Below are 115343 nucleotides of genomic sequence, written 5' to 3' on the forward strand. Positions count from 1 at the left end.
GAAACGTTAAGCGAGCTTACGGAGAATATCGGAGGCATCGTAGAGGTGATCACGGGGATCGCCAAGCAGACGAATATGTTGGCTTTGAACGCTTCCATCGAAGCGGCCAGAGCCGGGGAACAAGGAAAGGGCTTTGCCGTGGTGGCCTCGGAAGTGCGCAAGCTGGCTGAGGGGTCGGAAAAGTCGGCCCACCAAATCGAAGAATTGATCGGCAGCATCCAGTCGGAGGTCCGCCGTGCGCAGAATTCGATGGAGAACGCCAAGCAAGGCGTGGAAGAAGGAATTATCGCAGTGGATACGTCCGGCCGTTCCTTTTCGCGGATCCGCAAAGCGGTCCGGGGAACCGCCGATAAGATTGAGGGCGTGCTGGCATCGTCTCAGGAATTGGCTGCCGGCGCCGGAAAAGTTACCGAATCGATAAGCGGCATACGCGTCGTAGCCGAAGAGTCGGCCGGAAACACACAAACCATTTCGGCGGCGGCCGAGGAGCAGCTTGCCTCCATTGATGAAATCGCCTCTTCCTCAGCGGAATTGTCCCGGATGGCCGTAAAGCTTCAGGAACTGGTCGGGAAATTCAAGGTACAGAAGCTCTAGGATTGACTTGAATTGGCGAAGGCTTAATCGGGAAGAGACAGAAAGAGGCCGCGAGAGACCTTGAATAGGAGGGAATACATGGCACGCAGATTGGAAGGGAAAAGAGTGGCCATCACCGGTCCGCGCCGCTCGGAAGAGCTCGGTAAACTGGTCGAAAATATGGGAGGCATTCCTTTATACAGACCCGCCCAGGGGACCGTGCTGTTGGAGGATCTGGATTTGAGAAACGGTCTCGTTGCCTGGGCCTCCCATCCGCCGGATTGGTCGATATTTACGACCGGGATGGGAATCGACGCGCTGTTCGATATGGCCGAGGACATGGGAGTTGCCGAGGATTGGCTGAATATCCTTCAAAACAGCAGCATTGCCGCGAGAGGATACAAGACGGCAAATGTACTGAAGAAGCGTGGGCTTACCCCGATTGTAAGGGATGACGACGGCAGCACTGAAGGGCTGATTCGCGGTTTGGCGGAACATGATTTCCAAGGGAAGGACGTTATCTTGCAGCTCCATGGCGATCCTGCCCCCAGACTGGTATCCTGGCTTGAAGAGCAGGGGGCTTCTTGCAGACAAATTCTTCCGTACCGGCATATCGCTCCGCCCCGCGAAGAACTTGATCTGTTGCTTGCGGACCTGATCGAGGGGCGGCTGGATGCCGTGACGTTTACGAGCGGCCCGCAGGTCCGGTTTCTGATGGAGCATGCAGCTGGTCAGGGAAAACGGGAAGCCTTGATGGATGCGCTGCAGGGCCCTGTCATCGCTGTGGCGGTCGGCAAAGTCACAGCGCAAGGCTTGTTTGAAGCGGGAGTTCCCCGTGTGGTAGCTCCGCGCGAGGAACGCATGGGCAGCATGATGGTGGAGCTGGCCAAATACTATGCTGGAGAGACGGAACCCCTGACAGGTGAAAGAAAACCTGCTCCGGACGAGAAAATCGGGGAGTAGGTAGTATTTGGCGGAACCATGGGTATTACTATGGTAAGGGCTATGCTTTTCGATCACATGAATGTACGGGAAAGGATGTTTAGCATGAGCGATTTGTTAAAGAAGGCCATCTCATTGGGGTGGGGACTTACGATTGTCAGCAAAGAAAAGGTGGAAAGCCTTGTCGATGATTTAGTCAAACGCGGCGAGCTCGCGCCTTCGGAATCCAAACAGCTTGTGGAGCGTCTGATCGATAAAGGGGCGGAAGAACAGAACCGCTTCAAGGAATTAGTGAACGAACAAGTAAAATCCGTACTGCAATCCATGGGCCTTGCTTCGGCCAAGGAAATGGAAGAATTGGCGCGACGGGTGGCCGAACTGGAAATTAAGCTCGCCGAGCTGCAGCAGCCGTAAGCCATGGGCATCCGTGTCCGGCATTCCGGCCGTTATCGTGAGATCGCCATGGCGCTGATGCGCCATGGCTTCGGCTATATGGCCGAAGAAATCGGGCTGAATCGGCTTTTCGCCGTGCCGCTCCGCTGGATTCACAAGACCGAGGTGGGCAGCCTCTCCCTGGGAGAGAGGATTCGGCTTGTGCTTGAAGAGCTTGGCCCGACGTTCGTCAAGCTGGGCCAGCTCGCCAGCACCCGTTCGGATCTGCTTCCGGAGCCGATTATCGCAGAGCTCGTGAAGCTTCAGGATCAGGTGCCGCCGTTTTCGGGCGAGGAGTCCCTCGCTATCATCGAGCAGGAATTCGGGATGCCGGCTGCCGAACTGCTGGCCCAATTCGAAGAAGTACCTATAGCCGCGGCGTCGATCGGACAGGTCCATAAAGGGCAGCTTGTTACCGGCGAGGTTGTAGCCATAAAAATTCAGCGCCCCGGCGTGGTGCCCCAGGTCGAACGGGACTTGGATATTCTCAAGAACCTGACGGGTGCGGCCCAAAAGCACTGGCCTTGGGTCAACCGGTATCAAATTCCGCAAATGGTGGAAGAGTTCTCCCGGTCGATCACGGCCGAATTGGATTACAGCATCGAGGGCCGGAATATGGAGAAGATCCGCAGGCAATTTAAGGACAGCCAAGAGGTCTGCATTCCCGGAGTCCATTGGTATTGCTCCACGTCCAAAGTTTTGACGATGGATTATGTGGAGGGCATTCATTTGAACCGGATGACCGAGCTTCGGAAGGGCGGGTTCGACACTAAGGAGATCGCCGAGCGATTGGTGAACGCCATGTTCGAGCAGATTTTTGAGGGCGGACACTTTCATGCGGATCCGCATCCCGGCAACCTGCTCGCAACCCGGGACGGAAAGCTGGCCTTTATCGACTTCGGCATGATCGGACGCTTAAGCCCCGAGATGCGGGATCATCTTTCCTCGCTCGTGATCGCCTTGATGCGGCGCAGCAATGAGGGAATGCTCCGGGCCATCCTGCGAATGGGACTGCTGGAAGATACGCGCGATTTGAACGCATTACGCACGGACCTTGAACGGCTTCATGATCGCTACTATGATATCCCGTTTTCGGAAATCAGCATCGGAGAAGCGCTGAACGATCTGTTTGCAACCGCCCAGCGGCACCGGATTGTTTTGCCGCCGGATTTGCTTCTGCTTGGCAAGGCGCTGCTCACTCTGGAAGGCGTGGCGATCAGTCTGGACCCGCAACTTCGGATTCTCGATTTGGCGGAGCCTTACGGCAAGAAGCTGCTGCGGGAGAAGTTCGGCAGCCGCCGCCTGGGGAAACAGCTCATCGGCGGGGCCGTCGACTTTGCGGAAGCGCTGACGGGTTTTCCCCAGCAGGTGAACCGCCTTTTCACTTTGCTCGGCAAGGGCAAAGTGAAGATGGAGATGAGCGTGCCGGAAATGGAGCATTTCCTGAAGAAGCTCGACCAAATCGGAAACCGGCTCTCCTTCAGCATTGTTCTATTGGCATTCAGCATTATTATGGTCGGACTTATTATCGGCTCCTCCTTAACCCGAATGCCCACCGTGCTGTGGAACATCCCTGCTATCGAAATCGGTTTTGTGGTCGCTTTTCTGATGGTCATTTGGCTGCTGTATTCCATCTTCCGTTCGGGGAGGTTTTGACGGGCCAAGTCTAAATTGCCGGTACGCCTGAAGGCTGCCGGCTTTTTTTGACATTCCCCTACTTCTCCGATTTTTTTAACGAACCTGAGGAACGCTATTTCGTGATAATTTACTGTTTGTTTAGGCTAACGAATCTGAGGATTCTTATTTGAAGATTTTGACCCTTTTTTGGCTGGAAATTGAAGAATAACGTGTACTGAGTTCGTTAAAATCTAAATTTACTAGTTTTCGATCGGATAAGGCTTCCTAGGTTCGTTAGAATTGGAGGGACTTGGAGGACTTGGAGGACTTGGAGGACTTGGAGGACTTGGAGAGGGCTATATTTCTTCGATCTCATGTGGGATTTGGCGGACAGAGGCCAGGTTCTTCGTTATCCGGATGAAAACTTAAAAGGTAGCCGGATTTTCGAGACAATCTCTGTTACAATAAAAAGGCCCGCTTTTAGAATTAGGAAGACAAGGGAAAAATGTGGCTAATCCAATGCCGGGCTAATAACTAATGAGGTGAACTTTTTGACAACTTTTCAGAAAATGGGTCTATCGACGGCCGTTTTACAAATATTGCAGGGACAAGGGATCGTGAATCCCACTCCGGTACAGGAAAAGGCTATTCCTGAGCTGCTTGCGGGGGAGGATGTCATCGTCCAGGCCCAAACGGGCACCGGAAAAACATTGGCGTTCTTGCTGCCGATCATGGAGAAAATCCGGACGGACCGTCCGGATGCGCAGGCGCTGATCATTACGCCGACGCGCGAGCTTGCGATTCAGATTACCGCGGAAGCGCGGAAACTGGCGGCAGCCCGCGAAGGCATGTCCGTGCTGGCCGCTTACGGCGGGCAGGACGTGGAGCGGCAGCTCCGCAAGCTGCAGAACGGGACGCAGCTCGTCATCGGTACGCCGGGCCGGCTGTTGGACCATTTGCGCCGGGGCTCGCTGACGCTCGGCTCTGTCCGTATGCTGGTGCTGGACGAAGCGGATCAGATGCTGCATATGGGATTTTTGGCCGAGGTGGAGGAAATTATCCGCCTTGTTCCGCGCAGCCGTCAAACGATGCTGTTCTCGGCAACCATGCCCGATAACGTAAAACGTTTGGCCAAGACGTATATGCAGCAGCCCCGCGATATCCGGATCGCCGAAACCTCCCGCGTGACGCTGGACAGCATCCGGCAAATTGTCGTGGAATGCACGGACCGGAACAAGCAAGAGGCATTGATCACGATGATCCGGCAGCACCGTCCGTATCTGGCGGTAATTTTCTGCCGTACGAAACGCCGGGCAAGCACGCTGAATGAAGCGTTGCAAGAGGCGGGCTTTGCTTCGGACGAGCTCCATGGCGACCTGTCGCAGTCGAAGCGCGAACAGGTGATGCGCGCATTCCGCGACGCCAAGCTGGAATTGCTGGTCGCGACCGATGTAGCGGCCCGAGGCATCGACGTTGAGGGCGTCACGCACGTATTTAACTACGACATTCCGCAGGATGTCGATAGTTACATCCACCGGATCGGCCGGACGGGCCGGGCCGGGGAGAAGGGCATCGCCGTGACGTTTGCGGCGGTGAAGGATGTGGAAGCGCTCCGGAACATCGAGCGCGGTATTGCCCGCCGCCTGGAGCGGCAGCGGTATGAGAAGAGCGGAGTGTCCGCCGTAGGCGGCAGCGGCAAGCCTGCAGGCACCGGGCAGGGACGTTCCGCCGCGGAAGGACAGGAGCGCAGCCGGAAGGGCAGCGGATTCGGCGGCCGGAACGGCCAGGGCCAAGGGCAAGGCGGCGGACGCGGCGGATCCTCGGGCCGGGGGAAACCGGGAACCGGCGGCCAGGCGGGCGGCGCAGCAAGAGGCGGGCGCAGCCAGGACGGCGGCGCGAAGCGCGGCTCCAGGAATGCATCCGGCAGCGGGCGCGGCGGACGTGATCAGAGCCCTGGAGGCAGACGCGGCCGGAATGAGGGCGGCCGTCGCGGGCGTTAATCACCCGGGCACCGCTAATTTAGAAATGAAAAGGCAGCCGCCCGTTCTTTGAGAATGGGGGCGCCTTTTAGATACGATTACCAGCAACTAAAACGTCCGCAGAGGCGTCAGTATAGAAACACACACACATGGGGGGAATCATAATGAAGCTTCGGACGGGTTGGGGAGCGACAACATCGGCTGTCGTCCTTGTGATGGCTGCCGTTTTATTTACAGGATGCGGCAAAGATAAGCCGGCGGATACTGAACCATTGAATCAGACACCGGGAACCGAACTGAATGATGCAGGGAATACAGGTGCAAATGAAGGTGTTAATGGCGGGTCCGGCAGCGGAACCGATGGCAATACCGATAATGGGGCTAATGGCGAGACCAACACTGGAGCGGATCAGGGAGATACTTCCGCAGCAGGTGGAGGGACAGATTCCGGTACGGCAGAAGAAGGGAACGGAGCAAAGCCGGATGCAAGTCAGTCCGCAGCGGCCGATGCCGACAGCGTGGCCGTGCTGGTGAACAAGGAATTCGCCTTGCCGGAGGATCATAAGCCTGGCGATCTCGTCTATCCGGACGTTCGCTTCACCTTTAAAGAGAAGATCGAGAAACGCATGATGCGCAAAGAGGCCGCTTCGGCTTTGGAGAAATTGTTTGAAGGCGCGGAGAGCGACGGAATTTACTTGGCCGGCGTTTCGGCGTATCGTTCCCACAGTACGCAGACATCGCTTTTCAACCGTTATGTAAAAAAGGACGGATTGGAAAAGGCTAAAACCTACAGCGCGGTGCCAGGGCATAGCGAGCATGAAACTGGCTTGGCCATCGACGTGTCGGGCAGCGACGGCAAATGCGCCGCGGAGGATTGCTTCGGCGATACCGAGGAAGCGAAGTGGCTGGCGGAGCATGCATCGGAATATGGCTTCATTATTCGTTATCCCGAAGGTAAAGACGATATTACCGGCTACAAATACGAGCCATGGCATCTTCGTTATGTAGGCAAGGAAATTGCATCGGATATCGCCGAACGGGATATTACGCTGGAAGAGTATTACGATGCCGTGCCGGTAGCCAATCCTTAAGCGATCAACACGGTTAGAACGACGGATTGATTCACGATTCTGCGTGCGGGTTATGTACTAACGAACTCTATATCTCAGAAGGAGGCGTTATGCATGTCCGAACATAACCATGTTGTAAACAAGGAAGGCCAGACAGCGCTGGGAAGAGTGGATGCGGCGCTAGACCGGATGGATGATAAGGCAAAGGATGAAATTCTGGAGAGTTTCGATACTTTTAAAAAATATTTGGGTTTACGGGTCGAGCTCGCGGAAAATATCGGCTTGAGCGAGGAGACGATGGCAAAAGCGGCTGAGCGGATCGGCAATTATCTGGCAGCCAAAGAGGAGCCTCGCAACCGGGAAGAGAAGCTGCTCCAGGAATTGTGGAAGGCCGGGAATTCGGAGCAACAGCATGCGCTGGCGCATATGTTGGTGGGGCTGGCTCAGAACGCTCGCGAAAACAAATGAATTTAAACTTAGTAAAGGGGCGCCTGTCAAGGCGCCTCTTTGTCGTCTTCGGACATAAATTCCTGTTGACAAGTGATAATGATTATCAGTATCTTTAGAAAGTAGAGAAGATTACGGAAATCTTTTTTGGACCTCATTTTCAGGTCATATACGGAAAGGAAGATGGTCATGGCGTCATTGAAGACCTCCCATTTGGATATAGCGTATGAGGACCGGTTGATTGTCCAGGATTTGAATATATCGATCCCCCAAGGGAAAATTACGGCTTTGGTAGGTGCGAACGGGTCGGGGAAATCGACGATTTTAAAAACGATGGCCCGGATTTTGCAGCCTAAGGGAGGAAGCGTACTGCTTGACGGCAAGTCGATTCATAAGCAGTCCACCCGGGAAGTTGCCAAGCAGCTCGCGATATTGCCGCAAAACCCGACCGCACCGGAAGGGCTTTCGGTGTACGAATTGATTTCATATGGCCGTTTTCCGCATCAAAAAGGGTTTGGCGGATTAAAAGAGCAAGACCGCAAGATCATCGAATGGGCGATTGAGGCAACGCGGATGAATGAGTTCAGTGACCGCGCTCTGGAGCAACTGTCTGGCGGACAACGCCAGCGGGCCTGGATTGCAATGGCATTGGCCCAGGAAACCGATATTTTGTTCCTCGATGAACCGACCACTTTCCTGGATATGGCTCATCAGTTGGAAGTGCTGCAACTGCTTGAGGAACTGAATGCCGAGTCTCAACGGACCATTGTTATGGTCGTTCACGATTTGAATCACGCGGCCAGATACGCCCATCATATGATTGCGATTAAGAAGGGGCAGGCAGTTGCCGTCGGAGCACCGGAAGAGGTTGTTACTTCCGAAGTGCTGCGCGAAGTGTTCGGCATCGAAGCGGATATCGTGACCGATCCGCGCAGCGGGGTGCCGCTTTGTCTTCCGTACGAGTTATACCGCGCAGCTACCGAAGGCAAGGTCCGGCCCGGTAAGAAGGATGATTCGGCCAATAATAAGGTGGTCTCATTCCTGTAGGGAAAGTTACCGGCAGAAGTACAGGAGGCGTAGTGATGGATATTGATTTTGGGCTGCTTGATCGGGCGCTCTCCATAGTAACCGAAGAAAGGGCGGATGCCCTGTTTACGATACCGGCGGAACGCCTGCCGGATCGTGAACAGGCGGAGCAACTGCTCGAGGTTTACCGGGAGCAGATTAAAGGAAAAGACATCCAGGTTGCAGCAACCTATTATGCAGCTTGTTGGCGAGTCGTTCCTGCCGCCCTGCTTTATATGGTTGCGGGGTGCGACGGTGGCGTAGATTTTTCGCTTAAAAATCTCACTATTCAAATTGGCATAGTGAATGATTATCCTCGGTTTTTCTTCGTGATCAAGGATTCCGCTAAGAATGCTTGGCCGACGGGGGATATAAGCGATTGGCGTGAGGAAGTGCTGGGAGCTTTCATCCGGGATACGCTCCGCCCGGTTATGGAAACGGCATCAGCCATCTCGGGGCTTCCGGTGGCGCAATTATGGGGACAAATGCCGCTCGGCGTGGAGTTTTACCTGGATTATTTGGGCAAGCAGATGGGCGACCCTTCCGTGACTGAACCGTTTAAGGAGCAGTACGCCTTTTTTTCGAGAGTCCTTGATGCCCAATGGTTCGGTTTGAAACGAAATCCGTTCGATTTGAAAGAAACTTGGATCGATGATCCTTATCGGCCCGGTGAGATGACTCGAATGAAACCGACCTGCTGTCTGGCCTACCGGACGGATTCAGGACACGGGTATTGTTACGGCTGTCCAAAACTGTCGAAGGCAGACCGGGAAGCCAAGCGCAAAGAACTGGTAGCTGCGATGGCAGCGAAGGAGAAGGCGACGTAGGTGGAGTTAAGGCTTTATTTTTACATAATGGGGGAGTTAAGGATGAGAAAAATGAAAATGTTAAAGATGATGGCTTCCGTAATTTGCATTTGCCTGGTTTTGGCGGCGTGCGGAAATGCGAAAAACAACAATAACCCGGCACCTGCCGGTAACGGGGAAAATGCAGGGAATACGGCGGAACAATCTCAAAATGCGGCCAACTCGGGACAGCAGGCAGACGGTGTGCGTTCATTCAAGCATGCGCTTGGTACTGCGGATGTTGAAGGGACTCCGACACGGATCGTAGCCTTGGAATATACGTATGCCGAGGATTTGATCGCATTGGGAGTTCAGCCTGTCGGCGTAGCCGATGTGAAGGGATACCAAGCCTGGGTGAATACTACGCCTGGACTGGATGCGAACGTGCAGGACGTGGGAACCCGTCAGGAGCCGAACCTGGAAGCGATTATGGCGCTGGATCCGGATCTGATTCTTACTTCCGATTTCCGGGCAAAGGACATTTACGACAAACTGGCGGATATCGCGCCGACGATTGCTTTTTCGCCTTATCAGGATGAGAACGGCGTGGATCAGTATCAGGAAATGATCGATACGTTCAATACGATTGCGGATGCGGTGGGCAAACAGGAAGAAGCTAAACAAGTGCTGGCCGGATTGGACGAGACTTACAAGGCAGCGGCCGAGAAGTTGAAATCCGCAGGCAAGGAAAATGCGGAGTTTACGCTGGTACAGGCATTCAGTAACCAAAATTCGCCGGTATTCCGTATTTTTACGGATAACTCGATGGCCGTGAAGATTTTGAATAAAATCGGGCTTCAAAATGCAAATAAGGAACCGGCCTATGAAGTATACGGCTATTCGGAGAAATCCGTGGAGGCTTTCCCGGCGCTTCAGGACTCGAACTTTTTGTATATCGTGCAGGATGACGATAATGTGTTTGAAACGCACTTGAAGGAAAACCAAGTTTGGAAAAACCTGAATTTCGTAAAAGAGAACCGCACCTATGCGTTAGGAGGAGACTCGTGGGTGTTCGGCGGACCGTTATCGGCGAAAACCCTTGTGGATAAAGCCGTGTCCGTGCTGGCGCCATGAGTACGGGTCTCATTTCGGCTAACGCGAATGCCGGAACTCGTTCGAAGCGAACCTCCCGGGGTTCGCTTCTTCTTGTATTCGGGGCCGGTCCGCTAATTCTGCTGCTGCTCCTCTGCGTGCAGATCACGCAGGGAACGGCCGGCATCTCGCTGTCTTTGATCGGGGAAGCGTTGTTTCACCCGACCCTGGACGACCCGCTGCAGCAGATCGTTCGCGGGGTAAGACTGCCCCGGGCGCTGATTGGTGCGCTTGCGGGAGCGGCATTATCCGTGGCAGGCGTACTTCTTCAAACGCTGACCCGCAATCCGCTGGCCTCCGCCGGAACGCTTGGCATTAACGCCGGAGCTTATTTGGCCGTGGTGGCGGGTACGATCTTTATTCCGTCGCTGATTAGCGGATTCCCGTTGCTGACGGCGATGGCGGGCGGACTTCTGGCGGGAGCCGTCGTGTTCCTGATGGCCGGGCGGAAACGGAGCGCGCCCGTACGCCTGGCTTTGGGCGGCATGTCGCTTACGCTGGTGCTCTCCTCGCTGACAGGCACGCTTCAACTGTTGTTTGAAAATGAAACCGCAGGCCTGTTCCTTTGGGGCTCCGGTTCTTTGATCCAAAATGATTGGCATAACGTGACGGCAATCTGGCCGTGGGTGCTGGGCGGCTTGCTGCTGTCGGTCCTGTTCAGCCGGAATCTCGACATTCTATTGATGGATGAAGATGTCGGCAAGTCGCTCGGCCAGCGGATCGGATTAACCCGGACGGTCAGTGTGCTGACGGCCGTATTGCTGGCCGCGGTGACGGTAAGTGCGGTGGGGCCGATTGGCTTCGTCGGTCTCATTGCGCCGCATTTGCTGCGGCTGATGGGCCTGCACCGCCACCGTCTGCTCATCCCCGGCGCGGTCATTTGGGGAGCGATCGTGCTGGTGGCGGCCGATCTGGCCGTGCTGTTGCTGGAGCCGGCGTTCGGCTTGCTGCCGGCCGGCTCCGCCACGGCGGCGCTCGGCGCGCCGTGGCTCATTTGGCTAGTGTACCGCATGAAGCCGTCGCGCGGCGAGGTGCAGGGCGCTTCCTCCGGCATGGGCGCGGGCTTCCGGCGCGTCCTGCCGTATCCCGCCCTGCTGGCGGGGGCGGGGCTCCTGCTGCTGCTCGCGCTGGGCGCCGGCCTCGTCTTCGGCGGCACAACGGTGCCGCTGCATGACGTATGGGCCGCTTTGACGGGCGAGGCCAGCAAGATCACCAGGTATATGGTGATCGAGACCCGGCTGCCCCGCCTGTTGGTGGCGGCCCTTGCCGGCGCCTCGCTTGCCGCGAGCGGCACGCTGCTGCAGGGCGTCGTGCGCAATCCGCTCGCCGATCCTTCGGTGATCGGCGTTACGTCCGGCGCAGGGCTGGGCGCGCTCGTCTTCCTGATTCTGCTGCCGCAGTTACCGAGCTCGGTCGTGCCGGTCGCAGCCTTTCTTGGCGCCATCGCTGCAGCGCTCGTAATCTTCGCGATCAGCCGCAAGGGCGGCATGCAGCCCGCGAAGGTCGCGTTGATCGGCATGGCGGTCTCGGCCTTCGGCTCGGCCGGCATCCAGGCGCTCGTCGTCAAGGCGCAGCTTCGCGTCGCCTCGGCGCTGACCTGGCTGTCGGGCAGCACCTACGCCCGCGGTTGGGACGACCTCGGCTGGCTGTTCGCCTGGCCGCTCGTGCTGCTGCCGCTCGCCTGGTGGCTGGCCCGCCGCCTTGATCTGCTCGCCCTAGGCGACGCCTCGGCGATCAACCTCGGCGTCTCCGCCGAGCGGACGCGCATGCTCGGCGGCCTGCTTGGCGCGGCGCTCGCCGCTTCGGCCGTTGCGACGGTCGGCACCGTCGGCTTCGTCGGCCTGCTGGCGCCGCATGCGGCCCGGCTGCTCGTGCCGAACTCGAATCGCAAGCTGACCTTGCTCTCGGCCCTGCTCGGGGCCGTGTTCCTGGTGCTTGCGGACATCGTCGGCCGCGTGCTGCTCGCGCCAAAAGAGATCCCGTCCGGCTTGGTCGTGGCTCTGCTCGGCGCGCCGTACTTCCTGTGGCTGATGCGGACAGCCGGCGCGCGGTCCGCTTCCTCCAAATAAACCTGAGAACCGTTCGGCTTCGGCCGAGCGGTTTTTTGCGTTCGTCAACCGAATGAAATGAAATAAATACAAAGTTCAACTCATGATATCGGGTAAAGCTAGAAATAATAATAAACCTGAGCCAATGAATAGTTAATAAACCACCATTAAACTTAGCAAGCCCCCTAATTGTGCGCCTCAGAAGGACAAAACGTTAAAATGTCCGTTCAAAAGGCGGACAAAGGGACAATATCATCAGCCAGCCCTCCAAGAATATTTAAAATTGTGAATATTTTTTGAAATGGCGGTTTGCTACTTGCAATGTGAAAAATGTCACACTATAATAAGAGTATCAGGTGAACAAATTCACAATCACAACAAATTTAAAGTGACTAATTTCACAAATAATACCCCTAACGATTACAAACTTATTAAATAAAACAATACAGGGGATTCGAGGAGGAAGAAATCATGAAAGTAGCAGTTATCGGATGTACTCACGCAGGAACAGCAGCCATTGTAAATACAGCAAAGCTTTACCCGGAGGCGGAAATTACGGTATACGAGCGCAATGACAACATCTCCTTCCTGTCGTGCGGCATTGCTTTATATGTCGGCGGCATGGTGAAAGACCCGCAAGGCCTGTTCTATTCGTCGCCGGCACAATTGGCTGAACTGGGCGTGAACACGAAGATGCGCCATGAGGTAACTGCGGTGGATACGGCGGCAAAAACGCTAAAGGCCCGCAACCTGGAGACCGGCGAAGAGTTAACTGATACGTTCGATAAGTTGATCGTGACGACAGGCTCGTGGCCGATCATTCCGAAGTTCGAAGGCATCGAGCTGGAGAACATTCTGCTCTCGAAAAACTTCAATCATTCGAACACCATTATCGAAAAGGCCGAGCAAGCTAAAAACATCGTCGTGGTTGGCGCAGGCTATATCGGAGTAGAGCTGGTCGAAGCGTTCCAACTGAACGGCAAGCAGGTGACTTTGATCGATGCGGAAGACCGTATCTTGAGCAAGTATCTGGATGCCGAGTATACGGATAAAATCGAAGCATCGCTCCATGAGCATGGAATTACTCTTGCCTTGGGCGAGAAAGTGACGAAATTCACAGGTGAGCACGGCAAAGTGGGCCAGGTGGTAACGGACCGCGGTCAGTACGATGCGGATCTGGTCATTATGTGCATCGGGTTCCGTCCGAATACGGACCTGTTGAAAGGGCAAGTCGACATGCTCGCGAACGGCGCGATTATTGTGGATGAATATATGCGGACCAGTACGCCGGATGTGTATGCGGCAGGCGACAGCTGCGCGGTCTTCTACAATCCGACGAAAAAGCATGCCTATATTCCACTCGCTACCAACGCTGTCCGGATGGGAACTTTGGTCGCCCGTAATCTGGTGGCCCCAACGGTTAGATATATGGGGACTCAAGGAACCTCGGGTATCAAAATCTACGAGGATAATATCGCAGGAACCGGGATGACGGAAACGGCCGCTAAAGATGCCGGTATTGAAGCGGAAGCGGTCATGATTACGGATAACTATCGTCCTGAATTTATGCCGACCCATGAGCCGGTAATGCTGAAAGTAGTCTATGAAAAAGAAACCAGACGCATTCTGGGCGCTCAAATCATGTCGAAGGTCGATTTGACGCAGTCGATCAATACGATTTCGGTTTGCATCCAAAACGGCATGAAGATGGAAGAGCTGGCGTTCGTCGACTTCTTCTTCCAGCCTCATTACAACAAGCCTTGGAACTTCTTGAACAGCGCAGGCCTTGGCGCACTGCCGGAAGTACCGGTAAGAGAAACGGTTTAGGCGTAACACCGGACCACAGAATTAACCCCATTCCAGACTATCTCCCGCCAGCAGAATTGATCATTCTGCCGGCTTTTTCTTTTTTACATATTTGTGTGAAATTCTTCACTTTATGAGGCCGTGTCGTGACTTATGTTACTTAAGGATTGAAATACCCAAGTTACAATAAAGGCGGAGTAGGAGAGTTTACAAACATAGTCCTAAAGGAGAATGAATCATGGCTTACAATAAACCTGATCAAATTGCGAAAGTGACGGTCGAAATGGGCATCAAGAAGGCGCACAATCCTTTGCTGACGGTTTTGATTCTTGGGTTTTTAGGCGGGGCCTTTATCGCCCTCGGATTTTTGCTGGATATTCGCGTTATAGCCGGCGCTCCGAAAGAATGGGGCAGCATCGCTTCTTTTATCGGCGCAGCGGTATTCCCGATCGGTCTGATCCTGGTGCTTCTCGCCGGTGGAGAGCTACTAACAGGAAACATGATGGCCGTGCCGTTATCGCGGCTGGCGAAACGGATTACGACGGGTGAGATGTGCAAAAACCTGGTCCTCATCACTATAAGTAACTTTGTAGGCGCGTTGTTCGTCGCTTACTTTTTCGGACATATCGTAGGGCTGACCTCCAGCGGCGTATACCTGGATAAACTGGTTGATATGGCCGGGCATAAGCTGGATGACAGCTTTTTGCAGGCTTTCATATCGGGGATCGGCTGTAACTGGCTCGTGGCCCTTGCCGTATGGCTGTCTTATGGTGCAGATAATATGAGCGGGAAAATTCTCGGGATCTGGTTCCCGACGATGGCTTTCGTTGCAATCGGGTTTCAGCACGTCGTAGCAAATATGTTCCTGATTCCGGCTGCCATCTTTGAAGGCTACTTCTCCTGGGGAGATTACTTCAGAAATTTTGTTCCGGTATGGTTGGGGAACCTCGTGGGCGGCGCATTGTTTGTTGCCGGTGCTTACTGGACGGCCTATTTAAAAGACAACGGTGCAGGAACGACATTAACGGGAAAACAGGTAAATTCGGCCAATGTATCGAATAATGGACCAACCAATGTACCAGCCAATGCTCCAGTCAATGCTTCGGCTAATGCTTCGGCCCCATCTTCCGGTCCGATGCTCTTTCCTTAAGCAGCTGGCTCAAGGCTGTAACTTCATAGTAATATACTTCGGTATTAAACGGTCTAAAGGCTGCGTCTTCGTTCGCGAAGAGCGGCCTTTTTCGTCTTACACGTTGTTGGAAAGACGGCGGCTCCACCTTGCCTGTAGACAAGGATTGGGCTTTTTTCTACAATTACTTAGATAGGGAGGGAAGCTCGCAATGATTCATGAAGAGAACGGAATATTTCCCGCGGTGTGTCCGCTTGATTGCCCGGATACCTGCGGTTTACTGCTGCATAAAGAGAACGGAAAGATCGTGAAGGTGACGGGAAATCCCGACCATCCGATTACGCAGGGAGCGATCTGCAATAAGGTGCGTAATATGGCTGAGCGGGTCTATCATCCTGAACGGGTGCTGTACCCTATGAAGCGCATCGGCGCTAAGGGAGAGGGGAAATTCGAACGGATTACCTGGGATGAAGCCATAGCTGAAATCGCAGGGCGATTTCAGGAACTGACCCGAGAGCATGGTCCCGAATCGATCCTGCCGTACAACTTTTACGGAAATATGGGGATTCTTAGCGTCGAGGGAATGGACCGGCGATTCTTCAACCGGTTGGGCGCATCCAAACTGCAGCGGGCGATCTGCACGGCTGCGGGGAGTGCCGGCTGGGAATACACGATGGGCTTTGGCGGCGGTACCAGCCCGGAAGAAACGTTGAAGGCAAAGCTGATTATTGTGTGGGGCGGCAATATCGTCAGCACGAATATGCACCAGGTCGCCCTGATTGAAAAGGCCCGGAAGCAGGGGGCGAAGCTCGTAGTCATCGACGTTCACCGCAACCGTACCGGCCAAAGAGCCGATTGGTTCATCCCGCTATATCCCGGGACGGACAGTGCGTTGGCGCTAGGTATGATGCATGTGCTGTTTGCGCGGGGATTGGTGAACGAAGAGTTCCTTGAACGGTATACCTTGGGTCATGAGGAGCTTCGCGAGCATGTGAAAACCTATACGCCACTTCATGTTTCGGCGATTACGGGGGTTCCTGCCGAGGATATCGAAGCCCTCGCAATCATGTATGCGGAGACTTCGCCCGCTTATATTCATATGGGCAACGGGCTTCAACACCATGATAATGGCGGAATGGCGATCCGTACGATTAGCTGCCTGCCGGCTTTGACCGGGCAGTGGCTCGTTCCGGGCGGCGGAGCGTTCAAGTCGAACGGCGCTTACGCCAATATGAATTCGGATGCGTTGGAGCGCCCGGACTTAAGGTCGGATGACCAGGTCCGTACCATCAATATGAACCGCATCGGGGAGGCGTTGCTCACGCTTGATCCGCCGATCCGTTCGCTGTTTGTTTACTGCTCGAACCCGGCTGTGGTGGCGCCGGATACGGGCAAGGTCGAACAGGGCTTGCGCAGGGAAGATCTATTCACAGTAGTTCATGATTTATTCCTGACCGATACGACCAAATATGCGGACATTGTGCTGCCGGCGACATCGTCTTTTGAAAATACGGATTTGTATGTTTCTTATTGGCATCATTATGTCCAGCTTCAGGAACCGGTCATTCCGGTTCAGGGAGAGAGCAAAAGCAATGTGGAAGTGTTCCGGCTGCTGGCCGCGGCTATGGGCTTCGGGGAAGAAGCGTTTCAGGAGACGGAAGAGGAGATGATCCGGCAAGCGCTGAATTATCCGGACAATCCTTATCTGGAGGGGATCTCTCTGGAAGGCTTGCAGGAGAACCGGGCGATGAAGCTGAACATGGCGCATCAGCAGAGATATCTGGATGCTCTGACGACGCCTTCGGGGAAGATCGAGCTATACTCAGCCCGGATGGCGGACGCCGGACTTCCGCCGCTCCCGACATACATCCCGCTTTACGAGGGATATGACGGAGTAAATCGTCCTGGAGAGGGTAGTCCATATCCGCTGATGTTCGTATCGCCGCCGAATCACAGCTTTCTGAATTCCACCTTCGGCAATGTCGAGAAGCTGACGACACTGGAGAAAAGCCCACTGCTGCAAATTCACCCGCAGGATGCGGCCGCGCGCGGCATTGAAGACGGCGATGATGTTATCGTCTGGAACGACCGGGGCAGCTATCAGATCAAAGCAAACGTAACCGACAAAATGCTGCCGGGCACGGTAGTCAGCCAAGGTCTATGGTGGGGGCGGGACGGGCAGCGTCGCCGCGCCAATGCCCTTACGCCGGACCGGCTCGCCGACATGGGCGGAGGGGCTGTCTTTTTCTCGACCGTTGTTGATGTAAAGCGTCAATAAATGTGCTTGCGAAATCCGGACTATTTAGGCGATACTATGGTAATCTGGGCTGCAAATACTTGCAATCACTATAAAAAGTGACGGTAACAGGGGGCCGAATCGGGCTCCCTTTGTTATTTTCTTGTACATAATTATAGGGATAAAGGCTTGGCAGAGGGGAGAGAAGTGGAATGAAATGGTTGCAGGCGTATCCGAAGGAAATCAAAATTTTCCTTGTCGCCAGTCTGATTAGCTCAGCCGGAGGATCTCTGATGTGGCCTTTGATTACGATGTTCGTATTCAAGGTGCTGGGCAGGAGCGGGGCCGATGCCGGTCTGGTCATCCTGGTTATGTCGCTGGGAGGGATCGCGGGACAAATTCTCGGCGGCTCGTTATATCATAAATTGGGCGTAAAAAGGCTGATCGTCGGCGGCGTGGGGATGAACGCGCTTTTCCTTCTGCTGTTGCCTCTGGGGAGCGGAAATTGGTCTCTGTTTATGCTGCTGATGGGATTGATCGGGTTCTTTAACGCGATGTCTATGCCTGCTATTCAGGCATTTATCGGCTTCCGTTTTGCGGAGCGCCGGGGAGAATTATTTAATGTTATCTATGTAGCCAACAATATCGGCGTTGCCCTGGGGACGGGGCTCAGCGGATTTTTGGCGCGGATTTCCTATGATATGAGCTTTATTATGAACGGGGTGACGTCGGCGGCATTTGCTATTTTCTTCTGGTTTTATTTGAACAAAGTTCAAAAAAACGAGGGCGACCTGCAGATGGAAAAGAAACGCAAAAGCACGTCGGAAGGCCAGAATGCTTGGAAATTGTTAAGCCGCTATAACGTTTATCTGTTTATGGGCATTGGCTCCTTCTTCCTTTGGTTGGGTAACTGCATCTGGAACAATGGGGTATCGCCGTTTACGCTTTCCAAAGGGATGCCGGAGTGGAATTATAGTATTTTATGGACACTAAACGGGGTGCTGATATTCGTCGGCCAGCCGTTTATTTTGTGGATCAAACGGACGTTTGCCGAATCGGCGGAAGCGCAATTAACGGCTAGCGCAATCTTTTATATGCTGGGATATGTAGCGATTCTCGGCTTCCGTTCGTATCCTGGCATGGTGTTTGCGATGGTGCTGACCACCTTTGGAGAAATGCTTATCTCACCGGCCATTCCATCGTTTATTTCGGATCGGACAGGCAAGTCGGCGCCGTTCTATCTAGGCGTTGTTGGCGGGATGGGTGCCGCGGGAAGGGTCGTCGGCCCGTACGCCATGGGCGTCTTGTTCGACTGGAATGGACTTGTCCCGGTGGCTTGGCTGGCGGTGGTTATCTCAATGTTGGCGGTAGGAGCATTTCTGATTCACGCTTATAAGAACCGCGATGCAAAAGGTAAGCTTTATCGCACGGTATAATTTAACTTTTTGGGGTATAATCGAAGTCATATGTTGGAGGTGCATGTATGTCGGAATCACTTTGGATCCGGTTGTCGCAAATGGGCGATGCTGGGGCGTTAATGGAGATCGACTCCCTTACCTGGGACGAGCATTCCACGCCGGCCGAGCGCCTTGTGTGGAGCTCCCGGGAGCAATATTTGCAGAAATGTCCGCCGGGAAGCCAGCTCGTCGCCGGGATCGGAGAGGAAGTTTGCGGGTATTTGGGATTTGATCATCCGACTCCCTTGGAGAGCAATCGTCATGTTTATGAACTTAATATCGCCATTCATCCCGCATACCAGAGACTCGGCGTGGGACGTAAGCTGATGGAGGCCGTTAAGCAGCTCGCCGCCGAGCGTGGAGTCCGCAAGCTGTCCTTGCGCGTCCTGGCCAGCAATCCCGGAGCGGTCTCCTTTTACCGGAGCTGCGGGTTTGAGGAGCAGGGCCGTCTGGTTGAGGAGTTTTACTTGGGCGGACTGTATGTCGATGATATTTTGATGTGGTGTCCTGTTGAACATTCTTAAAGTTATCGGTATATTTATAAGAAGAAAATTCGGAGAAAATAAACAAAAGTTTTGAACTTCGTTGAATGGAAAGGTTGATCACCGTGGAGAACAATAACTGTACCCCTCCCAATTTCATCAAGAATATTATTACCGAAGATTTGAAGAACGGAAAAGTGGAAACCGTAGTGACACGCTTCCCGCCGGAGCCGAACGGCTATCTTCATATCGGCCACGCCAAGGCGATCTGGATTAACTTTACCCTGGCCGATGAATTCGGGGGCCGGACCCATTTGCGGTTCGATGATACGAACCCGGTAAAAGAGGATATCGAGTACGTCAACTCCATTAAGGAGGATGTGAAATGGCTCGGTTTTGAATGGGAAGAACTGCGCTTTGCTTCGGATTATTTCGAAGAGATGTACAATCGTGCCATCGTGCTGATTAATAAAGGAAAAGCCTACGTGGATGATTTGAGCGCCGATCAAATTCGCGAAACGCGCGGGACGCTCACGGAGCCGGGGCAAAACAGCCCTTATCGCGACCGTTCGGTCGAAGAGAACCTGGATTTGTTCGCGCGGATGCGCGCCGGTGAGTTCAAAGACGGAGAGAAGGTACTTCGCGCCAAGATCGATATGGCTTCGCCGAATATCAACCTCCGGGATCCTGTCATCTACCGGATCGTACATGCTACCCATCACAATACCGGCGACAAATGGTGCATCTACCCGATGTATACGTTCGCCCATCCGCTGGAGGATGCGATCGAAGGAGTAACGCACTCCCTTTGCTCCACCGAGTTTGAAGATCAACGCCCGTTCTATGATTGGGTTATCGCCGAAACGGAAATGCCGAGCGAGCCGCATCAATATGAGTTCGGACGGCTCAATTTGGAGCAAACCGTAACAAGCAAGCGGAAGCTGAAAATGCTCGTCGACGAAGGGGTTGTCGATGGCTGGGACGATCCGCGCATGCCGACGATTTCGGGCCTTCGCCGCCGCGGATATACACCGGAAGCGATCAAAGCGTTTGTTTTTGAAACCGGGATTTCCAAAGCCTACGGCTCCATCGATCTGAAAATGCTGGAGCATTTTATCCGGGAAGATCTGAAGCTGAAGGCGCCGCGCACCATGGCGGTCGTCGACCCGCTTAAGGTGGTCATCACCAATTATCCAGAAGGCCAAACGGAACTGTTGGAAGCTGAGAATAACAGTGAAAATGAAGAGATGGGCAACCGTCAAATTCCGTTTTCCCGTGAAATTTATATCGAGCGCGAAGATTTCATGGAGGATCCGCCGAGCAAGTACTTCCGGCTGTTCCCCGGCAATGAAGTCCGCCTGAAGCATGCGTATTTCATTAAATGCAACGACGTGATCAAAGACGCGGACGGCAACGTGGTGGAAATTCACTGCACCTATGATCCCGAAACGAAGAGCGGCAGCGGGTTTACCGGCCGCAAGGTCAAAGGAACCATCCATTGGGTGGAAGCCAGTCAGGCGGTACCTGCCGAATTCCGGCTGTATGAGCCGCTGATTCTGGACGAAGAGCCGGAAGAGGAAGGCGCGGAGGAAAAACCGTTCCTGGAGCGGATCAACCCGAACTCTTTAAGCATCATGCACGGCTATGTGGAGCCGGGAATGAAGGATGCGCAGCCGCAAGACAAATTCCAATTTTTCCGTCACGGCTATTTCAACGTCGATTCGAAATATTCGAAGCCGGGGCATCCGGTGTTTAACCTGATTGTATCGCTCAAAAGCTCGTTTCAATTGCCGAAATAAATTTTAGATAAATAATTGAATATTGGTTTTTTATGGAGGAGCCTGGTCACCCAAGGCTTCTTTTTGTTTTTTTTTAGGCATTCAAAATACAAAAGTTGTACAGGAGGAGTTCTATGTTCTTTTTAACAATTCTAATCATCTTGCTCGCCACCAAGCTGGCCGGGGACCTCAGTATTCGTTTAGGGCAGCCCGCGGTCGTAGGTAAACTGCTCATTGGAGTAGTTATTGGACCCGCTCTGCTCGGATGGGTAGAGAACTCTCACATCATCGGAGAGTTGAGTGAAATCGGTGTGCTTTTATTGATGTTCATGGCTGGTCTGGAGACTGACTTAGGAGATTTAAAACGCTCCTTAACCTCATCGATGGCTGTAGCGATAGGCGGAATTATCTTACCCTTTGCCGGCGGTTATTTAGCAGGGGCTGCGATCGGAATGTCACCGGCTCACGCGATTTTCTTGGGGCTGCTGCTGTCGGCCACTTCGGTCAGTATTTCTGTCCAGTCGTTAAAAGATCTCAATTTGATGAATACCCGGGAAAGCACGACACTTCTGGGAGCGGCGATTATCGACGACATTCTGGTGGTAGTATTGCTGGCGTTCGTAATGAGCCTGTTCGGCGGCGGAGATGTAAATCTGGCGATGGTCATCGGCAAGAAATTCATTTTCTTTTTGATTGCAGGACTCTTTATTTGGAAAATAGCGAAATGGATCATGAAGTGGCTTGCCCCGCTCCGCGTGACTGAGTCGATTATCAGCGCCGGCCTGATTTTATGTTTCTTTTTGGCTTACATTGCGGAGGAGCTCGGGGTAGCCGGCATTATCGGTGCGTTTGCCGCAGGATTGGCGATTTCGCAAACGAGCTATAAACATGAGGTTGAGCAGAAGCTGGAGCCTATTGCGTACACGATTTTCGTACCTATCTTTTTTGTCAGCGTCGGTTTCTCCGTTTCTTTTGATGGGTTGGGGAGTCAGCTCGGTCTTCTGGTGCTGTTCTTCCTGATTGCGTTGGTAACCAAACTGGTAGGCTCGGGGCTTGGGGCTCGCCTGACAGGGTTTTCGCTCCGGTCCTCGGCGGGAATCGGCTCGGGGATGGTATCGCGCGGGGAGGTTGCGCTTATCATCGCAACATTGGGTTTAGAGAACGGGTTACTGGAGCAAAAGTATTTTACGGTCCTGGTCATTGTAGTTATTTTGACGACTCTCGTTACGCCATACTTGTTGAAACTGACCCTGGGAAGGGGACAGAATGACTGATAGATTATGATTTTTTGTTAATTATTAATTAATCTTGCTCTGAAATGCATTTCATAGTGTACACTTTAGTTGGGAGCCGCAATCACCCCGGTGATCGACGAGCATCTCCAAGAAAACAAAGCTCCAGAATCAGCGGCGTAACCTTCCCGGATTTGCCGGATGGGCGTGACGCAGATCGGAGCTTGTTTTCTTTAAGAAGTTGTTCAAAATGTTATCTTTCCACGACGAAGCAGATCACGAAGCGGATTCGACGTCGAATCTTGAATTTCCTGAAAACCTGACTTTTTGAACTCGCATTTTATTGCTCTTGCGGAATGGATGGAGAGTATCCGTTTTTGCGGATATGCTGCCACAGTAAGCCGAATCCGAGCGCTCCGATGATCGCAAGAGCGACCCCCATTTTGTACATGATGACGGGGCCGAAATTTTGGAACACCCATCCGCCCAGAAAACCTGAGATCACGCCCGATACTCCGCTCAAGGCAAATGCATAGACGGCTTGGCCGGCAGAGCGAAGCGGTCTCGGAAGGAATAGGGCGGTAAGCCTTGTTCCTACATAGAAGAAACCGCCGAAGGTAATGGCATGGAGGATTTGAATCAGGATAATCTGCACCGGATCCGTCGCCTCGGCCATCAGATTCCAGCGCAGCGCGAACAACAGGCTGACGAGCGTCAAGCATCCCATCAGAACAGTGATTTTACGCTTCAGATAACGGTTCAACAGGACGAAAGCAAGCACTTCGAAGATGGTCGACAGGAATACTGCGCCGCCGACCTGGAATCGCGACCCTCCCAGGTCGCTAATGAATAATGGCATAAAGATGCCGTTGATTGCATTTGGAATCGCGACCAATGTCCCGCACAATACGAAGGCAAGAAAATGTTTATTTTGCAGGGTACGGCGAATTTCACGGGACGAGATCCACGGCGTGTTTGTAGTAAGCGTGATTGGCGGCAGAAGCAGGGCAGACCCCATCGCCAGCATCAAGGTGATGCTGAAGAGCAGGGAAATTCCGTTCTGGCCAACGCTATCGATAATCGGGCCTGCCGTCAAAGCTACGAATGTCCAGCCCATAGAGCCCCAGAGCCGATAGGCGCCGAACTTTTGCCGGCTCTCTTCAATGTATCCCAGGGTCAGGCTATTCGACTGAGCAAGCAGCGGGCTTTGGAAAAAGAAAAGCATCAGCATCGATACATACAGCATTTGATAAGTATCCGCTTTGAACACAAGATGGCCTGTTATCAGCAAGCCAGTTAGCATGATCAATAGAATGATTCTTATATTTTGACCGCGGTCGCTTAAATATCTCCAAAAAGGATGAGCCAGGAGCGAAATGAACGGGCTGATAGCCATAAGGCTGCCAATCTCCAGCTTGTCCATGCCGATGTCCTGCAAATATAATTGAAAAAAGGCAGCAAAGATAACCATCGTACCGTAAACGAAAAAATTAAGCAGCCCCAAGGGCAATTTAGACGAGGACTGGGTATTGTCCGGCAAGCGCTCCATTCCTTTCTGTCCAACTCCGATTGTACTGTGTGGGAAAATGATAAGTGATTATGTTCCCAATGTAACACAGAGATGAAAGGGGATACAAACCATCTTCTTTTTGTTTTTCCAGTATTTGTTGAAGAAAGGGGAAGATTCTGATCGAGATCACCGCCATTATTTTAGCCGGAGGACGTTCTAGCCGGATGGGAAGCAACAAAGCGCTTTTGCCGCTGCAGGGCATACCGGTTATTGAAAGGCTGGTCCGAGAGCTGGACACGGTCGTCGGGCGCGTTATCATTGCCGGGGGCAATCAGCCGGAAGCCTATAGTTACTTAGGAAAGGAAATCTTTTCCGATGTTTATCCCGGATCGGGACCTTTGGCCGGACTGCATGCCGGATTAACGGCCGCTGAGACTCCGTGGAGCCTTGCAGTCGCGTGCGACATGCCCTTTGCTTCCCGGGAAGTATTTGAATGGCTTGTGGAGCGTGTGCGGACGGCGGAGAAGTCAAGTGGACCAGAAGCTATTATTCCGGTCGTACAGGGGCGTGTACAGCCCTTGCTGGCTGCGTACCGCCGCAATGTATTGCCCGGGCTGGAGAAGGAGCTTCAAGCCGGGAGCTTGAAGATGACCCGATGGACGGAAGGACTGCATGCCGAATATGCGGATGGAGCTGAAATAGCCGCCGCGACCGGGCTCCCATTGGAACAAATCCCCTTCAATATGAACCGTCCCGATGATTACCGCCAAGCACTTGATTGGCTAGATAGAGATCATAAGGGGAATGCTTAAGAGAAGGTTCCAACGACTTGTTAATAATCTGTCAAATATTTCACATAAAGCGTTTTCATTTTACAGTATAATAGAGCATGAAGATACATGATCCCCCTTAATCATGTGTCGGTATATGTACAATGGATGATTTCCGTCAAATAAGGAAGTCATCTTTTTTTAAACAAAGAATACATTTGTTGTGTCAGGATCATGCATGTCAGCACTGCATTACTTATAAGTTATTATTCAAAAAGTTAGGTTTTCAGGATCGAGAAGGTTGGAAGAAGCTAGGGACTGAGTAGCGGAGCTAAACGTTTTCGTAGAAAACGACTTCGTAAGCATTTGCTCATGGGGTACGTGAGCAACGGAAGGCCCGGCTGAATTCAAGATTCGATGTCGAACCCTCATCATGAACAGCCTCGTCATGAAAAGATGACTTTTTGAATTACCTTTAAAAGATCAGGGAGATGACCGATATGACCATGCTGTTTAAGGAGCCTGTTCAAATTCCGGAAGAGCAAGCCCGTTGGATGGAGATTAGAGGTTGGGTTTATGAGTTACTAATGGATTTTCTGAGCCGTCCGCCGCGGATGTCGTTGATTGCTCAGTGGCGCAGACGGGTGGAACTGAAGAATATTATTCCTATGTGCCAGGGCGGGAAGAGATTGAAGAGTTACCTGGAAGGCATTCCCGAAGAGAATTTCCGGCAGGTCTGCTATGAGGAAGCCGAGGAATACAGACGGCTATTCATGGGCGACAACGCCGTCATGATCGCTTGCGAATGTCAGTACCGCGCAAAGGAAGAGAGCTTGGACGCTCTGGTCTGTCTTTTGGATATCAGAAACACCTATATGGAGAGCAGCGTTGTCTTTAACAAGATTTCAGGCGAACGAGACGATCATATTGCACTGGAATTGGAATTCATGGCGGTTTTAAGTGAAGAAATGCTGAGTAAAGCCGGTCTTCATGAGAGCTGCCTGGAGCTGGCGGATGTGCAAATCCGCTTTCTTGAGAACCATCTGATGCAGTGGGCGCCCCGTTTCTCGGGCGAATTGGCTTCGGCGACGTCCAGCCCGATGTACATTGGTTTGGCTGAACTGCTTGTCCAATTTCTCGCAACGGATCTTGAGAACCTCTATGCATGGCGAAATTTGCAGAATAAGTGTAAGGAAGATAGTGAAACAGGAATCCATAGAACAAAATAAAAAGCCGGGCCGGAGACCATTCTCCGCCCGGCTTTTATTGTGTTAAAGATTAATCCAAATCTCCGGCCGCAGGACCACGGCGGCGGAATTTCATGAGGAACTCGTAGACCACCGGCACGATGACTAGCGTCAGCAAGGTGGAGCTGATCAAGCCGCCGATAACGGTGATGCCGAGACCGCGGGAGATGATGCCCGCGCTGTGTTCCCAGCCCAGAACGAGCGGCAGCAAGGCGCCGATCGTAGCGAGCGCAGTCATAAGGATTGGACGAAGCCGCGTAGCCCCTGCTTCAAGCAATGCATCGCGGGTGGACAGGCCTTCGCGCTCCTTGTGGATGACGCGGTCGATGAGAACGATCGCGTTGGTGACGACGATCCCGATCAGCATCAGAACGCCCATCAGAGCTGACACGTTCAGGGTTTCGCCGCCGATCAGCAGGCCGATCATGGCGCCGATCACGATAAACGGCAGCGAGAACAGAATTGCAAACGGTGCAAGACCGCCGCCAAACGTAACCACGAGTACAAAGTATACGATCGCGACCGCAGCAGCCATAGCAAGACCCAACTGGCCGAACGTATCGTTGATTTGCTCGGTTACGCCGCCGAAGCTTACCTTGATTCCTTCCGGTTTATCCATGGCGTCGATTTTGTCCTGCAATGAAGAGGACGCTTTTTGGACGTCGGTAGCGACGATCTTGGCGCTTACCTCAACGACCGTCTTACCGTCGATGCGCATGATGGAATCCGGAGAGCTTCCTTTTTCGACCTTGGCGACTTCTTTAATCGGCACTTCCATGCCGAGCGGGGAAGTCAGCGTCTCGTTTTCCATGTCCTGAATGCTGGTATAAGCATTCTTTTCGGTTTCGATATAGACTTTATAATCTTTGCCGTCAAGCTTAACTTCGGTAAGCACCGGACGCTCGCGAACCGGACTCAGCTTCATTGCGATTTGTCCCGGGGTCAGCCCGAGCGAGCTCAATTTTTGCTGATCCGCTACCAAAGTGTACTGGTCGTAAGCCGTGGAGAGCGAGGTCTCGCCTTTCTCGAAGTTCTTCGTATCCTCCTGAACCAATTTCAGGATTTCATCGGATACCGGCTTGATCTGTTCCAGATTGTCGCCGAATACGTTGACGCTGAGCGTACTGCCGCCCATACCGCCCGTCATCATTTCGGACATGTCTCCCCACTCGCCGTCGGGAACTTCATTCTTCAAGCCAAGCAGGAGCTTTTCTTTAACGTCTTCGAAGTGCTTCGTATCTTTCTTATATTCGATATAGAATAGAGCGGAGTTGGAAGAACCTACGCCAAGCGGATTGCTTCCGCCGACGGAATATTGCATTTTATCCATGTCTTCCTGGGCCAAAACGTATTGCTCCGCCTTTTGCATTTTCTCTTGGACATCTTCAAGACGGTCTCCGGGAGCCGGAGAATAAGTAACCATAACATATTTATCTTCTTGCTCCGGCAGGAAGCTGACGCCGACGAGCGGATACAGGAACAAGCTGCCTACCAGCAGGACGATGGCAAGTCCAAAGGTGATAAGCTTATGGGACAACGACCAGTTGAGGATGCGTTGATAACCCCGTGCCATTCCTTTCGGATTGCTGTCATGGTCATGCTTCTTGTTCAGGCCTTTGCGGAACAAGGTGTGCGCCAGGGCAGGCACCAATGTAATGGCAACCAGCAACGAGGCGAGTAGCGAGAACACCATCGTGTAGGCGAACGGTTTGAACAATTCGCCGACCATTCCGCTTACGAAAGCGAGCGGCAGGAAGACGGCGATCGTAACGATGGTCGAGGACATGATCGGAACGAACATTTCCCGGGTTGCCGCGATGATCAGTTTGCCGCCCTTCAGCTTCTCACCGGTCAGGGACAAGCGGCGGTAAATGTTCTCGATGACGACGATGGAGTCGTCGACCACGCGGCCGATGGCGACCGTCATGGCGCCGAGCGTCATCATGTTCAGCGTAATATCCATCTGCTTCAGCGCAAGAACCGCGATTAGAAGCGATAATGGAATGGAGATAATGGAAATGATCGTAGAGCGGATATTCCGCAAGAACAACAGGATGATCAGAACGGCGAACAATGCGCCGAACAAAGCCTTGGACAGCATCGTGTTGACAGAGTCCGTGATCGGCTTGCCTTGGTCAAGCAATACGGTGAAGTCGATATGGCTGTACTGTTTTCCAAGCTCATCGGCTTTGTCCTTGACGAGGTTCGCTACATCGACGGTGTTGGCGTCGTTGTCCTTCACGATTTGAATCCCGATCGATTCGGCACCGTTGGTGCGGGAAATCGATTCGGCTTGACCGATGACTTCGATCTTGGCGATGTCTCCGAGTTTTACGGTCGGAATGCCGGCCGGAATGCCAGCCATGCCGCCTTGAGGCGCACCGGCTCCGGCAGCGGCATCATTGCCTGCAGCGCCTGCTCCGGCACCGGCGGCACCCGCCCCCGCGCCCGCAGCGCCTGCACCCGCGCCGGCAGCACCCGCACTCGGCATAGCCGGAATGGCGAGGTTCTTAAGATCATCTACAGTAGTGATGTTGCCGTCAACAACGACAGCCTTTTGCGATTGTTCCAGGTCGAACAGGCCGAGCGGAACGCGCAGCGCGGAAGCTTGGACGATACCCTTTACGGTATCTTCGCTAAGTCCGAGCTGCTGCATTTTCGCCTCATCGAAATTGAGGCGGACTTCTTTGACGTATTGTCCGGCAATCTGTACCGAGGCTACGCCATCCAGATCTTCAAGTGCTGGCTGGACGTCGTTTTGGATCGTCCGGGTCAACGCTTCCAGATCGCCGGATTCGTTATCGGACAAGCTGAGCGAGATCACCGGCATGGAATTCAAGCTGAACCGGGTGATTTGCGGCTTTTGCGCATCTTCCGGCAAAGCTACATCGTTCAGCGCTTCCCGGACGGCAGCCGTGGCATTGTCCAGATTGGTGTCATAATCAAATTCAATGAACAGGGAAGCCGCGTTCTCCATCGATGTCGAAGTGATCGTTTTTACTCCGTCGACATTGTGAAGCTTGGTCTCCAGCGGCTTGGTAATATCCTGGACAACGCCTTCCGGCGCTGCTCCCGGGTATATTGCAGTAACGCTAAGATAAGGGACATTGATATTCGGAATGGTCTCCTGCTTCATCGTAAGGCCGCTGTACAAGCCGACAACGGTGACGATGATCGTCAACAGCCAAACCGCAAATTTATTCCGCAGTGAGAATTGAATGATACTTTTCATCAGCTAGGTCTTCCGCTCCTCTCTATATTTACGCATGATTCAAATAAGGCCGCATAAGTCGTTCCAGTTCCTCCATCCGATCATCCAGTTCGGGAATAGCTTTGACATTAGCGAGCATTCCCGTCAGAACGACCCGGCGCGGCCGGAGTTCGAGGATTTCTTCCTCCATCAGTTGCAACGATTCGCGTCCTTGCTGGCGGACATCCGGAGATGCCACCCGGCTTTCAATTAATTCCTTCAGTTCCCGGATTGCCAGGAGGGGGTGACGTTCCGGCTCCTTCATGCAGGTATCGTCCGCTCCCCAGCGTTTCAGGACTTCCTCGCTGATCAAGGGCTCCGGGCGCTGGCTGATCATCCGTTCTGCAGCTCCATCAAGCAGATCGACCATATAAACGGCCATCCGATGGGTACCGACCGTTATGGCCGGATCAAACAACAACCTTATGTAGACTCCAAGAATGCCGTGGACCAGCATGATCAGATCCGCCGTATAAGGTGAGATTTGTTCTCCGTAAGCCGCTTCAATCGCCTTTTTGCTGTAATGGTGCAGCTTGGCGTTGTTTTCCCGGATGACCCCAGGCTCCCCGCGGTACAGGTTGCCGTTTTTGATCCAATCCCGAAACTGCATCAGCAGAAATTCCCGCAATTCCAGCACCAGGTTGAGCAATACTTCGATTTGCAGTATGAGTCGTTCCCGGGGATTGAGACCCGGCTGATTTTCGGCCTGCAGCAAATGTTCCTGCAGCAATTGATAGCAATAATCGAACAGGCTGAACTCCAGCTCATCCTTCGACTTAAAGTGAAGGTACAGACTTCCTTTGGACATGCCGCAGGTGTCGGCAATTTCCTGCATCGAAGTGGCGGAAGAACCCTTGGCGGCAAAAAGCTGCATGGCGGTTCTGAGAATCAGCGTTCTTTTATCTCCAGATTTAACGGACAATAACGGTTCACCTCCTCCTGACTCTTAAGTTCTCATATTGACCAACGGGTCAAAATGATTATATTACATATTTAAAGCACATTACAAATTTACGCGGTAAGCAGGGTTCGGTTCCAGAAATGCGGCAGGGCAGTGTTTCTTTATCGTCAGGATCTTTTAATGGTAGGAAGATATCGAAGGTTCATGTAAAATGTAGAGAGATAGGCGAACGTGCAACAAAATAGGGAAGAGGAGTACAACCATGAGACGTGGACTACAAATTATATTAATCGCAGCCATCCTGTTTGCTTTTTACTTCTTCGGATTCGGCATCTTCGGTAAATTCGGCGGGATGCTGGTCAGTATATTTCAAACCCTGACTGTCGTCACGATCGGTCTTGCGATCTTTATGGAGAATCGCAATCCTTCCAGTACGATGGCCTGGATTCTTGTACTGGCATTGTTGCCGGTCGTTGGCTTGGTGCTCTATTTCCTGCTGGGGCAAAACTATTTCAAACGGCGGAAATTCGATAAGAAAGCGGAGGCGGACCGGCAGAGCTTCGAACGGATCGACCATAACGGCAATATGCTGCCCCGGGATCTGTCGCAGTTTACACCAGGGCAGCAGCGACTGCTGCAAATGTCGCAGCGGATTGCCCGAACTCCGTTTTCCATGGCGACGCGGACGCGGGTGTTGACCAACGGGGAGGAGACGTTCTCGACCCTGCTGAAGGAATTGAAAATGGCCCAGCATCACATACATATGGAGTATTACATTTACCGGGCGGACGACATCGGCCGCGAAATTCAAAAGACACTGATCGAGAAGGCGCAAGCCGGCGTGGAGGTCCGGTTCATGTTTGATGCGGTCGGCAGTATCGGGCTTCCGAAATCTTTTATCAAGGAACTCAGGGATGCCGGCGTCAAGGTCGGAGTCTACGGCGAAGTACGCTTCCTGGCGCTTTCCAGCCGGGTCAACTATCGGAATCACCGGAAAATCGTCGTCATCGACGGCAATACCGGCTTTATCGGCGGACTGAACGTGGGCGATGAATACTTGAGCCGCAGCAAAACTTACGGTTTCTGGCGGGACACGCACATGCTGGTCAAAGGGGAGGCCGTCCGGTCGATGCAGATTATTTTTTTGCAGGACTGGCAGTATGTCACCGGCGAAAAAATCATGGACCTCGAATATCTGTCCCCCGAGCTGGAGCAGGGCTGCAGCGGCGCGGTTCAAGTCCTGCCCAGCGGGCCGGATAACGAAAGCAGCACCTTGAAGAACATCTTCTTCGCCATGATAACGTCGGCCAAAAAATCGGTTTGGCTCGCGACGCCTTATTTTATACCTGATGAGGATATCTTGACGGCCCTTCGCGTAGCGGCTATGTCAGGGATCGACGTACGGATTTTGTTTCCGGCCAAACCGGACAAGTGGCTGCCTTTCCTGGCCTCGCATTCCTATTTTCTCTCGTTGCTTGAGGTGGGCGTGAAAATCTATGAATACGAGAAGGGCTTCCTTCATTCCAAGCTGCTCATTGTCGACGGAGAGGTTGCGACTGTCGGTACGGCAAATATGGATATGCGCAGCTTCCATCTTAACTTCGAAGTAAACGTGCTGCTCGTCCAGAACGACAGCATTGCCAAAATCGTCAAGGATTTCGAACGGGACTTGTTGTCCACGAAGCAAATCAAAAGAAAAGCGTTTATGAAGAAAAAGGTCGTCGTTCGCTTCATGGAATCGGCTGCCCGGTTGATGTCACCGCTATTGTAAGGGAAGTTGTTTCATCCTTTAATGAAAAGGAGGCGGGCGTTGTACAGATGGATAGAAAAGCGTTGATTGTCGGGGCGGGCTTTGGAGGCCTGTCCTGCGCCATTGAGTTGGCTATCAGGGGATTCCGGGTAACCGTGCTGGAGCGCCAACCTAGCGTTGGCGGCAAGTTACAGCGGGTCTTGATCGACGGGTACCGTTTTGACAGGGGACCTACAACGATTGAAATGGCGCATGTTTTTCGAAATCTGTTCCGCCGGGCTGGCCGGGACCTGAATGATTATGTACGGCTGATTCCGCTTGAGCCTAGGTCGCGCAGTGTGTTTGCCGACGGGAATGTCGTTGATTTGACCGGGGACGTGGAATTTATGCAGCATCAAATCGGCACCTATAGCCCGGAGGACGCCTTGCACTATCCTGCGTTTATTCAGGAGTCTCGGCAGATGCTCCGTTACGCCAGTGAACATATCCTCACCCGGCTTCCGCTTAATGGTTTGGATAAATGGTGGCCCAGAATACTCATGAGCCTGCTGGTACCGGAGCTTCACCATTCTTTGAATCGCCAGCTTCGCCGGCATTTCAGCCATCCCAATACGCTCGCAATGTTCGGAAGATATGCCGCCCGCGTAGGTTCTTCCCCGTTCAAGGTTTCATCCTTGTGCGGCATGCTGGCAAGCTGTGAAGCCGATCAGGGGATATATACGGTCCGCGGGGGAACCTACCAGTTGATCGAAGCGATGAAGCGTCTGGCGGAAGAACTGGGCGTTGAAATTGAGACTGGCGTAGAAGTGACCCGAATCCGCGTGGTCGACCGTAATGTTAGAGGGATTGAAACTACGAAGGGCGATTATGAATCCCCGCTGGTCATCGTCAATGGGGATGCGCTTTCTCTTAGCAAAAGATTGCTGGAGGAGAAGGACCGCCCCTCCATGACCGATCGTCTGATTTCCACCTTCGAGCCCTCCCTGTCGGCCTTTGTCCAGCTCGCGGGGGTACCGGTCCGGTTAGACCGGCTCCATCATCACACTGTGTTCTTTTCTGAAAATTACGAGAATGAATTTCATGATATTTTCTCCAGACGTCGTCCGCCGACCCACCCGTCGGTATACATTTGCAATTCTTCCTATTCGGAGGAAGGGGCGGCCCCTCCAGGCTGCAGCAACTTGTTTATCATGACCCATACCCCTTATTTATCGAGGGAATGGGATTGGGAGCGGGAAGGGGAAGCTTACTCCAGAACGGTATTCTCCACATTAAGACAGCACGGATTAAACGATTTGGTCCAAGAGCATGAACTCGCCCGGTATACGCCGGTCGATTTGGCACGGGATACATACTCCTATAAGGGAGGCATGTTCGGGCTTGCTTCACACAGTTTTATGCAGGAACTGAAGAGGCCCGGCAACCGCAGCCGGGATATAAGGGGTCTCTGGTATGCGGGAGGCACGACGCATCCCGGCGGGGGCGTCCCTTTCGTCACCTTGTCCGGCCAGTTGGTAGCGGGTTATATAGCGAAGGGGTCAGTTTGATGAGTCCAAGGTTTATATAGAGGAAGTAAAAACTGAGATTTACGTTAGAAGGAGGAACGAAGATGGGAGATACATCCGGGCGCAAATCCGAGCATATTCGTCTTTGTCTGGAAGAACAGGTTGGCGGTGAAGGGATTACTACAGGATTTGAAAAATACAGGTTCCGCCACAACGCGCTGCCGGAGCTGAACTTTGACGAGGTCAGCTTGAAGACGGTCTTTCTCGGCGCGGCTGTACACACGCCGCTGCTGATCAGTTCGATGACCGGCGGAAGCAAGCTCGCCGGGGAGATTAACGACCGCCTGGCGGAAGCGGCGGAGCGGCGGGGTTGGGCGATGGGAGTCGGCTCGGTCCGCGCCGCCGTAGAACGCGGGGAGCTGGCTCCCACGTTCGCGGTCCGGCGCAAGGCGCCGAGCATCCCGATCATCGCCAATTTGGGCGCGGTCCAGCTCGGGTACGGCTTCGGCGCGGCGGAATGCCAGCGCGCGGTCGATATTGCCGGAGCGGACATGCTTGTGCTGCATTTGAACAGCCTGCAAGAGGTGTTCCAGCCGGAAGGAAATACCGGCTTCGGCGGTTTGCTCGCCCGCATTGAGGAAGTGTGCCGGGCGCTGCCGGTTCCCGTCGGCGTCAAGGAAGTCGGCTGGGGCATCGACGGAGGTACGGCGAGACGCCTCCGCGAAGCGGGCGTAGCCTTCATTGACGTGGCCGGCGCCGGCGGAACCTCCTGGAGCCAGGTCGAGAAGTTCCGCAGCGCCGACCCGGTGCGGCGTGCGGCTGCGGAAGCATTCGCGGATTGGGGCATCCCCACCGCCGAATGCATCCGCGAAGTGCGGGCGGCGGCGCCGGATGCCGCCCTTATAGGCAGCGGGGGCCTGAACACCGGCGTGGACGCCGCCAAAGCGCTGGCGCTTGGCGCGGATCTGGCCGGGTTCGGCCGAGCGCTGCTGGAACCGGCGGTGCATTCGGAGGAGCGGCTCGATGCGCTCTTGGAGCGAGTCGAGCTGGAGCTTCGCACCGCCATGTTCGGGATCGGCGCCGGGACCGTTTCGGCGCTGCGGAATACGCCGCGGCTGGTGCGGCGTGAGGTGTAAATAAATTAATCATATAAATCCGGGAAGATTACAGTGAATTTTTCATTGCGTTTCTGAAACATTCCCATTATATTGAAGTTAGCAAGCTTCAGACAAAGGGGGAAACGTTATGAAGTCATCGATTTGGAAATGGAATACGCGGACAGTGGTCACCATCGGGATCGGGGCGGCGTTATACGGAGCGACAAGCTGGATCGGCATTCCGATTGCGCCGGATACGCAGCTTCGTCCGGCAGTAGCGCTGCTTGCGATCTTCGGGGCATTGTTCGGACCGGTGGTCGGCTTTGTGGCCGGGCTCATCGGCCATGTGATCAACGATTTCCTTACGAGCGGCACCGTTTGGTGGGGCTGGGCGTTGGGATCGGGGATAACGGCGGCCTTTATGGGTCTGATTTATTTGTCCAAGGGGTTCAACCCGCAGGACGGGGAGATCCGGAAGGGCCATGTGGTCCGGTTCTTGATCTATGGTTTGGTCGGGATTTTCGTTTCCCTGGCTTTCTCGGGATTGTTCGATATTTACGTCATGGGAGAGCCGAACGATAAAATCATCATTCAAACGGTAACCGCCGGATTGGCCAATACCGCGGTTTTCGTAATTCTCGGCATTCCCGCAGTGTGGGCGTATGCCAAGCGCAACCGGAACAATACGAATTTAACGGTGGAAAGATAGGAGAAACCAGCGAATATGCAGCCGGCGATTTCATTTCGAAATTTCAGTTTTCGTTACAAAAGCCAATCCGAACCCATCCTGAAGAACATCTACCTGGACATTTCGCCCGGGGAGAAAATCTGGATTGCCGGGCCGAGCGGCTCCGGCAAATCAACCTTAGCCCATTGCATCAATGGGCTAATTCCTTTTTCCTACGGGGGCGAGGTTTCGGGCAATTTATACATAGGCGGTCTTGAAGTATCAGAGCAGGGAATCTTCGAGCGGAGCCGCAGCGTGGGCACCATTTTGCAGAACCCGGATGCCCAGTTTGTCGGTCAAACCGTCGGGGAAGATACAGCCTTCCAAATGGAAAATGAACAAGTGGCTCAGTCGGTCATGAAGGCACGAGTCGTCACCGCTCTGGATCTAGTCGGCATGCTGGCTTATGAGGAACAGGGCCCGCATGATTTGTCCGGAGGACAGAAGCAGAGTGTCTCTCTAGCGGGAGTGCTGTCGACCCGCGCGGACATTCTGCTTTTCGATGAGCCGCTGGCCAACTTGGATCCGGCCAGCGGAGTAAGGGCGATGCAATTGATCGAGGACATTCATCGGCGCGAAGGTAAAACGGTCATTATTATCGAACACCGGGTTGAAGATGTTCTTGCCCAGCCGATCGACCGGATCGTCGTGATGAGTGAAGGGGAAATCGCCGCGATCGGTACACCCGAGGAACTGCTTAGAGAAGGAGTGCTGGCACGTCACGGCTTGAGGCAGCCGCTGTATTTGAACGCATTGGAATATGCCGGTGTTCCGATTAGCGGGCTCAAGAGTCTTGCCACGCCGGAAGGAGTCGTTACTCTTGCAGGGGACGGGAATCTTCCGGAAGGCAGCGAATATCTCGGGGAGACCGAGATCCGAAGCCGGCTGGAGGCCTGGGCGGAGCGAGTGGAACCTGCCACGGGGCGTCTCTCGGGGGCCCCGTTGCTCGAACTGAAGGATATTTCCTTTGCTTATGGCCGCGGTCGAACTGATGTCGTTCGAAATGTCTCCTTCTCGATTTCGGAAGGGGAGCGGCTGGCCTTGCTCGGGAGCAACGGGGCGGGGAAGTCCACGCTTTCCGGGCTCATTACCGGCATTTTGAAGCCGAAATCCGGGACGATTACGATTCGCGGTGAGGATTTAAGCCGTTGGAGTATCCGGCAAAGAGGCGAAGAAATCGGTTATGTGATGCAAAATCCGAATCATATGATCACCCAGCACATGATTCGCGACGAGATTGCGCTCGGTCTTACGGCGAGGGGCGTACTTTCCCCGGAGCGGGAGCGGAGAATCGATGAAGTCTTGCACACTTGCGGGCTGTATCCTTATCGCAACTGGCCGGTTTCCGGGTTGAGTTTTGGACAGAAGAAACGGCTGACCATTGCGTCCATTCTGGCATTGGAGCCGAAGCTGATGATTCTTGACGAGCCCACGGCGGGCCAGGATTACCGTCATTATACCGAGTTCATGGATTTTATCGACGGGTTGGCCGGCCGAGGGATGGCCTTTTTGTTCATCACGCATGATATGCACCTGGCGCTGGAGTATGCGGACCGGGCCGTCGTTATGGCGGAGGGGGAAATTATCGCCGCCGATACGGTGCCCCGGATTCTCTCGGACAGCGAGGTGACGGGACGGGCCCGCCTGCGGGAGACCAGCTTGTCGCGCTTTGCGAAGGCGTGGGGGTTATCCTCCCCGTCCGGGTTCGTGCAAGCTTTTATCGAAGCCGAGAAGAAGGTGAAGGAAGCCGATGAGTAAAGCGGGAAATCTGTTTGTTGAGGGAGATTCCCTATTCCACCGGATGGACGGAGCCGTGAAGCTGATTCTTCTTTTGACCTGGACGGTGTCGACCTTCCTGTTCCTGGACCTCCGGATATTCGCCGTTATGCTCTCTGCGGGAATCGGCATGCTGCTCCTATCGCGGATTCCGTTCCGGCGGATGGCGTTATTATTCTGGGTGCTAATGGTGTTCACGTTAATCAACAGCATTTTTATTCTGATCATTACGCCGAGATTCGGCTCTACCCTGACCGGCAGCAACACGCCGCTGATTCCGGTGGGGTACGATACGATCAACGCGGAGACGCTCTTTTACGTACTTACTTTGTCCGCCAAATATTTAACGCTGCTGCCGGTTACGATGCTGTTCATTTTCACGACCCATCCGAGCCGGTTCGCGGCCAGCCTTAATAAATTGGGCGTTCATTATAAAATGGCCTACGCGGTAAGCATCGCCTTCCGGTATATCCCGGACCTGACACAGGAGTTCAAAAATATTTTGAACGCGATGCAGATGCGGGGGATGGGCATCTCGCGCGGCGACGGTAATTTGTGGCGCAGGATGAAGAATTTATCCCTGGTCGTCGTACCGCTGCTTCAATCTTCTCTCCAGCATATTGAGTCGGTGTCGAATGCCATGGATTTGCGCGGCTTCGGTACCGGAAGCAAGCGAACCTGGTACATGGGCATGCCAATGTCGCGCAGCGACAAATGGATGCTGCTCCTCTGCGTACTGCTATTAGTGGCGGCTATCCTGCTAAAGGGGTTCTGGGCGGAGAAGTTTTGGTACCCTTTTTAAAGTTTGTTCAAAAAATCATCTTTTGATCACGAAGTGTTTCAAGCAGTTGAATCGACATCGAATCTTGCGTTGACCCTCGAAGTCCGGTACTCATGTTCAAAAAGCCGACTTTTTGAACATAAACTTTTAGCTGTAAAATTGGAGATGTCCTTGAAATCTGGCCGGGGGATAGGTACTATGGTTGAAGAAGATGAGCAATTACAAGAATGAGGAGTTGTCATAGATATGGCTTTAAAAGCAGGAATCGTGGGCCTTCCGAATGTCGGGAAATCCACGTTGTTTAATGCAATTACCCAAGCGGGGGCGGAATCCGCAAATTATCCGTTTTGTACGATCGATCCGAACGTCGGCGTGGTTGAAGTGCCGGATGAGCGTCTCGACAAGCTGACCGAGCTGGTCGTCCCTAACAAGACGGTGCCTACCGCTTTTGAATTTGTGGATATTGCGGGTCTTGTCCGCGGCGCCAGCAAAGGCGAGGGCCTCGGCAACAAATTTTTGGCTCACATCCGTGAAGTGGACGCGATTGTGCATGTAGTCCGCTGCTTTGAAGATGAGAACATCACGCACGTCGACGGCAAAATCAACCCGATCAGCGATATCCAGACGATTAATCTGGAACTGATTTTGGCGGACCTGGACAGCGTCGAGAAGCGGATCGAGCGTTCCCGCAAAAATATGAAGGGCGGCAACAAGCAATATGCGCAGGAAGTGGAAGTTCTCGAGCGCATCAAAGAAGCTCTGTATAACGACCAGCCCGCTCGTAGCGTAGAGTTGTCCGACGATGAGAAGCTGATCGTCCGCGACCTCCATCTTTTGACGCTCAAGCCGGTATTGTATGCGGCCAACGTGAGCGAGGACGGTGTTACCGAAGCGGACAGCAATCCGTTCGTGCAGCAGGTTCGCGAATTTGCGGCCGGTGAGAATGCCGAAGTCGTTCCGATCAGCGCTAAAGTGGAAGCGGAAATCGCCGAGCTGGAAGGCGAGGACAAGGCTATGTTCCTTGAGGAGCTCGGCTTGCAAGCCTCCGGGTTGGATCGTTTGATCCAGGCGGCTTATCGCCTGCTCGGCCTGTATACGTATTTCACGGCCGGCGTACAGGAAGTACGCGCCTGGACGATCCGCAAAGGGACGAAAGCGCCGGGAGCGGCCGGAGTTATTCACTCCGACTTCGAACGCGGCTTTATCCGAGCGGAAGTAGTATCCTATGACGATTTGATGGCTGCAGGTTCCATGAACGCCGCCAAGGAACGCGGACAGCTTCGCCTGGAAGGCAAAGAGTATGTTGTTCAGGACGGAGACGTCATGCATTTCCGGTTTAACGTTTAAATAATAGGCGTACCAGACAACCCCCGGTTCATTATCGAACACGGGGGTTGTTTTAGTTATTCCGCGCTCAGCGGGCCGGCGGAATGACCGTTGGAGATATTCCTGGAGTTTCACAGCCGGATGCGGTTTCTTGTGTTCTACCGGGTACGCCGCCCGCCGGTTCGCCTGGGGGCGAGTCCCCCTTTTTCGTGTACCGGGCAGCCTTATCTCGTCCAGCTTCTGTGGTGGAATACAACCACACCGTGAATGAACAGCTAAGCAGCAGAAATAATCCCACCAGCAAAAAGGCAGTTCCGAGATTCGCGAATGAAGTGAATACACCGAACAGCAGTGGGTTCATTAACTGGGCGGCCCGATTGGCCATGAGCCGCAGTCCGATGCCGAGCCCGCGTTCTTCGGGGGCGGTCGATCTTGCGATCATGGAAAGGGTCATCGGCTGATTGATGCCGAGTGCCAGGCCTGTGACCAGAACAAGCGCCATTAAAGAGTAATAGTTAGTCAGCAATGGAGTAATAAACAACAACAGTAGCGAGACGGCATAGGTTAAGATCAGCAGCCGGGAGAAGGGCAGCCTGGCCATCAGCCATGGATAAATCGGGCGGACGAATACGGCGGACAGCGCCCCGGCTGAGACCAGCAGCCCGACCCTGGTGTTCGACATTTCTAGCGATTGAAGCTGGATCGGCAAGTAGGTCGTTCGTATGTCCAGAATGAACAAGGAAATGAATGTGGTCATTAAAATAACGACGAAGTAGCGGTTCTTCAGCAAGGACGAACATTGTTGAAAAAGGACTGCCATTTTAGCACGCATGGTTAAAGGGGCAGGCTCGGGTATTTCCGTTGCGGCCGATTCCGTGGTGTCGGGAGCGGTTTCTTTGCATCGCCAGGCGGCTAAAGTGAGCAGGAGACTGGTAAGGGTATATCCTGCGAAGACCAAGGAATATCCATAATGATCCGATAAGAAGCCTGACAAGACAGGGGCTATCATCTGGCCCAGCGCCATATATAGGGAGAACGTTGCGAACCTGCTCTCGCTGCCTTGTTTGGGACCTTCGGTAATCAGCACCTGAACCGCTAGCCAAACCGCCATTTGACCAAGACCGGCCAGAAGCTGAGCGAGGGCTAACAGCCCCGGGCCGGAGGAGAGCCAGTACAGCAATCCGCTGGCTAGCATGGTCAAGGCACCGGTACGAAGCACGAAGGTGCGCCCAAGCCGGTCGGCAATCAGGCCGCCGGGGATCGCGGCGATCAGGGGCATCAGGGAATATACGGCCAATACGGCGCCGATTCCGATCCCTTCCATGCCAAGGGAAGAGGCGTACAGGGAAATGATCGGGCGGGTCAATGAAAAGGCGAACCAGTACAGGCCGCAAGAAATTGAGATCCAGAGTGGACTGTAACGAGAAGATGATAATTGGGGCAATCGGTGCATGGACATGGCCGTACCTCCTAGTTTTTGCGACAAAGAACACGGAGCCCCGTGGGAGAGGGCTCCGTGTTGGATTCATTCCTGGCGGGATCAAGCTGTGACTTGGGGATGAGGAACAGCGTTGAAATTGATTTTGTGATCGAACAATCCTGTTTCGGTCTGATTAAGGTAATTCACCGCTTCTTCGGTGCTGATCACATCGGCGTACTTGGCGTTCATATCAAACAGGTTGATCGCATGTGAGGCCTGACCGCGGTCGAACGTACATTCTTCCACAACGCCGACATTGAAGTTGTAAGAAAAAGCGTCGATGACGCTGGCCCGGACACAGCCGCCGGTCGTTGTGCCGCAAACCAACAGGGTGTCGATGCCAAGGTCGGTGAGAAAGCCGACCAGCGGAGTACCGTGAAAGGCAGAGGGCTTCAGTTTCTCGATCACGATATCGCTTGGCTGAGGAGCAATTTCACGTACGATCTCATTGCCGCCATAGCCGGGGACGCCTGAGTTATCTTCGGAGCGGGTGTTCTTGCGGTTCCAGCCGCCCCCGTCAAAACCGTCGGGGCGCCGGTCGATACCGGTGGAATAGAATACCGGGATATGCTGCTCCCGGGCTGCTCCGAGCAGCTTCTGAATGTACGGGATCGCGTTCCAGGCTTCTTCACCGCAGCTGTTACGCCAGGTCTTGATAGAGTCAAGCACCGGCTCCTTGATATGCCCGCAGAAGGCGTAGCTGACGTCAATAACCAGGAGGGCAGGCCTTTTGCCGAATCCTCCTTTGGCGTTATAACCCGCACCGCCGAAAACCTGCTTGTCCCGTTCCGTTAAAAAAGAGTCCCAAATCCGCATGACTTATAACCTCCTTGAAAAGTTAAATTATTTTACAAACTGCATATCGATAATATCCGCATATTCGATGGTGTCGGTTTTCAAAAGCCCTGCAGCGCGTACGACCGCTAAACCGGTAGTAACGGCCTCTTCGCTGATTTGTCCGGAGAATTCCCACATCTCATCTTCATAGGATCGATTTAATGTAGTTTTCAGCAGATCCTCTGCCATGGTAGGGAATTCTTGTTTCGCAATTTCCATGCTTTCCTCATGATTATCTTGTAAGAATTCCAGTCCTTTTTGAATGCCGGTAACGAACTTTTGCACGGTTTCAGGATCCTTTGTTATGCTGTCTTGCTTGATGTTAATTGTTGAATAAGCGTAAGGGCCCAGCTCTTGGGGGACGTTGTAAAAAGGCTCGCCCCAAATGCCCTCTTGAATGCCCTGGGTTAAGATCGGCTCGGTAACGACGGCCACATCGCCCTGCCCCTGCTGCAAAATTGCCGGAATTGCTCCGCTATCCACCTCCTTCAGCGTGATATCTTTATCCAGCTCATATCCCCACTCCTTAGCCAAATAGCGGATGATGGAGTTGGGTGTTCCGCCGTATTGGGTTACGGCCACGGATTTGCCTCTCATAAAGGCGGCGATGTCCGTGCCGGGGTCGAGCCCGGAGCGGGCTACAAGATAAACATTGCCGCGGTTGACGATATTGACTACGGCGCGGAGTTCAGCGCCTTTGGCTTTGGCAAAAGCGTTATGCTCCGGCCCGCCGATGAAGCCGAAGGCCTGGTCCGTGAGAACTGCGTTCGTATGGGCGCTTCCGCCGGACAGGGTGACCACCTTAACGTCGATGTCTTCAAACAGCCCTTTGCGGATCGCGATATAAAGCGGGAGATAACCCGTGCTATGCACCGGTTCGGCAATAATCAGCTCTTTGGTATTGCCCGCAGCTTTGGCCGGTACAGCGGTGTCCGGCCCGGAAGATGCCGTGCTCCTGCCGCCGCAGGCGGTAATGATGACGAATATCGCTACTAGAGCCAAGGTAAGCGTGATTCGGGATAAACGGTGTTTTTGACGCATGGCTGATTCCTCCCCAAAATCCTCTTTATTTTGTATGGAACCTTTTATTTCTGGTGCATAAACCCTTTGAGCAGCAAGGATTCAAGCTTGCCGATCAGTACGTACAATAGCATGGACAAGATGGACAGATTAAAGATGTTAGCCCAAATGAGGCTGATCTCGTAGGTCTGACCGGCGTAAAAGATCATCCGGCCCAGCCCGCGCTCGGAGCCGATATATTCACCGACAATGGCTCCAGTCAGCGCGAGCCCGATATTGATTCGAAGTGCAGAGATCATAGCAGGAATGGCCGTCGGGACGATGACCTTACGGAATACTTGCATCCGGGATGCTCCGAGCGAGTAAACCATGCGTACAAGATCTTTATCTACGCTGCGCACGCCGTTGTATGTCGTCAGAGTGGTGATCACGACGGTTATCGCGAAGCCCATGGCAATCTTGGAGCCGATGCCGATCCCAAACACAAGGACGATGATCGGAGCCAAGGCAAGTTTCGGCATCGCCTCAAACATGATGATGAACGGCTCGCTAATCCGGGCATAGTATTTGGACCACCAGAAGGATAGTCCAAGCAGGGTTCCGCCTAAGGTGCCGAGTACAAATCCAATGACGGTCGAACGAAACGTATACAGGGTGTCCTGCCAGACGGCACCAGTCTGAACGCCGATCCACCAGGTACGGGCGATTTCCACCGGTTGGCTCCAAAAGAATGAATTAATGAGTCCGGACCGGGCTCCGATTTCCCAGAGCAATAACATGATAATAAACAGGGCGAACCGGCCGACATTTACGGCCCACGGTTTGGGCACGGCCATTTCATGTTTCAACCAATTTGATTTGGGACGTGGAGTCTTGATTCCGGCGGATATGCCTCCGCCGCGACTGCTTACCGCTTCAGCTTCATGTGACAATGTCCTCACTCCTTTCATAGTTAGACCAAACCGGTTTAACCGGCGGATTCCTGCTGATAAGCGCGCATCGTTTCTTCGGAAAGCGTACGCAGCGCTTCTTCCTTCAACTCGATAAATTGCGGGGAAGTAATAATTTGCGGCTTGCGCGGCCGCGGAAGGTCGATCATTAAATGCCGTTTGATGGTGCCGGGGCGGGAAGTCATAATATACACCTCATCCGACAAATAGATGGCTTCCTCCATATCGTGGGTAACGAACAAAATCGTCTTTTGAAAGTCGTCCCATAAATCCAGAAGCCACTCCTGCATCATAGCCCGCGTCTGCGCGTCGAGCGCGCCGAAAGGCTCGTCCAGCAAAATGATTTCGCGGTCATACATGATCGTGCGAAGCAGGGCGGCCCGCTGTCTCATCCCCCCGGAAAGCTGCGCGGGATAATGATGCTCAAACCCTTTTAGCCCGTATTTATAAAGAAGGGGCAAGGCCTTGGCTTTCGCCTCTTTTTTTGGGATGCCTTCGATTTCAAGACCGAGAATGACATTGTCGAGAATGGTACGCCAGGGCAAGAGTAAATCCTTTTGCAGCATATAGCCGGTGATTCCGGTGAGTCCGTCAACCCGGTTGCCCCCAACATAGATGGCTCCATCGGACGTTTCTACCAGGCCGGATATAATGTTGAACAATGTGGATTTGCCGCAGCCGCTCGGACCGACGATACTGATAAAGCGGTGATTCGGAATCTGCATATGGATCGGTCCTAATGCGTTTACCGGATTTCCATCAGTCCCGAGATAGGTTTTACTCACGTTCTCCAGTTCCATTTTATAAGCGTTCATCATCGCCACCTCCTCTGTGTTAAGTGTATAGTAATATATCTCACACAAAGTGGGTGATAAGGAATTTAAATGTTAGGTTTATGTACATAAACCTAACACATATTACTTCATATTTGATTGGGATAAGAGGTGTCGTTGCGGCGGAAATTACCGACTTGCTCGAGAATCTGAGCCTTTAAGGGTTGAAGGAATTGCTGAAGTTGCTTGGAGATATGCAGGGGATAAGCGCAATAAAACTTTTGCTTCAGACAGACTTCATCAAGCTGGATGCGTTCGATAGGTACTTCATGATGACTTGGCCAAAGAGATGAAACGGGTAAAAAGGAACAACCGCTACCCTGGGCCACCATCTGCCGGATCAGGGATGACGTATCCACCTCGATGAGCTTGCGGGGATGCATCCGCAGTGACTCGAACAAGTGGGACTCCAGCAATTCGCGCAGCGGCATTTGTCTTTTTAACAGAATGAAAGGCACCTCCTGCAGATAAGTCGACAGGCTGCGGAACCGGGGGAAATTGGGTTGTCTGGGCCCGATGAAGACGAGAGGTTCTTCAAACAGTTTGACCGTTTCTATATGGGGGAGGGGCGAGAATTCATGGTTGATAAAAGCAAGGTCCAGCTCCCCGGAGGTGACGCGCAAAGCAAGGTCAAGTGATTCTCCAGTGCTGATTTTCCAAGAGGAGACGGCGTCTTGGCTTTTCATCGTTTGAACGATCGCAGGTAACATGATATGGCTCAGTGATTCTACGATGCCTATGTTCAAATGGCCATCCGCAGAGGGAGGCGCAATTTGCCGGACTTTCTGCTGTCCCACTTCGAGCGCACTGAGGGCGTATTGGGCGTAAAAATAAAATTTGCGTCCCGCCTCTGTCAGGAGCGCTCCTGATCGGGTACGGAGAAAGAGCGGGGCGCTCAGCTCGTTCTCGAGCCCGGCAATGCGTAAGCTGACAGCCGGTTGGGTCAAGGCGACCATTTCTGCGCCTTTACGCATACTTCCGTTTTCGGCTACGGCAATGAATACTTTCAAATCCAACATGTCCATGAAAGATCCCTCCTTGCTTAATGGGGATTTGATGTTAGATTATTTTACATCATTTCCGACGAAGAATCATTAAAAACTGCCAGTGAAAGCTATTCTGTTCAAAATAATATTCTCATGGTATAATATAAAGTCGTCCGACCTGGATTTTGAAGTGCGGATGTGACGACGATGTTTTCGACTTGCTTATGAAGAAAGAGGTGATTTCCTTGTTGGACCGACTACAATCCCTGGCCGACCGTTATGAGAAGCTGAGCGAGCTGCTCTGCGATCCCGACGTGGCGAACGATACGAAGAAGCTGCGGGATTATTCTAAAGAACAATCGGATTTACAGCCGGCTTATGAGGCGTACACTGAATACAAGCAGGTCATGGAAGAGCTGGATGCCGCAAAAGCGATGCAGGCCGAGAAGCTTGACGATGACATGCGCGAAATGGTGAAGATGGAAATCGAGGACCTTTCCGGACGCCAGCAGGAACTGGAGGAGAAAATCCATGTTCTGCTGCTGCCGAAGGACCCGAATGACGATAAAAACGTAATCGTGGAAATCCGCGGCGCTGCCGGCGGGGACGAGGCGGCTTTGTTTGCAGCCGACCTGTACCGAATGTACACCCGCTTTGCCGACACCCAAGGGTGGAAAGTGGATATCATGGATGTGAATGAAAGTGACCTTGGCGGCTTCAAAGAGGTTATTTTCATGATTAACGGACGCGGCGCTTACAGCAAAATGAAATACGAAAGCGGCGCCCACCGGGTACAGCGGATTCCGTCGACGGAATCCGGCGGACGGATTCACACGTCGACCTCGACGGTGGCGGTCATGCCGGAAGCCGAAGAAGTCGACATTGAAATTCTCGACAAGGACATCCGCGTAGATACGTTCTGCTCCAGCGGCGCGGGCGGCCAGTCCGTCAACACGACGAAATCGGCGGTGCGGGTAACGCACATTCCGACGGGCATTGTGGCAACGTGTCAGGACGGCAAATCGCAAAACTCCAATAAAGAGAAAGCGTTGCAGGTGCTTCGCGCCCGGATCTCGGATATGATGCGCCAGGAGGAAGAGGCAAAGTATGCCGGGGAGCGGAAGAGCAAAGTGGGAACCGGGGACCGCAGTGAGCGGATCCGTACCTATAACTTCCCGCAAAGCCGGGTGACCGACCACCGGATTGGTCTTACGCTGCACAAGCTCGATCAGGTCATGAACGGAGAGATCGAGGAAATCGTTTCGGCGCTGACGATTGCGGAACAGGCCGAACTGATGGACAAAGGAGAATAACATGCCTGACGGTAACGGATATGTGTTATCAGGAGAGGTTAATATTTCAGAAGCCCGTAGAGAGGCTTCTTCTTTTTTAGCGGCTCGGGGCGTGCACGAGCCGGATTTCAATGCGGAGCTGCTGCTCCGCCATGTTTTGGGGTTGGAAGGCGCGGCGTATTTGGCCGCGCTGCGCGATCCCTTCCCGGCGGATCATAGAGACGCCTGGGAGGCAGTGATCCGCCGCAAAGCGGCGGGCGAGCCGGCGCAGTACATTATCGGGGAACAGGATTTTTACGGCCTGACCTTCAAGGTCACGCCGTCCGTGCTGATTCCCCGCCCGGAAACGGAGCTGCTCGTGGAGCGAATCGTCCAGATCGGCGATTCGCTGTGGCCCGGCGGCGCCCCGCTGGCCGCCGACATCGGTACCGGCAGCGGCGCGATTGCAGCCGCGCTGGCCCATTTGCGCCCGTCATGGCGCGTATCGGCGAGTGACATCTCGCCGGAAGCGCTGGACGTGGCGGCAGCGAATGTCCGGCGGCTCGGCCTGGACGTGGCGTTCAAGCAGGGGAACCTGCTTGAACCGTTCACCGGCGAGCCGCTGGACATTGTGGTCAGTAATCCGCCTTACATACCGGCGGATACCATCGCGCACCTGCAGCCCGAGGTGCGCGACTACGAGCCGCGCGGCGCGCTTGACGGCGGCCCAGACGGGCTCGCGCCTTACCGCGTCATGATGGCGCAGCTTCCGCTGCTGCCTCGTCCGCCCCGCCTGATCGGCTTTGAGCTCGGGATGGGGCAGGCCGGCGATGTTGCAGAGCTGCTGCGCCAAGCCGGCTGCTGGCGCGAGATCGTCACGGTTACGGACCTCGCGGGGATTGACCGGCATGTGATAGGCATCGCCTGACGGGCGGTGTCTTTTTTCTGTGCAAACAGGGGTAATTAGGACTGGTGTCATCGTCCAATAGACTTTAGCGGGAGTCTTCCTTTACAATGAGAAGGTAAACTATTTGTTCGGCTGGTTGGAGAACGAAGGATGGATGCCTGTTTACTCAGGTCGAAGGAAAAATCGGATGGCGGAGGACGGGAAGTAATGCTTAACAAACTTAAAAAAATCGACTACACGATCGTGTTCATCCTGTTGCTCCTTATGGGCATCAGCATCGCGGTACTCTATAGCGCCACATCGAATACGGCTTACCACGGATATCATATACGGATGGGCGTATACTATCTGCTTGGATTTGCGGCGTTTTTTGCCTTTTCCCTGATCGACTTCAAACTATTTATCAAGTATTCGCCCTACATTTACCTGTTCGGGGTCGGATTGCTTATCGTAGTATTTTTCATCGGTAATACGTATTACAGCGCGACCGGATGGCTTACCCTGCCGGGGGGACTCAGTTTTCAGCCGGCCGAATTTTTCAAATTGCTGCTGATTCTGTTTCTTTCCTTCATGCTGCTCCGCAAGCGGAAGCCAAGGTTGTCGTTTTGGCGGGACGTCGTGCCAATTCTATTGATTACATTCATTCCGTTTCTAGTCGTAATGGCGCAAAATGACCTCGGTAACGCCCTCAGTTATTTGGTGATTTTGGCGGGAATGCTGTGGATCGGTAACATTAAATACATGCATGCCCTGATTGCATTGGTGATCTTTGCAGGCTCGGTTTTTGGCGGGATTACCGCGTATAAAGTGTATCATGACAAGGTGTACACCTTCTTTGTAGATATCGGGCGCGAACACTGGATTGAACGGATTGACCCTTGGCTGGTACCGGAAAAAGCGACCGAAAAAGCCATTTATCACACACGGAACGCCAAATTGGCGATCGCATCAGGCGGTATGACCGGAGAAGGTTACTTAAAAGGAGAGACCGTTCAGTCCGAACGCGTGCCTCTAACCTATTCCGACTCCATCTTCGTAGTAATCGCCGAGGAATTCGGCTTCCTGGGCAGCTCGGTGCTGCTGCTGATCTATTTTGTACTGATACACAGGCTAATTCTCATTTCACTGGAGTGCCGGGATCGCGGCGGACCGTTCCTTATCGTGGGGATCGTAGCGATGTTTCTGTACCAGATTTTCGAAAACATCGGCATGTTTATCGGTCTGATGCCCCTCACCGGGATCACCCTCCCTTTCATCAGTTACGGAGGAACCTCGCTGATGATCAATATGGCCTGCATCGGAGTCGCGATGAGCATTCGCATTCACGGTCATGAAACCGACGAGGAGCAGCAGATGCCTGCCTCCCGTTTCACCAAACTAAAAACGCAAAACCGATAGTTGAAAGCGGCGATTCCTCTGGGGATTGCCGTTTTTTAATAGTGTTTATTATTACATCCTTAGAAAAAAAGAATCGAACCTGGAAACGGGCGGAGTCCAAAAACGGAGTCCAAATTCAATGAAGTACTTGTGTCCTCCCACGGTGGAACAATATGAAGATTTGTCTTTCAAAGAGTGGACACTCTTCTCCGAAAGAGATATACCTCACCTCGGATTAACATTTCTATATATAGTACGTTGGAATGTCTGGTATACTAGATGTTGATGATTGTTGGCGGGCGTGTAAATATGCGTAATGTCCACTTTTAGGTGGACATTTTGACGATTTGTCTACCTCGGGAGGACGGTGAAATGTGAAGCGTGTTGATTGAATTGCCCCAGGTAGGGAGGCCGGGGGATCAATCGATAAAATTGTTTGAGATGGAGCAATCTTGGTATGTTGGAGGGAAACATGGATATTATTGAATTTCAACAATGGGTGAAGGAATATTACAAGAATCGCAACTGGTCAGACTTAGATATATTTGTCCGTATTGGTTTTCTTGCTGAGGAAACCGGGGAAGTAGCTCGTGCAATTCGTGCATTAGAGATTGGCAGGGATCGTCCGGATGAGGTTGCAGGCACATTTCAAGAAAATAAAACCGAATTAACGGAAGAACTTGGAGATGTTTTAGGAAATCTCATTGTGATCGCAAATAAATATGATATATCGCTTGAGGATATCCTAAAATCGCACAAACAAAAGCTCCAGGCACGTTACGCAGAAAATTAAAATAAACGGGACGTATTTAACCGAACAGCGTACTTGAGCAGAGTAGCGAGTAGCCCCCAATATGACTACTTTTTCATTGAACTAACAGGTAACATTAGTTAAACAACAACAGCGGCAGTTTAAGACTTCAATTATTGAGTCTTGTTCTGCCGCTGCTTCATTTAATGGAGCAGTTTAGAGTAAGGAATGAATTGTAATGAATGGATAGAAGAAAGGGTTGCGTATAAAGGTTATGAGTAAAGATATGAGTAAGGTTATGGTTAATAAATTTTTAATAGATTAATAGGTTTAGCTCTCTTTTAACCGGACATACTGATAGACATCAGGGGATGGAGAAGGGAGTAGCGACGATGCGGGAAGCTGGGAATGGGAATGGCAAGGGAACGGAAACGAGCAGAGGCAAAACAGTAGCTCTTATTATATTTAGTATTATGATATTGATGATGTCCTGGGAGGGACAAAAAATAGATTCGGCGGCAGCCGAAGGCCGGATTCCTCAGGAGTCGATCCGGCTGCGGATTTTGGCCAATTCGGATAAAGCGGGGGATCAGGTCGTTAAACGCCGCGTAAGGGATGCGGTGATTAAGCAGATCGACGGCTGGGTGACCGAGCTGGATAATCCACAAAGTTTGGATGCGGCGCGCGGCGTCATTCGTGATCATATGGATGAAATTGAAGGCCTGGTAGGGAAGACGCTGGCCGGTAGCGGCAAAAAATATAGTTACAAGGTCGAGTTGGCGGTGGTGCCTTTTCCGACGAAAATGTACGGCAGTGCCGTGTACCCGGCGGGTGATTATGAGGCGTTGCGGGTAACGCTTGGAGAAGGAAAGGGCAAGAACTGGTGGTGTGTGTTGTTCCCGCCGTTATGTTTTGTGGATGCCGGCAGCGGGGATGCGCTGCAAAGCAAAGCGGACAAGGGAAAGGCCGGGGCGGACGCGAAGTCTGCTAAGCAAACATCGTCCGGTAAAGGCGAAGTGAAGACAGCGTCGTCCCAGACAGGTCCTGGTGCCGAGGGGGTTAATCAGGTTGACCCGGAGGAGACGGAAGTTCGGTTCTTTTTGTGGGATATGCTGGTGAAGCTGTGGAACTGGATCGTGGGCTTGTTCTCATAAGAAATCTTTGTGAAGTGAACCGTGCGGGGATAGCCTGTGCGGTTCTTTTATATTGGGGGGAGATGGGGAGTGGTCCGGGAGGATCTGGAGCGGATGTTAAGGGGAGGAAGGTACGACTACTGAGTTGAATGTGAGACGAGCGGCTCTGCTGAAGGTGGCTAACTTTAAGTGAGGGTTGTTATAATAGAGAGTATATCTTTGAAAAGTTTGGGATGATCAACTGTTATGGGAGACAAGATGATGGAAGATGCAGGTTTTGAAAATAGACGTTCTACCCGTTTATGGGATGTGACTGCCTTGGTGAATGATGAAGCTGGCCAGGGTGCTAATGTTTTAGAGGATTCAAAGGTTATTGCCGCTGAACAATCGTTGGCCGAAGCGGGAGAGGTGCTTGCGGCGGGCGGAACGGTGGCTTTTCCGACGGAGACGGTGTACGGACTCGGGGCGGATGCCCGCAACACGGCGGCGGTGGAGGCGATATTTGCCGCCAAGGGGCGGCCGTCCGACAATCCGCTGATCGTACACATCGCGGACATGAGCCAGTTGGACGGTCTCGTCACCGCGGTGAACGAGACGGGGCGCCGGCTCATGGAAGCATTCTGGCCGGGGCCGCTGACGCTGGTGCTGCCAGCGGCCCCCGGCGCCGTCTCGCCTCGCGTGACGGCGGGGTTGGACACGGTGGCCGTGCGCATGCCGGCCCACGATATCGCGCTGCGGCTCATCGCCGCAGCGGGGTGCCCGGTGGCGGCGCCGAGCGCCAACCGGTCCGGGCGGCCGAGCCCCACGCTGGCGGGCCACGTGGGCGATGATCTTGCCGGCCGCATCGACGGCATTGTCGACGGCGGGCCCACGGGGGTGGGCGTGGAGTCGACAGTGGTCGAGGCCGGCGACGACGGGGTTGTGACCGTGCTCCGCCCCGGCGGAATCACGGTCGAGCAGCTCGCCCGCCATGCCGAAGGCGGCGTGCGGCTGGACGCCGCCCTGCAAAACGCTGGCGGCGACAGCGAAGCCAAGGACATGCCGGCGCCTCGCTCGCCCGGCATGAAGTACACGCACTACGCACCCCGCGGTGCGCTGCGTGTAGTGTCCGGGTCCGCCCCCGAGCGGGTGGCGGACCGCATCCAGGCCGAGCTCGACGCGGCCCGGGCGCGCGGGGAGATAACGGGCGTGCTCGCCTTTGACGAGCATCTCCCGTTCTACCGCGCCGACTGCGTGCTATCGCTCGGCAGCCTAACGGCGCTGGAGACGGCTGCGCATCGTCTCTACGCGGCGCTCCGCCGCTTTGACGACAGCGGCGTCACCTTTATTATGGCCGAGTCCTGTCCGCAGGAGGGACTCGGCGCCGCCGTGATGAACCGCCTGCTTAAAGCGGCGGGCCAACAGGTAATCTATGTGTAAGAGAACAAACTCTATAAGGTGATCTGACCTTATTCCCTACGGAAAGGCGGGGTACTATGATTACAATTGGTTTAACCGGATGGGGAGATCATGAGGAGCTGTATCCTCCCGGGACTCCGGCAAAAGCGAAGCTGGCGCTGTACGCCAGGCATTTTCCGGTCGTGGAAGTTGATAGTTCCTTCTACGCTGTGCTTGGTGAACATACTTATCGGCGGTGGCTTGAAGAAACGCCTCCGCATTTTACTTTTATATTAAAGGCATTTCGGGGAATGACCGGGCATAATAGGGGAAAGAATCCTTACGGAGGGCCGGGGGAGATGTTTCAAGCCTATCTCGATTCGATTCGGCCGATCGTAGAGTCGGGCCGTCTGAAAGCCGTGATGTTTCAATTTCCCCCTTGGTTTGATTGCAGTCCGGACAATGTGCGGCAGCTTCGCGCCGTAAAGAAGTGGATGGGTTCCTTGCCGCTGGCCCTCGAGTTCCGGAACCAGAGCTGGTATGCACCGAATGTTCGTGAGGACACGCTCTCTTTTATGAAGCAGGAGGGGTGGATTCACATAATTTGCGATGAACCGCAGGTCGGGCAGGGCTCTGTCCCGGCAGTCCTGGAGCCGACAAATTCCGAATTGACGATCGTCCGGCTTCATGGGCGCAATACGGGCGGCTGGCTGCAGGGGAGTGCGCCGAATTGGCGGGAAGTCCGCAATCTCTACCGGTATAACCGGGAGGAGCTGGAGGATTGGCGGGACAAGCTGGACATCCTCGAAAAGAAGGGCACCGGGGAAGTTTGCATGATTTTTAATAACAATTCCGGCGGTGATGCCGCTCCAAACGCGATGGAGATGATGAGTCTTCTAGGTCTGAAAACGGCGGGACTGCCTCCGAAGCAGATGGATTTATTCGGGGACGAACACAACTGATATTTACTTCGGCAGGGGGAACTGTATTTTGGAAATATTTGAAATCGTACTCACTATGCTTGTATTGATTGGAGTATCGAATGTACTGAACCGGTTTATTCCGTTTGTGCCGGTCCCCCTTTTGCAAATCATATTAGGTACTTTGGTAGCTTTGCTGCCGATCGGCATTCATTTGCCGTTGAATTCCGAGCTGTTCTTACTGCTGTTTATCGCCCCGCTGCTCTATAATGACGGGAAGCGGACGCCTCGGGAGGAGTTGTGGGACCTGAGGGCCCCTATCCTGCTCCTCGCGCTTGGCTTGGTGTTTGTCACCGTATTTGCGGGCGGATATCTGATTCATTGGCTTATTCCGAGCATTCCGCTGCCAGCGGCCTTTGCGCTCGCCGCCATTTTATCTCCGACGGATGCTGTGGCCGTAAGTGCCTTGGCGGGGAGAATCCATCTCCCTAAGGGCATAATGCGGCTGCTCGAAGGAGAGTCGTTGATGAACGACGCCTCGGGGCTGGTTGCGTTTAAATTTGCGGTGGCGGCAACGGTCACCGGGGTATTTTCGATTACCGAAGCTACCCTCAGCTTCTTATGGATCGCGATCGGCGGACTGATCTGCGGAGCTGTGGTCGCCTTTTTGATCGTGTGGCTGCGGATGTTCATCCGGCGGCTTGGTATGGAAGATGTTACGATACATATGCTGATCCAGATTTTGACGCCATTCGTGATTTATCTGGTGACGGAGGAGCTCGGATTTTCCGGAATTTTGGCCGTAGTGGCCGGAGGGATCGTCCATGCGATCGAACGGGACCGCAACGAATCGATGCAGGCTGAACTCCGGATGGTATCGCAGAATACCTGGTCCGTGATCCTGTATATTTTAAATGGCCTCGTATTCGTCATTTTAGGTCTGCAGATCCCAGGCGCGACAGAAACGATATTTCAAAGCCCGGATTACAGCAATTTGCAGGTACTTGGATTTATTGGCCTGATTTCTTTGGGGCTGATCGTGCTTAGATTTATATGGGTGTATTTATTCTGGGAAGGCTCTTGGCTGCTTGGCAGCGGGGAAAGCATGGGTAGACCGAAGCTAATGTCCTTTGTGCTCATATCCCTGTCGGGCGTCCGGGGTGCGGTCACGTTGGCTGCGGCGTTCTCCATTCCTTATTTTCTTCAGGATGGAAGTCCGTTCCCTGAACGGGATTTAATTATATTTCTGGCGGCCGGCGTTATTCTGTGCTCGCTGATTATTGCCAGCGTGGTGCTGCCGCTGCTCTCCAAACGGCCTGAGGAAGGCGCCGATCCTGTCGCCGAACGCGAACAGGAAGCCCGGATATCCATGCTCCAAGCCGGTATCAAGGCGATAAAGGAGGCAACCGGGGAGGAGAATGAAGCTGCGGCGAGATCCGTGCTCGGGAGCTATCACCGCCAACTGATCCAGCTGCAAAACGGGCGGGGGCAAGAGTGGTCCGACCGGAAAAGGAACAATGCAATGATGAAGTTAAGGCTTGCGGGGCTGCAAGCGGAACGGCGGGAAATCCAAAATATGCTGGACCGCGGTGAAATTACCGGGGAACTGGCGTCCAAAATCCAAGAGGTCATGAATCAAATGGAGATGGTCATGTCAGGCCGTTTCAAAATGCAGGTCCTTGTATCGCTCTTTCGGATTCGCCGCCTGTTTACGAAGCAGTTTCTCAAACGTAAAACGTTGGACCTCCCACCGGAAACGATGGAACAGCTGAAGGCGACAAGACTTCGGACCTCCATAGCTGCGCTTGAAGCCGTCGAGGCACAAGTCAATGAGGAGAATCGGCGGGAATCGATTTTGGTAATAGCCCAGTATAAGGATTTAATCAAGCGCCTACAGGGACATTCGGGGGCGATGGGCGCTATTGAAGATGAAGATGTGTTTAACCAGCATAAAAACGAACTGCGCATCAAAGGCATTCAGGCCCAGCGCAACGAGGTGCAGTCGATGTTTGAGCAAGGGGATATCAGTTGGGCCTCGGCCAATAAGCTAAGACAATACATCAACTATTTGGAGGCCGGCATCCTGGAACCTGGTGAGGAAGAATAGTCAGAATAGAGATGATAACCTGACTATTTGAACTTTGCAGATAGCCTTCCCATGTCATGAAACACTTCTTGTCCGCATATGGTTGTACAAGAAGTTTTCGGACATGGAGGAGTGAACGTATGACAGAGGCATTTGTGCGGCTGGGGGAATTGATGACCATTTTGCTTATGGCGGTTGCCTTGGGGATGGACGCCTTTTCCTTGGGGATCGGTATCGGTATGAAAGGGGTACGGCGCAACGATGCCATCCGCATCGGTTCGGCCGTAGCTCTTTTTCATGTCCTTATGCCGCTTATCGGTATTTTTGCCGGTCAATATGTGGGAGTACTGCTCGGGCATCTTGCCCGTTATGTCTCCGGCGGGTTGCTCCTGCTGCTTGGCGCTCATATGATTTATAGTTCAGTCAAAGGCAACGGTTCTCAATCGATCAATCATCGCACCTTGTGGGGAGTACTTCTATTTTCGCTTAGCGTCAGCATTGATTCTTTTTCCGTTGGAGTATCTTTAGGGATGTTTCATAGTGATCTGTTGATCACGGTGCTTGCGTTCGGTTTCTTCGGCGGACTGATGTCCATCATGGGCTTGGCTCTGGGACGGAGCGTAGGCCGGAGTCTCGGCGATTACGGGGAGGCTGCGGGGGGAGCGATTTTGCTTGCGTTTGGCCTCATGTTTATCTTCTGATACAATAGCAATGATTAAGGAAAACAGTAATGGCATCCTTGCGGAGGTGACTGAAAATGCGAATTTTGTTTGTCTGTACGGGCAACACTTGCCGGAGTCCCATGGCGGAAGGGATGATGCGCAAATTGGCCCGAGAGCGCAATATAGGAGTAGAGGTGCGCTCTGCGGGAGTTGCCGCGGCCAAAGGAATGTCGATATCGCATCATGCGGAGGCCGTACTTCGGGAACAAGGCATTGGAGATCGTATTCTATCGACACCGCTGCATGAGGAATTGGTAGAATGGGCCGATTTGATCCTGGCATTGACCGAGAGTCACAAGCGGCAAATCATCTATACATTCCCTGAGGCGGCCGATAAAATATATACGCTAAAAGAATACGCCCAAGACGACCCGGCGGTCTTAGCCGAGAGAGAAGAACTCCAGCGGCTTGCGGCCGATCTGGAATTGGACCGGGCACTGGGCAAGAAGCCGGATGAGGCGGCGCAGCGACGTCTCGCCGAGCTGCTGCAGCGGATGCCGGGTTATGACATTTCCGATCCATTCGGAGGATCTCGCGGGGAATACGACCGGACTGCGGCGGAAATCCGTAACGCTTTGATGAAGATACTGGACAAACTGGAGCAGGATCGGTTTGGCGGCAGAGCTTCCGGGTAAAAACCCGGTTGCATTTGTTCCGCTTATGTTTTATTCTTAAGCTAGTAATGAAGATCCGATGTGACTGGCGACGAAAGTGGATCAAACCACGGTGGAGCATCGGAACATACGGCCGGTCGCCTGGGCAAAGAGCACGACGCTATCTCGCGTCATGCTCTTTTTTCGTCGTAAATCCGCTTTCTTGTATGCCGTCCCTTGCCGCCTATTTACTCTAGAGGTTGAATTTATTCTCTCTTTGTATGACTTGCTCGAAGTTTGTCGTTAATATGCCTGAGGTTTTAGGTATAATAAAGATAGTTTGTTTTATCGAGACAGAGGCATCTTCGGAGTGAAAGGAGCAGGCGAACATGGAAACGGCAGAGCTTGGAGATATCCGAGGGCAGGTCGCGGAAATTTTGGAAGAGCTAGCGGGAGCCGCAGGGCTGAAGCCCGGGCGTCTGTTGGTTGTCGGTGTCAGTACTAGCGAAGTGGCGGGGGTTCGAATCGGCACAGGCGGTGCGGAGAATATCGCCGCAGAGCTGTTCGCTGGCATTGATGAGGTTCGGCAAAGACATGGGTTCGATGTCGCTTTTCAATGCTGCGAGCATTTGAACCGGGCGCTTGTCGTGGAGCGGCAGGTATTGGAACGTATGGGGCTTACGGAAGTGGCCGCCGTTCCAGTGCCGAAGGCCGGAGGTTCCATGGCGGCAACCGCTTATAAGCGGTTGATCGAGCCATGCCTGGCCGAAAGCTTGGAGGCCCATGCCGGGCTCGACATCGGCGAGACGCTGATCGGCATGCATTTGCGCCGAGTGGCCGTGCCATTTCGGCCGACCCTGCGGTACGTAGGCAAAGCCCGGGTGAACGCAGCCTGGAGCCGACCGAAGCTGATCGGCGGGGAACGCGCCGTGTACACGCTGCCGCAAAGTCAGGATTCACGGTTTTGTGACTAAGTGATTAATTATTTTAGCATAGGAGGACTAAGAAACATGGATCAATTGAGAAAGCAAGACCCGGCGGTACTGGAAGCGATGAATCTGGAGCTCAAACGTCAACGGAACAACATTGAACTGATCGCATCCGAGAACATTGTCAGCGAAGCAGTTATGGAAGCTATGGGCTCCGTATTGACAAACAAATATGCGGAAGGATATCCCGGCAAACGCTACTATGGCGGCTGCGAGCATGTCGATATCGTGGAAAATATCGCGCGCGATCGTGCGAAGGAACTGTTTGGTGCCGAGCATGCTAACGTACAGCCTCACTCCGGCGCTCAAGCGAACCTGGCCGTTTACCTTACGGCTTTGAAGCCTGGGGATACCGTTCTCGGGATGAACCTGGCCCATGGCGGTCACCTTACGCACGGCAGTCCGGTCAATGCTTCCGGCTTGTTCTATAACTTCGTGGCTTACGGAGTTCAAGAGGATTCTTTTCTTATCGATTACGATGAAGTTCGCAAAGCTGCCTTCAAACATCGCCCTAAAATGATCGTAGCTGGTGCCAGTGCTTATCCGCGCATCATCGATTTCGAAAAGCTGGCCTCTATCGCTAACGATGTAGGTGCCCTGTTCATGGTCGATATGGCTCATATCGCCGGACTCGTTGCCGCTGGATTGCATCCAAATCCAGTGCCGCATGCGCACTTCGTAACGACAACGACGCACAAAACGCTGCGCGGACCGCGCGGCGGCATGATCCTTTGCCGTCAGCCATGGGCCGCTGCTATCGACAAGGCCGTGTTCCCTGGAACGCAAGGCGGACCGTTGATGCATGTCATTGCTTCCAAAGCCGTTGCTTTGGGTGAAGCGTTGGAGCCTTCCTTCAAAACGTATGCGGAAAATGTTGTGAAGAACGCCAAGGTGCTGTCGGAAACATTGGTTTCCGAAGGCTTGAACCTGGTATCCGGCGGTACGGATAACCACTTGATGCTTATCGACACCCGCAATCTGAACATCACGGGCAAGGACGCCGAGCATGTGCTTGATTCCATCGGCATCACCGTGAACAAGAATGCCATTCCATTCGATCCGACCAGTCCGTTCGTAACCAGCGGTATCCGCATCGGTACTCCGGCCGTTACGTCCCGGGGCATGGATCAGGAAGCGATGAAGACGATCGGTCAGGTTATCGCGCTTGTCTTGAAGAATTCCAAGGATGAAGCGAGCTTGGCTAAAGCCCGTCAACAAGTGTCCGAATTGACCGATAAATTCCCTATCTATCCGGAACTCAGCTACGAATAATCGAAAATTGTAGTTTTACCGCCCGCAGATCACTGCGGGCGTTTTTTTGTGTTCTTAATCCGAATGGAAGCCCAGCCGAAGAATACGCGAATCTCCCTGTCCTGTCCCGTATTTTTTTCATACGATATTAGATACCGGAATGGATGAACGGAGGAGGTGTTGCAATGGGTTACCATTACACGGCCATAGGGGATTCATTAACGACCGGCGCGGGAGCCTGGTTGAGCGGCGGATTTGCGCCTGCTTATCGGCGTATGGCGGAGAGTCGCCTCCGTACCTCTGTAGGATATGAAAATTTAGGGGTGAACGGGCTCACCTCGCAAAAGTTGCTGCCGATGGTCCAGAGTGATCCGCGAATGCGGGCGGCGCTTCGGCGGGCCGATATCATCACCGTATCCATTGGCGCGAATGACCTTAGGCCCTATACCAAGGCTATTGCCGACGGATCTGGATTGCAAGGTTCTCAGATACCTCAAGTGTTGAACCGCACGAAAGGAAATGTGCGCCAAATCGTATATAACCTGTATCAAATCAAATCACCGCAGCGGAAGCCATTTATCATTCGGATGGTTGGCGTGTACAATCCGTTTCCGAATATCAGAGAGGCAGGGATATATGCGCGCCAGTATAACGCGTTTCTTACCACACTGGGCGGACCCAATTATCGTGTAGCGAACATTTATCCGGCGTTCGAGGGAAAAGAAAGAGAACTGCTTTTTCTGGACGGGGTCCATCCGAACAGCCGCGGTTACCGCGTCATTGCACAAGAGTTGGACCGGCTTGGCTATATGCCACTTCGGTGAATCGCGGGTAGAAGGCAATAAGCAATTTGGAAGGCCGACCAGTTTTGCTGGTGGGCCTTTTTAGTGAAGAGTAAAGGTTTTTTGGGAATCGTGTAAATACTTCAAAAAAAGTAATTGACACCAATAGAAAGGAGGATATAATCAAGATAAATGGTAACTTATAACATATAAGGATCATATCACCTCTTAATACATATTAAATGAGATCATTTCGCTCGTTTGAGCAAACGCTTGCATTTAACTTAGTGAAGTTGGATCACACCTTGTTTGGCCCCCTCGGTAACGCTGCTTCTTAGATAAATCACAAGTCGGATTTTAGGATTCCATAGATTTAATAAGGAAACATCTTCTATTGGCAAAAATGCAAACGATTGCGCAAATTGGCCTGTTTAAGAGAAATGAATACGAGATTAGGAGTTGAGATTAAAAAATGGAATGGTTTGTTTTTATTCATGTATTTGTAAGCGTTCTATTTGCCGTGTCTTCCGCAGCTAAATTTAGCAAATTATCTTCCTTCAGAGTCACATTAAGGCAGCTTAGAATTACACCTTTTTGGGCAAGAAATGTCGTAGTAGCCATTCCTCTTCTCGAATTAGTTGTTTGTGTTCTGTTGATGTTCCCCATTACGTTGCGGTATGGCGCGGTGCTTGCTCTACTTCTGCTCAGCTCTTTTGCGTGGGCAGGCTGGCGAGCCAAGGGCAGAATGGTAACCTACCAGTGGTTTGGCGGACTTATATCGGAAAGGTTTGGTATGGGGCCGCATACAAGACATCTCGTCCTCTTTCTCTTGAGCATCTATCTCCTAGTAGCACCATTTTCTTCCACGCTAACTTTAGCATCTTTCAATGAAATATCCACACTAGTGCTCTCGTCTCTAGGGATCCTGGTCATCTACACATTGGGGTTAACGCTGAGACAGTACCATAAGCTCTATCAGGAGTAGTACACATTATCTGATTAAAGGACGTGAAACGGCATGCCGCACATGTTTGATATCTCGTATTTGCTCTTATGGGCCATCGTTATTTTGATCTCTTACGGTGTGATCGTCATTTTAAAGAGCGCCATCACAACCAGAAGTATGCTTTATGAACAGCAAGAGGGTTTGCCTGAGGGAGTAGAATTCCCTCTTAACGGCCGTATTCCTATGGATGGAAGAGCTCTCAGCCTTAAGGAACATGGAAAGCTAGGTACGCTGATATTTTTAACCTCATCCCAATGCCTGGCTTGCAAAAAGCTATACTCGGTCATCAATGATGTGCAGAGGAAAATGCCTGTATACCAATATTTATTCATGATGTCCGGACCGGAGGACGAGGTAAACGCAGCCATAAAGCAATATGAGCTTCAAGTTCCGATTATTCACGTGGAGAATTTTAAGGATCTTCAAACTCCCTTTGTTCCGTTTGGATACTATGTCTCTCCGGATGGCTTGATAAAAGCAAAGGGGATCATAAACAACGAAGAACATCTACAAGCGTTGGTCAAGCATGGAGAAGAGCGGGTTTCTGCGTAGGGTCTAAGATTAGCTAAATCTGCTGTTCATGAATAAGTGGATCTTTTGAGGCTCTTTACTTAAGTTAGCTAAGGCGGTTCTGCCTTAACTATAAAAATAAATTTCTTGAAAGGAGGTGAAAAAATATGTGTTCTGGAGCTTATTTGTATACTTATTGTCAGTCTTCTGATAATTGTTCAGGTGGAAAACAACGTTGTTCTTATTATTCTAGCGGCTGCTCAATCTGCAATTGTACTACAACTTGTTAAAATTAAAGAAGTCTACCGTCAGCCGTTTAGACGGTAGACTTCTTTAATCTCTGTAAAGGGGGATGGAAGGGTTGAAATTTGCGAAAATATATATAATTGTATTATTTTTAGGTAATTTATTACTCATTACAGCATGTTCAAATACTAAAGAGCAAATAAGTTATACCAGTGATCCGGAGATGAAGGCAACTTTAAAGGTTATGACAATTGAAAGTGAAGATCAATTTATGGCGGAAGTCGGGGATTTCTTTAAGGCCAAGTATCCGAATATTGAAATAAATGTGATTAATTATTTTGGAGATAACTTGGAGAAGGCAATGAATGAGGAAAAGCCGGATGTAGTCATACATTCCGTTCAAGATTACGAACAACTTATTGAACAAGATAAACTCTATGATTTAAGTAATTTGCTTTCGAATGATAAATTCAACCTTGAAGGGGTTCATCAGGAGTTTGTTGATTATCTTAGATTGATAGGGGGCGGCAAGCTCTATGGACTTCCTCCAGAATTCCAAACTAAAGCGATTTACTATAACAAAGACTTATTTGATAAATACAAAATACCCTATCCACAGGATCAAATGACATGGGAGGAAATGATTCAATTGGCCAAACGCTTTCCTTCAGGTGATGGGGTGAGTGGTTTATACATGTTGAATTTTTCTGCCTTTGTTGATGATATGGCATGGAGCCGCGACTTAAGTATGATCAATATCAAAGATATGAAGCTGACCATTAATTCTGCATCATATAAGAAGATATTTGAAACTATAGTAGATGCATACATGTCGAAAACAGTAGTAATTCCCGAAATGGACCAGTTTGAAGTATATGATCCTTTTATTAGCGGCACTAGTGCTATGACTGTGGATTATTATTATTACATTAATAACAAGATTAACTGGGCCAAAGCGGAAAAGGGGGATAAGTTCCAATTAAATTGGGATGTAGTATCTGCTCCAGTTGATGAGAAAAGTCGGGACACCTCACCTTACTATTACTTTGGTGGAATTACAAGTATAAATGTTGACTCTGAACAAAAACAGGCAGCTTGGGAACTTATAAAGTTCGTGAATGGAGAAGAGTTTGCAAAAATGAAGTCAAAAACGTCAGGTTTCGTTCCGTCTACAAGAACGGATTTTATCTATAATCCTGAAGGGAAAAGGATGGAGGCTTTTTATGTTTTAAAGCCTAGGGACAAATGGATGCCCCATGAATACTACAGTGCTCCGCCGAAGGGCTTTTTTGCAGGTATGGAAGGAATCATTAACTCCGAACTAAAGGCTGTAACCGTGGGCGCCAAATCCCTTGATGAAGCTATAGCTTCCATGCAAGAAAGAGGGCAGCGATTGCTGGATCAGAAATAGCCTTCATGGATAGCCGGGCATTCGCCTAGATACAAAATAATGAGAAAGAGTGTAGCCGAGGTGAACCATAAGGGAGTCCTTCGTGGATTATTGTTTGAAATCGTTCCGTTCATATGGAAATCGGCTCCTGTCCGATTGGCTGTAATGATGGTCATTCGGATCGTTGAGGCCTTGCAGCCGGCGGTTCAAATCTATCTGACCAAGCGACTGGTAGAGCAAGCCGCCGTATTGTTCCAAGGAAATAAGGAAATGCTGCTGCCGGCGTTGACGACGATCAGCTGGCAGGCCCTATTTTTTCTGACTGCCCTAGGTTTAAGGTCGCTGGCTCATATGCTTCTTGTGGTGATCAAGCAAAAGGCGCAGTTTCAAATGGACCGGGAGATCGCCGATAAGTGTTCCAGACTGGATTATATCTATTTCGAGCAATCCGAATACTATGACCGCCTGCAGAGAGTCACACAAGGACTTGCTTATCGCGGGCTTTCGGTGTTGGATCATTTTTTCTTGGTGCTGCAAAGTATCATTACGTTAGTTTCACTGCTTTTTGTTCTGGCCGGGTTTCATTGGATGCTGTCCGTGGGAGTGCTGTGTTTAATCATACCTTCCTTCCTGATCAATATGAAACTGGGCCAGAAAAGATATAAGCAGATGATCGAGCAAACCCCGTCAAGCCGTAAAGTTCAATATCTTATGAGATTGATGACCAGCAGGGAGTCCGCCAAGGAAATGAAGCTGTTCAAGCTGTATCCTTACATCATCGATCAATGGGGCAAGTTGTACTGGAAAAATGCGAAGGAAAAGGCCGCGCTGGAAAAGTCGGGCCAGTGGCTTGGCGGTTTCTCCGAGACTTTTTCTTACGCGTTTACGGCCCTTGCTACTGTGGTTGTTCTTTTAATTAGTTTTACGGGCGGCCTTACGATCGGGGTCTTTGTGGCGATGATTCAGACCGTGACGACGGCCAAAGACAGTGTGATGCTGATTGCCGCGAATTTGTCGGGCATTTATGAGAACGCCCTGTTTACAAGCGAACTGATCCAGTTTCTGCATCTTCCGGATAAAAAACCGGATGAGCGAATGGAATTACGGAAGCTGGTGCCCGGATCCCATGAAGCGACGATTGGCGGTCTGGAGGTAGCGGGACTGAGCTTTACCTATCCCAATCAGAGTGTGCCTGCCTTGTCGGATGTCGAGTTTCACATTAAGCCGGGACAGCGAGTGGCTATTGTCGGACATAACGGGGCCGGTAAAAGTACGTTGGCCAAATGCCTGCTTGGCCTTTATAGACCTCAATACGGAAATGTACTTTGGAATGGGAAGGATATTTTCACGGACGAAGACGCCAAGTTGGTTAGCGCGGTTTTTCAGGATTTTATGCAGTATCAATTAACGTTGAAGGAGAATATCGGGTTCGGACAGATCTCGGCCCTGGACAATAGAGAACAGTTGAATATTGCGGCGATCAAGACAGGGGTGGACTTCATTTCACACTCACTCCCACAGGGATATGACACGCTATTGGGCCATGAATATGAAGGGGGCAAAGAATTGTCTCAAGGCCAATGGCAGAAGGTTGCGTTAAGCCGTTCCTTCTTTAATGCGGATGCCGAGCTGGTTATTTATGACGAACCCACTTCCGCACTAGACCCGATTGCCGAAGCCGCCTTATTCGAACGATTCTCCGAATTGGTGGAGGGGAAAACGAGCATTATGATTTCCCATCGGCTGGGAAGCTGCCGTAATGCGGACTTGATTTTAGTGCTGAAAGACGGACGTCTTGTCGAGCAAGGAACTCATTCCCAACTGATCCAGCGTCAAGGGGAGTATGCACGTATGTATGGAGCCCAGTCCCAATGGTATGACATGAACGGAGTGATTGCATGAAAAAAGTACTTGATCCGATAAGCAAGCTATTTATCTCTTCAAAAGCTAAGGCGCAACGTAAGGTGCTCACGGAGGGAGCTCTTCCCCGGGGAGGGAAAGTAGGCGACTTTCTTCCTCTATTTAAAGGGCGAGACCAAATGGGAAGAAAGGTGAAGTCAGAGGAGCTTCCCGGACGTCTTTCAAAATTGATTTTTCTAAGTGACAGCTGCGGGTCCTGTGTCGAAGTGCTAAAGCAGTTGGCGGGCTACTCTCAAAGAAATCATTTTCTGGTCCTGAAAGGTGATCCCGAGCCTTACTCGGATGCCGATCTGGGGGATATTTCATATAAGTTTCCTATCTTAAGGTCTTCCAAAATAATAGAGATGTTCGGAATTCAGCGGGTCCCGACCGTTGTAACCGTAAATGCGGAGGGGAGGATCGAGAGCGTCGACGAGTTAGCCAATCCCGGACAGCTGGGCTCTAGTTTGGAATTGTCCTCCCCGACATGGCCTAGCCGTGATCAGGGGTTGCCTTTAGGCAGCCTGTTTCCAGAAGGGATGGTGGGGGAGGAGGGGGGAATCGTTCTTTTCTTGTCAACGGACTGTTTGTCATGCCTGGACATTTTCTCCAAGCTTAGTACGCTCATTGAAACATGGCCCGCCAAAAGAACTATTCTCTACATTCAAGGCGACGAGTCCAAAGTGAATAAGCTTGTGAAGGAGTACCGGATTACTTCCCCGTTTGTTCTATACGGTCCTGATCAAAGGGAAAAGCTTAAAACCTCGGTTTTTCCTTATCTATATCTTCTTTCCGGGGACGGCTACGTTTTATCGAAAGGAACCGTTAGGGACGCTAAGGAGCTTGAATCATTAGTGAACATGCAAAAGGAGCCTATATATGATTAACGAAAATGGTCCGGATCTCTGGAGTTTCCTTCCGGATAAAGATTATATAGATCAGAGCGGTAACGCCCTGAATCTTCGTTCCATTCAAGAAAGAAAAGTGCTGCTGTTCATTTCAATGCACTGTGTCCGATGTATGGAGTTGGTGCCAGAGCTTCAGCAGATCCATTTGCCTCAGGCCCGCGTGATTCTATTTTCTACGGGGAGCGAAGAGGACCATAAAGAACTGGATGAATTTCTTCAGCGGAAGTGGCCGATCATTTCGCTATCTTCAGAACAAATGGAACAGGATTTTCTGATCCGTTCTCATCCCTTTGGTTTGGTCGCCAATGAGAATCATCAGATTTGTGACAAAGGGACGGTCTATTCCTCAAACGAGTTGTTGGAGTTGGTCGGAACACGTGGAGAAGGGACCCTCATAAGTGTCTTAAGAAATTATGTCAGGAGGAAATGATGAACTCTTTATATTTTGATTATTGTGCATCCACTCCTTTGCATCCTCGGGCGTATCGGACACTGATGGACTCGGCCAAGCATAATTATGCCAATCCGTCATCCATGCATGAAATGGGTTTTGAGGCGAGTCTTCGGGTGGAGGAATCCAGAGAGCAAATAGCCAGACATCTTCAAGTTAAAGCTACGGAAGTGATTTTCACGTCCGGGGCGACAGAAAGCAATAACCTTGCAATTGTAGGTGTGGCCCGGGCCTGGAAGAAGCGGACGGGGCGAAATCCCCATATTATTTTATCCCAAATTGAGCATTCTTCCGTATACCAATGCGGTAAACAACTGGCGGAGGAAGGAGTTGAAGTGTCGTTTCTTCCCGTCAACAGTAACGGGATCGTAAGTCCGGTATCCGTGAAGGAGTCACTGCAAGCCAATACCATCCTCGTGAGCGTGATGCATGTGAATAATGAAACAGGAGCCGTGCAGCCGATTGCCGAAATTGCGGAATTGCTAAAGTCGGAACCGCAAATTCATTTTCATGTGGATGGGGTACAGGGATTTGGAAAATTACAGGTTGAGTTAGAACATATCGATTTATACACTGTGTCAGGACACAAAATCGGGGGACCCAAGGGCATCGGACTGCTAGTAGCCAAAGAGTATATTGAGATAGGCCCGCTGATGTACGGCGGCGAGCAGGAACAGGGTGTAAGACCGGGCACTACGAACGTTCCCGCGGTATTAAGTTTTACCGAAGCCATCGTGGCCTCCCTTGAGGAACGGCAAGAGAAGTTTGAGTATTTGACGACTCTGCATGGTTTGGTCTGTTCCAGATTGGCTACGATTCCCGGGTTAGTAATGAATAGTCCATTACCCCCGCTTTCTTCCCCTCATATCATTAACTTTTCATATCGGGGGAGAGGGGTCACTTCGGCGATGATGATTAGCATGCTGGCCAAACAAGGAATTATAGTCTCTTCACAATCCGCTTGTTCGTCAAAGGCTAAACTTAGCAGGGTTTTAATGGCTATGACGCAGGATGAAACGATTTCTTCCAGCAGTATCAGACTCAGCTTGCATGAGATGGTTACACAGGAGGACGCCGTATACTTGGTTGCTGCTATTGAACGGATGGTAAGTCAATTGAAGTCTAAAAATAAATTCGATCTACTGCAAAAGCACCATGTGAACAGCTAATTAACATTGGCAGTGCATCGTCATGGGGGATCGTTATGAAAAAAAGATTGAAGATCGTATTAACTATTATGGTATGGTCTCTGCTTGTCGTGGCTTGTTCGCCCAATAAAGAAACGGTTAAATATGAAGGCGACTCGGAAATGACGGCCACCTTGAAAATTTTGACGATTACAGATGAAAGATATTTCAAGGAGAAGTATGGGGATTTATTCAAGGTAAAGTATCCGAATATTGAAATTCAACTAGTCCGGTATACGCCAGCTAATATGGACAAGGTAATTAAGGAAGAAAAGCCGGATCTCTTTATTCTTTCATTTGAGGAGTACAAGGAATATTTGCAAAAAAACCGGGTATATGACCTGGATGCCCTCTTCTCCAACGATGCGTTTCAACTTGAAGGAATCCACCCGGAAATCGTCAATTATTTACGACAAATTGGGAACGGGAAACTATACGGACTTCCCACTGAATTTATGAGTAAGGCGGTTTTTTACAATAAGGATTTGTTTGATAAGTACGGCATTCCCTATCCTCAAGATGGTATGACATGGGAAGAGATTTTTCAACTGGCGGAGCGGTTTCCGGCAGAAGACGGAGTGTACGGATTTTACAAGATTTTTTCCGATCTGGTGGAAGATTTGGCATGGAGTCGGGGAGTAAACCCAATTAATACGAAAGAGATGAAGGTAACATTGGACACGGCATCCTACAAAGAGATATTTGAAATGATCTGGGATGCTCATGAATCGAAGTCCGCCACATTTCCTGAGCTGGATCCATTTGAAGTCTATGATCCCTTTGTTACAGGTAAAAGTGCCATGACCGTGGATTATAACTACTATATAAAAGGTCATATCAATTGGGCCAAAGCGGAACAGGGTAACAAGTTCAATTTGAATTGGGATTTAGCCTCCGGACCGGTCAAGGAATCAAGCCGTGATACGTCACCTTATTTTCAGATCGGCGGTATTTATGCAATCAATGCGGATTCGGAGCAAAAACAGGCGGCATGGGAATACATTAAATTCGCCAGCAGCGAAGAATTGGCCAGGGTGAATTCAAAATCTCTCTCTCACCTCGGTTTGTTTACACGGACGAATGCCATCCCTAACCCGGATGGTAAGCGAATGGAAGCCTTTTATAATTTGAAACCTGACGTAAATACCCATAGTTTTGTAGATTATGATCTGCTTCCACCGAGAACTTATACGAACTTGAAAGGTATTATCGGTTCTGAAGCTAAAGCTGTAATGGTAGGTGCCAAAACCCGCGACGAGGCGATTGAATCAATGCAGGAGCGGGGGCAGCGGTTACTGGATGAGAAGTGAAGAAATAGGGGGCACAGAATTGAAAACCCGAGTAACAGCCGTGTTTGCAGGAATGATCGTTCTATCTCTTCTTATTTCCTGCTCACCCAGTAAAGAAACTGTTGAGTACGAAGGCGACCCGCAGATGAATGCCAATCTGAAAATCATGACAGTCGACAGCAAAGATGACTTTATGCAGGATTACGGCGACTTGTTTAATGCGAAGTATCCGAATATTGAACTGAATGTGGTTTCTTTTCAAGAAAGCAATCTCCAAGAAGTATTGAAGCAAGAAAAGCCCGATATCTTCCTAACCTCGCAGAACGTATATGAACAACTTCTTCATGAGAGCAAGCTGTATGATCTGGATGCATTACTTAACACAGATGCCTTTAATCTCGAAGGAGTTCATCAGGGGATTGTCGACTCCCTTAGAGACGCCGGTAACGGGAAACTATACGGACTCCCTTCCGTGTTTCTGACAAAAGCTCTATTTTATAATAAAGATTTGTTCGACAACTACGGTATTCCATATCCTCAGGACCGAATGACATGGGAAGAGGTTCTTCAATTAGCTGCACGATTTCCGGCAAGGGACGGAGTTAGCGGATTGTTTATGCGTGACTTTTACTCATTATCGGAAGATATGGCTCGCTGTTACGGACTAAGCAAGGTTAACGTCAAAGATCAGAAGGTAACGGTAAATACGGCTTCATATAAAAGTATTTTTCAAGACATTCTCGGAGCCTACGAAGCAAAGGTAGTTGTACTGCCTGAAGTTGATCTTTTCGAGGTTTATGATCCATTTATAACAGGTGCTAGTGCCATGACGGTGGATTATTACTATTACATTAACCACAACATAATCCCCGCCAAAGCGGGAACTGGAGATAAGCCTCTCTTAAACTGGGATGTAGCCACGGCTCCGGTGAAGGAGACGAACCGTGATACTTCGCCTTATTTTAACATTGCCGCTATTTTTTCTATTCATTCCGAATCGGAGCAAAAACAGGCGGCCTGGGAATTCGTTAAGTTTGTTAATGGTGAAGAATTCGCAAAAGCCAAGTCAAAAACAAATGGGTTTACGCTGCCTGCGCGAACGGATTACATTTACAACCCTGAAGGAAAGAATCTGGGCGCTTTTTATAGCTTAAGACCTGATGTGAATCCCATCCAGATCGCTTATGATAACGTCCCGAAAGGGTTTTATACCCATATGAAGGAGATTATCAGTTCCGAGGGTAAAGCCGTTATGGTCGGCGTTAAAACCCTCGACGAGGCGATTGCCTCGATGGAGGAGCGGGGGCAGAGGCTGTTAGATCAAAAATGAAAATGATAGAATGGGGGCGAACAAGTGAAAAATAGAATGAAGTTAGGGGTTAAAGTTGTACTGTTCGTTTTTGTTATGTCCATCGTCGCGGCTTGTTCAAAGAGCCAGGAAACCATACAATTTCAGGCGGACCCTGAAATGGAGGCTACGCTTCGAGTCATGTATCCTGCCGGGGAGGAATGGTTCAGGAAGGATTACGGGGATTTGTTTAATGCCAAATACCCTAATATTGAAATCACGATTATCCCGTCTCCCCAAGGGGGAATGGATGAGTCGTGGTGGAAACGCGAAAAGCCCGATGTATTGGCGCTCGATCTTCCGGTCTATGAACAATTGATCGCGGATGACAAGTTATATGATCTGAACACCGTCATTACCAACGACGCATTTCATTTGGATGGGATGCATCCGGGAATCATCGACTTTATTAGACAAAGAGGTGGAGGTAAGCTGTACGGGTTGCCTCCAACTTTTTATAACAAGGCGATTTATTACAACAAGGAGTTGTTCGACCGTTTCAAAGTTCCCTATCCGAAGGATCAAATGACATGGGAAGAGGTTATTGAACTGGCTAAACGGTTTCCGGCTCAGGAAGGCGTTAATGGCCTATATATTCGCGATTATGAGTTTCTGGTAAGCGAACTTGCCACAAGCCGCAATTTAAGCCCTTATAACACCGCTAAGCTACAGATGACTATAAATTCGGAAGGGTACAGAAAGGTTTTTGAGACGGTGCTTGATTCGTACAAGTCAGGGGCTGTTGTATCACCCTCTGCGGGTACTCAGCAATATGATCCTTTCATTAATAAGACCAGTGCCATGGCCTATGATTATTCTTACTACATTAATAATGAAATCAATTGGGCCAAGGAGGATTTAGGCAATAAGTTTCAATTAGATTGGGAATTGGCTTCGGCTCCTTCCGATTCCAGCAATCGCGAGCTTTCATCTACTTATTTTTTCACAGACATTCTCACCGTTAGCGCAGACTCGGATCAAAAACAAGCGGCTTGGGAATTAGTAAAATTCATCAATAGCGAGGAAATGGCCAAGGTAAAGTCGAAAACGGCAGGACTGAGCCTGATGACGCGTACCGACTATAACTATAATCCGGATGGCAAACGGATGGAGGCCTTTTACACTCAGAAGCCAAACCTGGATCGGGGTACGATCGACTACACAAAAATTTCGAAAGGATTTAGTTTAAGAAAGATCATTAATCAGGAAGTAACCGGGCTGATCGCAGGGGTAAAGACCGTGGACGAGGTACTCGCTTCCATAGAGAAGCGCGGACAGGCAGAACTCTCTAAAGGGCAGGAGAAGAAATAAAGCAAAGCCTGAAAACCCCAGATCAACCATCGATCTGGGGTGGTTATTATCCGATTTGACAAAAGCGCTTACATCTATATAATAAAACCCAACGTTCGCAATTAACGAGTGCAGGATATGAATACCGGCTCGTTTCCTCTATAAATAATGTAGTTCTCTTTTCCGCTGCTTCAATCACTCCCTAGCATAGACACCCAACCTAGCAAACCATATCCAATTGATCCAAAAGACTCATATTGTTTCATCAACCTGAAGACGAACTTGTTCATATCCGGGTAAACCATCACGATCTGTTAGAGCAACGGGACAACTCTGCCTGCCAAGAACAAGGTCTCTAATAAAAAGTGAGGAGAGTACCGCGAAAATGATAATAAGGCGATTTAAGGGAGTGCTATCTTCGATATCTGCGATGGCGGCGCTAACGGTGCTGATTTCGGCTTGCGCGTCAGGCAAGGATGTCTTGAAGTATGAGGCCGATCCGAATATGAAAGCTTCCATTAAGGTTCTCTACCCGGGCGGAGAAGATTGGTTTATGAGAGCGTATGGGGAATTGTTCCTCACAAAGTATCCGAATGTAGAAATTACGGTGGTCGATTACCCGTTGAAGGGGGTCGATGAAGTGGTAGAACAGGACAAGCCGGATGTTCTTGCGCTTCGATTCCCGGACTACGAAAGGTTTGTTCAAGAGGACAAGCTGTACGATCTAAACGCGATGATCACGAATGACTCTTTTGACCTGGAGAAAATGCATCCGGATATCATCGATTTTCTGAGACAGCGGGGAGAGGGCAAGCTGTACGGTCTGCCGCCGACATTTTCGAACAAAGCGACTTTCTACAATAAGGATCTGTTTGATAAATATCAAATCCCGTATCCGGAAGACCGGATGACTTGGGAGGAAATAATTCAACTAGCCCAGCGTTTTCCGGTAGACGAAGGAATCAGCGGGCTTTATCTGCAGGATTTCTCCTTTATGGTTAGTGAGATGGCGCTAAGCCGCGGTATCAGCCGGCAGAACGCCGCAGCCAAAAAGGTAACGATGGATACGAAATCCTTTGAAAATGTCTTTGAGACGGCCTTGAAAGCCTATCAATCGAAAGCAGTAGTATCCCCCGAGTTGGGGGGATCGGACTATGATCCTTTCATTATGGGCAAAAGCGCAATGACAGTTAATTATTTCTATTACATTAATAATGCGATCGGTTGGGCACAGAGAGACCTTGGAAGCACATTCCAATTAAATTGGGAGTTGGCTTCAGGCCCGGGGGATGATGCCGATCGAACGACGACGTCTTCATTGTTCTTCACGAACATTTTTACGGTGAATGCCGACGCTGGCCCGGATCAGATTCAGGCAGCCTGGGAGCTCGTCAAATTCGTGAACAGCGAGGAAGCGGCAAAATTGAAATCCAAAACGGCGGGATTTGATCCTTCGACCCGTACGGAGCATATATACAATCCGGACGGTAAACGGATAGAGGCCTTTTATGATCAGAAGCCAAATCTGAAGGATATGTCCGTGGACTATAGCAGTTTGCCCGAGGGTTTCTCGAGTAAATTGGATAACATTATCAATGCGGAGGGAAAAGCGGTTCTGGCTGGTCTTAAAACGCTGGATGAAGCAATTGCAGACATCCAAGCTCGAGGACAGAGCGAGATGGATAAACAGGATTAGCGTGGATTGTACGGTCCTGTTAAACAAAGAATATGGAGGCGACATGGTTCGTGGTAATCAGAAAAGGACAGTGATATAATAAACAAGATTTGCGGAACACTCGGAATGTGGGGTTGCCGCAAGTGTAGACTTAGCTATAAACCGGAGGGACAAACAATGGCAAAACTGGTGGTATGCGATCACCCTTTAATTCAACACAAACTGACATTTATCCGCGATATGCGGACCAACACGAAGGATTTTCGTGAATTGGTGGATGAAGTGGCCACGCTGATGGCCTATGAAATTACAAGAGAAATCCCTTTGGAGTCGATTAAAGTTCAGACGCCTGTGGCGGAAGCGGAATCCCGCGTCATTTCGGGACGCATGCTGGGACTCATTCCAATTCTCCGGGCGGGTCTCGGTATGTTGGACGGAGTGCTGAAATTGCTTCCTGCCGCTAAAGTGGGCCATGTAGGGCTATTCCGCGATCCGGAGACACTGCAGCCGGTCGAATACTACATTAAGCTTCCTACGGATGTTCAGGAGCGTGAGCTGATCGTAATCGATCCCATGCTTGCAACTGGGGGATCGGCGATCGCTGCAATTGAAGCGCTTAAAAAGCGGGGATGCACGCAAATCAAGATGATGAACCTGATCGCGGCGCCTGAGGGTGTCAAAGCGGTACAGGATGCCCATCCGGATGTGGATATTTATGTTGCTGCACTGGACGAGCGTCTGGATGAACACGGTTATATTATTCCTGGGCTTGGCGATGCCGGCGACAGATTGTACGGTACGAAATAAGAATAGGTTTAGGGAAGGGAAGCAGCCATGTCAAAAATCAAAGTGATGACGATCTTCGGAGTTAGACCGGAAGCAATTAAAATGGCTCCGCTCATTTTGGAGCTTGAAAAGCATCCCGAGCATATCGAATCCGTAGTTTGCGTAACGGCGCAGCATCGGGAAATGCTTGATCAGGTGCTGGACGTGTTCCGGATCGTCCCGGACTATGATCTCGATGTTATGAAGCCGAATCAAAGCTTGAACGAAATTACGCTTCGCGTATTGGAGGGACTTGAAAAGGTCCTTCGCGAAGCGAAGCCGGATATCGTTCTCGTCCACGGCGATACGCTTACGACGTTTCTGGCAAGTTATGCAGCTTTTCTCCAGCAAATTAAGATCGGCCATGTCGAAGCGGGTCTTCGCACGTGGAATAAATTGTCACCTTACCCGGAAGAGATGAACCGGCAATTAACGGGAGTGCTGGCGGACTTGCATTTCGCCCCGACAGACTGGTCTGCGGGAAATTTGCGCAAAGAGAACAAGCCGGAGTCAAGCATATATATCACAGGCAATACAGTAACTGATGTGTTTCAATATACTGTACAGCCGAATTACAACAATTCTGTGCTGGATTGGGCCGCCGGAAAGCGGCTTATTCTTATGACCGCACACCGGCGTGAATCACAGGGAGAGCCGCATATGAATATTTTCCGCGCTGTCAGACGGATTGCGGATGAATTTGAAGATGTGGCCATTGTTTACCCCGTGCATTTGAGCCCAGCGGTGAGAGAACCGGCGTATGAAACTTTGGGAGACCATCCCCGTATTAAACTAATCGAGCCACTGGATGTGGTGGATTTGCACAATTTCTATCCACATACACATCTGATCCTAACGGATTCCGGCGGTTTACAGGAAGAAGCGCCGTCTTTTGGCGTTCCTGTACTGGTGCTTCGCGATACGACGGAGCGCCCGGAGGGCATCGAAGCGGGAACGCTGGAACTCGTCGGCACGGATGAGGAGATGGTATATGAGCGGACAAAGGCGCTGCTCAGCGACAGCGAGCTATATAATTCTATGAGTCGGGCCGCTAACCCGTACGGAGATGGAAAGGCATCGGAACGGATTGTCAATGCATTATGTCACCATTTCGGGATTATAAGCGAGCGTCCTGAACAATTTCACAGAAAGTTCACAAATTGAAAAGATCAAGAATTGTGTTTCTCATGAAGATAGCATACAGTTATACTGTACGGTTTAACGCTTTCTTGCTTTGATTTAAAGGATCATCGCTTCAACGCTTTCGTTGACAAAAACTCGTCACATTCAGTAAAATAAGTTGGGACTGCGATCGATGAATAAATCTAACAAAGAAGTTAAACCTTGGATGATAGCCTCTTATATTAGCGGGGCTGGAATTCTGCTTGTTATCTATATTTTGTCGGGTTTTCTGGTTTCCAAGTGGCTTGTGTCATATTTCGAGGCTTCCAAGGTATGGATTGCTCTCGGATTAATTCTTGGCTTGCTGCTTGGAATAACCAACATAATTTTCTTAATTTACAAATTTATAGGGGGACAAGATGGATGATTTAAACTCCATTGTCACAGCCGTATCCCGGATAACTCTATTGATGTTATCTGCTCTGTTACTTGGATGGGCTTTTCTCCCGGAGCATAGGCCTCTATGTAATGGATTGATTCTGGGCCTTGCAGCTGGATTGGTGTACGTCCGTTTCTTATCCTCGAAGGTGCGGGGGTTAGTCAACCTCGTGGTCAGTCAGGAGAAGAAGCGATACAGTTTCGGGTTTGTTACTAGAATTTGTCTGGTATTTGTAACGGTAATGATTGCGGCCAAAGTGGAGCAGGTATCCATGCCCGGCGCCATTATCGGTGTGTTTATACCGCAGATTTTGACAATACCAACAAGTATAGTAATTGGTCTAAGAAACAAGTCTTAACGAGCTGATTAGTGGAAAGGGGTGAGTACGTACACATGCATGAAGCACCGATAATCAACCTTGGTGGATTTAATCTGGATCTTTCCGCAGTTCTTATGCTCTTTGTCAGCTGTCTCATCGTCTTCGTACTTTGCAGACTGGCCGTCGCCAATTTATCAGTGGAGAATCCAGGGAAGCTTCAGAACTTTATGGAATGGGTTGTGGAGTTTGTTCAAGGGGTCGTCGGAAGTGCAATGGATCTGAAAAAAGGGAAGCCTTACATCTCTTTGGGATTAACGCTTATTCTTTTTATCTTCGTCTCCAATCTCCTCGGTTTGCCGATGGGAATCATTACAGAAGCCCATAAGCCGGAGTCGATTTTCGGATTTGTTATTGAGGCGACACGTAATCTTAGCGGCGGGGAGCATGCTGAAATACTTTGGTGGAAATCGCCTACGGCCGATATTTCTGTAACCGCGGGTCTGGCCATCATCGTCTTTTTCCTGATGAACTACCTCGGTCTGAAGCATAACCGGAAGCATTACCTTAAGCATTACATTGAACCGTTCCCGGTATTCCTTCCACTTAATATTATCGAGAACTTGGCCAAGCCTATTGCTTTGGCAATCCGGTTGTTTGCAAACATCTTTGCCGGCGAGGTCCTGATTACAGTTATTTTGAAAATGGGCTTCCTGGGAATTCCGTTTATGGGAATATGGCAAGGGTTCAGTATTTTTGTCGGCGCGCTTCAAGCCTACATCTTTACGATCTTGACCATGGTTTACATTGCCCAGACAACGATTCATGAAGAAGATCATTGATAAACTCGAAGAGCCTGCCTCAGGGCTAATCTCTAAGAGGTGTATTATATCAAAAACTTATTAACAAAATTTAAGGAGGAAATTTAAATGGAATTTTTGGCAGCAGCTATAGCAGTTGGTTTGGGTGCACTCGGCGCAGGTCTTGGTAACGGTATGATCGTAAGCAGAACGGTAGAATCTATTGCACGTCAACCGGAAGCTCGCGGTCCGTTGCAAACGACTATGTTTATCGGTGTCGGTATCGTCGAAGTAGTTCCGCTTGCCGCTACAGTTATCGCGTTCCTGATCATGTTCTCTTAATAATAGCTACGGTTTGGCGGGGAGGGCCGATGCCATCCGCGCCTTCGTTTTATGAGTGTTGATATTATATGCAATTGAAGTGGTAGTGTAGCTATCGGAAAGGAGTGACATCGGTGAGCGTCCTGTGGGAAAATATTGTAATTACGATGATTTCATTTGCTATTCTGTACTGGTTACTTAGCAAATTTGCGTTCGGTAAATTATTTGCAATCATGGAACAACGCCGTCAACTGGTGCTGTCCCAATTGGAAGAGGCCAAACAGACGAGAGAGCAAGCTGGTGTATATGTGGAAGAGCAAAAAGAAGCTCTGAAACAGGCCCGTCAAGAAGCCTTCGAAATTATCGAGCAGTCCAGACAAAGCAGCAGCAAGCAGGCGAAAGAATTGCTTGAACAAGCTAAACAAGATGCATCTCGCGTGAAGAACGAAGCGGTGCGCGATATTGAAAGCGAGAGAATGAAAGCGGTTGAGGCCTTGCGCGGCGAGATCGGCGCATTCTCTGTGAATATCGCTTCCAAGCTGATTAAACGGGAAGTCGAAAGCAATCCTGCTGAGCAAGAGGAACTCGTAGGCCAATACCTGAAAGAAGTAGGTAGCAAATCATGAGTCGGGAAGTAGTGGTAGCCAGCAGATATGCTAAGGCACTCTATGAGATTGCTGGACAGGAAGGCCGAACTCTTGAAGTCGAGCAGGAGCTTAAAGCCCTGGTTGAGGCTTTGCATAATGATCCTGAAATCAGGCAGTTTATTCAGAGCCCTAACATTTCCTCTGACACCAAATGGGAAGCCATCCAAAATGGATTGGAGGGGAAACTCTCCAAACCGGTTATTTCTCTTGTCAAGCTGCTTGTTGACCGGGGAAGAACCGTGATTTTGCCAGAACTCTTGAACAGCTACACCAAAATTACAGGTGATGCTCTCGGGTTAGCCGATGCATTGGTGTACAGTACTTACCCTCTTAGTGAAGAAGAAAAACAAACCGTTGCAGCCGAATTTGGTGCTCTGGTTGGCAAGAAAATTCGTATTCTGAACGAAGTGGATAAGGAATTGCTGGGCGGTATCAAAGTGAAACTTGGCGATACGCTGTACGATGGAAGTTTATCCGGCAAGCTGGAACGGCTTGAAAAGTCTTTTCGAAGACAAGCACTGTAGATAGGGGTGAAACACTTGAGTATCAGACCTGAAGAGATCAGTTCACTGATTAAAAGTCAGATCGAACAATATAAATCGGAAATTGAAGTGGCCGAAGTCGGCACCGTTATTCAAGTTGGTGATGGTATCGCCCGTGTCCACGGACTTGAAAACGCCATGGCCAACGAATTGCTCGAGTTTGAAAATGGCGTATTTGGACTTGCGTTGAACCTGGAAGAAAGCAATGTCGGTGTCGTTATCCTGGGGCCATACAGCGAAATTCGCGAAGGCGACCAAGTGAAACGTACGGGGCAAATCATGCAAGTTCCTGTTGGCGAAGCATTGCTGGGCCGCGTTGTAAATCCGCTGGGTCAACCGGTGGACGGCAAGGGTCCTATCGAAACTACGGAATTCCGTCCGGTTGAAAACAATGCTCCGGGCGTTATCGACCGGAAGTCGGTTCATGAACCGATGCAAACCGGAATCAAAGCGATTGATTCGATGGTTCCAATTGGCCGCGGTCAGCGGGAACTTATCATTGGCGACCGCCAAACCGGTAAAACGGCAATCGCTATTGATACTATCATTAACCAAAAAGGCAATGGCGTAAAATGTATTTATGTCGCAATCGGCCAAAAGCAATCTACGGTTGTCAACGTTGTCGAAACACTGCGTCGCCATGGAGCGCTTGATTACACGATCGTCGTGACCGCATCCGCATCGGAACCGTCTCCGCTCCTGTATATCGCACCTTACGCCGGCGTTGCTATGGCTGAATACTTTATGTATAAAGGTGAGCATGTCCTCATTATTTATGATGATTTGACTAAACAAGCGGCAGCTTACCGTGAATTGTCCTTGCTTCTTCGTCGCCCTCCGGGTCGTGAAGCATATCCGGGTGATGTGTTCTATCTGCATTCCCGTCTTTTGGAACGTGCAGCTAAACTGAGCGATGAGCTCGGTGGAGGATCGATTACGGCGCTTCCGTTTATCGAGACCCAAGCTTCGGACGTATCCGCGTATATCCCGACCAACGTAATCTCCATTACGGACGGTCAGATCTTCTTGGAATCAGACTTGTTCTACTCCGGTCAACGCCCGGCGATCAACGTCGGTATCTCCGTATCCCGGGTAGGGGGCTCCGCTCAAATCAAGGCGATGAAGAAGGTTGCCGGTACGCTCCGTCTGGATTTGGCACAATACCGCGAGCTTCAAGCGTTCTCCCAATTCGGTTCCGACCTCGACAAGTCGACGCAAGCTCGTCTGACCCGCGGTTCCCGTATGATGGAAATCCTGAAGCAAGGCGTCAACCAGCCTTTGGCGGTTGAAGAGCAAGTCATCAGTCTTTATACGGCAGTAAAGGGCTACCTGGATGACATCGCAGTTGCCGATGTGCGTCGTTTTGAGTCCGAATTCCTGGCCTTCGTGAAGAGTCAACATGATGACGTTCTGCAATCGATCCGCACTACAAAGGATCTGGTCGCCGACAATGAAGCGAAATTGAAAGAAGTTATCGAGAAGTTTAAGAGAGGCTTTGCGGCTTCCGTATAAGTGCAAGTTCAAAGTCGGCTTTTCAGCACCGAGAAGGTTGCGAGAACCCGAAGAAGGAGGAACGGAGTGTAGGCAAAACCTACATGAGTACCGGACTTCGAGGGTGAACGCAAGATTCGATGTCGAATCAACATCTCGAAACACTTCGTGATCAAAAGATGACTTGTTGAACAACCTCTATTAATAAAGATGATTTGCAAACCGGCCCTGGCTTGTTGCCGGATCGCCGGTTTGTGACTGAATGGGTTTGCGAACAGATTGAAGATTAAGATGCAGGCAAGGGATTTGCCAACATCTTTAAGGTGGTGAAATCATGGCAAAAGGGATGCGCGAAATAAAACGCCAGATCAAGAGCGTTCAGAACACCCGTCAGATCACGAAAGCGATGGAGATGGTGGCTTCGGCCAAGCTGAGAAAGGCACAAGAAAAAGCGCAGGCCTCACGTCCCTATGTTGATAAACTGAAGGAAGTGGTGTCTAGCATCGCAGCAGGTTCGGACGGCGTTTCTCATCCGATGCTGGTTTCGCGTGCAATTAAGCGTACGGCTTATATTGTAATTACTTCCGATGGCGGTCTTGTCGGCGGTTACAATGCGAACTTGCTAAGAAACGTAATGGATACGATCAAGAGCAAGCACGCCTCTACCGAAGAATACGGCTTGTTCGTGATCGGCCGTAAAGGCCGCGACTATTTTACCCGCCGAGGCCTTCCGGTAGTAGAATCCGTAACCGACTTGTCCGACTCGCCCAAATTCGCCGACATCAAATCGCTGGCTTATGCCGCTGTACAAGGATTCGAACTGGAACAGTATGATGAAATCTATCTCTGTTACAGTCAATTCATTAACGCGATTACCCAAAAACCGACTGTCGACCGCCTGCTTCCATTCGACAACGTGGAGCATCATGGCGTAACAGCCGATTACGAGTATGAACCTTCGCCGGAAGGAGTACTGGAAATCTTGTTGCCGAAATATGCGGAAACTCTCATTTTTAGTGCGCTTCTTGAAGGAAAGGCGAGCGAACTTGGTGCAAAAATGACTGCAATGGGCAGCGCTACGAAAAATGCGACCAAGATGATCAATGAACTGACATTAACTTACAACCGTGCACGTCAAGCGGCTATTACCCAGGAAATTACGGAAATTGTCGCAGGAGCAAACGCACAAGGCTAATAAGCTCGTAATTGGTCAGAAAAACAAATGCCGGTTAATCCCTTAAGCAGGTTGAGTTCTTTGTTATTAAACCAACTTGTCGGGGATTACTCGCGGCTTCATTTACGGTTACGATGACAGTTTGCGGAAAAGCAAAGCTCATGGAATCCACATCCGAGCAGTTTTGCCTGTTGTTTTTTGGCGTGTGACCGCAAAACTTTTAGGAGGGAACAAAGATGAACAAAGGACGCGTTGTTAGCGTAATGGGTCCGGTTGTTGATATCGAGTTTGGCCGTGGTCAACTGCCGGAAATCTTTAACGCAATTAAAATTGTAAAACAGAACGCGCAGGAAGGTTCTAGCGAACTGATCTTGGAAGCGTCCAATCATTTGGGCGACAACCTGGTTCGTTGTATCGCGATGTCCTCGACGGACGGATTGGTGCGCGGAACGGAAGCCGAAGATTTGGGTGCTCCGATTTCCGTACCAGTCGGCGAAGCAACTCTGAGCCGCGTATTTAACGTACTGGGTGAAACGATCGATAATAAAGGTCAGGTTGCAACTGCGGTTCGCAATCCGATCCACCGTGAACCTCCGAAGTTTGAGGATCTGTCAACGCAATCCGAAATTCTGGAAACCGGGATTAAAGTTATCGACCTGTTGGCTCCTTACGCCAAGGGCGGTAAAATCGGTTTGTTCGGCGGCGCGGGTGTTGGTAAAACCGTAACGATTCAGGAATTGATTCGTAACATCGCCCAAGAACATGGCGGTATCTCCGTATTTGCCGGCGTAGGGGAACGTACCCGTGAAGGTAATGACCTCTACATGGAAATGACGGAATCCGGCGTTATCGAGAAAACGGCGATGGTATTCGGACAAATGAACGAGCCTCCTGGCGCGCGTTTGCGCGTAGCGTTGACCGGCCTGACGATGGCCGAGTACTTCCGCGACCAGGAAGGCCGTGACGTACTGTTATTTATCGATAACATCTTCCGTTTCACGCAAGCGGGCTCCGAAGTTTCGGCCTTGCTCGGCCGGATGCCTTCCGCGGTAGGTTACCAGCCTACGCTGGCTACCGAAATGGGTCAGCTTCAAGAACGGATTACTTCGACGAAAAAAGGTTCTGTTACTTCGATCCAGGCCATTTACGTGCCTGCGGATGACTATACGGACCCGGCTCCAGCCACGACGTTTGCTCACTTGGATGCGACGACAAACTTGGAGCGTAAAATTTCCGAGAAAGGGATTTTCCCTGCCGTGGATCCGCTGGCTTCCAGCTCCCGGATTCTGACTCCGGAAATTGTCGGCGAAGAGCACTATAACGTCGCTCAAGGCGTTAAACAAATTTTGGCTCGTTATAAAGAGCTTCAAGATATCATTGCCATCCTGGGTATGGACGAATTGTCCGAGGATGACAAGCTGCTCGTGGCCCGTGCCCGGAAGATCGAACGCTTCCTGTCGCAGCCATTCTTCGTTGCCGAGCAATTTACCGGTATCCAAGGGAAGTTCGTACCGATTGCGGAAACTGTACGCAGCTTTAAGGAAATTCTGGACGGCAAGCACGATGATCTTCCGGAAGCGGCGTTCCTCTTTGTCGGTACCATTGAAGAAGCTGTGGAGAAAGCGAAGACGCTGTAACACCGCGCCGTTATTGCGGATGCTTCAGAAATGAACGTCCCACGAACAGGAGGGATGAAAGTGAGCACCTTTTTATTGGAAATCGTCACACCGGAACACGTCGTTTTCTCTCGCGAAGTGGAAAGCCTGACGGTTCGCGGACTGGAAGGGGAGCTCGGCATCCTGCCGGGGCATATTCCTTTTGTGACCCCTTTGCAGGTAGCTCCGCTTGTGATTAGATCCGGAGGCAAGACGCAGACGATCGCCGTTCATGGCGGGTTTGTCGAAGTTCAAGGCGATAAGGCCATCGTGTTGGCCGAAAGCGCTGAGCTTCCGGAAGAGATCGACTTGGAGCGGGCGATCGCAGCCCGGGAACGGGCGGAACGCAGATTGTCGGCGTCCGAACAGGACCGGATCGATCATCGCCGCGCGGAATTGGCCTTGCAAAAAGCCATTACGCGGATTAATGTATCCAGCCGCTCTAAGGAGTAGGAGAACGACAAAAAACCGGGCTTTTCATGCCCGGTTTTTTGTCGTTTTATGTCATGCAGGAATCACCGCTTGCGACAACGAACATATTAAAGACAACCTTCTAGTGTGTATTCAAAATGTCGACTTTTCAGCAACAAGAAGGTTTTTTGAACAACCTCTTATTGGAAGCGGTCTGCAATGCTGCGAACCCGGGTAAGCTTGTCCGGATCAATCGGTTGCATCAGATCTCCGTTCATACGTACGCCAGAGCCTATATGGAATTCGCGGACCCCCGTTTCCTTCAGGAAGGCTTCCAGACGATCGGAATGCAATCCTGCGCCAGGAAGCACTGTAGGGCCGGATTGCTCGCTAAGCAGGTTCAGACGGCGAATGACGTCGGCAGCCTCAAGGACTGAGGAGCGTCCTCCAGAGGTGAGAACGTGGGTGATTTGAGGATAACGGCTCAATACGGAGAAAGCCTGCTCCTGATCCCGGATTTCATCAAAAGCCCTGTGAAACGTTACAGGCAATCCTTCGGCGGCCTTTAGCAGACGAGTAAGCCCAATTTCATCGATGTTGCCTTCGGGTGTGAGCAACCCGAGGACGAATCCCCTGGCACCGATATTCCGGAAGACTGCAATATCGCGCTCCATGGTACGAATATCGTCCGGTCCATAGCAGAAGCTTCTGCTATGCGGGCGAATCATGACACGGAAATCCAGGTCGATCTCCTCATGAATCATCTGAACAAGGCCAAGGGATGGAGTTAATCCTCCCTCCGCAGGTGATGTAATAATTTCCAGACGATCTGCCCCGTTAGAAGCTGCGATTTGGGCATCGGCTAAGGTGTAGACTATGACTTCGGCAATCATCATACAATTCATTCCTTTCCGGGCGGATACAAAAAATTGAATAAAGTGAATAATAGATGATATTGGAAGCCTTTGCAAGTGAAAGAAATGCTGGATTATTATCACGCTGGCAAGTATGATATATAAGGTCTATATTTTTACATTACTTTATCCGATATATTTAGGGGATATATTAACCGTTTAGGTATCTGCGGCATAAATATATCGTGTCGGGAGGAAGTTCAAGTGAATCCAATCGAATCTGTACCCGTATCGGTGGGAGTAAACGGCCTTACGGCCATCCTCGTGTCACTGGCATGTATCGCGATGTCCTGGTGGGCGCTGCAAAACCTGAAACTGGATTTGTTCATTCGCCATCCGAAGGGACCGCAGGGGAAATTGCTCCATCTGCTTCTGTCCGTCGTTCTGGGACGGTTTGTCGCAGCCTTCGTACTCGAGTACTGGGGATACACGCAAATGCTGAAGTATATGTTTTAATTCCTAAGTCTTTGGTTATAAGTGTGTTAGACTAAGGGGACAAGGAAATTGTCGAATAACATCAAAACATTGTGTCAACAATGGTGAATAAGGACTACGATACGTTACGGAAACTCTGGCTTAATGAGAGCGCCGTTTCCTCGGTATTACTGTACTTTTCGACAGGTTTAGAGCCTTGTGCGCCTCAAATGACCGATGATATGATGAAGTTTAGGGGAAATGGTGAAAATGAACGCGCGGAGGGAACCAAGATGAGCAAATTTATCGTCCGCGGTGGCAATGTTTTGGCCGGGAACGTTAAAGTAAGCGGAGCTAAAAATTCAGTGCTGCCAATCATTGCAGCATCCTTGTTGGGTGAGGAAGGCGTAAGCGTGATTCGTGACGCTCCTCCTTTGGATGATGTAATGACTATTAATAAAGTATTGGAATCGCTGGGAGCGACTGTTACATATGATCGTGAAGTCATTACGGTCAATGCGCAAACCATCGCTTCCTGTGAAGCGCCGTACGAATGGGTGCGCAAAATGCGGGCGTCCTTTCTTGTCATGGGTCCTTTATTGACCCGAACGGGTTATACGCGAATTTCTTTGCCGGGAGGCTGCGCGATTGGTACAAGACCGATTGACCAGCATCTTAAAGGTTTTGAGGCAATGGGTGCGGAAATTAATCTGGGCCAGGGCTTCATTGAAGCCAAATCCCAAGGCCGTCTACGCGGGGCGAAGATTTATCTGGATGTAGCCAGCGTCGGGGCAACGGAAAATATTATGATGGCAGCTACTTTGGCCGAAGGAACGACAGTGATCGAGAACGCCGCCAAAGAACCGGAAATCGTCGATTTGGCCAACTATTTGAACGGAATGGGCGCTATCGTTCGGGGAGCAGGCACAGGTGTCATCCGAATTGAAGGCGTGGAAAAGCTTCACGGAGTAGAGCATACGGTAATTCCTGACCGCATTGAAGCAGGGACCTTTATGATCGCTGCGGCTATGACCGGAGGAAACGTATTTGTGGAAGGCGCGATCGCGGATCATCTCGGCCCGATTGTTTCTAAATTGGAAGAGATGGGCGTTCGTGTCGATATATTTGAAAATGGAGTGCGCGTCATTGCCGACAAACCGTTAAAAGCGGTGGACGTCAAGACATTGCCGTATCCGGGATTTCCAACGGATATGCAGTCGCAAATGATGGCATTGCTGCTCGTATCGGAAGGCACGAGTGTAGTTACGGAAACGGTGTTCGAGAACCGGTTTATGCATGTAGACCAGTTCCGTTTAATGAACGCGGAAATTAAAGTGGAAGGCCGCAGTTCGATTGTTACCGGCGGAGCTAAACTAAGCGGCGCAAAAGTATGCGCCACGGACTTGAGAGCAGGGGCTGCCCTAATCATTGCCGGCTTGGTTGCTGACGGAACGACTGAAGTTAGCGGTACGCATCATATTGATCGCGGGTACGTGCATCTGGCGGAGAAATTATCCGGACTTGGCGCCGACATTTGGCGCATTGCGGAAGGGAAAGAGACTTCATCGGAAGCCGAAAAGACCTCGGTTACGGTTCAAGAAGATCTGCCAATTCTCAAAATTCAACCTAGCTGGGCATAATCCACGACTATTAAATAAGAAAACGCAGGCCATTCCTTTCGGGGACTGGTCTTTTTGCTGTTTTGCGGGAAAATGATCGGAGTTCTATAGAAATGAAGACGGTATGAAAAGAAAGCGGTATCAAGTCTGGTGATTAGAGGTCTTTGTTTTAAATATCATCACGTAAGTATATGAGGCAAAAAACGACTGTATGCAAGTCTAGGGCTTGAATGATATGAACAAACGGTGTCTTTACTGACCTGACGGGAGCCTACTTTTCTCAAACGGGTTCTAGCAGATAAGCGGAATTCATATCTATAAGTATATCGAGCATTAGGTATAACCCTGAGAAACGCTAGGGTAGGGGCATGCTCGCCAGCAGGTATGTTTACGCTACGCTGCAGCACGAATCCGGACGGAGGTAATCTAGGAATGAATGAGAAGTGGGGTCCATTTAAGGAACCGGGAACAAATCATAGAATTACAGTAAAAATGAACCGGGGTGAGGAGGAGTCGGGCAAGGGTACAACGGAGCCGATTAGCGTAGAGGAGGTAGGATCAGGCGCAGCTGAGGTGAGTGGCACTTTGAAGCCGCCGGGTGGACAGCACACGCAGCAACGCTTGGCCGCGGCCGATGGCGAGCCTGAGCAGGAGACGCCGCTGCGCGTGCGCATCGCGCCCGGCTCGCGGGCCCGCCGCCCTTCCTCCTTCCGCGGAGGCGGAAGGAGGAAGGATGCCCGCGGGCTAGCCGCCGGGCTGGCGGGCCTGGCCGCGCTCGCGGTGCTGCTGCCCGCGCTGCTGGCGGTGCGCGGCGCCGGACCGCCGCCGGCGCCGGCCGACCCGGCGGCCGCAGCCGCCCGGGCGCAGCAGCTGCAGCAGCTGCCGGGCCCCGCGCCCGGCGCGGGCGCGGAGCGGCTCGTCCCGGCGGAGGACTCGGCCGCCGCGGACAAAACGCCGGTGCGCGTGTATCTGACACGCATCGGCAGCGTGGAAACCCTGCCGCTCGAGCAATACGTGACCGGCGTACTGGCCGCCGAGATGCCGGCGGACTTTGAGCTTGAAGCGCTCAAAGCGCAGGCGATCGCGGCCCGAACCTTCATCGTCCGCCGTTTGGCGGCCAACGACACCAGCGGTGTCCCCGGCGGTAAGGCGGACGTGCTTGATACGGTAGATCACCAAGCATATCTCTCGAAAGAGACGCTGGAGCAATGGAAGGACAAAGGCAAAGCCAGGGAGTTATCCAAACTGGAACGCGCCATTCAAGAAACCCGCGGCATTGTGATGACCTATCAAGGAAAGCCGATTACAGCATCCTTTTTCTCGGCCAGCGGGGGATACACGGAGAACTCCGAGGAGTACTGGTCGCTTCGAGTTCCTTATCTTCGTAGTGTACCCAGCCCTTGGGACAGTGTAGCCAACCCAAATAACGAAGAGACAGTAACTTTTAAGCTTAATGAGGTTTTTAGTAAATTGGGACAAACCGTTCCGGCCGTACCCGTCTCGGCAGGCGGCAGCAAGAGTCTTACTTCCGGGAATCTCTTTCGGGTTAACTCTTTCACTTCCGGACAGAGAGTAAAGGAGATTAAGGTGGGGGATAAGGTTTATACGGGCCGGGAGATTCGAGAGAAGCTCGGGCTTCGTTCCAGCCAGTTCAAAATTCAATATGACGGAACAAACGTAAAAATCACCACCTACGGCTATGGTCATGGCGTGGGAATGAGCCAATGGGGGGCGAACGGAATGGCGCAGAAAGGATATACGACTACTCAAATTCTCAAACACTATTACACCGGAATTTCCTTTCAACAAGCGGCCCGTCTCTTAAAGTAACTATTTCTGAATCGGACTCTCTTGTAAAATTTTCAAAAAATGATATAAGCGAAGTATAAAAGCTTCGGCCCCGGTAACACTGGTTACTGAGGTGATGAGCAATGAATGAACAAAATAACAAGAAGAAATCCCATGAGGAGTCTCCTAAAATTGCAATGGGAGAGCCGGTAGTACCGGTGTCCACGTGGAAAAAAGTATTGTCGAAGAGATGGGTTTACCCGGCAGCTTACATGGCAGCAGCGGCAATTATACTAACCTTAGTGTGGGTCTACCAGGATGCCAGCCAAAAGCCTATGGACTCCACACCTGCCAGCGTGACGGATTCCGTAGAGCAGGCGGGCAGCGAGGACCTGCTGGGTCAGGATACCGCGAAGGAAAGCGGCAAAGACAAGGCCACCGAGACCGTAGCTGTAGCTGAAGATCTGGTATGGCCGGTAGCCAATGCCGCGGATGTTACCGTAGTGAAGCCATTCTATGACAATGAAGCGAGTGCCGAGGATCATGAAGCCGCGCTTGTCCAGTATAACGATACCTTTATCGCAAATACCGGAATCGACCTGGCCCGGGCGGATAACCAGTCGTTTGAAGTAACGGCCGCTATGGGCGGTAAAGTAACACGGGTGGATGAAGTTCCTTTGCTCGGTTTCGTAGTTGAAATTACGCATGCCAACAACTTGAAAACCGTTTACGAAAGTCTGTCGGACGTAAAAGTAAAAATGGATGCCGAAGTGAAACAAGGCGATACGATCGCATTAGCCGGTCGGAATGAGATGGAAAAAGACCTTGGCAACCACGTTCACTTCGCCGTATATGAAAATGGCGAATTGATTAATCCGTCCAGCGTTTTGCCGAAACACGAATAAGACGGAAAAAGAAAATGAATCACAGAAGGCTGTCCTTAAAAGTCATATTGACTTGAGGGACAGTCTTTTTTTATCTGGATGGAGCGGATTTATGTATCGGGGTGATGGGCTCGTCCGCACTCGCGAATCGCGCTGGAGTAGAGGGAATCCGTTAAAATAAGCAGGTAAAAATGATGGCTTTGCAGGAGCACTTGTCAAAATAATTGGCCTCGCCCGGGCTTGTCAGGCTTGGAAACAAAGAATATATGGGCACGCCCCTCATATAATGTACCAAACTATCTCGAGTAGGGAGGCGGGAGCGTGCACGATTACATCAAAGAACGGACGATTAAAATAGGTCGCTGCATTGTGGAAACTCGGCATACGGTCCGGACTATAGCCAAAGAGTTCGGCGTATCTAAAAGCACGGTGCATAAGGATTTAACCGAGCGTCTGCCGGAGATTAATCCGGATTTGGCGGACCAGGTCAAGCACATTCTCGAATACCATAAGTCGATCAGGCACCTTCGAGGAGGCGAGGCGACGAAGATCAAGTATAAGAAGAAAGGGCAATCCAAACGGGAGGTGATTAGCTCCGCTCGTTAATGGGTAAATATTATGTTTGGCATCCCGATGAATGTGATTGAACACCTCCCCCAAAGTATGGTATTTTTAAATATGGTATGAGATTGTGGATTTATATCTCATTTTCCCGAGTTTTGAAGGTTTTTTCGCAGCCAGATGTCGAATTACGGCTCCGTAATTCGGGGAAACTTTTACCATATATTTGTCATAAAATACGTTCTGGGGGAGCATCGCGATGATGAGCAAGGATATTGGTATTGATTTGGGCACAGCCAATGTGCTGATTCATGTCAAAGGAAAGGGAGTAGTCCTCGACGAACCGTCTGTGGTTGCGATCGACAGTGACGCCAAACGGGTGCTTGCGGTCGGTGAAGATGCGAGACGGATGGTTGGCCGTACACCGGGAAATATCATTGCGATTCGTCCATTACGGGACGGAGTTATTGCCGACTTTGAAATTACGGAAACGATGCTCAAGTATTTCATTGATCGGGTAGGAGGCAGAAGCTGGTACAGCCACCCCCGTATTTTGATCTGCGCGCCAACTAACATTACTTCAGTTGAACAGAAATCGATCCGCGAAGCGGCGGAACATAGCGGTGCCAAAGAAGTATTTATGGAAGAGGAACCGAAGGCTGCGGCCATCGGCGCAGGAATGGACATATTTGAACCGAGCGGCAATATGGTTGTCGATATCGGCGGAGGGACGACGGATGTGGCGGTGCTTTCCATGGGAGACATCGTCACGGCTTCGTCCATTAAAATCGCCGGGGACAAGTTTGACGCCGCCATTATTAAATATATTAAAACGAAGTACAAGCTGCTGATCGGGGAACGGACCGCCGAAGATATCAAGATCGGCATCGGAACGGTACACCCTTCGGGACGGGTTGCGGAAATGGATATTCGGGGCAGGGACATGGTATCCGGGCTGCCGCTCACGATTACTATCACTGCGGCTGAAATCCAGGAAGCGTTGACCGATCCGGTATCTTCTATAGTAACCGCGGCAAAATCAGTGCTGGAGCGTACTCCGCCGGAACTGTCCGCCGACATCATCGACCGGGGCGTTATTCTGACAGGCGGAGGCGCTCTGCTGAACGGGCTGGACGAGCTCTTGATTGAAGAACTCCGCGTACCGGTTTTGATTGCCGAAGATCCGATGCACTGCGTCGTGAAAGGAACCGGCATTATGTTGGACAATTTGGATCGGGTTATTAAGAAAAAATTCTGATTATCCGATATAAATATAAGATATGTTGTTGGAATGAATGATCCTGAATATATAACCGCAATAATTGTTGCGGTGAAATAGATGAGTCAAGTATGGAGGTTTGCCCATGTTAAGAGGACTATATACCGCTGCATCCGGCATGATTACACAGCAACGCCGGCATGATACGGTAACGCAAAACATCGCCAATATCAATACGCCTGGCTACAAACAGGTTAATGCCGTCAGCCACTCTTTTCCCGATATGCTGATTTCGCTCGTCGGGGATAAGGAATCAGGGAATGCGAAGCGCATCGGCAAGCTGTCGACCGGCGTGTTTGCGGAAGAAAGTCTGGCCTCTTACGTACAGGGGGATTTGAGAGAAACGGGCAAGGCGTCCAATTTCGGACTGTTATCCAGCCTGAATTTGAATGACCCCGCTACCGGATTGCCTATTCCTTTTGACGCTTCAGGTAAATACCTGAGCGAAGACGGAGAGGTTATATACCGTCCGGAGGCTTTTTTCTCGGTGCTGGACAATAATGATCAGGTCCGTTATACTCGGGACGGTAATTTTACGGTGAATGCTGCAGGTGATTTGCTTACTTCGCAGGGGCAGCGGGTGCTTGGAGTTGACGGGAATCCGATCGTATTGCCTGCTGGAATGTCGATCAATCAGGTTCAAAGTGATGCCGTCGGTAATTTTGTTTATTATGAGAATGGAGTCGCTGTCCCGGTCGCCAGACTCGGAGTGGCGGTAGTCAACCGGCCTCAAGAATTGGTTCGAGAAGGCAATGGCGTATACCGGGCTGAAGATCCCGAAGCCGCGGATATTCGCATCGGGCTTACGGTGGAGGATGAAGCTGCAGTCCGTCAAGGATACCTGGAGACTTCGAATGTGGATACCGCTCAGGCCATGGTTGATTTGCTTGCTGCCCAACGTGCGTACGAATCGAATCAGAAAATTATCCAATATTATGATAAGAGCCTGGATCGGGCGGTAAATGATATCGGCCGCGTCTAGACCAAGTTTAAATTAAAGGAGGTGCCATATGAATAACTCCATGATCAGCGCCATGGTGTCCATGAACGGGATTCAGCAGCGTTTGGATTTGCTTTCCGACAATATCGCCAATATGGATACTACGGGGTATAAGCGAAAGGAAGCTTCCTTTGAAGACACATTGACCCGTGTCCAGAAGCAGACTTCCAAGATGGAGCTGACTGGGCGGGCAACACCCTCCGGTTTTGATCTCGGATTCGGTTCCAGAATGACGTCGATTACGAGCAATTTCACCCAAGGTTCCATTAAATTAACCGATAATCCAACGGATCTTGCTATTGAAGGAAATGCATTGTTTGCGGTGCTTACCGAGAGCGGGAAGGCTTACACCCGGGCCGGCGATTTTCATCTTCAACAGGATCCTTCTGATCCTGAATCCACATACCTGGTCAACAATATGGGTCAATTCGTATTGAATGCGGATGATGAACGTATTGCGGTCCCGGCGGGTTCGAAGCTGCAAATTGACGGACAGGGAAATATCCGTGCGGTTTCCGGAAATGAAGTGAATGATCTTGGGCGGATTCAATTGCTGACTCCAATACGGCCGGAAGCCTTGGAACAGGTTGACGGAAATCTGTTTGTACTTGCTTCCGGTGCAGTGGAAGCGGATGTCCTGAGTGAAACGGCGTTGCTTCCTCAAGCTCAGCAGGCCCAGATCCGGCAAGGGGCGTTAGAAGGCTCCAATGTCAATCTGACGGATGAAATGGCGGAGATGCTGCAGGTACAGCGGGCTTATCAGCTTGCGGCCCGGGCGCTCTCGTCCAGTGAAACCATGATGGGCTTGGCCAATAACTTGCGCGGGTAGGTGGACTTTCATGACCGAAGAGAATAGCCCGGCTGTTGCAAAACGGTCCGGGTGGATCACCCTCCTGCGAATCGTGCTTGTACTATTGTTTCTGGTAGTGGCCTTGGTCGGCGGAACGGTTGTCGGCTATGTGGTGTTAGGGAAGCAGGAGATTGGCGGCGTTTGGCAGTGGGAAACCTGGCGGCATGTGTTCGACTTGGTTTTCGCACCTTAGCCTGCGGCCTGTTGATTAAGAGTTATTATATAATGGAAGAAATATGAATAAAAAGTTACAGAAACTCCCGGAATCGGGAGTTTTCTTTTTAAGGCCATAAAATGTATAATGATGGGGGACTGTCACCAGTGTGAAAATCAAAAGGGCTTTATCCGAAAGCGGTATAGGCCGCCTGCGGATAAGCCCCTTATCTTAACCTCCGCTTCTGCAGACGCGAAGGATAATTACAGTGTGGCCGTCCGCCTGATCTTTTATACGAAACTTTAAGAGGTTGTTCAAAAAGTCATCTTTCCACGACGAAGCAGATCATGAAGCGGATTCGACGTCGAATCTTGAATTCAGCCGGGCCTTCCGTTGCTCACGTACCATATGTACGCTCCGCTACTCAGTCCCTAACTTCATCCAACCTTCTCGGCCCTGCAAACCTGACTTTTTGAACACGCATTTTAAATCCGATGTCTAAGCATAACCAATTTGAGATTTATGAAAAATGGAAAGGGGTATTACATAATGCTCGATATCAAGCAAATTCAGGAGATTATTCCGCACCGCCCGCCATTTCTGCTGGTGGACCGGATCTTGGAGATGGAGGACGGCAAGAGAGCCGTCGGGATCAAGAACGTAACGATCAATGAACCGTTTTTTGTGGGTCATTTCCCCGATTATCCGGTGATGCCAGGGGTACTGATTGCTGAAGCTTTGGCCCAGGTAGGGGCAGCTGCGATTCTAAATGTGGAGAGCAACCGCGGGAAGATCGGTTTCCTCGCCGGCATGGACGGCTTCCGTTTCCGCGGACAGGTCGTTCCGGGCGACCAGCTTCGCCTGGAAGTGGAAATCACCCGTATGAAGGGCTCGATTGGCAAGGGCAAAGCAGTCGCCAAAGTCGATGATAAAATTGTCGCAGAGGGCGAAATTATGTTTGCGTTATCCTGAGTTAGATAAAATTTTGTTTAGGAGGACTTTTGAAACCATGACTGAGTTGAACTTGAACATTAGAGAAAAAGTAGAAAGCTGGCTGAACGATCCTTCCATCGATGAGGCAACCAAACAGGAGCTGCGCGATTTGGACACTAATCCATCCGAACTTGAAGACCGGTTTTACCGGGAGCTGGAGTTCGGTACCGGGGGGCTTCGCGGCGTAATCGGCGCAGGCAGCAACCGAATGAACCGTTACACGGTTGCCCGGGCTACCCAGGGGTTTGCAAAATATATATTGGAGGAGCATGGCGATAAGGCTGGCCAGCCATCGGTGGTCATTGCCCATGATTGCCGTCATTTCTCTCCGGAGTTCGCGCTGGAAGCCGCGCTTGTTTTGGCCGGAAACGGCATTGTTGCCAAATTGTTCCCGTCGCTTCGCCCTACGCCGCAGCTGTCCTTTTCGGTGCGCAGTTTGAAGGCAACCGGTGGCATCGTGGTTACGGCGAGCCATAATCCGCCTGAATATAACGGTTATAAAGTGTACAATGCTTCCGGCGGTCAGCTCGTGCCTCATGAAGCGGAGCGCGTGATCGGGAACATTCAGGCGTTGACGTCGCTTGCTGAAGTGAAGCGTCTTAGCCGTGAAGAGGCCGAAGCCAAGGGATTGCTTGTATGGCTTGGAGAAGCGGAAGACGAGGCTTTCGTGGAAACGGTAGCCGCAACCAGCGTAAACCGCGAGTTAATGGTTTCGGGTGCGGCCAAGGACGTCGTTGTGGTATTTACGCCGCTGCATGGAACCGGTAATCTTCCGGTCCGTCAAGCGCTGCAGAAGCTCGGATTTTCCCAGGTTCATATCGTTAAAGAACAAGAGCTGCCGGACGGCAATTTCTCTACAGTGAAATCTCCGAACCCGGAAGAGCGCGAAGCCTTTGCTATGGCGATCGAGCTTGGTAAACAGGTTGGCGCTGACATTCTCATCGGTACGGATCCGGACGCGGACCGTATGGGCGCGGTTGTAAAGAATGCGGACGGAGAGTATGAAATTTTAACCGGAAACCAATCCGGATCTCTTCTTGTGCATTATGTTCTTAGTCAAATGAAAGAAACCGGAAAACTTCCTGCGAACGGCGCGGTCGTCAAAACGATCGTTACGAGTGAGCTGGGAGCCGCGATCGCCCGTCATTACGGGGCAACCGTATTTAATACGCTGACCGGATTCAAATATATCGGCGAAAAGATGAACGAATTCGAAAAATCGGGCGAGCATACTTATTTGTTCGGTTATGAGGAAAGCTATGGATATCTGGCCGGCAACTATGCCCGGGATAAGGATGCCATCGTAGCTTCGACATTGATTTGTGAAGCGGCGGCTTATTATAAACGCCAAGGGAAAACGTTGATCGATGTGTTGGAGGAGCTGTACCAATCATTCGGATATTATCGTGAAACTCTAGCATCCCGGACTTTGAAGGGTAAAGACGGGCTTGCGCAAATCGGCGCGCTGATGAATGACTTCCGCAGTAATCCGCCTAAGAGTATCGCGGGTGTCGCGGTGACGGATCTGCTGGATTATTCGCAAGGACTGGACGGCCTGCCTAAGGAAAACGTGCTGAAGTTTCTTTTGGAGGACGGCTCATGGTTTTGTCTTCGTCCTTCGGGAACGGAACCGAAAATTAAATTCTACTTCGCGGTACGCGGCACATCGAACGAGGATGCGAAAGCGCGCCTTGCCCGATTGCAAGATGAAGTGCTGGCTCGCGTAGATGCATAATTTTTTACTTTTGAGGAGGTACCTTTGTGATTCGAAGTTGGCAGCGGTGGAATGACGCTTCCCGCAAGTGGTTGTGGATCTTGGTTATAGTTGGTATTGTGGCTTCTTTGCCTGTAATCGTACAGCGGGTACAAACGGAGTCGTCGGCAAATAAGGTAGAGTTTGTTTTCAATTATCGGGGGTTGCTGGACATTGCGTCTTATCAAGCCAATCCGGCAGCTTACATGGATGAACAGCTGGAACGCCTAAAAGCGGCCGGCGTTAATACGATAGCGATGTTTGAAAGCACGCTGGATGAATTGTCGAAGGCGCGCCGGATTATGGTGTTTAACGCGCTGGATGTGGCAAAGATGACGCAAACGGTCGTTTCTCCTGAGGGGAATTATACTTATATCGCTTTTACTAGTACGGAGAACGAACAAGAGCTGCGTCCTATGATCGAGGAGACGTTCCGTAACCTGGACATTCCCGTGATGCCATGGCGGTACCAAGACCGTGAAGGGCTTGCAATCGGTTTGGGAATGGAAGAGGCGGTAATGAAGCCGATGCAGATGGATCCTTTTGCATTCGCAATGTTGCGTGACAAAGGCTTCAATATTCTCCCACGGTTATCGGATAATATCCGTTATGACCAGGATGCCCTGGATCAGGAACTGTCTTTTTTAGCGGAAAACGGAGTGAAGCGTATCCTCTTTGACGGGGAGTCCGTGAAGGGGTATCAGGATAACGGTGCTATGAACAGTCTGCAGGGCTTTGCGGATCTGTTGAATAAGCACGGTATCGGTTTGGCAGCCATCGAGAATTTGAAGGCTCCGCAAAAAGGATTGAATACACTGGCCTATTTGACGGATTACAATATCGTACGTCTGCATTCTTTGTCCGATACTGAGGCTGGACAGGATAAGAAAACTTTGTCCGACCGGTTCGTGCTTGCAACAAAGGACCGGAATATCCGGATGATATATCTGAATGCTTCGCCTTCCAAGGATGCGGCTAAAGCGGCTATCACGAACCCGATCAACAATTTGATCGATTCGCTGCAAGGTCCGGAAGGGGCAATTCAGCGCATTCAAGATAATGGTTTCGAAATGGGACAGGCAGAAGCCTTTGAAATTCATGATTCTTCTTGGCAGAAATACCTAAAGGCGTTTGTTGTTCTGGGCGGAGTTGCTTTCTGCGCTTTGCTGGTTTCTTACTTTATTGCTCCATTGACACTGCTTGTTTTCCTGCTGGGCTTGATCGGTTCCGCCGGACTTTACGTCCTGAAGCCGACTCTGTTTGAGCAGGCGTTAGCTTTGGGCGTTGCCATCAGCGCGCCGACGATAGCGACGATCCTTGCGATCCGCAAGGTTAAAGAAATCAAGGGGGCTCATCCCGATATTTCAGCCGGGCGGAGATTGACCCATACGATCGTTCTTTATATTAAAACAGCGCTGATTTCGCTGGCGGCCGTTCCGTTCGTAATAGCGCTGCTGAATAACATTACTTACAGTCTGGTGCTTAATCAATTCCGCGGGGTAAGCTTGCTTCACTTGGGGCCGATCTTTTTGATTGCCGTTTATGTGTTCCTGTATCAAGGTTCTTCGGTATGGCAGGAACTGCGCAATTGGCTGCGGATGCCGATTACGCTCATTTGGGTCGTTGCCGCAGCCGTGCTTGGTGTCGCCGCTCTTTACTATTTATCGAGAACAGGAAATGCCGGTACTCTCCTTCCGGGAGAAGCCTGGTTCCGTTCCTTCCTTGAAAATACGTTTGGCGTACGCCCGCGGAATAAAGAGTTTTTGCTGGCGCACCCGCTGTTTATTGTAGGCATTTTTGCTGCTTTCCGTTATCGGTGGGCGTTGTATGCCATGGTCATTGCGGTAATGGGACAGCTATCCATGGTCGATACTTTCGCGCATATCCACACGCCGGCAGTTCTTTCGTTGATCCGTGGTGTGCTGGGTCTCGGACTTGGTCTTATCGTCGGCCTGATCGCCGTGCTCATATGGCATATTATTGAAAGGTGCTGGGATAAATGGTCGCCGCGTCTTCTAAAACCTTAGTCCTGTCGGGATATTACGGATATCGTAACAGCGGGGACGAAGCTGTACTGCAGTCAATACTCTCCGCCTTGGAGCATGAAGGACAGGCGGCGGGTATGAAGATCACTCCGGTCGTTTTATCCATCGATCCTGAATGGACTAGCCGAACTTATGGCGTGAAGTCCGTACATCGGATGAAACTTGCCGAGGTAAGGAACGCTATAAAGAACAGCGACGGCCTGATCAGCGGCGGAGGTAGCCTGCTTCAGGACGCCACCGGGCTCGGCTCGATTCCCTATTATTTGGGAATTATCAAGATTGCCCAATGGTTGGGCAAGCCGACCTTCATTTATGCGCAAGGCGTAGGGCCGGTACGCCGGAAGCTGTTCCGTCCCTTTATCGCATCGGTGTTCCGCCGCTGCGAATACATTTCGGTGAGAGATCCGGAATCGGCCGAGCTGGTGCGCAGCATGGGCATCCGGAAGGAAGCCGTTCAGGTCGTCCCCGATCCGGTGATGGGGATAGTCCTGCCGGAAAAGGAAACGGTCCCTGCAGGTGCGGCCGACTCCGGCGAACTTCCGGTAGTCGGGGTATCGGTCCGCCTCTGGAACTCCGAGCGGACCGAGCTGGCGAAGCTGGCCGAAGGCCTTGCTTCGCTCAGCCGCCGCGTTCCGGTGCATATCCGTTTTCTGCCGTTTCATTTCCCTGGCGATGACGAAGCCTCCCGCTTCGTCATGGAACGCCTAGGAAACCTAGCAGAACACGGAAGCACCGTCAGCATTGCGGCGGAGACGGAGCATCCGTACGAGATGCTCCGCGAAGTAAGCCGCTGCCGCCTGCTTGTTGGAATGAGGCTGCACAGCCTCATTTACGCGGCTTCGCAGGAAGTGCCGCTGCTCGGCGTTTCCTATGATCCGAAGATCGACCAATTTATGGGGCGCCTCGGCAGCGTGCCTGTCGGCACGACCGAGGAGCTCGATCCCCGGATCGTTGCCTCGCAAGCTGAACGGCTGCTGCTTGAGGGCGGGGTCTGGCGCAAGTCTCATGCTCCGAAAATTGCGGAGCTGAAGCGCGAAGCCCGGATCCCCGCGCAGCGCATTGTTGAACTTTTACAGAGCAAAGGGTGAGCAAGGTGAAGACGAAGCAAAATGAGGCTGAGGTTCTGCCGACGGTATCGATCATGGGAATCCCAGTCTGCAAATGGGGGATGAAGGATACGGTCAAGTATTTAACGCAAGCCGTTAATTCAGGCAAGCCTCATCAAATCATTACAGCCAACCCGATCATGGTAATGGCCGCAATGGAAGACCCTTCCTACAAACAAATGATGCAGAAGGCCGAATTGATCGTCCCGGACGGTACCGGCGTAGTATGGGCCGCACAAAAAGTCGGTGAACCGGTGGCCGAACGCGTAGCCGGATTCGATCTGCTTCATGAATTAATGAAGGAAGGGGAGCGGCACCACTGGAAGGTGTATCTCCTTGGGACGACAAGCGAAGTGATTCAGGAAGCGGCGCGACGGTTAACTTTGCAATATCCGGGAACGGAAATTGTCGGATTTCGTGACGGGTACTTCGGTCCTGATCAAGATCAGGAGGTTATTGATGCCATCAAGGCGGTTTCGCCTCATCTGCTGTTTGTAGCCCGGGGCGCCGACACTCAGGAGCCATGGATCGGAAAATACAAACAGATTCTGGGCGTGCCGATCATGATGGGAGTTGGAGGAAGCTTTGACATCATTTCCGGCAAAACCAAGCGGGCGCCGATGACCTTCCAGAAGCTTCGCTTGGAGTGGTTGTACCGCCTGTTATCGGAGCCTACCCGCTTCCGGAGGATGCTTGCGCTGCCGAAATTCGTAGTGCGCGTACTGCGTGAGGGAGAAAACCTGACGAAAATGGGCTAAACCATTGAATTATTGACCGAAACAGCGTATTATTGCTCAAATACGGAGGTTGTGTTTCTCCTGAAACGGAGTATAATTCATTCCGGCAGAATAAATGGGGGTTGAAATACACATGTGGATGATTTATACCATCGGGTTTATCGTCTCGCTCGGTCTGGCACTGGGATTGACGCCATTCGTAAAGAAGTTTGCCGTTAAAGTCGGCGCGGTGGATGTACCCAATGCTCGAAAAGTGCACACAAGAATTATGCCGAGACTCGGTGGATTAGCTATTTTCTTATCTTTTGTGATTACGTTCTTCCTGGTTCTACCGTTTCTTCCGGAAAGTTTTTCGGTACGCGAAGTGAACTTCGTCAAAGCCTTTCTTGTCGGCGGAACCATGACTATATTGCTTGGTGCGTTCGACGATCGTTTCGATTTGCCGGCCAAATTTAAATTTCTCGTTCAAATCGCGACGGCTTGCGTTGTCGTTTTTGGATTTGATATCCGCCTTGAATTTGCAAATATTCCTTTTCATACGTATGCTTCGGTTGAAAGCTGGATTGCGATTCCGTTTACGATTTTGTGGATTGTCGGCGTCACCAACGCCATCAATCTGATCGATGGACTGGACGGTCTGGCTGCAGGGGTTTCTGCCATAGCGATCGGTACGATCACCGTCATGGCATTCCTGATGGGCAATGTCGTGGTTGCGTTGCTGTGCCTGTTGCTGCTTGGCAGCATCATCGGTTTCCTGTACTTTAACTTTCACCCGGCCAAAATATTCATGGGTGACTCCGGGGCCCTGTTCCTCGGCTTCAGCTTGGCGCTGCTGTCCTTGCTCGGTTTCAAACAGGTAGCGATCGTGTCGTTCCTGACACCGTTGATCCTGATCGGAGTACCGCTTTCGGACACGTTGTTTGCCATCGTGCGCCGCTGGATGCAGAAGAAACCGATCTTCTCGCCGGATAAAGGCCACTTGCATCACTGCTTGCGCGAGCTCGGCTTCAGCCATCGCCAAACCGTGCTGATCATTTACGGCATCGCCGCCTTCTTTGGCGTATTGGCTGTCATCCAATCGTCTGCGGCCATGTACAACGCCAACTGGGTCACCTTCGTCGTCATCTGCGTCATGGTGTTCTTCCTGCAAATCGGAGCCGAGGTGATCGGTCTGATCGGCAAAACGAAGCGCCCGCTGCTCGACTTCTTCGCCCGCCTGCGAATGAAGGCCGGCGCAGAGGAGAGCTCCAAGTAAGATCTACCTGCAATATTGTATCTTCGATGACAGCAATTATACGTTTATATGGGACAACCCCCGTCTATGCTCGAACCGAGCGGCGGGGGTTGCTGTTTAATTATAAAGCTGGCGGAATACACTCGACGTGATTCGCCATATTGGGGTATAATAAGTTCACTTATACAAGCTAAACGAATGGAAGGGAGTTCTTCGAATGAGCGAACAACTACTCCATCAGATACTACAGAAGCTGGATCATATTGAAGCTGAGCAAAGTTCTATGAAGGTCGATATGAACTCAATGAAGTCAGATATGCAGACAATGAAGTCGGACATCCTTGGACTCAAGGAAACGCAGGAACTCATGCAAGTACAACTTGGTGAGACTAACGCGATCGTTCGGGCTATCCGGGATCGTCAGGACGAAACTGACGCGAAACTAGACGCCCTTAGCATGGATGTCCATAAGCTTCATGGAGAGCTCACCTCGGTAAAAGCAACCCAAGACCGGCACGAGAAGATTTTGGACAAGCTGGCTACCCGCTCTATTGAGCAGGAAGCCGATATTCATCAGTTGAAGTTGGCGAAATAGTCTTTTCATATCAGAATGGCCCCTGGCTAATCGCCAAGGGCCATTTTTTTTATTTTGAATTCTTTGAATTTGCCCGATCCTTTTTTGCCAATTTTTCTAAAATAATGCCACATCGTGACCGATAACAACACTATACGACTTTTGGACGGTTTCCGACCAATTATAACGGAGATCACGACATATTAATAAAGGAGAGATAAGCATGCAACGCTTTAGAAAGCTTTTCTTATGGTTCGTAATGGCAACATTGCTCATTACATTGATCCCGCCGGGCATGGTTCAGAAGGCCAGCGCAGCTACGGCCGCCAATTATTTTATTCCGGATGACGTAACTCTGAGAAACACATCCCTTTTGACGCTTGGCCCAGGTTCTGATCAAATCCAACGGGATTCCAGAATGTATTTGACAACAAGCGCCACTGTTGATTTTTCCGGTACTTATTCACATGTAACTGAGGAAACATTGAAGGTAAAAGTTGAGCGTTTGACTATGAATTCAAAGACGAATACATGGGAAACGGATAGTTCGCAGTTTAAGAATGGAAGTATTTCCAGAGACACGTCATCGACGGATTACTCGCAAAAGTTTAAAGTGACGAATCTGTCTCTATTCCCTGGATTCAACAAAATCACGCTATCGGGTTCCCAAAACGGGATCACACGCGAGGACACCTTCTATATTCTATTTGATCAGGTGCCTTATGTACAAGATTTGAAATTGTTGGGCTCCAGCTACGGTACGATCTATTTGAACGAAGGCGCTGAGGTGGTTTCGGATAAGGATAATGTATCGATTTCCGGAGAAGTGAAGAATGCCACGGAAGTTACCGTTAGTGTGAATGGCGGTACAGGACTCGTAACGACGCTTACGCAAACGGGTAAGTTTTTCTCCCCTGCGCTTAATCTGGTTCCCGGTTCTAATAAGATCGTAATTACCATCAAAAGTGGTGCCGATTCGGTAGCCATTGAACGGGCAGTTTATTATTTTGATAAAACTAAGCCGTTTGATTCTATAATCCTGAATTATAATGCGCAAAACTATGATGTAAATAACAAAGTTGCAACAGTAACTGACAATAAGACGGCTCCAGTGACATCCACAGGAACGATTAAGTTCTCGGTGTTGCTGAATGATACAGGTAATTCATTCGGCAGTAAGGGAACGGTCACTCTTACGGATATTAATGGTGGGTCGGCTCCAGTGACTACCTTTACAGTGACAAAAGAAACCGAGGTCCCTGCTCCTGATGGAACGACTAAAGCCTACAGAATAGTTGACGTCGAAGTTCCGATTACCTTTTCCAACGGCGATCAGAAGTTTAATTTAAGTCTTCAATATGACAATGTGTATTCCACCTTTGCGAATATTAACTTTAAATATTTGCCGGGCGAAGCGACGATTACTCACCTGAAGTATATGAAAGACAATGCTACACCTCCAGCAGACATCAACACCTTGCCTAATCTGGATGGTACCGAAGCGGATAAAGAGAAGTTTTATATTTTGGTCGCAGCTGATCAGAACTTTGCACCTGGCGACTTGACTGCAGTGTACATGCCGAAAGGTAGTATCGGGCCGACCTTGACCCATATCAGCGGCTCTGGAAACCAGCATGTCTACGAGGTTAGCGGGTTCTCAACGGGTAAACAACAAGTGAAGTTCTCTATCAGAAATTCTGCAGCCTCCAAAACGGCAACGATTTCTTACTCGACAAAGAACTATATCTATGTTGAAGGGCTTTATGATGGTCAGGTTATTACCAAGGATTCCAGTGATTCTGGGCAGCTCAGTGTAAAGATTTCAGGGGAATATCGGGATTTTGAGAACTTATCTAGTCCCCAATTCTTTGTGAACGGGATTTCCAATGATAAGCTGACTCCTGTGATCGTGTTCAGTCCAACGACGGCGTCTCCTAAGTTTTCATTTACGCTTCCAATCGATATTTCCGGTCCACTCTATTATGGAGAAAACCGGATCAAGTTCACTGGCGTTTCGATGGATGGCAAAGGTAACTCTAGAACAGTCATCAAAGAATTGAGACTGTATATTCAAGATACGAATGTATCAAACATTACGGTATTCCGGCCGAAAGTTTTTGATCCTTCCGTAACTTTTAGCGGGTTGAGTCTGGCTGATACCAGTGGTGCAAATACCGATTTGACCAATATTTTATCAGGTTCCCCGGAGTTCAAGTTTTCCGGTGATAAGTATGAGACTAGCGCACAAAATTATGATTTGATTATTCAAGGATCAGGAGCCAGAATTATTAATTTGTTACTCGGCACGGAAAGTGTCTTTTCTTCGCAAACGGACGCCCCAGTTGGTGAAAACCTGGATACGCTCTTGACTAATACGGGCATGACGGAAACGAAGATCGTTACTGGTTCCATTGTTCGCAGCGGACAATCAACGCCGTTACAGTATGACCTGGCTGTTTATAACGGCAAGTTCGTACTTCGGATTAAGAATATTTCTTTGGATACGTTGGGAAGTCAGGTGTACAACCTGGAACTGATCAATTCGACAGGCGCACGTACATCGCAAAGACTTGAGATTTCTCGGGTATTGGCACCTTATCGGATTTTGTCTCCGGTCGCCACAGTAGGCGATCAAATCATTGTGAATAAAAACTTTGTAAGATTTGATATTGAAGCAGAAGGCGCAACTCAAGTTCTTATTGGTAAAGATGAGGCGATTAAACGCACTGATTTGCCTGATAACGCACCGGCACGGTTCATTTACGATTACGTTGGACTGAAACCGGATAAATCCAATAAAGTTAAGATCCAGATCGTTCGCGGCGATGAGACGCTGAATGAGACGATCGATGTGTACTATACAAGTGCCATAGCTGTAGACTCTCAGTACATGACTGAGAAGGCAGCTAATAAGTATAGTGCATTTAATAAAGCGTTGGAGCTTTCTTTCCCTAAAGGTACGGTTTTGAAGACGGCAAATGTATCCGAAGGTTCGGTAACGAAATTCTATCCGGATAATAAGTTGCTATTCGGGATTGCCGATCCTAAAAATGGTATTTTAGAACGTCGGAATGATTATGGAAATACTTTTAATGTTGATAAGGATGAAAGAACGCCTAACGGCCTTGCTACACTTACTCTTCCAGAAGACCTGGTTGAATTCTTCAACTCGACGGCGAGGAACAGTAACTTTACACGAGTTTCGAATGTTTTCTGGATTCACGGCGGTATTGGTGAAACTGGAAGCGGAGATACGTACAAACCGGCAACCAATGGTCTTCCTCCATACTCGATCCTTCCACAGTACTCTGATTCGCAAAATTTCAGGGATGTGATGATCAGGGAGCCAGAAAGAAAGTTAGTTCCTAGTCAACGTGGGACTTTGAAGCTTCAATATGACAAGAATGTTGTGGATGATGCCGGGACAGCGGTAACCGTATTCCGTTTCAATGAGAATTCCGAATGGGAAAATCTCGGAGGATCGGTAGACACCAAGAATAATACCATTTCTGTTCCATTCGACGATTTCGGTTATTATATGGTAATGAAACAAAGTCGTGGATTTAGTGACATTACAAACCATCCTTGGGGACGAAATATTCTGAATGCCTTGTACTCGAAAGGCATAATGTCGAATGTACAAGCTAATGCTTTTGGAGCAGATGACTTAACCACTCGTGGTGAGTTTGCTACTTTACTTGTAAAAGGTTTGAATATTCCGTTGAACTACGACAACAAGGTTCAAACTTACTTTGACGTCGTTCCTGGTGCAAAAACGGACACTTGGGAATTCAAATACATTGAGACGGCTTCAAGAGCTGGAATTATTACAGGAATTTCTGAAGGATACTTTGGGGTTGAGGAGCCTGTTTCAAGAGAACAAGCAGCCATGATGGTGGCTCGTGCACTCAAGCTGAAGCTGCCGACCAACGATGACAAGCTGAACTCGGCGCTGGCCAAGCAATTCCTTGACTCGGGCAAAATCGATCGTTACGCGCGTCCGGCGGTTCAAGCAGTCTATAAGGCTAAAATCATGGATGGACAAAGTATAACTACAGCGGGAAGCAAAAAGGCTTCCATTAACTTTAATCCAAAGAATAGTATGACGAGAGCTGAAGCTGGAAAAATCGCTGTAGAACTTCTCAAGAAAAGCACAAGTATTTTTCCGAAAAACTTAAGCTAATCTAATGAACTGCGAGCCTGTCTATGGGGGAGATGCATAGGCAGGCATATTTTTTCCAATTACATCATTTTGTAATTTGTTGGAGATTAAGATACAATAGCAATTGTAGTAGATATTTTTGCAAAAGGGTGAAATTATACAGATGAAACCGATCATGGCAAAACCGCAGTTGGGCTACTCGAAAGCTAAGAGAAAGTTTGAGGATAGATCCCGGGTATTAGAGAAGAAGATTGAGGAGACGGCCAAGCTGCAGGAAGTCACTCAGGAGGTTATGGAAAGCCTGGTACTCGAAACGGGTTTTCATGAGGCGTTTAATGATTTGCGTGCAGCTGAGAATGAGTTGATTGAATGGTCTCATATGACAATGACGCATGAGAAGACTTATAGGGACAACAAACAAGCTATTGACGATATGTATGCCAAGCTTGGGACAGATCCGCAAATGCGCACACGCATTATCCAGCTGGCGATGAGAGTAAGATAAATAGGAAGCCCTTTCCTCATATTATTCAAATCAGGCGTCCATTTTGGACGTCTTATTTGAGTTTGATCTACATAGATTATGGGTATTGATAATGGAAAAAGTTGCTTAGTGACTGACAATTTTAAGGATGTTATACTAATTTCCGTCAGACGGCATTGGAGTTAAAATGTTGTAGAAGTGGTGAACCTTAGCAAAGGTAACAATCTTGCAATTTTTTTTCGAAAGGCCGCAACTTTTTCGAATCTCGTGCGTTTAAGATGTAGAGCATTGACAATGATGACCAATTTAGACATCCTAGCATGTTCCTCATGGGGAAACTTGTCTATCTATTAGAAAAATTAGCTTTACGGCACTAGGGACTCATTGTATAATGTCTAGGTAGGATTAGGAAACTAGTCTATTTCTACATTTTATTCAGTATGGTATGGTTTACAAGTTTCTGCGGCTCCCGTCGCAGACCTAATTTATAGGAAATCTGCTCAGGCTCTGGAAAGGGGGTGCAATGGCTAATGAGTAACACGAGCTATTCATTTAAAGAAAATTCTCATGCGATAGTTAATCAAGGAGGAGAAAAAAAGGTTATGAAGAAAATTTTATCCGTAGCTCTGTCTACAGCAATGGCATTCTCTATGTTTGCTTCCGTAGCATTCGGTGCTGATGGTGCTAAACTGACAGACGAACAACAATTTAACGCATTGAAAGAAGCTGGTATTTTGACTGGCTATCCAGATGGTCAATCCCACCTGGAGAAAGCACTGACTCGCGCAGAACTTGCTAAAATCATCGTTAAATCCATTGGTTTGGAGCCAGTAACTGGCGTAGCAACTTACAAAGATAAGAACTACACAGTTAACCACTGGGCAGCTCCTTTCATTGAATCCGCTACACAAGCTGGTATCCTCAATGGTAAAGACGCTACTAAGAAATTGTTCGATCCTACTGGCAATGTAACAGTACAAGAGCTTGCAAAAGTTCTGGCAACTGCTCTGAAACTGGACGTTCCTACTGATGCTAACAATACTGCTAGCGCATGGGCTAAAGGTTATGTAGCAGCGGCAATTAAAGCTGGTTACCTGCAAGAAGGTATCAACTACCAGGCTAACGCTTCCCGCTCCCAAGCAGTAGTTGCAGCATATGCAATCTACGAAGCAGCTCAAATTCCTACAGTAACTAAATACGAAGTTAAGGACAGCAAGAACGTTGAGTTCACGCTCTCCAATGGCGATGTAGTTAAAGTTGCTCTGGAAACAGCTCTGGAAGCTAACAAAGCTACCGATGTTAAATTCACTCATAACGGTCATGACTACACACACAGTGTGACTTATGTTGTGACAACTGCTACTAAAGTTGAATCTGCAAGTGCATCGAACCTGAAGGAAGTTGACGTGAAGTTCGACGGTAAAGTAGATCAATCTACTGCTACCAACAAAGACAACTACACGCTGAAATCCGGTACGGTTGATTCCGCTACGCTTCTGGACGACGAAATTACAGTTCGTTTGGTTGTGAAGGATGCCCTCGCTAACCAAAAGGCTAACAAAGTAACGGTTAAAAACGTTAAAGCTGGCGACAAAGTGATCAACGGTGACGTTGAATTCACTCCGCTTGACAACGCTTTGCCAGAAGTTGTAGAAGTTAAGGCTCTTGGAACGAAGGCTGTTAAAGTCGTATTCTCCGAGCCAATCAAGAAAACAACTCAATCCAACTTCAAACTGGATGGCAAAACTTTCTATGGCAACCCAACTGACGGTTCCAGAGAAGTAATCCTGACTCCATATGACTCCAGCTCACTTGCGGTTGGTGAACATACAGTGGTTGTTGCAGGCGTTGAAGACTACTTTGGTCTGAAATCTTTGAGTTCCGAACACAAATTCACAGTGGTTGAAGACACTCAAGCTCCAACGGTTGCTAAAGTTGAAGCAACACTCGAAAGAGTAGTAATCACTTTCAGTGAAGAAGTGGATCCGGACACAGTAAACAAAGACAATATTTACTGGAAATCCGGCGACACCAAGAAGAAAGCTGCAAGCGTCAAGAAACTCGCTTCCGACAAATACGAAGTTGAATTCAACGCTTCCGACAGACTGCCTTCTTACGAAACAACGCTGTATATTGAAAACGTGAAGGACTACTCCGGCAACAAAATCACTCAAACTGAAGTTAAAGTGAATGCAACTGTTGACCAAACTCGTCCGGAAGTTACTGAAGTGAAATCCAACAGCGATGTTCCAACCGAAATCAACGTAACGTTCTCCAAAGCTGTAGATGCGGCTGACCGCAAATACTACACTGTGAAGGACAAAGACGGAAAAATTGTTCCGATCAAAGACGTTGTTAAAGCATCCGGCAACACAACAAACCGTGTGTTCACTATCATTCTTTACAAAGATCTGCCTGAAGGCACCAACACGCTGAAAGTTTCCGGCGTAGCCGACCTGACAGCTCTGAAGAATGTTATGATCGACCACACAACTGATATCAAAGTTGGCGACGTAACTGGTCCTAAATACCAAAGCGTTTCCGCAAACAGCGCAACAAGAACGGTTGAAATTGCATTCAACGAGAAGATGGATCTTGGCAGCATCGGTACACTCGACAACTACCGCGTAGTAGTGAACGGTGTTGAAAGAGCAATGCCAGAAGATGCTGAAGTTACTCCAGTTCGCGATGGTAAATCCGTTCGCATCATTCTGCCTGAGAAGATCGGCAACACTGTCGTATCCTTCACAAAGAATGGCGTAGCTGGCACAGTTTCCGATGTCGTCGTAGCAGGCGTGAAGGATGCAGCTGGAAACGTAATCCAAGGCTGGACAGTTCATGTTCCGCTTGCTGAAGTAGCAGCCGCTGTCAAAGCTTATGACAACGACATTGCTCAACCGGCAGTTCTGGATGCTAAAGACACAATTAAAGTAAGATTTAACCAACCAATCAGCTCGATCAACACTACTGACTTCGTTCTGAGCGGTGGTACAATCAATTCCGTTTCGATCGACGGCGACCTGGTAACGCTGAAAACTAGCGACCTGGGAACTGCGGCAAATGTTTCTTTGGCATTGAAAGCTGACAACACTGCCAAGGCTGGAAACGGCAATGCGGTTGAAGGCGCGGCTAACATTGCAATCAAAGACAAAGTAAAACCTGAAGTTACAGCTAAAGACGGTTCTACTCTGTATGTGAACGGCAACGTAATTACATTGCCATTCTCCGAAGCTCTGGATAGCGCTACTGCATCCTTCTATGCTAACGACCTGGTTGTTACTCGTTACACTGACAGCACTACGCTGAAAGTAAGCGAATATTCAACTGCAGTTAGCGGCAACAACCTGTTGATCACAATCAAAGACGGTAAAGCTGCTGGTCTTGAGTACACTGTACAAGTGAAAGACGCCAAGTTCATCAAGGACCTGAGCGACAACACTGCAGCTGACTCCGGAACTTATGTAGCATTCACAAATGGCGTTAACAATCCGGCTCCAGTCGTTACAGGTGTTGAGAACGGCAAAACTTACAATGGGAGTGTAACTCCTGCCAGCGCAGATGCCGACATCAAAACTGTAGTACTGACTAAAGACGGCGTAGTTGTACCTTACACTCTGGGCAATACAATTGCCGGCAACGGTGCATATGTACTGACTGTAACTGACAACGCTGGTAACCAAACTGTAGTTAGCTTCACGATTGCAGTCGTTGCAACTGACGCAATCACAAACGCTGCAGCGAAATTTGACGGGTTTTTGATGACTACTGTATCTGCAGATCTAGACGCTGAAGTTACAAGCGTTGAAATCTATAAAGGTGCAAACAAGATCCAAGATCCTAAACTTTCCAACGGCAAACTGGATACTCAACTGCTGGGTGTAGCTAAAGGTGACGTTCTGAAAGTTGTTGCATACAAAGGCACACAACAAGTTGGTACGGTTGACGTAACAGTGCAATAATCCTTCTGACAGATTTTTTAACCATACAGTTGGTGCATAAGCATCAACTGTATGGTATAACTAAACTATTAAACTATGTAATAAGGAGCGTCCAAATGAAAAGATACGCAAAACCATTAGTTTCCGCAATGGTTGCCATTATGGCCCTCGCACCTGCTGCAAGTGCCTTTGCTGATTCCGGATACTATGTAAATGGTAAGAAATACTTAACAAACGATGTTGCTTCTCATAGTGAACTTCTCTTGAAGCTAAACAATGAAGCAGGTATTGATAATGTAGCTTTGGATCTTAATGGTGCAAGAGCAATCTACAAAGACTTCATGGCTACCAATCCAAGTCTTGCTAATCTAAGTCAGGAGTTTAATAACTATGCTGCAGCTCACGGTTACCAAGTGCCTGCTGGCACAGTAATTGTAAATCCTGATGGAACTACAACTCCAGATCCGGACGCAGTCGAAACAGGTATTAAAGTGGATGCAGTATCGACAATTAAAGGTACAAGCGTTACTGTTCAATTGAGTAATGTTCCTAACACTTTGCCGGCTGCTAACACGTTCACTGTAACGGATAGCAACTCTCAAGCGTACTTGGTAACAGCAATTGCTGCAACCAACACTGCAGGTGAGTATGTACTTACCCTAGGGACTCAAGTAAGCGGTAAAGGAACTTTGACAGTGCGCCACGGTAATTCCGAAGCCAGCAAAGCTTTCGATAGCACGCTTGACGGAATTACACTTCAAGTAACTGTTGACGATGAAGACGCTACTTTGGTTGCAAACGGTGCTGACAACACGATTCTCTCCGTGAAAGTTCTGAAGGACGGAGTAGCTGATGAAACTTTTGAAGGAACAGTTAAATTTATATCCCTCAAAGGCGCAAGATTCGCTAAAGAGACCGTTGCATTTAATAAAGGCGTAGCACAAGTTCAATTGACCTCGTTGTCTTCGCCAGTAGCTGTTGTTGATACGATCGTTGTTGCCATCACTGATGCTGACGACATCAAAGCAATCGGTACTACTGCGAATGTAAATGTATCTTATGTACCAGCTTCACAAGGCGGAGATACCGATGAAAAAGTATTCGTAACTTACGCTGAATCCGACAGAGCCAGCGATGTTTACGTACAATTCAATAAAGCATTTGACTTTGCAGATGTGTACGCTGAATGGGCTATTAATCCTTCGATTATTACAGTAGCCGGTAAGACCGTTACTGATATCGTCAAGGTAGATAACAAAACTGTTAAACTCGTTCTCGACGAGGCTCAAAGTATGAATGATAACAAAACAGTTACGGTTGATATAGCCCCAATAAATGCAGTTTCGAGCAACCTGATCGCTAGCACAATCAAATTCAACTTGGTTGATGCTAAAGCTCCTGAAGCTGTAGGTATTGATATCCCTAACTACAGAACGCTTGTAACGAGATTCTCCGAGCCTGTAGTTGCTGATATTGCTGAGACTACAACTAACTGGGTACTGAACGGCCATGTATTGACGCTAGATGATGTACAACTTGTTAAAGTTGGTAAAGCAATCGTAGAGAACGGGCAACCGGTACTGTATGTTGCTGACGCTAAAAACCCTGTCGATAACAGAAATTATGTAACCATCGTATTGAGTGCAGATGGTGCTAAGTTCCTGAAAGGTGAAGGTAAACAAAACCTTCTGCAAGCTTACAATATTGAAGATTATGCAGCCTTGACGGATAGATCGGGACAAAACGTTGCAACAACTCAAGAGTTCAAATTTGTAACTCCGGTTGCACCGAACGCTCCAATTGTAGAAGTCACTGAAGATTCGCCAGAGCAATTCAGAGTAAAATTCGATCAGCCGCTGAAAGATCAATTGGCTGCATCTGACTTTAAATTTGAATATGCTGACGGATTTAATGCTGATAAGGTAACTTATAATTATCAGCCACTTGCTACTGAGGCACCTGGGTTTAATACAGCAGAATTCGTTACTGTTACACCAATCGGCGGTCAAGACAATGACGAATACCTGCTCGAACTGAACACAGACTGGACTTTTATTCATGAAACTGCAAATACTAAAGAAAACTACTATGCACCGGGCTTCAACAAAGTGAAGATTACAGTTGATAAAGCAAATGTTAAGAATATTCTTGACGTTCAAATGACTGAAAACAAAGTTCAAGAATTGACTCTTCGTCTTGACGATAAATCACCTGTAATTGCTGATGCATATCAAAAGACCAATTCTGCAGGCGGACCAATTTCAGAGTTCTTTGTGAAAATGTCCGAACCAGTACAAATTACAAGTAGTATTCCGAATCTGACTCCGTCTCAAGAACAATTCGGCGGGCAAGGGATTCCAACACCGACCTTCCAGTTCGTTAATGCGGACCAATCCAAAACCATTGATGGTGAACTGAAAGGTGCTATCAGTGAAGATGATATGAGTTTCACTATTGCTCCGAAAGGTGTTCTTGATGCCGGAACATGGACTTTATACATTAGATCCATTTCCGATGATATCGGAAACACATCGGCTACAACTTCTTACCAATTGGAAGTTAAGGGCGCTGTAGCAGCCCAAGGAGAACCTCGTGTAATCTGGGCTGTTGCATACAACGACGTAACTGGCGCAGCAACGGCTACTGACGCAACTTACAACAATGGTGACGATGTAGTGGATATCCAATTCGGAACAGAAATGTCTTTGGATGCTCTGACTTCCGTAGTTTACACAATCAATGGTAAACAATTACCAGTAGGCGCAAAGGTTTCCGCCATTGAAGGCAAATATACTGTTGGCACAACGGTGCTCACTGGTACAAGAGTGAGAATCACACTTCCAGGAAACTTCTTGGCTGAAACCGGTCTGACTAGTGATATGACTAATTTGGATCAAGAAGATCAACAATCCGAGCCGCATATGCTAGTTATTTCAAAGAAACTGACTAGTGCAACTGGTGAAGTGCTTAAAGGTGATTATGAGCTGCCTTTGACTTATCGTTATCTGAATGCTGATGTAGATCACAGCAAATAAGCATAATTCTCCGAAAGAGTCAATTACCCTTGGGTAGTTGACTCTTTTCTTTGTTTAATCCTACTTAACTTTATAGAACTATATCATTCATCCGTCCCGAACTAAAGGCTAAAATGAAGGAAAGAGAGCTAAAACATTCCAAATCCTCGGTCCATTTAGCATAATCCTCAAAAAAATAGAAACATTTCCTATCTCCTTACGTTTATATAATAAAGAATAACTTATAGGAGGAAATACGTTTGAATAAGAAATCATACACAGGGGCTTTGCTCGGCCTTGCAATATTGATGGCGAGCTCCCAGGCGGCCATCGCTTCGAGCTCAACGGGGAACTCGGCTTTGGCGGCAAACGCAGCGAAGTCCACGACGAAGAAGTCAACTCAAATTCCTGTCGTGCATACGCTGGCCAATCTGAAACCTGTCAAAATTACGGTGAAGAGTACGGTTCAGTTGTCGGATGTTAATATTCTTACCCAAGATGAAGGGAATATACTCACCTACACGTTGACGATTAAAAATGGAGACAGTAAGACGCTCGATCTGATCGACTATTGGTCCAAGGTCAGAACCGCCAGCGGTTCGAAGTACAGTACGACATTGATGACCAAGGACAAGGAGAAGAAGAAGCTGTCTCCCGGATCTTCGACAACGCTCACTTATGTGACCAGTATCGGCAAGAACGTAAAATACAGCGATCTGATATTTGAGGTCGTGAAGTGGGATTTCAGCCAAACGAACTATGAAGCGCTTAAGGGCAATTTCAAAATTCCTGCCACCTACACGATTTCCACGCCTGTCGGCTACTCCAAGACGCTGCGTTTCTTGGACAATCCAGTCAAGCTCAAGGTTGATTCCCTCTCTGCTTATAAGTCAGGTAATTATAATTATGTCAGTCTTGCCGTAAGGGTGAACAATATCGGCTATAAGCTGTTTGAAGATCCTAAAGTGAAATACGTGTTTAAAACGTCTAACGGGGCGAGTTATCCGCTGACCGCCAGCTCGGCGAGCCAGGGATACCAGGTTCAGCCGCAGGACTCGAAGCTGCTGTTGTTTATGACGGCGATTCCGCAAAGTATCAATCTGGCCAAGGCGGAGCTGCAGGTCGTTCAAGAGGATGAAACGTCGAAGCAGAACCTCCCGATCGCCACGCTTCAGCTTCCAAATGTGGCAAATCATTCGATGGCTGTAGAGGCCTATGGGGATAAAGAGATTCAGTTGCAAAACAATGGGGTGGTTACGGCAAGCGTTCGCGGAACGAACATCAGCCAAACCGAGGGCGACCGGGATTTGACCATTCAGCTGCAGTTAATCAATACGGGCAGCAAGACCGTCACTCTGCCCAAATACGAGCCCGTTCTTCATACGGATTCCGGGTATGAGCTGCCGATCACAACCCTTGCTTTTGATAGCCTGACGATGAAGCCGATGGAGGAGCGGAATTTAAGATTCTCAGTAATGCTTCCGGCCCATGTTGATGCTTCAGCGTATCAGTTGTTTTTAAATATCCCTGCGGGGGAAGAAGAAGCGGCGGCAACCAGCTTCAAATTCCCGGCTGGCGTATTCAAGCTTCCGGAGCCGAAAGAATCCGTCGGGACAACCCAGTATGTCCAAACGAAAAACGGCCTTCTCGGCGTGGCGATGGATTCGATTCAACGTCTGCCGTGGAGTGACGGTCAGATAATCAGCACAAGAATTTCGTTGTCCAACTCGGGCATCAAGACGCTTCCGTTGCCTGCACTGACAGGAGAATACAAGGTTGATTCCATTCCTCTGGGCGGAGAGACGGAGCTCGTGTCCACGCAAAGCATTAATTTGCTCGGCGCGGGAAAATCGACGGATGTCTATGTCGTATCCAAGCTGCCTTCCGATTTGGATATTACGGATCTGCAGGTTTCTCTGCTGGAGAAGATCGGAGAAAGCAGTTCGGAATGGATTCAGTTCGCCGGCAAGAAGGACGGTAGCAATGATGTGAAACTTATTAAACGCGGAGAATCGTACACGGCCGGAAGCTCGGGTCGTCAGGCGGAAGTTAGTGAACGGAGATCTTTTGTATATCCGGGCGTTTCCTCGGATCTCGTCTACACGGAGCTCATCGCCACCAATCTGGAAGATCGCCAGACCGATCTGTCGCAGCTCACTGCATTCTATCAGGGAACAGAGGGTCAAACCTACAAGGCTTCGGTAAAACAAATCGAAACGTCCGCCGGACCGGATGAAAAATCGATCGTGTTCGTGTGGGCGAAGGTACCGAAGAAGGCAGCGGCAGGGGAACTGAAGCTGATGGTCGGTGAGTCGATTACAGATAATAAATTCACTTCAATCAAGGGGGAGCCTACCGGATTTGTCAATGCGGCAAGTCTGGATCTGACTATAAGCACACCAACAGCGAGAGGGACTCTGACAGATATGCTGTTGTTCCCGTATGTATTGACTGTCAAAGATGTAGTAGCCAATCTGGACGGATCTTCGTCGGTCCATGTAACTTTTGAATACAATTTAGATCGGGATTACGACTATACGATGGGTGAATATTCCCATAAGTTCTTATTTGAATTAGTGGATCCAAGTGGTAGAAAATTTGAGAAGGAATTTGCACCGGAGACGGATCTCAAGGTGGGTAAAGGCGGGAATTCAAGCTTCAGTTTCAGCGATTCGATATTTGAAGATAAACGTAGCGGAAACTATACTTTGAATATTTATGATTTGTTCGAAGGCCACCGTGTCAAAATAGGCTCTCAGGCATTTTATTACTCAACTTCATAAAGTAGATGTGCGAGATCCCTGTATCAGGGATCTCGCACATTGCTATAAGCTTTACTAGATTAATCATTTTGGGAGGATTCTATGAATAAGATATGGAAAACGACCGCTGCCGTTGGGCTCATCGGGGCAAGTATTTGGACAGGCTCCGTGCTGAATTTGACAGCAGAAGGAGCAGGAGTTACAAATCAGCCAGGAACCGCTGACGATCCTGTAGTAACCAAGAGTTACGTCGAACAAGCAATCCAACAGGCAATTAAAGGTGGTGGAGCCACCACTACTCCAACAACACCTACAAACCCAACAACGCCATCGACAAGTGAAGGAAGCGGAAGTTCATCTGACGCAGTATCCATAGTGGATGTAAAGCCGGGGCAGATTCTGATTGCCTCAGCAGGAGCAGAATTTGTTGTTCGTGCCGGAAAAGCAGTTATATACAGCCAAGATTTAAATGGGGTGGCAGATTTAACGGACGGTAAGGACATTACGAATGGGGGAGCGGTTGCGAACAACCATTTACTTTCTTTTCCTAGAGACGGGAGAGGGATTCAAGTTCAAGAAGGAAACAAGTACAACTTAACTGTTATGGTAAGAGGCGGCTATAAAATCCAATAATAAACGTTTAATTTCAAGCACATGAATTTGCCAAAAGTAACAAACATTAATAGGGCTAGCCTTGAAGGCCATGCACATACTACATCCGAGGTATAAAATTACTGGAGGTGTATGATTCATGGCAAGAAGTAATCGTAAAATCGTCCCCGAGAGCCGTCAAGTTCTTAATCAATGGAAATATGAAATCGCTGCAGAATTTGGATTGCCCGTCAGTGGAGCTGGAGGCTTGGCTGGAGCGGATACAGAATTTGCAGGTGAGCTTGGAGCATTTGGTGGTGGAACAAGCACAGGCGGAAGCTGGGGGCATTTAACATCTCGGGAAAATGGCTCCGTCGGTGGCGAAATTACAAAACGTTTGGTGGCTCAGG

The 115343-nt window shown here is 50.3% G+C and carries 96 protein-coding genes and 1 riboswitch (2 of these 97 cut by a window edge); of the genes, 86 read left to right on the forward strand and 10 right to left on the reverse strand.

Annotated features, from left to right (window positions below):
* From KJS57_RS02595 to KJS57_RS02680, 18 genes are all read left to right on the forward strand, one after another.
* Positions 1–594, forward strand: partial view of a methyl-accepting chemotaxis protein gene (locus KJS57_RS02595; protein WP_213653653.1) — the end only. Its footprint begins 657 nt before the window's first position; 594 of the gene's 1251 nt are visible here — the last part of the coding sequence; its start codon lies beyond the left edge, outside the window; it ends in the stop codon at positions 592–594.
* Between the two features lie 78 nt (positions 595–672).
* Positions 673–1536 (forward strand): uroporphyrinogen-III synthase, encoded by an 864-nt coding sequence (locus KJS57_RS02600; protein WP_213653654.1) that lies wholly within the window; start codon positions 673–675, stop codon positions 1534–1536.
* Between the two features lie 84 nt (positions 1537–1620).
* On the forward strand, positions 1621–1929 hold the full coding sequence (locus KJS57_RS02605) for a phasin family protein (protein ID WP_211022715.1): 309 nt from the start codon (positions 1621–1623) through the stop codon (positions 1927–1929).
* 3 nt (positions 1930–1932) lie between these two features.
* Positions 1933–3603, forward strand: coding sequence for an ABC1 kinase family protein (locus KJS57_RS02610; RefSeq protein WP_213653655.1), 1671 nt, complete (start codon positions 1933–1935; stop codon positions 3601–3603).
* Positions 3604–4115: 512 nt separating this feature from the next.
* On the forward strand, positions 4116–5564 hold the full coding sequence (locus KJS57_RS02615) for a DEAD/DEAH box helicase (protein WP_373316688.1): 1449 nt from the start codon (positions 4116–4118) through the stop codon (positions 5562–5564).
* A 143-nt stretch (positions 5565–5707) separates the two neighbouring features.
* Positions 5708–6634 (forward strand): M15 family metallopeptidase, encoded by a 927-nt coding sequence (locus tag KJS57_RS02620; RefSeq protein ID WP_244861352.1) that lies wholly within the window; start codon positions 5708–5710, stop codon positions 6632–6634.
* A gap of 93 nt (positions 6635–6727) precedes the next feature.
* The gene (locus tag KJS57_RS02625) at positions 6728–7081 is read left to right on the forward strand and encodes a DUF3243 domain-containing protein (protein WP_213653656.1); all 354 of its coding nucleotides are present in this window, start codon (positions 6728–6730) and stop codon (positions 7079–7081) included.
* 168 nt (positions 7082–7249) lie between these two features.
* On the forward strand, positions 7250–8107 hold the full coding sequence (locus tag KJS57_RS02630; RefSeq protein WP_211022712.1) for an ABC transporter ATP-binding protein: 858 nt from the start codon (positions 7250–7252) through the stop codon (positions 8105–8107).
* A gap of 35 nt (positions 8108–8142) precedes the next feature.
* A complete protein-coding gene (locus KJS57_RS02635) occupies positions 8143–8952 on the forward strand; it encodes a hypothetical protein (RefSeq protein ID WP_213653657.1) in 810 nt (269 codons plus the stop codon).
* 42 nt (positions 8953–8994) lie between these two features.
* On the forward strand, positions 8995–10044 hold the full coding sequence (locus tag KJS57_RS02640; RefSeq protein ID WP_244861353.1) for an ABC transporter substrate-binding protein: 1050 nt from the start codon (positions 8995–8997) through the stop codon (positions 10042–10044).
* Complete coding sequence (locus KJS57_RS02645; protein ID WP_213653658.1) at positions 10041–12131, forward strand: iron ABC transporter permease; 2091 nt, start codon at positions 10041–10043, stop codon at positions 12129–12131. Before KJS57_RS02640 ends, KJS57_RS02645 begins: the two co-directional genes overlap by 4 nt.
* 450 nt (positions 12132–12581) lie before the next feature.
* Positions 12582–13937, forward strand: a complete 1356-nt coding sequence (locus tag KJS57_RS02650) for an FAD-dependent oxidoreductase (protein WP_213653659.1) — start codon at positions 12582–12584, stop codon at positions 13935–13937.
* A gap of 217 nt (positions 13938–14154) precedes the next feature.
* A complete protein-coding gene (locus KJS57_RS02655; protein ID WP_213653660.1) occupies positions 14155–15066 on the forward strand; it encodes a formate/nitrite transporter family protein in 912 nt (303 codons plus the stop codon).
* A 190-nt stretch (positions 15067–15256) separates the two neighbouring features.
* Positions 15257–17323, forward strand: coding sequence for a molybdopterin-containing oxidoreductase family protein (locus KJS57_RS02660; RefSeq protein WP_213653661.1), 2067 nt, complete (start codon positions 15257–15259; stop codon positions 17321–17323).
* Between the two features lie 170 nt (positions 17324–17493).
* Positions 17494–18717 carry an MFS transporter gene (locus KJS57_RS02665; protein ID WP_213653662.1) on the forward strand — a complete coding sequence of 408 codons (1224 nt, stop codon included), beginning with the start codon at positions 17494–17496 and terminating at the stop codon, positions 18715–18717.
* 47 nt (positions 18718–18764) lie between these two features.
* Positions 18765–19262, forward strand: coding sequence for a GNAT family N-acetyltransferase (locus tag KJS57_RS02670; protein WP_213653663.1), 498 nt, complete (start codon positions 18765–18767; stop codon positions 19260–19262).
* Between the two features lie 65 nt (positions 19263–19327).
* On the forward strand, positions 19328–21019 hold the full coding sequence (locus tag KJS57_RS02675) for a glutamine--tRNA ligase/YqeY domain fusion protein (RefSeq protein WP_213653664.1): 1692 nt from the start codon (positions 19328–19330) through the stop codon (positions 21017–21019).
* A gap of 113 nt (positions 21020–21132) precedes the next feature.
* Positions 21133–22272, forward strand: coding sequence for a cation:proton antiporter (locus tag KJS57_RS02680; protein WP_213653665.1), 1140 nt, complete (start codon positions 21133–21135; stop codon positions 22270–22272).
* Between the two features lie 298 nt (positions 22273–22570).
* Here KJS57_RS02680 and KJS57_RS02685 read toward each other — a convergent pair whose 3' ends face one another.
* A complete protein-coding gene (locus KJS57_RS02685; protein WP_213653666.1) occupies positions 22571–23779 on the reverse strand; it encodes an MFS transporter in 1209 nt (402 codons plus the stop codon).
* A 158-nt stretch (positions 23780–23937) separates the two neighbouring features.
* Between KJS57_RS02685 and mobA the strand changes: the two genes are divergently transcribed.
* Together mobA and KJS57_RS02695 are read left to right on the forward strand one after the other, a co-directional pair.
* The gene (gene mobA / locus KJS57_RS02690; protein WP_280520355.1) at positions 23938–24552 is read left to right on the forward strand and encodes a molybdenum cofactor guanylyltransferase; all 615 of its coding nucleotides are present in this window, start codon (positions 23938–23940) and stop codon (positions 24550–24552) included.
* A gap of 458 nt (positions 24553–25010) precedes the next feature.
* Positions 25011–25739 carry a TorD/DmsD family molecular chaperone gene (locus KJS57_RS02695; RefSeq protein WP_213653667.1) on the forward strand — a complete coding sequence of 243 codons (729 nt, stop codon included), beginning with the start codon at positions 25011–25013 and terminating at the stop codon, positions 25737–25739.
* 49 nt (positions 25740–25788) lie between these two features.
* Here KJS57_RS02695 and KJS57_RS02700 read toward each other — a convergent pair whose 3' ends face one another.
* Both KJS57_RS02700 and KJS57_RS02705 read right to left on the reverse strand, forming a co-directional pair.
* The gene (locus KJS57_RS02700) at positions 25789–28989 is read right to left on the reverse strand and encodes an efflux RND transporter permease subunit (protein WP_213653668.1); all 3201 of its coding nucleotides are present in this window, start codon (positions 28987–28989) and stop codon (positions 25789–25791) included.
* 28 nt (positions 28990–29017) lie between these two features.
* Positions 29018–29929, reverse strand: coding sequence for a TetR/AcrR family transcriptional regulator (locus KJS57_RS02705; protein WP_211022699.1), 912 nt, complete (start codon positions 29927–29929; stop codon positions 29018–29020).
* A gap of 241 nt (positions 29930–30170) precedes the next feature.
* On the opposite strand from KJS57_RS02705, the gene cls reads away from it, so the two are divergent.
* From cls to ychF, 7 genes are all read left to right on the forward strand, one after another.
* Positions 30171–31679, forward strand: a complete 1509-nt coding sequence (gene cls / locus KJS57_RS02710; protein WP_211022698.1) for a cardiolipin synthase — start codon at positions 30171–30173, stop codon at positions 31677–31679.
* A gap of 47 nt (positions 31680–31726) precedes the next feature.
* On the forward strand, positions 31727–33205 hold the full coding sequence (locus KJS57_RS02715) for a phytoene desaturase family protein (protein WP_213653669.1): 1479 nt from the start codon (positions 31727–31729) through the stop codon (positions 33203–33205).
* 62 nt (positions 33206–33267) lie between these two features.
* Positions 33268–34299 carry a type 2 isopentenyl-diphosphate Delta-isomerase gene (gene fni / locus KJS57_RS02720; protein ID WP_213653670.1) on the forward strand — a complete coding sequence of 344 codons (1032 nt, stop codon included), beginning with the start codon at positions 33268–33270 and terminating at the stop codon, positions 34297–34299.
* Between the two features lie 109 nt (positions 34300–34408).
* Complete coding sequence (locus tag KJS57_RS02725) at positions 34409–34969, forward strand: ECF-type riboflavin transporter substrate-binding protein (RefSeq protein ID WP_211022695.1); 561 nt, start codon at positions 34409–34411, stop codon at positions 34967–34969.
* A 15-nt stretch (positions 34970–34984) separates the two neighbouring features.
* Positions 34985–36745 (forward strand): ABC transporter ATP-binding protein, encoded by a 1761-nt coding sequence (locus KJS57_RS02730; RefSeq protein WP_213653671.1) that lies wholly within the window; start codon positions 34985–34987, stop codon positions 36743–36745.
* Positions 36738–37565: an energy-coupling factor transporter transmembrane component T family protein gene (locus tag KJS57_RS02735; protein WP_213653672.1), complete on the forward strand. Its 828-nt coding sequence runs from the start codon at positions 36738–36740 to the stop codon at positions 37563–37565. Before KJS57_RS02730 ends, KJS57_RS02735 begins: the two co-directional genes overlap by 8 nt.
* A 225-nt stretch (positions 37566–37790) precedes the next feature.
* Positions 37791–38891 carry a redox-regulated ATPase YchF gene (ychF, locus tag KJS57_RS02740; RefSeq protein ID WP_211022692.1) on the forward strand — a complete coding sequence of 367 codons (1101 nt, stop codon included), beginning with the start codon at positions 37791–37793 and terminating at the stop codon, positions 38889–38891.
* 67 nt (positions 38892–38958) lie between these two features.
* Here ychF and KJS57_RS02745 read toward each other — a convergent pair whose 3' ends face one another.
* The 6 genes from KJS57_RS02745 to KJS57_RS02770 form a co-directional block, all read right to left on the reverse strand.
* Positions 38959–40329, reverse strand: coding sequence for an MFS transporter (locus KJS57_RS02745; protein ID WP_213653673.1), 1371 nt, complete (start codon positions 40327–40329; stop codon positions 38959–38961).
* Between the two features lie 81 nt (positions 40330–40410).
* Positions 40411–41166: an isochorismatase family protein gene (locus KJS57_RS02750; protein ID WP_213653674.1), complete on the reverse strand. Its 756-nt coding sequence runs from the start codon at positions 41164–41166 to the stop codon at positions 40411–40413.
* Between the two features lie 27 nt (positions 41167–41193).
* Positions 41194–42228 (reverse strand): ABC transporter substrate-binding protein, encoded by a 1035-nt coding sequence (locus KJS57_RS02755; protein WP_213653675.1) that lies wholly within the window; start codon positions 42226–42228, stop codon positions 41194–41196.
* Between the two features lie 44 nt (positions 42229–42272).
* The gene (locus tag KJS57_RS02760; protein WP_373316697.1) at positions 42273–43148 is read right to left on the reverse strand and encodes an ABC transporter permease; all 876 of its coding nucleotides are present in this window, start codon (positions 43146–43148) and stop codon (positions 42273–42275) included.
* Between the two features lie 26 nt (positions 43149–43174).
* Positions 43175–43972 carry an ABC transporter ATP-binding protein gene (locus KJS57_RS02765; protein WP_213653677.1) on the reverse strand — a complete coding sequence of 266 codons (798 nt, stop codon included), beginning with the start codon at positions 43970–43972 and terminating at the stop codon, positions 43175–43177.
* 107 nt (positions 43973–44079) lie between these two features.
* Positions 44080–45015, reverse strand: coding sequence for a LysR family transcriptional regulator (locus tag KJS57_RS02770; protein ID WP_213653678.1), 936 nt, complete (start codon positions 45013–45015; stop codon positions 44080–44082).
* 206 nt (positions 45016–45221) lie between these two features.
* Between KJS57_RS02770 and prfA the strand changes: the two genes are divergently transcribed.
* The 36 genes from prfA to KJS57_RS02950 all read left to right on the forward strand — a co-directional run bounded on the left by prfA (position 45222) and on the right by KJS57_RS02950 (position 82119).
* Positions 45222–46289, forward strand: a complete 1068-nt coding sequence (prfA, locus tag KJS57_RS02775) for a peptide chain release factor 1 (RefSeq protein ID WP_213653679.1) — start codon at positions 45222–45224, stop codon at positions 46287–46289.
* 1 nt (position 46290) lies between these two features.
* Positions 46291–47175: a peptide chain release factor N(5)-glutamine methyltransferase gene (gene prmC, locus KJS57_RS02780; RefSeq protein ID WP_213653680.1), complete on the forward strand. Its 885-nt coding sequence runs from the start codon at positions 46291–46293 to the stop codon at positions 47173–47175.
* Between the two features lie 186 nt (positions 47176–47361).
* On the forward strand, positions 47362–48552 hold the full coding sequence (locus tag KJS57_RS02785) for an FtsW/RodA/SpoVE family cell cycle protein (RefSeq protein WP_211022690.1): 1191 nt from the start codon (positions 47362–47364) through the stop codon (positions 48550–48552).
* 451 nt (positions 48553–49003) lie between these two features.
* A complete protein-coding gene (locus KJS57_RS02790) occupies positions 49004–49324 on the forward strand; it encodes a MazG nucleotide pyrophosphohydrolase domain-containing protein (protein ID WP_213653681.1) in 321 nt (106 codons plus the stop codon).
* Between the two features lie 431 nt (positions 49325–49755).
* Positions 49756–50436, forward strand: coding sequence for a stage II sporulation protein R (gene spoIIR, locus KJS57_RS02795; RefSeq protein ID WP_247681854.1), 681 nt, complete (start codon positions 49756–49758; stop codon positions 50434–50436).
* 225 nt (positions 50437–50661) lie between these two features.
* On the forward strand, positions 50662–51834 hold the full coding sequence (locus KJS57_RS02800) for an L-threonylcarbamoyladenylate synthase (protein ID WP_244861358.1): 1173 nt from the start codon (positions 50662–50664) through the stop codon (positions 51832–51834).
* 56 nt (positions 51835–51890) lie between these two features.
* Complete coding sequence (locus KJS57_RS02805; protein WP_213653683.1) at positions 51891–52754, forward strand: DUF72 domain-containing protein; 864 nt, start codon at positions 51891–51893, stop codon at positions 52752–52754.
* 28 nt (positions 52755–52782) lie between these two features.
* A complete protein-coding gene (locus tag KJS57_RS02810; RefSeq protein ID WP_213653684.1) occupies positions 52783–54819 on the forward strand; it encodes a Na+/H+ antiporter in 2037 nt (678 codons plus the stop codon).
* Between the two features lie 119 nt (positions 54820–54938).
* Positions 54939–55499 carry a manganese efflux pump MntP gene (locus KJS57_RS02815; RefSeq protein ID WP_211022686.1) on the forward strand — a complete coding sequence of 187 codons (561 nt, stop codon included), beginning with the start codon at positions 54939–54941 and terminating at the stop codon, positions 55497–55499.
* A gap of 56 nt (positions 55500–55555) precedes the next feature.
* Positions 55556–56155, forward strand: coding sequence for a low molecular weight protein arginine phosphatase (locus KJS57_RS02820; protein WP_211022685.1), 600 nt, complete (start codon positions 55556–55558; stop codon positions 56153–56155).
* 50 nt (positions 56156–56205) lie between these two features.
* A riboswitch (ZMP/ZTP riboswitch) is annotated at positions 56206–56288 on the forward strand.
* Between the two features lie 214 nt (positions 56289–56502).
* The gene (locus KJS57_RS02825; protein ID WP_213653685.1) at positions 56503–57087 is read left to right on the forward strand and encodes a TIGR01440 family protein; all 585 of its coding nucleotides are present in this window, start codon (positions 56503–56505) and stop codon (positions 57085–57087) included.
* Positions 57088–57123: 36 nt separating this feature from the next.
* Entirely contained in the window at positions 57124–58374 is a 1251-nt protein-coding gene (gene glyA, locus KJS57_RS02830) for a serine hydroxymethyltransferase (protein ID WP_211022683.1), read from the forward strand.
* Between the two features lie 164 nt (positions 58375–58538).
* The gene (locus KJS57_RS02835; protein ID WP_211022682.1) at positions 58539–59177 is read left to right on the forward strand and encodes a GDSL-type esterase/lipase family protein; all 639 of its coding nucleotides are present in this window, start codon (positions 58539–58541) and stop codon (positions 59175–59177) included.
* Between the two features lie 430 nt (positions 59178–59607).
* A complete protein-coding gene (locus tag KJS57_RS02840) occupies positions 59608–60120 on the forward strand; it encodes a MauE/DoxX family redox-associated membrane protein (protein ID WP_213653686.1) in 513 nt (170 codons plus the stop codon).
* Positions 60121–60153: 33 nt separating this feature from the next.
* Positions 60154–60693, forward strand: a complete 540-nt coding sequence (locus tag KJS57_RS02845; RefSeq protein ID WP_213653687.1) for a thioredoxin domain-containing protein — start codon at positions 60154–60156, stop codon at positions 60691–60693.
* Between the two features lie 319 nt (positions 60694–61012).
* Positions 61013–62308 carry an ABC transporter substrate-binding protein gene (locus tag KJS57_RS02850; protein WP_213653688.1) on the forward strand — a complete coding sequence of 432 codons (1296 nt, stop codon included), beginning with the start codon at positions 61013–61015 and terminating at the stop codon, positions 62306–62308.
* Between the two features lie 60 nt (positions 62309–62368).
* A complete protein-coding gene (locus KJS57_RS02855) occupies positions 62369–64189 on the forward strand; it encodes an ABC transporter ATP-binding protein (RefSeq protein ID WP_213653689.1) in 1821 nt (606 codons plus the stop codon).
* Positions 64186–65073, forward strand: a complete 888-nt coding sequence (locus KJS57_RS02860) for a thioredoxin domain-containing protein (RefSeq protein ID WP_213653690.1) — start codon at positions 64186–64188, stop codon at positions 65071–65073. Before KJS57_RS02855 ends, KJS57_RS02860 begins: the two co-directional genes overlap by 4 nt.
* Positions 65066–65524, forward strand: a complete 459-nt coding sequence (locus tag KJS57_RS02865) for a TlpA family protein disulfide reductase (protein ID WP_213653691.1) — start codon at positions 65066–65068, stop codon at positions 65522–65524. The genes KJS57_RS02860 and KJS57_RS02865 overlap by 8 nt, the downstream gene beginning before the upstream one ends.
* On the forward strand, positions 65524–66714 hold the full coding sequence (locus KJS57_RS02870; RefSeq protein ID WP_213653692.1) for a cysteine desulfurase family protein: 1191 nt from the start codon (positions 65524–65526) through the stop codon (positions 66712–66714). The genes KJS57_RS02865 and KJS57_RS02870 overlap by 1 nt, the downstream gene beginning before the upstream one ends.
* A gap of 35 nt (positions 66715–66749) precedes the next feature.
* Positions 66750–68042, forward strand: coding sequence for an ABC transporter substrate-binding protein (locus KJS57_RS02875; protein ID WP_213653693.1), 1293 nt, complete (start codon positions 66750–66752; stop codon positions 68040–68042).
* A 19-nt stretch (positions 68043–68061) separates the two neighbouring features.
* Entirely contained in the window at positions 68062–69351 is a 1290-nt protein-coding gene (locus KJS57_RS02880) for an ABC transporter substrate-binding protein (protein ID WP_213653694.1), read from the forward strand.
* Between the two features lie 24 nt (positions 69352–69375).
* Positions 69376–70680 (forward strand): ABC transporter substrate-binding protein, encoded by a 1305-nt coding sequence (locus KJS57_RS02885; protein WP_213653695.1) that lies wholly within the window; start codon positions 69376–69378, stop codon positions 70678–70680.
* Between the two features lie 364 nt (positions 70681–71044).
* Complete coding sequence (locus tag KJS57_RS02890) at positions 71045–72355, forward strand: ABC transporter substrate-binding protein (protein ID WP_213653696.1); 1311 nt, start codon at positions 71045–71047, stop codon at positions 72353–72355.
* Between the two features lie 156 nt (positions 72356–72511).
* Positions 72512–73141 carry a uracil phosphoribosyltransferase gene (gene upp / locus KJS57_RS02895; RefSeq protein ID WP_213653697.1) on the forward strand — a complete coding sequence of 210 codons (630 nt, stop codon included), beginning with the start codon at positions 72512–72514 and terminating at the stop codon, positions 73139–73141.
* A 27-nt stretch (positions 73142–73168) separates the two neighbouring features.
* Positions 73169–74323, forward strand: coding sequence for a non-hydrolyzing UDP-N-acetylglucosamine 2-epimerase (gene wecB, locus KJS57_RS02900; protein ID WP_213653698.1), 1155 nt, complete (start codon positions 73169–73171; stop codon positions 74321–74323).
* A 151-nt stretch (positions 74324–74474) separates the two neighbouring features.
* Positions 74475–74708 carry an AtpZ/AtpI family protein gene (locus KJS57_RS02905; protein WP_213653699.1) on the forward strand — a complete coding sequence of 78 codons (234 nt, stop codon included), beginning with the start codon at positions 74475–74477 and terminating at the stop codon, positions 74706–74708.
* Positions 74701–75078, forward strand: coding sequence for an ATP synthase subunit I (locus KJS57_RS02910; RefSeq protein WP_211022673.1), 378 nt, complete (start codon positions 74701–74703; stop codon positions 75076–75078). Before KJS57_RS02905 ends, KJS57_RS02910 begins: the two co-directional genes overlap by 8 nt.
* A gap of 35 nt (positions 75079–75113) precedes the next feature.
* Positions 75114–75878, forward strand: coding sequence for a F0F1 ATP synthase subunit A (atpB, locus tag KJS57_RS02915; RefSeq protein ID WP_211022672.1), 765 nt, complete (start codon positions 75114–75116; stop codon positions 75876–75878).
* A gap of 87 nt (positions 75879–75965) precedes the next feature.
* Positions 75966–76178, forward strand: coding sequence for a F0F1 ATP synthase subunit C (atpE, locus tag KJS57_RS02920; protein WP_006213098.1), 213 nt, complete (start codon positions 75966–75968; stop codon positions 76176–76178).
* Between the two features lie 113 nt (positions 76179–76291).
* Positions 76292–76783 (forward strand): F0F1 ATP synthase subunit B, encoded by a 492-nt coding sequence (gene atpF / locus KJS57_RS02925; protein ID WP_211022671.1) that lies wholly within the window; start codon positions 76292–76294, stop codon positions 76781–76783.
* On the forward strand, positions 76780–77328 hold the full coding sequence (locus KJS57_RS02930) for a F0F1 ATP synthase subunit delta (RefSeq protein ID WP_211022670.1): 549 nt from the start codon (positions 76780–76782) through the stop codon (positions 77326–77328). The genes atpF and KJS57_RS02930 overlap by 4 nt, the downstream gene beginning before the upstream one ends.
* Before the next feature lie 15 nt (positions 77329–77343).
* The gene (gene atpA, locus KJS57_RS02935; protein WP_211022669.1) at positions 77344–78858 is read left to right on the forward strand and encodes a F0F1 ATP synthase subunit alpha; all 1515 of its coding nucleotides are present in this window, start codon (positions 77344–77346) and stop codon (positions 78856–78858) included.
* Between the two features lie 313 nt (positions 78859–79171).
* Positions 79172–80032 (forward strand): ATP synthase F1 subunit gamma, encoded by an 861-nt coding sequence (gene atpG, locus KJS57_RS02940; RefSeq protein WP_211022668.1) that lies wholly within the window; start codon positions 79172–79174, stop codon positions 80030–80032.
* Between the two features lie 215 nt (positions 80033–80247).
* Complete coding sequence (atpD, locus tag KJS57_RS02945) at positions 80248–81648, forward strand: F0F1 ATP synthase subunit beta (RefSeq protein WP_213653700.1); 1401 nt, start codon at positions 80248–80250, stop codon at positions 81646–81648.
* Positions 81649–81708: 60 nt separating this feature from the next.
* Positions 81709–82119, forward strand: a complete 411-nt coding sequence (locus KJS57_RS02950) for a F0F1 ATP synthase subunit epsilon (RefSeq protein ID WP_213653701.1) — start codon at positions 81709–81711, stop codon at positions 82117–82119.
* Between the two features lie 158 nt (positions 82120–82277).
* Here the strand turns inward: KJS57_RS02950 and KJS57_RS02955 are convergent, their stop codons facing one another.
* Positions 82278–82973 carry a copper homeostasis protein CutC gene (locus KJS57_RS02955; protein WP_244861359.1) on the reverse strand — a complete coding sequence of 232 codons (696 nt, stop codon included), beginning with the start codon at positions 82971–82973 and terminating at the stop codon, positions 82278–82280.
* A 222-nt stretch (positions 82974–83195) separates the two neighbouring features.
* On the opposite strand from KJS57_RS02955, the gene KJS57_RS02960 reads away from it, so the two are divergent.
* The 23 genes from KJS57_RS02960 to KJS57_RS03070 form a co-directional block, all read left to right on the forward strand.
* Complete coding sequence (locus KJS57_RS02960) at positions 83196–83447, forward strand: DUF1146 family protein (protein ID WP_211022665.1); 252 nt, start codon at positions 83196–83198, stop codon at positions 83445–83447.
* A 251-nt stretch (positions 83448–83698) separates the two neighbouring features.
* Positions 83699–85045 carry a UDP-N-acetylglucosamine 1-carboxyvinyltransferase gene (gene murA, locus KJS57_RS02965; RefSeq protein WP_213653702.1) on the forward strand — a complete coding sequence of 449 codons (1347 nt, stop codon included), beginning with the start codon at positions 83699–83701 and terminating at the stop codon, positions 85043–85045.
* 411 nt (positions 85046–85456) lie between these two features.
* A complete protein-coding gene (gene spoIID / locus KJS57_RS02970) occupies positions 85457–86854 on the forward strand; it encodes a stage II sporulation protein D (protein ID WP_244861360.1) in 1398 nt (465 codons plus the stop codon).
* A gap of 101 nt (positions 86855–86955) precedes the next feature.
* On the forward strand, positions 86956–87717 hold the full coding sequence (locus KJS57_RS02975; RefSeq protein WP_211022663.1) for a M23 family metallopeptidase: 762 nt from the start codon (positions 86956–86958) through the stop codon (positions 87715–87717).
* A 300-nt stretch (positions 87718–88017) separates the two neighbouring features.
* On the forward strand, positions 88018–88302 hold the full coding sequence (gene spoIIID / locus KJS57_RS02980; protein WP_114497259.1) for a sporulation transcriptional regulator SpoIIID: 285 nt from the start codon (positions 88018–88020) through the stop codon (positions 88300–88302).
* 214 nt (positions 88303–88516) lie between these two features.
* The gene (locus KJS57_RS02985; RefSeq protein WP_211022662.1) at positions 88517–89515 is read left to right on the forward strand and encodes a rod shape-determining protein; all 999 of its coding nucleotides are present in this window, start codon (positions 88517–88519) and stop codon (positions 89513–89515) included.
* Between the two features lie 106 nt (positions 89516–89621).
* Complete coding sequence (locus KJS57_RS02990; protein ID WP_213653703.1) at positions 89622–90518, forward strand: flagellar hook-basal body protein; 897 nt, start codon at positions 89622–89624, stop codon at positions 90516–90518.
* Between the two features lie 28 nt (positions 90519–90546).
* Positions 90547–91365, forward strand: coding sequence for a flagellar hook-basal body protein (locus KJS57_RS02995; protein WP_211022660.1), 819 nt, complete (start codon positions 90547–90549; stop codon positions 91363–91365).
* 10 nt (positions 91366–91375) lie between these two features.
* Entirely contained in the window at positions 91376–91579 is a 204-nt protein-coding gene (locus tag KJS57_RS03000) for a DNA-directed RNA polymerase subunit beta (RefSeq protein ID WP_213653704.1), read from the forward strand.
* Between the two features lie 510 nt (positions 91580–92089).
* Positions 92090–92512, forward strand: coding sequence for a 3-hydroxyacyl-ACP dehydratase FabZ (fabZ, locus tag KJS57_RS03005; RefSeq protein ID WP_211022658.1), 423 nt, complete (start codon positions 92090–92092; stop codon positions 92510–92512).
* 37 nt (positions 92513–92549) lie between these two features.
* Complete coding sequence (locus tag KJS57_RS03010; protein WP_213653705.1) at positions 92550–94268, forward strand: phospho-sugar mutase; 1719 nt, start codon at positions 92550–92552, stop codon at positions 94266–94268.
* A 26-nt stretch (positions 94269–94294) separates the two neighbouring features.
* Complete coding sequence (locus tag KJS57_RS03015) at positions 94295–96313, forward strand: DUF5693 family protein (protein ID WP_213653706.1); 2019 nt, start codon at positions 94295–94297, stop codon at positions 96311–96313.
* The gene (gene csaB, locus KJS57_RS03020; protein ID WP_213653707.1) at positions 96286–97419 is read left to right on the forward strand and encodes a polysaccharide pyruvyl transferase CsaB; all 1134 of its coding nucleotides are present in this window, start codon (positions 96286–96288) and stop codon (positions 97417–97419) included. Before KJS57_RS03015 ends, csaB begins: the two co-directional genes overlap by 28 nt.
* Before the next feature lie 53 nt (positions 97420–97472).
* Complete coding sequence (locus KJS57_RS03025) at positions 97473–98195, forward strand: WecB/TagA/CpsF family glycosyltransferase (RefSeq protein ID WP_213653783.1); 723 nt, start codon at positions 97473–97475, stop codon at positions 98193–98195.
* A gap of 112 nt (positions 98196–98307) precedes the next feature.
* Positions 98308–99429, forward strand: a complete 1122-nt coding sequence (locus tag KJS57_RS03030) for a glycosyltransferase family 4 protein (protein ID WP_213653708.1) — start codon at positions 98308–98310, stop codon at positions 99427–99429.
* A 196-nt stretch (positions 99430–99625) separates the two neighbouring features.
* Positions 99626–100003 (forward strand): hypothetical protein, encoded by a 378-nt coding sequence (locus KJS57_RS03035; RefSeq protein ID WP_244861361.1) that lies wholly within the window; start codon positions 99626–99628, stop codon positions 100001–100003.
* Positions 100004–100205: 202 nt separating this feature from the next.
* Positions 100206–104165: an S-layer homology domain-containing protein gene (locus KJS57_RS03040; RefSeq protein ID WP_213653709.1), complete on the forward strand. Its 3960-nt coding sequence runs from the start codon at positions 100206–100208 to the stop codon at positions 104163–104165.
* Between the two features lie 142 nt (positions 104166–104307).
* Entirely contained in the window at positions 104308–104649 is a 342-nt protein-coding gene (locus KJS57_RS03045; protein WP_213653710.1) for a hypothetical protein, read from the forward strand.
* 509 nt (positions 104650–105158) lie between these two features.
* A complete protein-coding gene (locus KJS57_RS03050) occupies positions 105159–108587 on the forward strand; it encodes an Ig-like domain-containing protein (RefSeq protein ID WP_213653711.1) in 3429 nt (1142 codons plus the stop codon).
* A 95-nt stretch (positions 108588–108682) separates the two neighbouring features.
* Positions 108683–111601 (forward strand): hypothetical protein, encoded by a 2919-nt coding sequence (locus KJS57_RS03055; protein ID WP_213653712.1) that lies wholly within the window; start codon positions 108683–108685, stop codon positions 111599–111601.
* A gap of 239 nt (positions 111602–111840) precedes the next feature.
* Entirely contained in the window at positions 111841–114363 is a 2523-nt protein-coding gene (locus KJS57_RS03060; protein WP_244861362.1) for a hypothetical protein, read from the forward strand.
* An 81-nt stretch (positions 114364–114444) separates the two neighbouring features.
* On the forward strand, positions 114445–114975 hold the full coding sequence (locus KJS57_RS03065; RefSeq protein WP_213653713.1) for a hypothetical protein: 531 nt from the start codon (positions 114445–114447) through the stop codon (positions 114973–114975).
* Between the two features lie 118 nt (positions 114976–115093).
* Positions 115094–115343, forward strand: partial view of an alpha/beta-type small acid-soluble spore protein gene (locus tag KJS57_RS03070; protein WP_213653714.1) — the 5' portion only. Its footprint extends 23 nt past the window's final position; the window shows 250 of its 273 coding nt (coding positions 1–250); the start codon lies at positions 115094–115096; its stop codon lies off the right edge, out of view.

It is taken from the genome of Paenibacillus vini, from assembly GCF_018403325.1.
GTDB classification, from domain to species: Bacteria; Bacillota; Bacilli; order Paenibacillales; family Paenibacillaceae; genus Fontibacillus; species Fontibacillus vini.

Excerpts from the sequence above, each read along its gene's own strand:
- KJS57_RS02600 (WP_213653654.1), top strand. The coding sequence starts at position 673 with ATGGCACGCAGATTGGAAGGGAAAAGAGTGGCCATCACCGGTCCGCGC.
- KJS57_RS02605 (WP_211022715.1), top strand. The coding sequence starts at position 1,621 with ATGAGCGATTTGTTAAAGAAGGCCATCTCATTGGGGTGGGGACTTACG.
- KJS57_RS02610 (WP_213653655.1), top strand. The coding sequence starts at position 1,933 with ATGGGCATCCGTGTCCGGCATTCCGGCCGTTATCGTGAGATCGCCATG.
- KJS57_RS02620 (WP_244861352.1), top strand. The coding sequence starts at position 5,708 with ATGAAGCTTCGGACGGGTTGGGGAGCGACAACATCGGCTGTCGTCCTT.
- KJS57_RS02625 (WP_213653656.1), top strand. The coding sequence starts at position 6,728 with ATGTCCGAACATAACCATGTTGTAAACAAGGAAGGCCAGACAGCGCTG.
- KJS57_RS02630 (WP_211022712.1), top strand. The coding sequence starts at position 7,250 with ATGGCGTCATTGAAGACCTCCCATTTGGATATAGCGTATGAGGACCGG.
- KJS57_RS02635 (WP_213653657.1), top strand. The coding sequence starts at position 8,143 with ATGGATATTGATTTTGGGCTGCTTGATCGGGCGCTCTCCATAGTAACC.
- KJS57_RS02640 (WP_244861353.1), top strand. The coding sequence starts at position 8,995 with ATGAGAAAAATGAAAATGTTAAAGATGATGGCTTCCGTAATTTGCATT.
- KJS57_RS02645 (WP_213653658.1), top strand. The coding sequence starts at position 10,041 with ATGAGTACGGGTCTCATTTCGGCTAACGCGAATGCCGGAACTCGTTCG.
- KJS57_RS02650 (WP_213653659.1), top strand. The coding sequence starts at position 12,582 with ATGAAAGTAGCAGTTATCGGATGTACTCACGCAGGAACAGCAGCCATT.
- KJS57_RS02655 (WP_213653660.1), top strand. The coding sequence starts at position 14,155 with ATGGCTTACAATAAACCTGATCAAATTGCGAAAGTGACGGTCGAAATG.
- KJS57_RS02660 (WP_213653661.1), top strand. The coding sequence starts at position 15,257 with ATGATTCATGAAGAGAACGGAATATTTCCCGCGGTGTGTCCGCTTGAT.
- KJS57_RS02665 (WP_213653662.1), top strand. The coding sequence starts at position 17,494 with ATGAAATGGTTGCAGGCGTATCCGAAGGAAATCAAAATTTTCCTTGTC.
- KJS57_RS02670 (WP_213653663.1), top strand. The coding sequence starts at position 18,765 with ATGTCGGAATCACTTTGGATCCGGTTGTCGCAAATGGGCGATGCTGGG.
- KJS57_RS02675 (WP_213653664.1), top strand. The coding sequence starts at position 19,328 with ATGGAAAGGTTGATCACCGTGGAGAACAATAACTGTACCCCTCCCAAT.
- KJS57_RS02680 (WP_213653665.1), top strand. The coding sequence starts at position 21,133 with ATGTTCTTTTTAACAATTCTAATCATCTTGCTCGCCACCAAGCTGGCC.
- KJS57_RS02685 (WP_213653666.1), bottom strand. The coding sequence starts at position 23,779 with ATGGAGCGCTTGCCGGACAATACCCAGTCCTCGTCTAAATTGCCCTTG.
- KJS57_RS02695 (WP_213653667.1), top strand. The coding sequence starts at position 25,011 with ATGACCATGCTGTTTAAGGAGCCTGTTCAAATTCCGGAAGAGCAAGCC.
- KJS57_RS02700 (WP_213653668.1), bottom strand. The coding sequence starts at position 28,989 with ATGAAAAGTATCATTCAATTCTCACTGCGGAATAAATTTGCGGTTTGG.
- cls (WP_211022698.1), top strand. The coding sequence starts at position 30,171 with ATGAGACGTGGACTACAAATTATATTAATCGCAGCCATCCTGTTTGCT.
- KJS57_RS02715 (WP_213653669.1), top strand. The coding sequence starts at position 31,727 with ATGGATAGAAAAGCGTTGATTGTCGGGGCGGGCTTTGGAGGCCTGTCC.
- fni (WP_213653670.1), top strand. The coding sequence starts at position 33,268 with ATGGGAGATACATCCGGGCGCAAATCCGAGCATATTCGTCTTTGTCTG.
- KJS57_RS02725 (WP_211022695.1), top strand. The coding sequence starts at position 34,409 with ATGAAGTCATCGATTTGGAAATGGAATACGCGGACAGTGGTCACCATC.
- KJS57_RS02730 (WP_213653671.1), top strand. The coding sequence starts at position 34,985 with ATGCAGCCGGCGATTTCATTTCGAAATTTCAGTTTTCGTTACAAAAGC.
- KJS57_RS02735 (WP_213653672.1), top strand. The coding sequence starts at position 36,738 with ATGAGTAAAGCGGGAAATCTGTTTGTTGAGGGAGATTCCCTATTCCAC.
- ychF (WP_211022692.1), top strand. The coding sequence starts at position 37,791 with ATGGCTTTAAAAGCAGGAATCGTGGGCCTTCCGAATGTCGGGAAATCC.
- KJS57_RS02745 (WP_213653673.1), bottom strand. The coding sequence starts at position 40,329 with ATGTCCATGCACCGATTGCCCCAATTATCATCTTCTCGTTACAGTCCA.
- KJS57_RS02750 (WP_213653674.1), bottom strand. The coding sequence starts at position 41,166 with ATGCGGATTTGGGACTCTTTTTTAACGGAACGGGACAAGCAGGTTTTC.
- KJS57_RS02755 (WP_213653675.1), bottom strand. The coding sequence starts at position 42,228 with ATGCGTCAAAAACACCGTTTATCCCGAATCACGCTTACCTTGGCTCTA.
- KJS57_RS02765 (WP_213653677.1), bottom strand. The coding sequence starts at position 43,972 with ATGAACGCTTATAAAATGGAACTGGAGAACGTGAGTAAAACCTATCTC.
- KJS57_RS02770 (WP_213653678.1), bottom strand. The coding sequence starts at position 45,015 with ATGGACATGTTGGATTTGAAAGTATTCATTGCCGTAGCCGAAAACGGA.
- prmC (WP_213653680.1), top strand. The coding sequence starts at position 46,291 with ATGCCTGACGGTAACGGATATGTGTTATCAGGAGAGGTTAATATTTCA.
- KJS57_RS02785 (WP_211022690.1), top strand. The coding sequence starts at position 47,362 with ATGCTTAACAAACTTAAAAAAATCGACTACACGATCGTGTTCATCCTG.
- KJS57_RS02790 (WP_213653681.1), top strand. The coding sequence starts at position 49,004 with ATGGATATTATTGAATTTCAACAATGGGTGAAGGAATATTACAAGAAT.
- spoIIR (WP_247681854.1), top strand. The coding sequence starts at position 49,756 with ATGATATTGATGATGTCCTGGGAGGGACAAAAAATAGATTCGGCGGCA.
- KJS57_RS02800 (WP_244861358.1), top strand. The coding sequence starts at position 50,662 with ATGGGAGACAAGATGATGGAAGATGCAGGTTTTGAAAATAGACGTTCT.
- KJS57_RS02805 (WP_213653683.1), top strand. The coding sequence starts at position 51,891 with ATGATTACAATTGGTTTAACCGGATGGGGAGATCATGAGGAGCTGTAT.
- KJS57_RS02815 (WP_211022686.1), top strand. The coding sequence starts at position 54,939 with ATGACAGAGGCATTTGTGCGGCTGGGGGAATTGATGACCATTTTGCTT.
- KJS57_RS02820 (WP_211022685.1), top strand. The coding sequence starts at position 55,556 with ATGCGAATTTTGTTTGTCTGTACGGGCAACACTTGCCGGAGTCCCATG.
- KJS57_RS02825 (WP_213653685.1), top strand. The coding sequence starts at position 56,503 with ATGGAAACGGCAGAGCTTGGAGATATCCGAGGGCAGGTCGCGGAAATT.
- glyA (WP_211022683.1), top strand. The coding sequence starts at position 57,124 with ATGGATCAATTGAGAAAGCAAGACCCGGCGGTACTGGAAGCGATGAAT.
- KJS57_RS02835 (WP_211022682.1), top strand. The coding sequence starts at position 58,539 with ATGGGTTACCATTACACGGCCATAGGGGATTCATTAACGACCGGCGCG.
- KJS57_RS02840 (WP_213653686.1), top strand. The coding sequence starts at position 59,608 with ATGGAATGGTTTGTTTTTATTCATGTATTTGTAAGCGTTCTATTTGCC.
- KJS57_RS02845 (WP_213653687.1), top strand. The coding sequence starts at position 60,154 with ATGCCGCACATGTTTGATATCTCGTATTTGCTCTTATGGGCCATCGTT.
- KJS57_RS02860 (WP_213653690.1), top strand. The coding sequence starts at position 64,186 with ATGAAAAAAGTACTTGATCCGATAAGCAAGCTATTTATCTCTTCAAAA.
- KJS57_RS02865 (WP_213653691.1), top strand. The coding sequence starts at position 65,066 with ATGATTAACGAAAATGGTCCGGATCTCTGGAGTTTCCTTCCGGATAAA.
- KJS57_RS02870 (WP_213653692.1), top strand. The coding sequence starts at position 65,524 with ATGAACTCTTTATATTTTGATTATTGTGCATCCACTCCTTTGCATCCT.
- KJS57_RS02875 (WP_213653693.1), top strand. The coding sequence starts at position 66,750 with ATGAAAAAAAGATTGAAGATCGTATTAACTATTATGGTATGGTCTCTG.
- KJS57_RS02890 (WP_213653696.1), top strand. The coding sequence starts at position 71,045 with ATGATAATAAGGCGATTTAAGGGAGTGCTATCTTCGATATCTGCGATG.
- upp (WP_213653697.1), top strand. The coding sequence starts at position 72,512 with ATGGCAAAACTGGTGGTATGCGATCACCCTTTAATTCAACACAAACTG.
- wecB (WP_213653698.1), top strand. The coding sequence starts at position 73,169 with ATGTCAAAAATCAAAGTGATGACGATCTTCGGAGTTAGACCGGAAGCA.
- KJS57_RS02905 (WP_213653699.1), top strand. The coding sequence starts at position 74,475 with ATGAATAAATCTAACAAAGAAGTTAAACCTTGGATGATAGCCTCTTAT.
- KJS57_RS02910 (WP_211022673.1), top strand. The coding sequence starts at position 74,701 with ATGGATGATTTAAACTCCATTGTCACAGCCGTATCCCGGATAACTCTA.
- atpB (WP_211022672.1), top strand. The coding sequence starts at position 75,114 with ATGCATGAAGCACCGATAATCAACCTTGGTGGATTTAATCTGGATCTT.
- atpE (WP_006213098.1), top strand. The coding sequence starts at position 75,966 with ATGGAATTTTTGGCAGCAGCTATAGCAGTTGGTTTGGGTGCACTCGGC.
- KJS57_RS02930 (WP_211022670.1), top strand. The coding sequence starts at position 76,780 with ATGAGTCGGGAAGTAGTGGTAGCCAGCAGATATGCTAAGGCACTCTAT.
- atpG (WP_211022668.1), top strand. The coding sequence starts at position 79,172 with ATGGCAAAAGGGATGCGCGAAATAAAACGCCAGATCAAGAGCGTTCAG.
- atpD (WP_213653700.1), top strand. The coding sequence starts at position 80,248 with ATGAACAAAGGACGCGTTGTTAGCGTAATGGGTCCGGTTGTTGATATC.
- KJS57_RS02955 (WP_244861359.1), bottom strand. The coding sequence starts at position 82,973 with ATGATGATTGCCGAAGTCATAGTCTACACCTTAGCCGATGCCCAAATC.
- murA (WP_213653702.1), top strand. The coding sequence starts at position 83,699 with ATGAGCAAATTTATCGTCCGCGGTGGCAATGTTTTGGCCGGGAACGTT.
- spoIID (WP_244861360.1), top strand. The coding sequence starts at position 85,457 with ATGAATGAGAAGTGGGGTCCATTTAAGGAACCGGGAACAAATCATAGA.
- KJS57_RS02975 (WP_211022663.1), top strand. The coding sequence starts at position 86,956 with ATGAATGAACAAAATAACAAGAAGAAATCCCATGAGGAGTCTCCTAAA.
- KJS57_RS02985 (WP_211022662.1), top strand. The coding sequence starts at position 88,517 with ATGATGAGCAAGGATATTGGTATTGATTTGGGCACAGCCAATGTGCTG.
- KJS57_RS02990 (WP_213653703.1), top strand. The coding sequence starts at position 89,622 with ATGTTAAGAGGACTATATACCGCTGCATCCGGCATGATTACACAGCAA.
- KJS57_RS02995 (WP_211022660.1), top strand. The coding sequence starts at position 90,547 with ATGAATAACTCCATGATCAGCGCCATGGTGTCCATGAACGGGATTCAG.
- KJS57_RS03000 (WP_213653704.1), top strand. The coding sequence starts at position 91,376 with ATGACCGAAGAGAATAGCCCGGCTGTTGCAAAACGGTCCGGGTGGATC.
- fabZ (WP_211022658.1), top strand. The coding sequence starts at position 92,090 with ATGCTCGATATCAAGCAAATTCAGGAGATTATTCCGCACCGCCCGCCA.
- KJS57_RS03010 (WP_213653705.1), top strand. The coding sequence starts at position 92,550 with ATGACTGAGTTGAACTTGAACATTAGAGAAAAAGTAGAAAGCTGGCTG.
- csaB (WP_213653707.1), top strand. The coding sequence starts at position 96,286 with ATGGTCGCCGCGTCTTCTAAAACCTTAGTCCTGTCGGGATATTACGGA.
- KJS57_RS03025 (WP_213653783.1), top strand. The coding sequence starts at position 97,473 with ATGGGAATCCCAGTCTGCAAATGGGGGATGAAGGATACGGTCAAGTAT.
- KJS57_RS03030 (WP_213653708.1), top strand. The coding sequence starts at position 98,308 with ATGTGGATGATTTATACCATCGGGTTTATCGTCTCGCTCGGTCTGGCA.
- KJS57_RS03035 (WP_244861361.1), top strand. The coding sequence starts at position 99,626 with ATGAGCGAACAACTACTCCATCAGATACTACAGAAGCTGGATCATATT.
- KJS57_RS03040 (WP_213653709.1), top strand. The coding sequence starts at position 100,206 with ATGCAACGCTTTAGAAAGCTTTTCTTATGGTTCGTAATGGCAACATTG.
- KJS57_RS03045 (WP_213653710.1), top strand. The coding sequence starts at position 104,308 with ATGAAACCGATCATGGCAAAACCGCAGTTGGGCTACTCGAAAGCTAAG.
- KJS57_RS03050 (WP_213653711.1), top strand. The coding sequence starts at position 105,159 with ATGAGTAACACGAGCTATTCATTTAAAGAAAATTCTCATGCGATAGTT.
- KJS57_RS03055 (WP_213653712.1), top strand. The coding sequence starts at position 108,683 with ATGAAAAGATACGCAAAACCATTAGTTTCCGCAATGGTTGCCATTATG.
- KJS57_RS03065 (WP_213653713.1), top strand. The coding sequence starts at position 114,445 with ATGAATAAGATATGGAAAACGACCGCTGCCGTTGGGCTCATCGGGGCA.